96 protein-coding genes and 3 pseudogenes (1 of these 99 running past the window's edge) are annotated in these 114983 nt (G+C 63.7%); 56 read left to right on the plus strand and 43 right to left on the minus strand.

Annotated features, from left to right (window positions below; all coding sequences use genetic code 11):
• The 13 genes from phbB to AC1DS5_RS01340 all read right to left on the minus strand — a co-directional run.
• On the minus strand, nucleotides 1–276 hold the beginning of the coding sequence (phbB, locus tag AC1DS5_RS01280; RefSeq protein WP_477716433.1) for an acetoacetyl-CoA reductase. It extends 474 nt beyond the left edge of the window; the window shows 276 of its 750 coding nt (coding positions 1–276); the start codon lies at nucleotides 274–276; the stop codon falls past the left edge of the window.
• Nucleotides 277–408: 132 nt separating this feature from the next.
• Nucleotides 409–1587 carry an acetyl-CoA C-acetyltransferase gene (locus AC1DS5_RS01285; RefSeq protein WP_477716434.1) on the minus strand — a complete coding sequence of 393 codons (1179 nt, stop codon included), beginning with the start codon at nucleotides 1585–1587 and terminating at the stop codon, nucleotides 409–411.
• A gap of 48 nt (nucleotides 1588–1635) precedes the next feature.
• Nucleotides 1636–3102 carry a PHA/PHB synthase family protein gene (locus AC1DS5_RS01290; protein WP_477716435.1) on the minus strand — a complete coding sequence of 489 codons (1467 nt, stop codon included), beginning with the start codon at nucleotides 3100–3102 and terminating at the stop codon, nucleotides 1636–1638.
• 42 nt (nucleotides 3103–3144) lie between these two features.
• Nucleotides 3145–4476 (minus strand): NAD(P)/FAD-dependent oxidoreductase, encoded by a 1332-nt coding sequence (locus AC1DS5_RS01295; RefSeq protein WP_477716436.1) that lies wholly within the window; start codon nucleotides 4474–4476, stop codon nucleotides 3145–3147.
• Nucleotides 4477–4498: 22 nt separating this feature from the next.
• Complete coding sequence (locus tag AC1DS5_RS01300; protein WP_477716437.1) at nucleotides 4499–5896, minus strand: dicarboxylate/amino acid:cation symporter; 1398 nt, start codon at nucleotides 5894–5896, stop codon at nucleotides 4499–4501.
• Nucleotides 5897–5907: 11 nt separating this feature from the next.
• Nucleotides 5908–6876 carry a lipoyl synthase gene (gene lipA, locus AC1DS5_RS01305; protein WP_477716438.1) on the minus strand — a complete coding sequence of 323 codons (969 nt, stop codon included), beginning with the start codon at nucleotides 6874–6876 and terminating at the stop codon, nucleotides 5908–5910.
• A gap of 7 nt (nucleotides 6877–6883) precedes the next feature.
• Nucleotides 6884–9178: an NADP-dependent malic enzyme gene (locus tag AC1DS5_RS01310; RefSeq protein WP_477716439.1), complete on the minus strand. Its 2295-nt coding sequence runs from the start codon at nucleotides 9176–9178 to the stop codon at nucleotides 6884–6886.
• Nucleotides 9179–9210: 32 nt separating this feature from the next.
• Nucleotides 9211–10032, minus strand: a complete 822-nt coding sequence (locus AC1DS5_RS01315; RefSeq protein WP_477716440.1) for an alpha/beta fold hydrolase — start codon at nucleotides 10030–10032, stop codon at nucleotides 9211–9213.
• 13 nt (nucleotides 10033–10045) lie between these two features.
• A complete protein-coding gene (gene lpdA, locus AC1DS5_RS01320) occupies nucleotides 10046–11845 on the minus strand; it encodes a dihydrolipoyl dehydrogenase (protein WP_477716441.1) in 1800 nt (599 codons plus the stop codon).
• 13 nt (nucleotides 11846–11858) lie between these two features.
• Nucleotides 11859–13457 (minus strand): dihydrolipoyllysine-residue acetyltransferase, encoded by a 1599-nt coding sequence (locus AC1DS5_RS01325; RefSeq protein ID WP_477716442.1) that lies wholly within the window; start codon nucleotides 13455–13457, stop codon nucleotides 11859–11861.
• A 15-nt stretch (nucleotides 13458–13472) separates the two neighbouring features.
• Nucleotides 13473–16154 carry a pyruvate dehydrogenase (acetyl-transferring), homodimeric type gene (gene aceE, locus AC1DS5_RS01330; protein ID WP_477716443.1) on the minus strand — a complete coding sequence of 894 codons (2682 nt, stop codon included), beginning with the start codon at nucleotides 16152–16154 and terminating at the stop codon, nucleotides 13473–13475.
• A gap of 653 nt (nucleotides 16155–16807) precedes the next feature.
• Complete coding sequence (aspA, locus tag AC1DS5_RS01335; RefSeq protein ID WP_477716444.1) at nucleotides 16808–18226, minus strand: aspartate ammonia-lyase; 1419 nt, start codon at nucleotides 18224–18226, stop codon at nucleotides 16808–16810.
• Between the two features lie 89 nt (nucleotides 18227–18315).
• Complete coding sequence (locus tag AC1DS5_RS01340) at nucleotides 18316–19287, minus strand: transposase (protein ID WP_477716445.1); 972 nt, start codon at nucleotides 19285–19287, stop codon at nucleotides 18316–18318.
• 237 nt (nucleotides 19288–19524) lie between these two features.
• Between AC1DS5_RS01340 and AC1DS5_RS01345 the strand changes: the two genes are divergently transcribed.
• The 9 genes from AC1DS5_RS01345 to AC1DS5_RS01385 all read left to right on the plus strand — a co-directional run bounded on the left by AC1DS5_RS01345 (nucleotide 19525) and on the right by AC1DS5_RS01385 (nucleotide 30947).
• The gene (locus AC1DS5_RS01345; RefSeq protein WP_477716446.1) at nucleotides 19525–20439 is read left to right on the plus strand and encodes a LysR substrate-binding domain-containing protein; all 915 of its coding nucleotides are present in this window, start codon (nucleotides 19525–19527) and stop codon (nucleotides 20437–20439) included.
• Between the two features lie 96 nt (nucleotides 20440–20535).
• On the plus strand, nucleotides 20536–21429 hold the full coding sequence (locus AC1DS5_RS01350) for a carbon-nitrogen hydrolase family protein (RefSeq protein WP_477716447.1): 894 nt from the start codon (nucleotides 20536–20538) through the stop codon (nucleotides 21427–21429).
• A 77-nt stretch (nucleotides 21430–21506) separates the two neighbouring features.
• Complete coding sequence (locus AC1DS5_RS01355) at nucleotides 21507–24389, plus strand: aminotransferase class I/II-fold pyridoxal phosphate-dependent enzyme (protein WP_477716448.1); 2883 nt, start codon at nucleotides 21507–21509, stop codon at nucleotides 24387–24389.
• On the plus strand, nucleotides 24386–25843 hold the full coding sequence (locus AC1DS5_RS01360; protein WP_477716449.1) for a biotin carboxylase: 1458 nt from the start codon (nucleotides 24386–24388) through the stop codon (nucleotides 25841–25843). Before AC1DS5_RS01355 ends, AC1DS5_RS01360 begins: the two co-directional genes overlap by 4 nt.
• A gap of 13 nt (nucleotides 25844–25856) precedes the next feature.
• The gene (locus tag AC1DS5_RS01365) at nucleotides 25857–26861 is read left to right on the plus strand and encodes a C45 family autoproteolytic acyltransferase/hydolase (protein ID WP_477716450.1); all 1005 of its coding nucleotides are present in this window, start codon (nucleotides 25857–25859) and stop codon (nucleotides 26859–26861) included.
• Nucleotides 26862–26946: 85 nt separating this feature from the next.
• On the plus strand, nucleotides 26947–28254 hold the full coding sequence (locus tag AC1DS5_RS01370) for a dicarboxylate/amino acid:cation symporter (RefSeq protein WP_477716451.1): 1308 nt from the start codon (nucleotides 26947–26949) through the stop codon (nucleotides 28252–28254).
• A 10-nt stretch (nucleotides 28255–28264) separates the two neighbouring features.
• Nucleotides 28265–29194: an amino acid ABC transporter substrate-binding protein gene (locus tag AC1DS5_RS01375; RefSeq protein WP_477716452.1), complete on the plus strand. Its 930-nt coding sequence runs from the start codon at nucleotides 28265–28267 to the stop codon at nucleotides 29192–29194.
• A gap of 85 nt (nucleotides 29195–29279) precedes the next feature.
• Entirely contained in the window at nucleotides 29280–29597 is a 318-nt protein-coding gene (locus AC1DS5_RS01380) for an ElaB/YgaM/YqjD family protein (protein WP_477716453.1), read from the plus strand.
• A gap of 63 nt (nucleotides 29598–29660) precedes the next feature.
• Nucleotides 29661–30947 (plus strand): lytic murein transglycosylase, encoded by a 1287-nt coding sequence (locus AC1DS5_RS01385; RefSeq protein WP_477716454.1) that lies wholly within the window; start codon nucleotides 29661–29663, stop codon nucleotides 30945–30947.
• Between the two features lie 102 nt (nucleotides 30948–31049).
• On the opposite strand, the gene AC1DS5_RS01390 is transcribed toward AC1DS5_RS01385, so the two are convergent.
• Genes AC1DS5_RS01390 through AC1DS5_RS01405 form a run of 4 tightly spaced genes read right to left on the minus strand, consistent with a single transcriptional unit; the run spans nucleotide 31050 to nucleotide 38251 of the window.
• Nucleotides 31050–33380 carry an NADP-dependent malic enzyme gene (locus AC1DS5_RS01390; RefSeq protein ID WP_477716455.1) on the minus strand — a complete coding sequence of 777 codons (2331 nt, stop codon included), beginning with the start codon at nucleotides 33378–33380 and terminating at the stop codon, nucleotides 31050–31052.
• A 15-nt stretch (nucleotides 33381–33395) separates the two neighbouring features.
• Complete coding sequence (locus tag AC1DS5_RS01395; RefSeq protein ID WP_477716456.1) at nucleotides 33396–36101, minus strand: CoA-binding protein; 2706 nt, start codon at nucleotides 36099–36101, stop codon at nucleotides 33396–33398.
• 41 nt (nucleotides 36102–36142) lie between these two features.
• A complete protein-coding gene (locus AC1DS5_RS01400; protein ID WP_477716457.1) occupies nucleotides 36143–36940 on the minus strand; it encodes a substrate-binding domain-containing protein in 798 nt (265 codons plus the stop codon).
• A gap of 36 nt (nucleotides 36941–36976) precedes the next feature.
• Nucleotides 36977–38251 (minus strand): ATP citrate lyase citrate-binding domain-containing protein, encoded by a 1275-nt coding sequence (locus AC1DS5_RS01405; protein ID WP_477716458.1) that lies wholly within the window; start codon nucleotides 38249–38251, stop codon nucleotides 36977–36979.
• Between the two features lie 207 nt (nucleotides 38252–38458).
• Here AC1DS5_RS01405 and AC1DS5_RS01410 point away from each other — a divergent pair, with 207 nt between their 5' ends.
• The 5 genes and pseudogenes from AC1DS5_RS01410 (at nucleotide 38459) to AC1DS5_RS01430 (ending at nucleotide 42864) form a co-directional block, all read left to right on the plus strand.
• The gene (locus AC1DS5_RS01410) at nucleotides 38459–39418 is read left to right on the plus strand and encodes a Bug family tripartite tricarboxylate transporter substrate binding protein (RefSeq protein WP_477716459.1); all 960 of its coding nucleotides are present in this window, start codon (nucleotides 38459–38461) and stop codon (nucleotides 39416–39418) included.
• 20 nt (nucleotides 39419–39438) lie between these two features.
• Nucleotides 39439–39957: a tripartite tricarboxylate transporter TctB family protein gene (locus AC1DS5_RS01415; protein ID WP_477716460.1), complete on the plus strand. Its 519-nt coding sequence runs from the start codon at nucleotides 39439–39441 to the stop codon at nucleotides 39955–39957.
• Between the two features lie 159 nt (nucleotides 39958–40116).
• Nucleotides 40117–41628, plus strand: a complete 1512-nt coding sequence (locus AC1DS5_RS01420; RefSeq protein WP_477716461.1) for a tripartite tricarboxylate transporter permease — start codon at nucleotides 40117–40119, stop codon at nucleotides 41626–41628.
• Between the two features lie 18 nt (nucleotides 41629–41646).
• A pseudogene (locus tag AC1DS5_RS01425) lies at nucleotides 41647–42336 on the plus strand (TerC family protein); the annotation flags it as partial.
• 18 nt (nucleotides 42337–42354) lie between these two features.
• Nucleotides 42355–42864 (plus strand): universal stress protein, encoded by a 510-nt coding sequence (locus AC1DS5_RS01430; RefSeq protein WP_477716736.1) that lies wholly within the window; start codon nucleotides 42355–42357, stop codon nucleotides 42862–42864.
• Here the strand turns inward: AC1DS5_RS01430 and AC1DS5_RS01435 are convergent.
• A complete protein-coding gene (locus tag AC1DS5_RS01435; RefSeq protein WP_477716462.1) occupies nucleotides 42827–43879 on the minus strand; it encodes an ABC transporter substrate-binding protein in 1053 nt (350 codons plus the stop codon). The two genes, AC1DS5_RS01430 and AC1DS5_RS01435, sit on opposite strands and share 38 nt — an antisense overlap.
• 101 nt (nucleotides 43880–43980) lie before the next feature.
• On the opposite strand from AC1DS5_RS01435, the gene AC1DS5_RS01440 reads away from it, so the two are divergent.
• Nucleotides 43981–44661, plus strand: coding sequence for a response regulator (locus tag AC1DS5_RS01440; RefSeq protein ID WP_477716463.1), 681 nt, complete (start codon nucleotides 43981–43983; stop codon nucleotides 44659–44661).
• Nucleotides 44645–46021 carry a sensor histidine kinase gene (locus AC1DS5_RS01445; RefSeq protein ID WP_477716464.1) on the plus strand — a complete coding sequence of 459 codons (1377 nt, stop codon included), beginning with the start codon at nucleotides 44645–44647 and terminating at the stop codon, nucleotides 46019–46021. Before AC1DS5_RS01440 ends, AC1DS5_RS01445 begins: the two co-directional genes overlap by 17 nt.
• Before the next feature lie 40 nt (nucleotides 46022–46061).
• Here AC1DS5_RS01445 and recX read toward each other — a convergent pair whose 3' ends face one another.
• Together recX and recA are read right to left on the minus strand one after the other, a co-directional pair.
• A complete protein-coding gene (recX, locus tag AC1DS5_RS01450) occupies nucleotides 46062–46535 on the minus strand; it encodes a recombination regulator RecX (RefSeq protein WP_477716465.1) in 474 nt (157 codons plus the stop codon).
• Nucleotides 46536–46661: 126 nt separating this feature from the next.
• Nucleotides 46662–47789 carry a recombinase RecA gene (gene recA / locus AC1DS5_RS01455; RefSeq protein WP_477716466.1) on the minus strand — a complete coding sequence of 376 codons (1128 nt, stop codon included), beginning with the start codon at nucleotides 47787–47789 and terminating at the stop codon, nucleotides 46662–46664.
• A gap of 186 nt (nucleotides 47790–47975) precedes the next feature.
• Between recA and AC1DS5_RS01460 the strand changes: the two genes are divergently transcribed.
• The 3 genes from AC1DS5_RS01460 to AC1DS5_RS01470 all read left to right on the plus strand — a co-directional run bounded on the left by AC1DS5_RS01460 (nucleotide 47976) and on the right by AC1DS5_RS01470 (nucleotide 51087).
• Nucleotides 47976–48482, plus strand: a complete 507-nt coding sequence (locus AC1DS5_RS01460; protein ID WP_477716467.1) for a MarR family winged helix-turn-helix transcriptional regulator — start codon at nucleotides 47976–47978, stop codon at nucleotides 48480–48482.
• A gap of 228 nt (nucleotides 48483–48710) precedes the next feature.
• A complete protein-coding gene (locus AC1DS5_RS01465; RefSeq protein WP_477716468.1) occupies nucleotides 48711–49382 on the plus strand; it encodes a response regulator in 672 nt (223 codons plus the stop codon).
• Between the two features lie 205 nt (nucleotides 49383–49587).
• The gene (locus AC1DS5_RS01470; RefSeq protein WP_477716737.1) at nucleotides 49588–51087 is read left to right on the plus strand and encodes a sensor histidine kinase; all 1500 of its coding nucleotides are present in this window, start codon (nucleotides 49588–49590) and stop codon (nucleotides 51085–51087) included.
• A 94-nt stretch (nucleotides 51088–51181) separates the two neighbouring features.
• Here AC1DS5_RS01470 and AC1DS5_RS01475 read toward each other — a convergent pair whose 3' ends face one another.
• From AC1DS5_RS01475 to AC1DS5_RS01495, 5 genes are all read right to left on the minus strand, one after another.
• Nucleotides 51182–52039 carry an EamA family transporter gene (locus AC1DS5_RS01475; protein WP_477716469.1) on the minus strand — a complete coding sequence of 286 codons (858 nt, stop codon included), beginning with the start codon at nucleotides 52037–52039 and terminating at the stop codon, nucleotides 51182–51184.
• The gene (locus AC1DS5_RS01480) at nucleotides 52029–52598 is read right to left on the minus strand and encodes a phosphonate degradation HD-domain oxygenase (RefSeq protein WP_477716470.1); all 570 of its coding nucleotides are present in this window, start codon (nucleotides 52596–52598) and stop codon (nucleotides 52029–52031) included. Before AC1DS5_RS01480 ends, AC1DS5_RS01475 begins: the two co-directional genes overlap by 11 nt.
• A 125-nt stretch (nucleotides 52599–52723) precedes the next feature.
• A complete protein-coding gene (gene phnY, locus AC1DS5_RS01485; RefSeq protein WP_477716738.1) occupies nucleotides 52724–54145 on the minus strand; it encodes a phosphonoacetaldehyde dehydrogenase in 1422 nt (473 codons plus the stop codon).
• Nucleotides 54146–54234: 89 nt separating this feature from the next.
• Nucleotides 54235–55476, minus strand: a complete 1242-nt coding sequence (gene phnA / locus AC1DS5_RS01490; RefSeq protein WP_477716471.1) for a phosphonoacetate hydrolase — start codon at nucleotides 55474–55476, stop codon at nucleotides 54235–54237.
• A complete protein-coding gene (locus tag AC1DS5_RS01495) occupies nucleotides 55463–56257 on the minus strand; it encodes a phosphonate utilization associated transcriptional regulator (protein ID WP_477716472.1) in 795 nt (264 codons plus the stop codon). The genes phnA and AC1DS5_RS01495 overlap by 14 nt, the downstream gene beginning before the upstream one ends.
• Before the next feature lie 188 nt (nucleotides 56258–56445).
• Here AC1DS5_RS01495 and AC1DS5_RS01500 point away from each other — a divergent pair, with 188 nt between their 5' ends.
• From AC1DS5_RS01500 to AC1DS5_RS01545, 10 genes are all read left to right on the plus strand, one after another.
• Nucleotides 56446–57495 carry a putative 2-aminoethylphosphonate ABC transporter substrate-binding protein gene (locus tag AC1DS5_RS01500; RefSeq protein WP_477716473.1) on the plus strand — a complete coding sequence of 350 codons (1050 nt, stop codon included), beginning with the start codon at nucleotides 56446–56448 and terminating at the stop codon, nucleotides 57493–57495.
• Nucleotides 57496–57636: 141 nt separating this feature from the next.
• The gene (locus AC1DS5_RS01505; RefSeq protein ID WP_477716474.1) at nucleotides 57637–58689 is read left to right on the plus strand and encodes a putative 2-aminoethylphosphonate ABC transporter ATP-binding protein; all 1053 of its coding nucleotides are present in this window, start codon (nucleotides 57637–57639) and stop codon (nucleotides 58687–58689) included.
• Nucleotides 58689–60398 carry a putative 2-aminoethylphosphonate ABC transporter permease subunit gene (locus AC1DS5_RS01510; RefSeq protein ID WP_477716475.1) on the plus strand — a complete coding sequence of 570 codons (1710 nt, stop codon included), beginning with the start codon at nucleotides 58689–58691 and terminating at the stop codon, nucleotides 60396–60398. The genes AC1DS5_RS01505 and AC1DS5_RS01510 overlap by 1 nt, the downstream gene beginning before the upstream one ends.
• A gap of 152 nt (nucleotides 60399–60550) precedes the next feature.
• Nucleotides 60551–61675 carry a 2-aminoethylphosphonate--pyruvate transaminase gene (locus tag AC1DS5_RS01515; RefSeq protein ID WP_477716739.1) on the plus strand — a complete coding sequence of 375 codons (1125 nt, stop codon included), beginning with the start codon at nucleotides 60551–60553 and terminating at the stop codon, nucleotides 61673–61675.
• Between the two features lie 28 nt (nucleotides 61676–61703).
• A complete protein-coding gene (locus AC1DS5_RS01520) occupies nucleotides 61704–63086 on the plus strand; it encodes a glutamine synthetase family protein (protein WP_477716476.1) in 1383 nt (460 codons plus the stop codon).
• Between the two features lie 11 nt (nucleotides 63087–63097).
• Complete coding sequence (locus AC1DS5_RS01525; protein WP_477716477.1) at nucleotides 63098–63622, plus strand: N-acetyltransferase family protein; 525 nt, start codon at nucleotides 63098–63100, stop codon at nucleotides 63620–63622.
• 36 nt (nucleotides 63623–63658) lie between these two features.
• Complete coding sequence (locus AC1DS5_RS01530) at nucleotides 63659–64792, plus strand: iron-containing alcohol dehydrogenase (protein ID WP_477716478.1); 1134 nt, start codon at nucleotides 63659–63661, stop codon at nucleotides 64790–64792.
• Nucleotides 64793–64931: 139 nt separating this feature from the next.
• Nucleotides 64932–65750, plus strand: coding sequence for a gamma-glutamyl-gamma-aminobutyrate hydrolase family protein (locus AC1DS5_RS01535; RefSeq protein WP_477716479.1), 819 nt, complete (start codon nucleotides 64932–64934; stop codon nucleotides 65748–65750).
• Nucleotides 65747–67120 carry an aldehyde dehydrogenase family protein gene (locus AC1DS5_RS01540; protein WP_477716480.1) on the plus strand — a complete coding sequence of 458 codons (1374 nt, stop codon included), beginning with the start codon at nucleotides 65747–65749 and terminating at the stop codon, nucleotides 67118–67120. Before AC1DS5_RS01535 ends, AC1DS5_RS01540 begins: the two co-directional genes overlap by 4 nt.
• A gap of 192 nt (nucleotides 67121–67312) precedes the next feature.
• Nucleotides 67313–67972 (plus strand): HAD family hydrolase, encoded by a 660-nt coding sequence (locus AC1DS5_RS01545; protein WP_477716481.1) that lies wholly within the window; start codon nucleotides 67313–67315, stop codon nucleotides 67970–67972.
• A gap of 81 nt (nucleotides 67973–68053) precedes the next feature.
• Here AC1DS5_RS01545 and AC1DS5_RS01550 read toward each other — a convergent pair whose 3' ends face one another.
• The 4 genes from AC1DS5_RS01550 to AC1DS5_RS01565 all read right to left on the minus strand — a co-directional run bounded on the left by AC1DS5_RS01550 (nucleotide 68054) and on the right by AC1DS5_RS01565 (nucleotide 73000).
• Nucleotides 68054–68608, minus strand: a complete 555-nt coding sequence (locus AC1DS5_RS01550) for a YbhB/YbcL family Raf kinase inhibitor-like protein (RefSeq protein WP_477716482.1) — start codon at nucleotides 68606–68608, stop codon at nucleotides 68054–68056.
• A 110-nt stretch (nucleotides 68609–68718) separates the two neighbouring features.
• Nucleotides 68719–69495 carry a helix-turn-helix transcriptional regulator gene (locus AC1DS5_RS01555; protein WP_477716483.1) on the minus strand — a complete coding sequence of 259 codons (777 nt, stop codon included), beginning with the start codon at nucleotides 69493–69495 and terminating at the stop codon, nucleotides 68719–68721.
• Nucleotides 69496–69506: 11 nt separating this feature from the next.
• Complete coding sequence (locus AC1DS5_RS01560) at nucleotides 69507–72485, minus strand: DNA topoisomerase III (protein WP_477716484.1); 2979 nt, start codon at nucleotides 72483–72485, stop codon at nucleotides 69507–69509.
• Nucleotides 72482–73000, minus strand: a complete 519-nt coding sequence (locus AC1DS5_RS01565; RefSeq protein WP_477716485.1) for a TlpA disulfide reductase family protein — start codon at nucleotides 72998–73000, stop codon at nucleotides 72482–72484. The genes AC1DS5_RS01560 and AC1DS5_RS01565 overlap by 4 nt, the downstream gene beginning before the upstream one ends.
• Nucleotides 73001–73084: 84 nt before the next feature.
• Here AC1DS5_RS01565 and AC1DS5_RS01570 point away from each other — a divergent pair, with 84 nt between their 5' ends.
• From AC1DS5_RS01570 to AC1DS5_RS01580, 3 genes are all read left to right on the plus strand, one after another.
• Nucleotides 73085–73783 carry an SET domain-containing protein gene (locus tag AC1DS5_RS01570; RefSeq protein ID WP_477716486.1) on the plus strand — a complete coding sequence of 233 codons (699 nt, stop codon included), beginning with the start codon at nucleotides 73085–73087 and terminating at the stop codon, nucleotides 73781–73783.
• Nucleotides 73784–73864: 81 nt separating this feature from the next.
• Nucleotides 73865–74749, plus strand: coding sequence for a biotin--[acetyl-CoA-carboxylase] ligase (locus AC1DS5_RS01575; RefSeq protein WP_477716487.1), 885 nt, complete (start codon nucleotides 73865–73867; stop codon nucleotides 74747–74749).
• Complete coding sequence (locus AC1DS5_RS01580) at nucleotides 74743–75399, plus strand: SPOR domain-containing protein (protein WP_477716488.1); 657 nt, start codon at nucleotides 74743–74745, stop codon at nucleotides 75397–75399. The genes AC1DS5_RS01575 and AC1DS5_RS01580 overlap by 7 nt, the downstream gene beginning before the upstream one ends.
• Before the next feature lie 439 nt (nucleotides 75400–75838).
• Here the strand turns inward: AC1DS5_RS01580 and ypfH are convergent, their stop codons facing one another.
• Nucleotides 75839–76462, minus strand: a complete 624-nt coding sequence (gene ypfH, locus AC1DS5_RS01585) for an esterase (protein WP_477716489.1) — start codon at nucleotides 76460–76462, stop codon at nucleotides 75839–75841.
• A 335-nt stretch (nucleotides 76463–76797) separates the two neighbouring features.
• Between ypfH and AC1DS5_RS01590 the strand changes: the two genes are divergently transcribed.
• Together AC1DS5_RS01590 and AC1DS5_RS01595 are read left to right on the plus strand one after the other, a co-directional pair.
• Nucleotides 76798–77274: an FKBP-type peptidyl-prolyl cis-trans isomerase gene (locus tag AC1DS5_RS01590; RefSeq protein WP_477716490.1), complete on the plus strand. Its 477-nt coding sequence runs from the start codon at nucleotides 76798–76800 to the stop codon at nucleotides 77272–77274.
• Between the two features lie 90 nt (nucleotides 77275–77364).
• Nucleotides 77365–78048 (plus strand): FadR/GntR family transcriptional regulator, encoded by a 684-nt coding sequence (locus tag AC1DS5_RS01595; RefSeq protein ID WP_477716491.1) that lies wholly within the window; start codon nucleotides 77365–77367, stop codon nucleotides 78046–78048.
• A gap of 64 nt (nucleotides 78049–78112) precedes the next feature.
• On the opposite strand, the gene AC1DS5_RS01600 is transcribed toward AC1DS5_RS01595, so the two are convergent.
• From AC1DS5_RS01600 to AC1DS5_RS01625, 6 genes are all read right to left on the minus strand, one after another.
• Nucleotides 78113–79099 (minus strand): hypothetical protein, encoded by a 987-nt coding sequence (locus AC1DS5_RS01600; protein WP_477716492.1) that lies wholly within the window; start codon nucleotides 79097–79099, stop codon nucleotides 78113–78115.
• Between the two features lie 25 nt (nucleotides 79100–79124).
• Entirely contained in the window at nucleotides 79125–80111 is a 987-nt protein-coding gene (locus AC1DS5_RS01605) for a Bug family tripartite tricarboxylate transporter substrate binding protein (protein ID WP_477716493.1), read from the minus strand.
• 46 nt (nucleotides 80112–80157) lie between these two features.
• A complete protein-coding gene (locus AC1DS5_RS01610; RefSeq protein WP_477716494.1) occupies nucleotides 80158–80754 on the minus strand; it encodes a glutathione S-transferase family protein in 597 nt (198 codons plus the stop codon).
• Between the two features lie 65 nt (nucleotides 80755–80819).
• A complete protein-coding gene (locus tag AC1DS5_RS01615; protein ID WP_477716495.1) occupies nucleotides 80820–81206 on the minus strand; it encodes a RidA family protein in 387 nt (128 codons plus the stop codon).
• Between the two features lie 76 nt (nucleotides 81207–81282).
• Nucleotides 81283–82419 (minus strand): LVIVD repeat-containing protein, encoded by a 1137-nt coding sequence (locus AC1DS5_RS01620; protein ID WP_477716496.1) that lies wholly within the window; start codon nucleotides 82417–82419, stop codon nucleotides 81283–81285.
• 9 nt (nucleotides 82420–82428) lie between these two features.
• Nucleotides 82429–83571, minus strand: a complete 1143-nt coding sequence (locus AC1DS5_RS01625; RefSeq protein ID WP_477716497.1) for a cupin domain-containing protein — start codon at nucleotides 83569–83571, stop codon at nucleotides 82429–82431.
• Between the two features lie 757 nt (nucleotides 83572–84328).
• Here AC1DS5_RS01625 and AC1DS5_RS01630 point away from each other — a divergent pair.
• The gene (locus AC1DS5_RS01630) at nucleotides 84329–84829 is read left to right on the plus strand and encodes an aminoacyl-tRNA deacylase (protein WP_477716498.1); all 501 of its coding nucleotides are present in this window, start codon (nucleotides 84329–84331) and stop codon (nucleotides 84827–84829) included.
• Between the two features lie 9 nt (nucleotides 84830–84838).
• Here the strand turns inward: AC1DS5_RS01630 and AC1DS5_RS01635 are convergent, their stop codons facing one another.
• Both AC1DS5_RS01635 and AC1DS5_RS01640 read right to left on the minus strand, forming a co-directional pair.
• Complete coding sequence (locus AC1DS5_RS01635) at nucleotides 84839–86959, minus strand: D-(-)-3-hydroxybutyrate oligomer hydrolase (protein ID WP_477716499.1); 2121 nt, start codon at nucleotides 86957–86959, stop codon at nucleotides 84839–84841.
• Between the two features lie 364 nt (nucleotides 86960–87323).
• Nucleotides 87324–88256 (minus strand): LysR family transcriptional regulator, encoded by a 933-nt coding sequence (locus AC1DS5_RS01640; protein WP_477716500.1) that lies wholly within the window; start codon nucleotides 88254–88256, stop codon nucleotides 87324–87326.
• 284 nt (nucleotides 88257–88540) lie between these two features.
• Here AC1DS5_RS01640 and AC1DS5_RS01645 point away from each other — a divergent pair, with 284 nt between their 5' ends.
• The 14 genes and pseudogenes from AC1DS5_RS01645 to AC1DS5_RS01710 all read left to right on the plus strand — a co-directional run.
• Nucleotides 88541–90727: a thiamine pyrophosphate-dependent enzyme gene (locus AC1DS5_RS01645; RefSeq protein ID WP_477716501.1), complete on the plus strand. Its 2187-nt coding sequence runs from the start codon at nucleotides 88541–88543 to the stop codon at nucleotides 90725–90727.
• On the plus strand, nucleotides 90724–92247 hold the full coding sequence (locus AC1DS5_RS01650) for an indolepyruvate oxidoreductase subunit beta family protein (RefSeq protein ID WP_477716502.1): 1524 nt from the start codon (nucleotides 90724–90726) through the stop codon (nucleotides 92245–92247). The genes AC1DS5_RS01645 and AC1DS5_RS01650 overlap by 4 nt, the downstream gene beginning before the upstream one ends.
• Before the next feature lie 100 nt (nucleotides 92248–92347).
• Nucleotides 92348–93325, plus strand: a complete 978-nt coding sequence (dctP, locus tag AC1DS5_RS01655) for a TRAP transporter substrate-binding protein DctP (protein WP_477716503.1) — start codon at nucleotides 92348–92350, stop codon at nucleotides 93323–93325.
• 15 nt (nucleotides 93326–93340) lie between these two features.
• A complete protein-coding gene (locus AC1DS5_RS01660) occupies nucleotides 93341–93871 on the plus strand; it encodes a TRAP transporter small permease (protein ID WP_477716504.1) in 531 nt (176 codons plus the stop codon).
• Nucleotides 93868–95190, plus strand: coding sequence for a TRAP transporter large permease (locus AC1DS5_RS01665; protein ID WP_477716505.1), 1323 nt, complete (start codon nucleotides 93868–93870; stop codon nucleotides 95188–95190). The genes AC1DS5_RS01660 and AC1DS5_RS01665 overlap by 4 nt, the downstream gene beginning before the upstream one ends.
• Nucleotides 95191–95399: 209 nt before the next feature.
• Nucleotides 95400–95879, plus strand: coding sequence for an aminoacyl-tRNA deacylase (locus tag AC1DS5_RS01670; RefSeq protein ID WP_477716506.1), 480 nt, complete (start codon nucleotides 95400–95402; stop codon nucleotides 95877–95879).
• Nucleotides 95880–95946: 67 nt separating this feature from the next.
• Nucleotides 95947–96153 carry a DUF6494 family protein gene (locus AC1DS5_RS01675; RefSeq protein WP_477716507.1) on the plus strand — a complete coding sequence of 69 codons (207 nt, stop codon included), beginning with the start codon at nucleotides 95947–95949 and terminating at the stop codon, nucleotides 96151–96153.
• A 69-nt stretch (nucleotides 96154–96222) separates the two neighbouring features.
• Complete coding sequence (locus tag AC1DS5_RS01680) at nucleotides 96223–97245, plus strand: class I fructose-bisphosphate aldolase (protein ID WP_477716508.1); 1023 nt, start codon at nucleotides 96223–96225, stop codon at nucleotides 97243–97245.
• Nucleotides 97246–97389: 144 nt separating this feature from the next.
• The gene (locus tag AC1DS5_RS01685) at nucleotides 97390–97818 is read left to right on the plus strand and encodes a response regulator (RefSeq protein ID WP_477716509.1); all 429 of its coding nucleotides are present in this window, start codon (nucleotides 97390–97392) and stop codon (nucleotides 97816–97818) included.
• A 39-nt stretch (nucleotides 97819–97857) separates the two neighbouring features.
• Nucleotides 97858–97989, plus strand: a complete 132-nt coding sequence (locus AC1DS5_RS01690; RefSeq protein WP_477716510.1) for a hypothetical protein — start codon at nucleotides 97858–97860, stop codon at nucleotides 97987–97989.
• Between the two features lie 590 nt (nucleotides 97990–98579).
• Complete coding sequence (locus tag AC1DS5_RS01695) at nucleotides 98580–100691, plus strand: type I restriction-modification system subunit M (RefSeq protein WP_477716511.1); 2112 nt, start codon at nucleotides 98580–98582, stop codon at nucleotides 100689–100691.
• Complete coding sequence (locus tag AC1DS5_RS01700) at nucleotides 100688–102091, plus strand: restriction endonuclease subunit S (protein WP_477716512.1); 1404 nt, start codon at nucleotides 100688–100690, stop codon at nucleotides 102089–102091. The genes AC1DS5_RS01695 and AC1DS5_RS01700 overlap by 4 nt, the downstream gene beginning before the upstream one ends.
• On the plus strand, nucleotides 102088–103590 hold the full coding sequence (locus tag AC1DS5_RS01705; protein ID WP_477716513.1) for a hypothetical protein: 1503 nt from the start codon (nucleotides 102088–102090) through the stop codon (nucleotides 103588–103590). Before AC1DS5_RS01700 ends, AC1DS5_RS01705 begins: the two co-directional genes overlap by 4 nt.
• 118 nt (nucleotides 103591–103708) lie before the next feature.
• Nucleotides 103709–104092, plus strand: a pseudogene (locus tag AC1DS5_RS01710) (DTW domain-containing protein); the annotation flags it as partial.
• Between the two features lie 216 nt (nucleotides 104093–104308).
• Here the strand turns inward: AC1DS5_RS01710 and AC1DS5_RS01715 are convergent.
• Entirely contained in the window at nucleotides 104309–106318 is a 2010-nt protein-coding gene (locus AC1DS5_RS01715) for an ATP-binding protein (RefSeq protein ID WP_477716514.1), read from the minus strand.
• Between the two features lie 243 nt (nucleotides 106319–106561).
• On the opposite strand from AC1DS5_RS01715, the gene AC1DS5_RS01720 reads away from it, so the two are divergent.
• Nucleotides 106562–107362, plus strand: a complete 801-nt coding sequence (locus AC1DS5_RS01720) for a tRNA-uridine aminocarboxypropyltransferase (protein ID WP_477716515.1) — start codon at nucleotides 106562–106564, stop codon at nucleotides 107360–107362.
• Between the two features lie 188 nt (nucleotides 107363–107550).
• On the opposite strand, the gene AC1DS5_RS01725 is transcribed toward AC1DS5_RS01720, so the two are convergent.
• A complete protein-coding gene (locus tag AC1DS5_RS01725; protein ID WP_477716516.1) occupies nucleotides 107551–108540 on the minus strand; it encodes an SLAC1 anion channel family protein in 990 nt (329 codons plus the stop codon).
• Nucleotides 108541–108713: 173 nt separating this feature from the next.
• Between AC1DS5_RS01725 and AC1DS5_RS01730 the strand changes: the two genes are divergently transcribed.
• From AC1DS5_RS01730 to AC1DS5_RS01745, 4 genes and pseudogenes are all read left to right on the plus strand, one after another.
• Nucleotides 108714–109622, plus strand: coding sequence for a LysR family transcriptional regulator (locus AC1DS5_RS01730; RefSeq protein WP_477716517.1), 909 nt, complete (start codon nucleotides 108714–108716; stop codon nucleotides 109620–109622).
• 102 nt (nucleotides 109623–109724) lie between these two features.
• A pseudogene (locus AC1DS5_RS01735) lies at nucleotides 109725–110135 on the plus strand (DTW domain-containing protein); the annotation flags it as partial.
• A gap of 124 nt (nucleotides 110136–110259) precedes the next feature.
• Complete coding sequence (locus tag AC1DS5_RS01740) at nucleotides 110260–110925, plus strand: glutathione S-transferase family protein (RefSeq protein ID WP_477716518.1); 666 nt, start codon at nucleotides 110260–110262, stop codon at nucleotides 110923–110925.
• Nucleotides 110926–111216: 291 nt separating this feature from the next.
• Complete coding sequence (locus AC1DS5_RS01745) at nucleotides 111217–111468, plus strand: hypothetical protein (RefSeq protein ID WP_477716519.1); 252 nt, start codon at nucleotides 111217–111219, stop codon at nucleotides 111466–111468.
• Nucleotides 111469–111685: 217 nt separating this feature from the next.
• Here AC1DS5_RS01745 and AC1DS5_RS01750 read toward each other — a convergent pair whose 3' ends face one another.
• A complete protein-coding gene (locus tag AC1DS5_RS01750) occupies nucleotides 111686–112333 on the minus strand; it encodes a TetR/AcrR family transcriptional regulator (RefSeq protein WP_477716520.1) in 648 nt (215 codons plus the stop codon).
• Between the two features lie 114 nt (nucleotides 112334–112447).
• Here AC1DS5_RS01750 and AC1DS5_RS01755 point away from each other — a divergent pair, with 114 nt between their 5' ends.
• Together AC1DS5_RS01755 and AC1DS5_RS01760 are read left to right on the plus strand one after the other, a co-directional pair.
• Nucleotides 112448–112876 carry a nuclear transport factor 2 family protein gene (locus tag AC1DS5_RS01755; RefSeq protein WP_477716521.1) on the plus strand — a complete coding sequence of 143 codons (429 nt, stop codon included), beginning with the start codon at nucleotides 112448–112450 and terminating at the stop codon, nucleotides 112874–112876.
• A gap of 11 nt (nucleotides 112877–112887) precedes the next feature.
• A complete protein-coding gene (locus AC1DS5_RS01760; RefSeq protein WP_477716522.1) occupies nucleotides 112888–113403 on the plus strand; it encodes a c-type cytochrome in 516 nt (171 codons plus the stop codon).
• A 98-nt stretch (nucleotides 113404–113501) separates the two neighbouring features.
• Here AC1DS5_RS01760 and AC1DS5_RS01765 read toward each other — a convergent pair whose 3' ends face one another.
• Together AC1DS5_RS01765 and AC1DS5_RS01770 are read right to left on the minus strand one after the other, a co-directional pair.
• Nucleotides 113502–113918 (minus strand): hypothetical protein, encoded by a 417-nt coding sequence (locus AC1DS5_RS01765; protein ID WP_477716523.1) that lies wholly within the window; start codon nucleotides 113916–113918, stop codon nucleotides 113502–113504.
• 294 nt (nucleotides 113919–114212) lie between these two features.
• Complete coding sequence (locus AC1DS5_RS01770) at nucleotides 114213–114701, minus strand: hypothetical protein (RefSeq protein WP_477716524.1); 489 nt, start codon at nucleotides 114699–114701, stop codon at nucleotides 114213–114215.
• Between the last annotated feature and the right edge of the window lie 282 nt (nucleotides 114702–114983).

Raw genomic sequence — 114983 nt, forward strand, 5'->3', positions numbered from 1 at the left:
GCCCGCGTTATTGACCAGCACGTCGACCGCGCCCAGCTTTTCCTGCACCTGCGCCACCGCGGCGTGGCAGGAATCGATGTCGGCCACGTCGCAGGGTACGGCCAGGATGTCATAACCGTTGGCCTTCATCTGGGCCACCCACTCGGCGTGTTTGGCGTTGCCGGGCGAGTAGGTCACCGCGACTTTGTAGCCGGCATCGACCATCTTGGTGGAAATCGTCTCGCCCAGGCCGCCCATGCCGCCCGTGACCAGAACCACGCGTGTTGCTTGTGTCATTTCATTTCTCCTTGTTGAAACTCTGTTGGATGTCATCTCAGTTCTCCAGCCAGGGCCACCGCGGAACCGGCTCTGCCGGGCCGCTGGTGGCGCCCCCTGAGGGGGAGGCGCCGAAGGCGCTTCGGGGGGGAGTCACATTTCTACGGCCAGTGCCACACCCATGCCGCCGCCGATGCACAGCGAGGCCAGGCCCTTGTTGGCGCCGCGGCGCTTCATCTCATGCAGCAGCGTGACCAGGATGCGGCAGCCCGAGGCGCCGATCGGGTGGCCGATGGCAATGGCGCCGCCGTTGACGTTGATCTTGCTGGTGTCCCACTCCATCGCCTGGTTGACCGCGCAGGCCTGCGCGGCAAAGGCCTCGTTGATCTCCATCAGGTCCAGATCCTGCGCCGACCAACCGGCCTTTTTCAGGCACAGCTGCGAGGCAGGTACCGGACCCATGCCCATGATGGTGGGGTCCAGGCCGGCGCTGGCGTAGGCGCGGATCACGGCCAGCGGCTTCAGGCCCAGCGCCGCGGCGCGCTTGGCGCTCATCACCAGCACGGCGGCAGCGCCGTCGTTGAGGCCCGACGCATTGCCGGCGGTCACCGAACCTGCCTTGTCGAAGGCCGGGCGCAGGCCGGCCAGGACGTCGGCGCTGGTCTTGCGATTGACGAACTCGTCGGCGGAAAACACGATAGGGTCGCCCTTTTTCTGCGCAATGGTGAAGGGCAGGATTTCATCCGTGAATTTGCCTGCATCCTGTGCCGCGGCCGCCTTTTGCTGCGAGGCCAGCGCCAGCGCATCCTGCATTTCGCGTGTGATGCCGTACTTTTTGGCCACATTTTCAGCCGTGGTGCCCATGTGGTACTGGTTGTACACGTCCCAGAGGCCGTCGGTGATCATGGTGTCGATCAGCTTCCAGTCGCCCATGCGCTGGCCGTCGCGCGAGCCCGGCAGCACGTGCGGCGCAGCGCTCATGTTCTCCTGCCCGCCCGCGACGACGATCTCGGCGTCGCCACACTTGATGGCCTGGGCCGCCAGCATCACCGCCTTCAGCCCCGAGCCACAAACCTTGTTGATCGTCATGCCCGGCACGCCCTGCGGCAGCCCGGCCTTGATGACGGTTTGTCGCGCCGGGTTCTGGCCGGCGCCGGCCGTGAGTACCTGACCCAGTATCACTTCGCTGACCGCGTCGCCGGGCACACCGGCCTGGGCCAGCAGCCCGCGCACGACATGGGCGCCCAAATCGGGCGCAGCGGTTTTGGCCAGGGTACCGCCGAACTTGCCCACAGCAGTGCGGGCAGCGGCAACGATGACGATATCGGACATAAAAGCTCCTTCAGGGGTGGATAACGGTGAAAAAATGAACCGGCGGCGTCATGCCGCCTTTTCCTTGACGTATCGGCCCGGTGCGGGCTCGATCACGGGAAACTTGCGCGTGCCGGCCTGCTTGGGCGCCTTGACCTGCGCCCCGACATGGCCAGCCAGCCAGTCGGTCCAGGCCGGCCACCAGCTGCCGGGGACCGATTGCGCAGCGTCCAACCAGCGTTGCGGCTCGATGTCTATGTCGCCCACCCAATGGTTGCGCTTGTTCTTGGCCGGCGGGTTGATCACGCCGGCGATGTGGCCGCTGGCACCCAACACGAAAGTGGTGTCGCCGCCCAGCAGCCGCGTGCTGGCATAGGCGGTGCGCCAGGGCACGATGTGATCGTCGCGCGAGGCGTAGAGGAAGACGGGTACGTCGATGCGCGCGAAGTCCACCGCCTCGCCACACTGCACCGTGGCACCCGGGACCCCCAGCTTGTTCTCGAGGTAGGCGTTGCGCAGATACCAGCAGAACATCGGACCCGGCAGATTGGTGTCATCGCCATTCCAGAACAGCAGGTCGAAGGCGGGCGGCGCCTTGCCCTTCAGATACCCGTTGACTACATACGGCCAGATCAGGTCGTTGGCGCGCAGCGACGCGAACACCTGGGCCAGCTCACGCCCTTGCAGCAAGCCGCCGTGGCCGATGGTGGTTTCACGCATCGCGACGCCGCGCTCGTCCACGAGCTGGCCGATCTCGCCGGTGTCCGAGAAGTCCAGCATCGTCGTCAGCAGCGTCATGCTGCACGCCTTCTGCTGGCCGCGTGCGGCCAGCACCGCCAGCGCGCAGGCCAGCAAGGTACCGCCGACGCAGAAACCCAAGGTATTGACGCGATCGGCGCCGCTGATCGCCTGCGCCGTGTCGATGGCGGAGATCACCCCCAGTTCGAGGTAGTCGTCCCATCCCAGGTGTCCTTGGGCGGCCGACACGTTGCGCCAGGAGATCAGGAACACGGTATGCCCTTGCGCCACGGCATGTGCGACCAGCGAGTTCTCCGGCTGCAGATCAAGGATGTAGTACTTGTTGATGCATGGCGGCACGATCAACAGCGGCTGCGCGTAAACCTTGGGGGTGACGGGGGCGTACTGGATGAGCTGCATCAGTTCGTTCTCGAACACGACGCTGCCTGGCGTGGTAGCCACGTTGCGGCCAACCTCGAACGCCTGGTCGTCAGTCATCGAGATGCGGCCCTTGGCCAGATCCTGCAGGAACAGCCTCATGCCCTCTACCAGGCTTGCGCCGCCGGAATCCACCGCGAGCTGCAGCGCCTCGGGATTCGTGGCCAGGAAGTTGGCGGGACTGAGAGCGTCCTGCACCTGACGCAGGGCAAACTGCCACTGCGCCTTGGTCTGCGCGTCGGCCGGTGCGGCATCAAGCCAGAATGCACTCGCCTGTGCACCCAGGGTACGCAGCGTGGCCTGCTGAGCGCTTAATAGATCTTGGATCCAGGCGCCGGGGTCGCGGGATGGTGTAGTCATGATGGTTGTTTCTCGACGTTGTGCTGTCAGGACAGGTGACGTTCAATGCAGCTTCACATGCGGCTCGGTGCGCCGCACAATCAGGCGTGCCAGCGTGTCGAGCGCGACCTTGGGGAAGCCGTGCAAGGCCAATTCATGCATCTTGTAAAGCGAGACATACATCAGCCGCGCGAACAGGCCCTCGACCATCAAGCCGCCCATCATGTTGCCCACGGTGCTGAATTCACCGAGCGAGACGAGCGAGCCGAAGTCGCGATAGCGGTATTCACGCAAAGGCTTGCCGGCCAGCCGGCGCCTGATCTGCCCGGCGATGTGCGAGGCCTGCTGGTGCGCGGCCTGGGCCCGGGGCGGAACAAACCCGCCCTGGCCCTGGTTGGCCTGCGGCCATTCGCACGCCGCGCAGTCGCCCATGGCGAAGATGTTCTCGTCCCGCGTGGATTGCAGAGTGGAATGCACCACCAGCTGGTTGATCCGGTTGGTTTCCAGGCCCGCGATGTCCTTCAGAAAGTCCGGCGCCTTCACGCCGGCGGCCCACACCACCAGTTCGGCCGGCAGCACGCGCCCATCGGCCAGGCGGACACCGCCCGCGTGGACTTCAGCGACCTTGGCGTCGGTGTGCACCTCCACGCCCAGCTTGCGCAGCAGGTCTGAGGTGGTTTGCGACAGGCGCGGTGGCAGCGCCGGCAGCACGCGCGGGGCTGCCTCGATGAGCGTCACCTTGATGTCCTTGTCGGCATCGACGCGGTCCAGGCCGAAAGCCACGACTTGCCGCGTGGTGCGGTGCAACTCGGCGGCCAGTTCGACCCCGGTCGCGCCGGCTCCGATGATGGCGACGTGCAATTGCTCGGGCCGCAGCGGCGTGGCCTGGGCATGGGCACGGATGCAGGCATTGACCATGCGGGAATGGAAGCGCAGCGCATCGGCCGCGCACTCCAGCCGCATGGCGTGCTCGCGCACGCCGGGCGTTCCGAAGTCGTTGCTCTGGCTGCCCACGGCCATCACCAGCGTGTCGTAGCCGAACACGCGCCGCGGCGTGACCTGCTGGCCCTCGTCGTCGACGTGGGGCGCCACCAGCACCTCGCGCCGCTCGCGGTCCAGCCCCACCATTTCGCCGACGCGGTAGCGGAAGTGATGCCAGTGCGACTGCGCCAGGTAGCCGACCTCGTGCGCGCTCATGTCCATGCTGCCGGAGGCGATCTCGTGCAGCTTGGGCTTCCAGACATGGGTGCGCGTCTTCTCGATCAGCGTCACCTCCGCCTTGCCACGGCGGCCCAGCGTATCGCCCAGCCGGGTGGCGAGTTCCAGCCCGCCCGCGCCGCCGCCAACGATGACGATGCGGTGCGGCGTGCCGGCGCGAAGAGTGGCTGCGCTCATGATCGAAGTTCCGGGAGATCCATCAGCGCGCTGCGGGCAGCGGCATGTTCGGCGCGCCCTGGTCGGTGCGCCCGGCCTGGGCCGCCGTCGGCGCCGGCATGTGGTGCTCGACCTGGTCCAGCACGGCTTCCGGCTCCTCGGCTTCAGCCGCGGTCTCGTTGTTCAGCTGGTTGTGCATGCGTTTCATGTCCAGATCACCCGTCCAGCGCGCCACGACCACGGTGGCGACGCCGTTGCCGATCAGGTTGGTGAGCGCCCGGGCTTCCGACATGAAGCGGTCGATGCCCAGGATCAGTGCCAGGCCGGCCACAGGCACCCCGCCCACGGCGGACAGGGTCGCGGCCAGCACGATGAAGCCGCTGCCGGTGATGCCGGCAGCACCCTTGGAGGTGAGCAGCAGCACGCCCAGCAGCGTCAGCTGCTGCGTCAGCGTCATCGGGGTGTTGGTGGCCTGCGCGATGAATACCGCGGCCATGGTCAGGTAGATCGAGGTGCCATCGAGATTGAAGGAGTAACCGGTGGGAATCACCAGGCCGACCACGGACTTGCGCGCGCCCAGGTTCTCCATCTTGGCCATCATGCGCGGCAGCACCGACTCGGACGACGAGGTGCCCAGCACGATCAGCAGCTCCTCCTTGATGTACTTGATGAACTTCCAGATGGAGAAGCCATGCAGCCTGGCGATGAGCCCCAAGACCACGAAGATGAAAAAGAAGCAGGTCGCGTAGAACGTGCCCATCAGCTTGCCCAGCGAGAGCAGCGAGCCGACACCGTACTTGCCGATGGTGAAGGCCATGGCGCCGAAGGCACCAATCGGGGCGACCTTCATGATGATCCCGACGATGGAAAACAGCACGTGCGAACCTTTTTCGATCAGGTCGAACACCAGCGTGCCGCGGCCGCCGAACTTGTGCAGCGCGAAGCCGAACATCACCGAGAACAGCAGCACCTGCAGGATTTCGCCCTTGGCGAACGCGTCCACCACGGTGCTCGGGATCACGTTGAGCAGGAAGTCCACCGTGCCCTGCATCTTGCCGGGGCCGGTATAGGCGGCGATGCTCTTGGTGTCGAGCGCGGACGGGTCGACATTCATACCCACGCCTGGCCCGACCAGGTTGATGATGACCAGCCCGATCACCAGCGCCAGGCTGCTGACGACCTCGAAATACAGCAGCGCCAGCCCGCCGGTCTTGCCGACCTTCTTCATGTCTTCCATGCCGGCGATGCCCACCACCACGGTGCAGAAGATGATGGGCGCGATGATCATCTTGATCAGCTTGATGAAGCCGTCACCCAGCGGCTTCATGGCGGCGCCCGTTTCCGGATAGAAGTGGCCCAGCAGCACGCCGATCACGATGGCCGTGATGACCTGGAAATAGAGCGACTGGTAAAGAGGCTTGGGGGTCGGGTCTTTGTCCATGAATATCTCCTTCAGTTATGGGTGATCATTGGCTGGCGCTGGGCGCCCGCCGCTTCGGCCTGCACGTCTGCGTGGTAGCTGGAGCGCACCAGCGGCCCGCAGGCGGCATGTGTGAATCCCATCTGCCGCGCCTGCCCGGCCAGGGCCTCGAAAGCTTGCGGCGCAACGTAGCGGCGCACGGGCAGGTTGCCGGGGCGCGGCTGCAGGTACTGGCCCACCGTCAGCATGTCCACGCCGTGGGCGCGCAGGTCGCGCATCACGGCGAGCACTTCGTCGTCGGTTTCGCCCAGGCCCAGCATCAGGCCCGACTTCGTGAGCACCTCGGGGCGATGCTGCTTGAACGCGCGCAGCAGTTCCAGGGAATGGGCGTAATCGGCGCCAGGACGGGCTTCGCGGTACAGGCGCGGCACGGTTTCCAGGTTGTGGTTCATCACGTCCGGCGGATCCACCGCCAGCACGTCCAGGGCTGTCTCCAGCCGCCCCCGGAAATCCGGCGTCAGGATCTCGATGCGCGTGCGCGGCGATTGCCGGCGCACCGCCCGGATGCAGGCCGCAAAATGCGCCGCCCCGCCATCGCGCAGATCGTCGCGATCCACGCTGGTGATGACCACATAGTTCAGGCGCAGCCGGGCCACCGTGTCGGCGAGCTTCAGCGGTTCCTGCGGATCCGGCGCCAGCGGCCGGCCATGCGCCACGTCGCAGAAGGGGCAGCGCCGCGTGCACAGGTCGCCCAGGACCATGAAGGTGGCCGTGCCTTTGCCGAAGCACTCGCCGATGTTGGGACACGCGGCCTCTTCGCAGACCGTGTGCAGGCCCTGCTCGCGCAGCACCTGCTTGACGCCCCGGAAGGTTTCGCTGTGCGACAGGCGCACGCGGATCCAGTCGGGCTTGGGCAGCGCGGGTGCCGCCACCACCTTGATCGGAATGCGCGCGGTCTTGGCGCCGCCGCGCTGGCCCGGAGAGAGGGTAGATGCATCCATGACGTGCTCAGTCGGCGACCCATGTCTGGGCTCGCTGTGCGGCCGCATCGACCGTAGCGAGCGCCGTCATGTTGACGATGCGGCGCACCGTCGACGACGGCGTCAGGATATGGACCGGAAGCGCCGCGCCCAGCAGGATGCCACCCACCGTGATGCCGCCGCCAGCCGCGATGCGCAGCAGGTTGTAGGAAATGTTGGCCGCATCGACGTTGGGCATGACCAGCACGTTCGCCTCGCCCGCCAGGCCAGAATCCGGGAACTCGCGATCGAGAATCTCCTTGGACAAAGCCGCGTCGCCGCGCATCTCGCCGTCGACCGCGAGGCTGGGGTCGCGCGCCTTCACCAGTGCCAGCGCCTCGCGCATCTTCAGCGCCGCCGGCGCGTTCGAACTGCCGAAGCTGGAGTGCGACAGCAGCGCCACGCTGGGGACGATGCCGAACCGGCGCACCTCTTCGGCCGCCAGCAGCGCGATCTCGGCGACCTGCTCGGCCGTCGGGTCGCTGTTGACATGGGTGTCGCAGATGAAGAGCTGGCGGCCGGGCAGCATCAGCATCTGCATGGCCGCGAAGGTGCGGGTGCCGCCGCGCAGGCCGATCACGTCGCTCACATAGCCCAGATGATCGGCGTAGCTGCCCAGGGTGCCGCACAGCATGGCGTCCGCCGAACCTTCACGCACCAGCATCGCGCCGAGAAGCGTGCTGCGGCTGCGCATCTCGGCACGGGCGGTGGCGCGCGACACGCCCCGGCGGCGGGCCAGCCGGTAATAGGCGTCCGCCGCAGGGCCGTAGACGTCCGGATCCAGCAGGTTCACGCACTCGCAATCCACGCCGGGCTGAAGGCGCAGGCCAAACTGCTCGATGCGCTGGGCAATGACCTCGGGCCGGCCCGCCAGCAGCGGACGCGCCAGCCCTTCATCGACCACCACCTGGGCGGCGCGCAGCACGCGCTCGTCTTCGCCTTCGGCATAGACCACGCGCTTGGGCGCGCGCTTGGCTGCCGCGAACACCGGCTGCATCGCGCCACCCGACTGATAAACGAACTGGCTCAGCCGCTGGCGGTAGGCGTCCATGTCACCGATCGGGCGCGTGGCCACGCCGCTGTCCATCGCCGCCTGGGCGACTGCCGGGGCGACGACCTCGATCAAGCGCGGATCGAACGGCTTGGGAATGAGGTACTCGGCACCGAAACGCAGGCCCACGGTCCCGTAGGCCTGGGCCACCACCTCGGGAATCTCGGCATGGGCGAGCTCGGCGATGGCTCTGACCGCCGCCAGCTTCATCTCCTCGTTGATCGTGGTGGCGCCGACGTCCAGCGCGCCGCGGAAGATGAACGGGAAGCACAGCACGTTGTTGACCTGGTTCGGGTAGTCCGAACGACCCGTCCCCATGATCGTGTCGGGACGAACCGCCAGCGCCTCTGCCGGCTCGATCTCAGGCGTCGGGTTCGCCATCGCCAGAATGATGGGGTCGCGCGCCATCGTCTTGACCATCTCGGGCTTGAGCACGCCGCCGGCCGACAGGCCCAGGAAGATGTCGGCCCCGCCGATGATGTCGGCCAGCTTGCGAGCCGAGGTCTCCTGCGCGTAACGGGCCTTGTTCGGGTCCATCTGCTCCTTGCGGCCCGCATAGACCACGCCGGCGCTGTCGGACACGAACACGTTGCGCATCGGCAGCCCGAGGCTGACGATCAGGTCCAGGCAGGCCAGCGCGGCGGCGCCGGCGCCCGAGGCCACCAGCTTGACCTCCTTGATGTCCTTGTCGACGTGTTTGAGTGCGTTGAGAATGGCCGCGGCGGCGACGATGGCGGTGCCGTGCTGGTCGTCATGGAACACCGGAATCTTCATGCGCTCGCGCAGCTTTTTCTCGATGTAGAAACACTCGGGCGCCTTGATGTCTTCGAGGTTGATGCCGCCAAAGGTGGGCTCCATGCGTGCGATGGTGTCGATCAGCTTGTCGGGGTCGAGCTCATCGAGCTCGATGTCAAACACGTCGATGCCGGCGAATTTCTTGAACAGGCAGCCCTTGCCCTCCATCACCGGCTTGCCCGCCAGCGCGCCGATGTTGCCCAGGCCCAGCACGGCCGTGCCGTTGGTGATCACGGCCACCAGGTTGTTGCGCGCCGTCAGGTTGCCGGCCTCGCGCGGGTCCTCCACAATCGCCAGGCAGGCTTCGGCCACGCCGGGCGAGTAGGCCAGCCCGAGGTCGCGCTGCGTTGCCATGGCCTTGGTCGGGGTCACCGAGATCTTGCCCGGCGTGGGATAGCGGTGGTAGTCGAGGGCGGCTTCGCGTAAATTGTCTGACATGGGGGTCTCCGTCGTAGGGGTTGGAATTCGAATCAGTGTGTCGCCAGCGCCGGCAAGGAGTGCCCTGCGCGCGGTTCGACCAGCTCGCGCAGCCAGCTGTGCAAGGCGTGCACCAGCGCCTCGGGCTGGTCGGCATGGACCCAGTGCGCCGCATCGTCGATATGCGCCAGGCGCGCACGGGGAAACAGACGCTCGATATCCGCATGCGATTCGGTGCGCACATAGTCGGAGTCCACCCCGGCGACGAACAGGGCCGGCCCGGCGTAGTGCTTGCGCATCAGCGGCTGCGGAAAGCGGCACAGGTCAGGCATGCACATGGCTGTCGCCATCAGGTTGATGCGCCAGTCGAAGCGCTCGTCATGACGCCTGAGGTTCTGCATCAGGAAGTCACCCGGGGCGCCGCCCCCCAGGCTGTGCGCGAGCGCCTGCCGTACTTCCTTGCGACCGGCTGCGACCGCAACGTCCAGGCGACGCATGGCCTTCATGTAGAGCGAGAATTGATCGCCGTAGCGTTCGGGTGCTATGTCAATCACGGCCAGGCCGGCGATCGCCTGCGGGTGTTCCAGGGCCAGGGCCATGGCGGTCTTGCCGCCCATGCTGTGGCCGATCAGAATCGGCTGCTGCAATTGCTCGCGCTCGATCAGAGCCAGCACATCGAGCGCCATGTCGGGGTAGGACATGGCCTCGGCCCAGGGGGATGCGCCATGGTTGCGCGCGTCGGGAAGGTAGAACCGGTACGAGTGGCCCAGGGCCTGGGCGATCTGGGCCCAGTTGCGCCCAGCCCCGAACAAACCGTGCAGGATGACCACGGGCGGACCGTTGCCCACCACCTCGAAAGCCAATTTAATGGACACGGCGGTGTGCGTCCTATTTCTTCTTCTGCGGCGGCAGGTCGGTGCACACGCCTTCGAATAGTTCGGCGGCCATGCCGATCGATTCGCCCAGCGTCGGGTGCGGGTGAATGGTCTTGCCGATGTCGGCCGGCTCGCAGCCCATCTCGATCGCCAGACAGACCTCGCTGATCAGGTCACCCGCATGGGTGCCGACGATGCCGCCGCCGATCACGCGGTGCGTGGCCTCGTCGAAAATCAGCTTGGTGAAGCCCTCGTCGCGCCCGTTGGCGATGGCACGGCCCGACGCCGCCCAGGGGAATACCGCCTTGCCAATCTTGATGCCCTCGGCCTTGCACTGCTCTTCGGTCTTGCCGGCCCAGGCGATCTCGGGGTCGGTGTATGCCACCGATGGAATCTGGCGGGCGTCGAACGAGGACGGCTCGCCGTGGGCGACCTCGGCCGCCACGTGGGCCTCATGAACCGCCTTGTGCGCCAGCATCGGCTGCCCGACGATGTCGCCGATGGCGAAGATGTGCGGCACGTTGGTGCGCATCTCCCGGTCGACGTTTATGAAGCCCCGGTCGGTCACGACCACGCCGGCCTTCTCGGCGCCGATCTTCTGGCCATTGGGGCTGCGGCCCACCGCCACCAGCACCAGGTCATAGAGCTGCACCTCCTTGGGTGCCTTCTCGCCTTCGAAGCTCACTTCGATGCCGGCCTTCGTCGCCTTGGCCCCGACGGTTTTTGTCTTGAGCATCACGTGGCCGAAGCGCGGCGCATTCATCTTCTCCCAGACCTTGACGAGGTCGCGGTCAGCGCCCGGCATCAATCCGTCGAGCATTTCGACCACGTCGATGCGTGTGCCCAGCGTCGAATACACCGTGGCCATCTCCAGCCCGATGATGCCGCCGCCCACCACCAGCATGCGCTTGGGGATGGACTTGAGCAGCAGGGCCCCGGTCGAATCGACGACACGATCGTCCTTGGGCATGAAAGGCAGCTGCACCGCCTGGCTGCCGGCCGCGATGATGGCCTTGGCGAACTTCACCACCATCTTCTTGTCACCGCCGGCCCAAGAAACTTCCAGGTGGTGCGGATCGAGGAAGCTGCCGACGCCGGTGAGCACTTCCACCTTGCGCGCCTTGGCCATGCCGGCCAGGCCGCCGGTGAGTTTCTTGATCACGCCGTCCTTGAAAGCACGCAGCTTGTCGATGTCAATCTCGGGCGGGCCGTACTTGATGCCATGGTCGGGCAGGGTCGCGACTTCGTCCATCACCGAGGCGGTGTGCAGCAGCGCCTTGGACGGGATGCAGCCGACATTCAGGCAGACGCCGCCCAGCGTGGCATAGCGTTCGACCAGCACCGTCTTCATGCCGAGGTCGGCGCTGCGGAAGGCGGCCGAATAGCCGCCGGGGCCGGCGCCGAGGACCAGCATCTCGCACTCCACATCCACTTTGCCCGAATAGCTGGAGGCGGCAGGCGCCGGAGCACCCTCACCCCCCGCCCWCTCCCGCGGCGCGGGAGAGGGGGCCGATACCGGTATTGCTCCCTCGCCCCTTTGGGGAGAGGGTTGGGGTGAGGGGCTGGCCGCGCCCGCAGCCTCCAGCGTCAGCAACACCGATCCCTCGCTGACCTTGTCATTCACCTTGACCTTGATCTCCTTCACGACCCCGGCATGGGTCGAGGGAATCTCCATCGATGCCTTGTCGGACTCGACCATGACCAGGCCGGTATCGACGGCGATGGTCTCGCCGACCTTCACCATCACTTCGATCACCGCGACATCCTTGAAGTCGCCGATGTCGGGGACTTTGACTTCCACGAGTTGTGCCATTTGGAGAGTGCCCTTAGAACATCACGCGCCGCATGTCGGCGAGCAGGTTGGCGAAATGGACGTTGAAGCGTGCGGCGGCGGCGCCGTCGATCACGCGGTGGTCCCAGGAAAGCGAGAGCGGCAAGGTCAGGCGCGAGGCCCAGTTCTTGCCGTCGCCGGAGTGCTGCTTCCAGTAGCTCTTGCACACGCCCATGATGGCCACCTCGGGCGCATTGATGATGGGCGTGAAGTACATGCCGCCGATGCCGCCCAGCGATGAAATGGTGAAGGTGCCGCCCTGCATCTGGTCGGGCTTGAGCTTGCCGTCGCGCGCCAGCTTGGCCAGCTCGCCCATTTCCTTGGCGATCTCGGGGACGCTCTTCTTGTCGGCGTCGCGGATCACCGGAACCATCAACCCGTTGGGCGTGTCGGCGGCAAAGCCGATGTGCCAGTAGTTCTTCAGCACGAGAGCGTCGCCGTCCAGGCTGGCGTTGAACTCGGGGAACTTCTTGAGGGTCGCCACCGCCGCCTTGATCATGAAGGGCAGCATGCTGATCTTGACACCCGACTTCTCCAGCTCCTTGTTCATCTGGACGCGGAACTGCTCCAGGTCGGTGATGTCGGCCTCATCGTGCGTGGTGACATGCGGAATCACCACCCAATTGCGATGCAGGTTGGCGGCCGAGATCTTCTTGATGCGGCTCTGTTCCTTGCGCTCGATCGGCCCGAACTTGGCGAAGTCGACCTTGGGCCAGGGCAGCAGGTCCAGCCCAGCGCCACCACCGGCCGGCGCGGCGGCAGCCTTGGCGGCCGACGGCGCTGCGCCAGCCGCTGCAGCTCCGCCCTTGGCGAATGCTTCGACGTCGTCGCGCACGATGCGGCCGTGGGCGCCACTGCCCTTGACGCGGCCCAGGTCCACCGAGAGTTCGCGCGCCAGCTTGCGCACCGCCGGCCCGGCGTAGGCCAGGGCGAACGTCGCCTCGTCGATACCCGCCTTTGCCCCCTCTTCCGCAGCTGCGGGAGAGGGTTGGGGTGAGGGTGTCTGCTGCACCTGGCTCACGGGCGCGCTGGCAGTAGCCGCCCCCGTCGCCAGCATCATGATGACGCTGCCTTCCGAGACCTTGTCCCCCAGCTTGACGCGGATCTCCTGCACTACGCCACCCAAAGGCGCGGGCACATCCATGGTCGCCTTGTCGGATTCCAGCGACATCAGCGGGTCCTCGGCTTTCACCGTGTCACCGGCCTTGACGAAGATCTCGATCACCGGCACATCCTTGAAGTCGCCAATGTCGGGCACGCGCACCTCGGCCAGCCCGGCCGGCGCGCTGACGGCCGCGGGCGGCGCACTGACGCTGGGCTTGGTGGGCTCGGCGGCCGCCACAGCAGCACCGGCCGCGCCGTTGAACTGCATCACCACGCTGCCTTCGCTGACCTTGTCGCCGACCTTGACGCTGATGGCCTTGACCACGCCGCCATGGGGCGCGGGCACGTCCATCGTCGCCTTGTCCGATTCCAGCGAGATCAGCGGATCCTCCGCCTTCACCGTGTCGCCGACCTTGACGAAGATCTCGATCACGGGTACGTCCTTGAAGTCACCGATGTCGGGCACCGGAATGTCTGTTACGTGGCTCATGTTGTGTCGTTCCTATCAAACGGTCCAGGGCGCGGCGCGCTCGGTGTCCAGGCCGTATTTGGCGATGGCATCGGCCACCACCTGCGGCTTGATGGCGCCTTCATCGGCCAGCGCCTTCAGTGCGGCCACGGCCACATAGTGGCGATCCACCTCGAAGAACTTGCGCAGCTTGACGCGGTAGTCGCTGCGTCCGAAGCCGTCGGTGCCCAGCACCACAAAGCGCCGGCCGGCGGCCTGTACGTATTCACGCACCTGGTCGGCGTAGCTGCGCATGTAGTCGGTGGATGCGATCACCGGGCCCTCGCTGCCGTCCAGGCAGCTCTCGACCCAGCTCTGGCGCGGCGCCTCGGTCGGGTGCAGCAGGTTCCACCGCTGGGCTGCCATGCCGTCGCGGCGCAGCTCGTTGAAGCTGGTCGCGCTCCAGATGTCGGCGGTGACATTGAAGTCGGCCTTGAGCAGCGCCGCCGCGGCGATCACTTCGCGCAGGATGGTGCCGCTGCCCATCAGCTGCACACGCAGACCCTTCCTGGCCGTCTTGCCGCCATCCTGGAGCTTGTACAGCCCTTTCAGGATCCCGGCCTCGGCGCCCGCCCCGGCATCGGCCAGGCCCGGGTGCGTGTAGTTCTCGTTCATCAGCGTGAGGTAGTAGAAGACGTCCTCCTGCTGCTCGTACATCCTGCGCATGCCCTCGCGCACGATGACCACCATCTCGTAGGCGAAGGTCGGGTCGTAGGACACGCAGTTCGGGATCGTCGCGGCCAGCAGGTGGCTGTGGCCGTCCTCATGCTGCAGCCCCTCGCCGTTGAGCGTGGTGCGACCGGCGGTGCCGCCCAGCAGGAAGCCGCGAGCCCGGATGTCGCCGGCCAGCCAGGCCAGGTCGCCCACCCGCTGCAGCCCGAACATCGAGTAGTAGATGTAGAACGGGATCATCGGCACGTTGCTCACGCTGTACGAGGTGGCGGCAACGATCCAGCTGGACATGGCCCCGCCTTCGTTGATGCCCTCCTGCAGCACCTGCCCGTCCTTGGATTCGCGGTAGTACATCAGCTGGTCGGCGTCCTGCGGCTTGTACAGCTGGCCCAGCGATGAATAGATGCCCAGTTGGCGGAACATGCCCTCCATGCCGAAGGTGCGCGACTCGTCGGGCACGATGGGGACGATGTGCTTGCCGATGTTCTTGTCGCGCACCAGCGTGCCCAGCATCTGCACGAAGGCCATGGTGGTGGAGATTTCGCGCTCACCGGAGCTGGCCAGCAAACGCTGGAAGGCATCGAGCGGCGGGATGGTCAGCGCGTTGGACTTCTGTCGGCGCTGCGGCAGGTAGCCGCCCAGGGCCTCGCGGCGCGCGCGCAGGTACTTCATCTCGACGCTGTCCTCGGGCAGCTTGATGAAGGGGATGTTCGGCAGATCCTCGTCGGACACCGGGATCTGGAAGCGGTCGCGAAAGCCCCGCAGCGCATCCTGCGTCATCTTCTTGGCCTGGTGGGCGATCATCTGGCCCTCGCCCGATTCGCCCATGCCGTAGCCCTTCACGGTCTTGGGCAGGATCAAGGTGGGCTGGCCGGTGTGCTTGACGGCGGCCGCGTAGGCCGCGAACACCTTCTCGGGGTCGTGACCACCACGCGTCAGGCCCCAGATCTCGTCGTCGCTCATGTCGGCGACCAGCGCCTTCAGCTCTTCGTACTTGCCGAAGAAATGCTCGCGCACATAGGCGCCGCTCTTGCTCTTGAAGTCCTGGTATTCGCCGTCCACGCACTCTTCCATGCGCTTGAGCAAGAGGCCGCTCTTGTCCTTGGCCAGCAGCTTGTCCCAGCCGGTGCCCCACAGCACCTTGATGACGTTCCAGCCGGCGCCGCGGAACACCGACTCCAGCTCCTGCACGATCTTGCCGTTGCCGCGCACCGGGCCGTCCAGGCGCTGCAGGTTGCAGTTGATGACGAAGATCAGGTTGTCCAGGCCTTCGCGCCCGGCCAGCGAGATCGCGCCCAGCGACTCGGGCTCGTCCATTTCGCCGTCGCCCATGAAGGCCCAGACCTTGCGCGGCGCGGTATCGGCCAGGCTGCGGCCCTGCAGGTACTTCAAAAAACGCGCCTGGTAGATCGCCATCAACGGGCCCAGGCCCATGGAGACGGTGGGGAACTGCCAGAAGTCGGGCATCAGCCAGGGATGCGGATAGGAGGGAATGCCCTTGCCCTCGGTCTCCTGCCGGTAGCCCAGCAGCTGTTGCTCAGTGAGGCGCCCCTCGACGAAGGCGCGGGCGTAGATGCCGGGCGAGCAGTGGCCCTGGATATAGATGAGGTCGCCGCCGTGCTGCTCGGTGGGCGCATGCCAGAAATGGCCGAAGCCGATGTCGTACAGCGTCGCCGCCGACTGGAAGCTGGCGATGTGGCCGCCCAGCTCGGACGACTCCTTGTTGGCGCGCAGGATGATCGCCATCGCGTTCCAGCGGATGATGGAGCGCAGCCGGTGCTCGATCTCGCGATCGCCGGGCGACTTCGCCTGGTCTTGCGGCTCAATCGTGTTCTTGTAGGCCGTGTTCAGCGAGCGGGGCACGTACACGCCGTCGTTGCGCGCCAGGTCCACCAGGCGGTTGACGATGTGGTTGGTGCGTTGCGGGCCGCGATGCTGCGCCACCGCGCGCAGTGCGTCGACCCATTCAATGGTTTCGATCGGATCGAGGTCGTCATTCACATTCATCTTGTCTCCTGTTGTTACTTCATGCCGCGGGGTCGGGGCGACATGCGCTTGACTGGGTATCGCAATCGGCGTGCCAAACCGCCCAGTGATCGGTGATGGACGTCAAGTTATTGATTTAGAAAGAGTTTTTCCGTAACCCGGGGCGCTGGCCCGGCGCCGCAGGCCGGAATGCCGGAATGCCGGCGCGGCTTTCGCCCGGCTTGCCGTCCGCCCGACTGCGGGTTAGTACGGGGTAGCGGCTGCCCTGCGCGTCAACGCCGCAGCGATCTTCGACGCCGGCGCATGGGGGATCTTCATCGGTATGTCTCCATCAAATTGATTTCGGGGCGAATGAATTTTGCTGGCCGGTGGCGCGGGCAAGCTTTCGGCGAACTTTCAAATGACGCGTCTTGAGCTCGGCACTTACCCGCAAAGGGAAATCGATAGGAGGCAATGAGAGAGTTTCGAGAGCCGGCGCGCGCGGCCGCCTCCCTCGCCGGCTGCGCAGACCCGAGGGCAATCGCTTGAAAAACCATTTCTCGTATATCCAGACGATCTTGCGGCTCGCCGCCAGCCGGCGAAAACCCCGCTCCAGCGTGCTGGCAAACGCCGCGTCGAAAGATCCACGTGGTGAGTTTGCTTGACTTCATGATGTGATGTCGCCGGAAATCACTTTAGATATTTAGATACAGCGCCGTGGGGCGGGTCAGTACCTCGGGCCTCAGGATCTCGTCAAGTTGTTGCTTGGAGAGCAAGCCCTTGCTTAGCACGATTTCGTAGACGCTGCCCCCCGAGGCATGCGCCTCTTGCGCCACCTGCGTGGCGTTGGCGTAGCCGATGTAGGGGTTCAAGGCCGTGACGATGCCGATCGAGTTTTCCACCAAGGAACGCAGGTGCTCTTTGTTGGCCGTAATGCCTTTGACGCAACGCTCGGCCAGGGTCAGGCAACCGTTTCGCAGATGACTCACACTCTTGAATATGCTGTGCGCGATGATGGGTTCAAAGGCATTGAGCTGCAGCTGTCCAGCCTCGGCCGCGAAGCTGACGGTGATGTCATTTCCGATGACCTCGAAGGCGATCTGGTTCACCACCTCCGGGATGACCGGATTCACCTTGCCGGGCATGATGCTTGAACCGGCCTGCATGGCCGGCAGATTGATCTCGCCCAAGCCAGCACGCGGGCCACTGGAAAGCAATCTCAGGTCGTTGCAGGTTTTCGAGAGTTTGATAGCCACCCGCTTGAGAACGCCGGACAATTGGACGAAGGCTCCGCAGTCTTGTGTTGCCTCGATCAAGTTGGGAGCGGTGATGAGGGGGATGCCGGTGGTCTCGATAAGATGCTTCACGATCCGTGGCGCATAGTCGGGGTGCGCCGTGATGCCGGTACCGATGGCGGTACCCCCCATGTTGATCTCGCATATCAGCAGTGCAGCTTCTCGCAACCTCGCTTCGTCTTCGCCGAGCATCACGGCGTAGGTGCTGAATTCCTGCCCCAGCGTCATCGGAACCGCGTCCTGCATCTGGGTGCGGCCCATTTTCAGGACATCCTTGAATTCTTCCGCCTTGGCTTCGAAAGCATGCCGTAACACGGCCATGGCATCAACCAGTCCCAAAATTCCAAACCACGTGGCGATCTTGAGTGCTGACGGATATACATCGTTAGTGCTTTGCCCGATATTGACCTGTTCATTGGGATGCAAATATTGGTATTCGCCTTTTGTGTGGCCCAACAATTCGAGTGCACGGTTGGCAATGACCTCGTTGGCATTCATATTGGTCGAGGTGCCCGCGCCACCTTGGATCACGTCCACCACAAACTGCTCATGCAGCTTTCCCGCGAGCAACTCGGCGCACGCTTTGACGATGGCATTGCAGCGGACTTCGTCGAGCAGGCCTAGTTCATGGTTGGAGAGCGCCGCCGCCTGTTTGATGTAGGCAAGCGCATTAATCAGCTCGGGATAAGCCGATATGGGAATACCGGTAATGGGAAAATTCTCCAACGCGCGCAGCGTATGCACACCGTAGTAGACATCGGCGGGGACTTCGCGATCACCCAGAAGATCGTGTTCGGTTCTATAGCGTCCAGTGGTCATCGAAATATTCCTCGCACAAAGTTTTAAGACAAGACAGGAGTGCGAGCGTATAGAGCAACTTCATTTCATACGAACTGGATGCGAATTTGTCATGACACGGCACAGCCGGTGCATACCTTGTCGTGGCGACCAGCTGCCGCGCCGTGACCATCTCGCCTACCTGATAGGCCACACGATGCGGTGCCTGTGAATTCGGTGTGCCTTGGCATATGCGCCAGTGAGCAGTTCTTTGATGAAGGCGACGAAGTGAACTTTCCTCGACGCTCGGTGACCGAGACGATGCGCCGCCCCGCCTTGAGCTCGACCGCAACGAACAGATTGGTGGTGCCATTGCGCACATACTCGTAGTCCTGCTTGCTTGGGCTATTCGTTGCCATGGCCAACGGCGCTCGGCTGTGATTGATAAGTTGCAGGCTTTTCTCGTCGATGCAAATGACCGGCTCGGCTTTGGATATTGGCCGCGCGTACAGTTCGAGCAGGGCATACATCCGGGCACGGTACTCCTCGGTCAGAGCCCCAATGCACCACATTACCCGGCGCCAGGGCTTGAGATCGTTTTTTTTAGCATGCGGCGCACGGTTTCCCGGCTCACGGATTGCATGCCAGGCTCCTGGCAGGCGGCGCGTTCGAGCTCGACCATGGTCCAGCGCTGGCGTTCCTTGGGCGGGGCTGAGCAGGCCAAGGCGATCACGCGCGCCTCGGCGTTGGTGTCGTACTGGCGCGGGCGTCCTGAGCGCTGAGGGCAACCGGTGCTCAAAGTAGTCCACGCCGCTGAAGAACCGCCACAGGATGTTCTCACTCCAGCGCACCACCAGCTCTTCGTCGCTGAGGTTGAAGCTGTGCTTGAGGTACAGCAGGCTGGCCATCAGGCGAACGGGGAGCTTGGGGTGTCCGGCATTGCTGCGACCTGCGCCCACCAGGGTCGTTGCCAAACATGTCCTGGCCTTCGAGAATTTGGCCGGTGCGTGCTGGTGCTCGAACTTCTGCGCCAGCGTCGCTTCGATCTGATCCCACGGAAAGCGCGTTGCCAGCACCGCCAAGGGGTCGCTCAGGTTGAGCATGGCGTCAATGCGGCTGCGAAAAAAGTCACTCTCTAGTGTTCGTGCGGGTTGCCGAGGTTTTGCAGGGGCGACTATGTAGGAGCCCGGCGGGCGAGGCAATGAAAATTCGAATTCAGAATAAAGCGCGGCGAATTTTGCATAGCACAAGTGGCACATAACAGTGGCACGCCCGGGGATATGGGACTACGCTATAGCAGCATTCGATGACACGTCTTTTTGCCGCATTGGGGTTACCAAATGGAAGTTAAATGGCTTGAGGACTTTTTGAGCCTGGCCGAGTCGCGCAGCTTCTCGCGCGCTGCGACAGACCGGCACATCACCCAGTCCGCGTTCAGCCGGCGCATCATGGCCCTGGAAGAGTGGCTGGGCGTGGATCTGGTGGACCGCAGCGTCCATCCGGCGACCCTGACCTCGGCGGGCTGGCTGTTTCGCCGCATAGCGGCGGACCTGCTGCATGACGCCTATGCGGCGCGCACCTTGCTGGGGGGATATCAGCCCCTGGCCGAGCCGGAGAAGGTGGTCCAGTTCTCCGTGGCCCACACGCTGGCGCTCACTTTCTTTCCGGTCTGGCTCAAGAAGCTGCACCAGAGCTTCGGTCCGCTGGTGGCCCGCGTCCATGCGGTGAATGTGCCCGCGGGCGTGCAGCAACTGGTGGAGGGCAACTGCGACCTCCTGCTGGCCTACCACCATCCGCAGCTGCCGATCCTGCTGGACCCCAATCTGTTTCCCTATCTGCTGCTGGGCGTCGAGAGAATCCTGCCGTTCTCCGCGATGGACGCCAGCGGCAAGCCCCTGTTTAGCCTGCCCGGGTCCAGCGAAGATCCGCTGCCGTTCATGGCCTATTCGTCGGGGGCTTTTCTGGGCAACGTCGTCGAGATGACCCTGCTGAACGCCCGCACGCCGTGCAATCTGCGGCGCAATTTCGAGACCCATATGTCCGAGGCCCTCAAGGCCATGGTGGTTGCCGGCCACGGCATAGGCTGGCTGCCGGAGAGCTGTGTGGTCACCGAACTCGAGGACGGGAAGGTGGCGGTCGCCGGATCGGACGAATGGACGACCAACCTGGAAGTTCGGCTCTACCGCGCGTCCCAGAGTTCCAAGCCGGTGATCGATGCCATGTGGTCCTGGGTCTGCGGAAATGAAAAGCGTTGACGCGTTTCGGGCGTGCTCCGCTGCACCAGGCCGCGCCACGAACGCGATGGGTTCTTAGCAAGTACATCAATCAATCACGATAGGAGATTTGGATCAATGAACGGTGCACATATGCAGCACGACGCGGCCAGCACTTTTGGTGTGGCGGGCGTACAGATGAATGTTTCTGCATTCGATAGCAACGTGGAACGCATGGGCGGCTATCTGCGCCATATCCGTGCGCGTTTTCCGTGGGTGAAGATGGTGCTTTTCTCCGAGCTCTCGGCGCACGGCCCCGGGCGCAACAAGGCCGAGCCGCTGCCCGGTCCCACCGAGGCCCGCCTGTGCGAACTGGCCCGCGAGACCGGCTTGTGGTTCATACCCGGCTCGCTGTTCGAGCGGGCCGAGGGGCCCACCGGCCCGGTCATTTACAACACCACGCCGGTGATCAATCCGCAAGGCGAAGTGATTGCGCGATTCCGCAAGCTGTTCCCTTTCCGACCCTACGAGCGCGACGTTGCGGGCGGTTCGGAGTTCTGCGTTTTCGACGTGCCCGGCGCGGGCCGCTTCGGGGTCTCGATCTGCTACGACATGTGGTTTCCCGAGACCACGCGCACGCTGGCGGCGATGGGGGCCGAAGTGATTCTGCACCCCACCATGACGGACACCATCGACCGCGATGTGGAACTGTCGATCGCCCGTGCATCCGCGGTGACCAACCAGGTGTACTTCTTTGACGTCAACGGCGTGGGCGACGGCGGCGTGGGCCGCTCCATCATCTGCGACCCGTCGGGCTATGTATTGCACCAGGCCGACGGCGGCGCCGAGATCATGGCCATCGACGTCGATTTCGCGCGTGTCCGGCGCGAGCGCGAGCGCGGCTTGCGCAGCAATCTGGGGCAACCGCTGAAGAGCTTTCGCGACCGCGAATGCGTGTTTGACGTCTACCGGGAGAACAACCCGGCCTATCCCTATCTGAACACATTGGGGGCGCTGAAAAAACCCGACTGACCCCCAAGCATCCCAGATTCGCCATCAACAAAAATTCGGGACACACAAGCACTCCGCAGTGTCCCCAGGAGACAAACATGAATGCTGGAACGCCTAGCAAAAAAGGGCAGCCCTCACTGAGCCGCCATCGCAGCGTGTGGGAGATGCGTGCGGACAGCTGGATCGGTCTGGTCGACCATCTGAGCCAATTGAACATCCTGCCCAGCGACCACGCCGAGTACGCGCGGCGGCTGAAAAAAGTCACGGATCTGAGCAACGAACTCGCGCCCATCGAGAGCTACTGGGCCTTCCCGGGCGGCAGGGTTTTCAACGAGCTATGCAACTGGATCGAGCGCGGGGAATTGGCGCGGGCGCATTCGGCCGCACGCCGCATCCATCGAGTGCTGGCGGCGCGGACCTACCGCCATGAGTCCAACGCGCTGGACGGCGACTCGGAGCTGCCGTCGCAGATCGAGACCGACAGCGAACGCCAGGCGCAGCTGTCGCGTCCCTACTTCGAAGTGCTGATCGTTGACGAGATGTCGGCCAGCGAGGAAGACGCGTTGCGCCGCCGCGTCCAGCGCAAGCGCAGCGCCGACGACGACTTCATCTTTGACATCGTGGTGGTCCCCAGCTTCGAAGATGCGCTGATGGCCACGCTGGTCAATTTCAATCTGCAGGCCGTGGTGATCCGGCACGGCTTCCCGTTCCGCTCGGTCAACCACAACGATATGCTGCGGCGCTTTCTCGATGGGCTCGACGAGGGCATCGAGATGATGCCCGAGTTCGAGCGCGGCCCCCTGCTGGGGCGCCGAATCGCCAAGATCCGCCCCGAGCTCGACCTGTACCTGGTGACCGACGTCAATGTCGAGGACATTGCGGCGCGCGTGGGCGAAGTTTTCAAGCGCATCTTCTTCGGCGAGGAAGACCATATAGAGCTCTACAGCTCGATCATGAAGGGCGTGGGCGAGCGGCATCGCACGCCCTTCTTCAATGCGCTGCGCGAATATGCGAAGCAGCCGACCGGCGTGTTCCATGCGCTGCCGCTGGCGCGCGGCAAATCGATCATGAACTCCAACTGGATCGGCGACCTGGCACAGTTCTACGGCATGAACCTGTTCATGGCCGAGACTTCGGCTACCTCGGGCGGGCTCGATTCGCTGCTCGATCCGGTCGGCCCGCTCAAGGTGGCACAGGAGTACGCGGCGCGCGCCTTCGGGGCCCGGCGCACCTATTTCGCAACCAACGGCACCTCCACCTGCAACAAGATCGTGGTGCAGGCGATGGTGCGTCCCGAAGACATCGTGCTGGTCGACCGCAACTGCCACAAGTCGCACCACTATGGCCTGGTGCTGGCGGGGGCCCAGGTGGCCTATCTCGACTCCTATCCGCTCGATCAGTACTCGATGTATGGCGCGGTGCCGATCCGCCATATCAAGGAGACGCTGCTGGGCTTTCGGCGCGCCGGCACGCTGGAGCGCGTGCGCATGGTGCTGCTGACCAACTGCACCTTCGATGGCATCGTCTACGACGTCGAGCGCGTGATGATGGAATGTCTGGCGATCAAGCCGGACCTGGTGTTCCTGTGGGACGAAGCCTGGTTCGCCTTCGCGCGCTGCCACCCGATCTACCGCCAGCGTACCGGCATGGCGGCGGCGGCCAAGCTGGCCGAGACGCTGAAAGACCCGCAGTACGCGCAGCGCTATGCCGAATTCCGTGCCGGCCTGGACTGGGATGACGACCAGGCCTTGCTGGACCAGCGGCTGCTGCCCGACCCGGCCAAGGCGCGGGTGCGCGTGTATGCCACCCACTCCACCCACAAGACGCTTACGGCCTTGCGCCAGGGCTCGATGATCCATGTGTGGGACCAGGACTTCAAGGACAAGGCCGAGGAGGCTTTCCACGAGGCCTATATGACGCACACCTCGACCTCGCCGAACTACCAGATCCTGGCCTCGCTCGACGTCGGTCGGCGCCAGGTCGAACTCGAGGGCTACGAGCTGATCCAGCGCCAGCTCGAGCTGGCGATGAGTCTGCGCGAACAGGTACGCATCCACCCGCTGCTGAAACGCTATTTCCGCTTCCTGCGCGTCAGCGATGTGGTGCCTCTGCCATACCGCGAATCGGGGGTCGAGTCCTACTACAACGACGAGAACGGCTGGAACAATCTGGAAGCGGCCTGGCGCACCGACGAGTTCGCACTCGACCCGACGCGCGCCACCCTGACCATCGGCGCCACCGGCATGGACGGCGACACCTTCAAGAACAAGGAGTTGATGGACAAGTACGGCATCCAGATCAACAAGACCTCGCGCAACACCGTGCTGTTCATGACCAACATCGGCAGCACCCGTTCGGCGATCGCCTATCTGCTCGAGGTGCTGGTGAAGATCGCGCGCGACGTCGATGACCGCGTGACCGACATGAGCGCCATCGAGCGGCGCATCCACGAGAAGCGGGTGCGCTCGCTGACGCTGGAACAGCCGCCGCTGCCCGATTTCTCGAGCTTCCATTTCGCGTTCCGCGGGCGCAGCGTGGAGGGCCGCGCCGAGACGCGCGACGGCGATATCCGCAGCGCCTTTTTCCTGTCCTACGACGACATCAACTGCGAATACATCGGCATGGAGGAGGCCGCGAAAGAGATCCGCGCGGGCCGCGAGCTGGTCTCGGCGCTGTTTGTGATTCCCTATCCACCGGGCTTCCCGATCCTGGTGCCGGGACAGGTGATCAGCGCCGAAATCCTGCAGTTCATGGCCGCGCTCGACGTGCGCGAAATTCATGGCTTCCGGCCCGAGCTGGGCTTTCGCATCTTCAATGAAGTTGCGCTGGCCCGCGCCGCCCAGGCCACGGCGGCCCGCGCCGCGCTGGCCGTCGCCGGCAGAGCGGCGCTGCCGCAGGAACAAGATCCCCAAAACGAGGCGGTCACCACCGCTGTTGCAGAAACCACCCCAGCCAAGTCCACCAAGAGGAGCAACAAGTGAGCAATAAAGTCAAGAGCATTTCCGATCTGTTGCTGATGTTTCACCGCAACGAGCGGCCCATCTATTTCATCGGCGCAACCAACTTCAATCTGCTGGGCGTCGACCGCTGGGTCAACCGCTTTCGCTACATCAACTACATCGATTGCTTCGACGGGCGCCACCCGAACGTTTTCGTGCCCAGTGAAAGCCCGCACGCGGAGTTCGAGTCGATCGAGGACATCAGCAATTACTTGTTGCAGCACAAGGAAGTCATCGACCTGATCGAGCGTCGCGGCGGCAAGCCCGTCGCCACCTTCCTGATGTTCGACGAGAAGACCGAGGCGCTGGCCGGCGAGCTGGGCATGGACGTGTGGTTCCCACCCGCCAAGCTGCGCCAGCGCTGCGACAACAAGATGGAAACCGTGCGCATCGGCAACAAGGCCGGCGTCTTCTCGGTGCCCAACGCCCTGGAAAAAGTCGACAGCTACCAGCACCTGATGCAGATCGCGGAACGCAACAAGCTCGGCCGCGACCTGGTGGTGCAGTCGGCCTTTGGTGATTCTGGCCACACCACCTTTTTCATCGCCAACGAGGACGACTTCAACAAGCACAAGGACGAAATCGTCAACGACCCCGAGGTCAAGATCATGAAGCGCATCAACTGCCGCGGCGCCACGCTGGAGGCGTGCGCCACGCAGTCCGGCACGCTGGTCGGGCCGCTGCTCACCGAGGTGGTGGGCGCCAAGGAACTGACTCCCTACAAGGGCGGCTGGTGCGGCAACGAGGTGTTTCCCGGCGCATTCTCCGAAGGTGTGCGGCAGAAGGCCCGCGACATGGCAGAGCGCTTCGGCAACCAGTTGCTGGAAGAGGGCTACCGCGGCTACTTCGACCTCGACTTCCTGATCGACCAGGACAATGGCGAGGTCTACCTGGGCGAACTCAACCCGCGCATCTGCGGCGCCAGCCCGATGACCAACCACGCGGCTTTCGCCTACGCGGATGCGCCGCTGTTCCTGTTCCACCTGCTCGAATTCTCGGGCGTGCCCTTCGACCTCAATGTGCGCGAGATCAACGAGCGCTGGGCGCAGCCGCACTTCATCGACTCCTGGTCGCAGGTGGTCATCAAGTACACCGAGGACAAGGTCGACCAGGTGACGCGCGCACCCGCCACCGGCATCTACCGCCTGAGCGAAGACGGCACCATGGGCTACCAGCGCTACGACCACGAGCGCCGCGCGATCGACAGCGAGCGCGAGGCTTTCTTTCTGCGCATTACCGGCCCGGGCGACTACCGCTACGAGGGCGCGGACCTGGGCATCCTGATCACGCGGGGGCGTTCGATGGACGACAACTTCAAGCTCAACGTCCGGGCGCGCGACTGGATCCGCGGCATCAAGAACCACTACGACGGCAAGCCTATCGTGACGACGCAGCACGCGGTGGCGCCAGCACCGGGTTCGTTCAAGATTCTCTGAGCCGGCGCACGCAATGTCGATCAATGTGAGCTTCCGCGCGGTGAGCGAAGACCAGCCGGGCGAGAAATGGCAGGCCATTTTCAATCGCTCCTGGCCTGGCTACCGCGCCTGGTTTCTGCGCAGCGGCGCGGTCGGGCGGCCCAGCTACCTCGAAAGTCGGCGGGCCATCAGAGAGCACATGCCCGAGCTGGTGCCGACCTGGGAGCGCCTGGTCGGGCTGGCCGGCGGCGGCGACGTGGAGGCGCGCTTCCTGTCGCTGTGGTGCCCGCCGCCGTACATCGCCGGCTGTGCCCAGGCCGTCTGGATCGATCCCGCTGGCGCGCAGGAGCCCGTGCTGCTGCGCAACTACGATTTCGCGCCCGCGCTGCTGGAAGGCGACTGGCTGGCCACACGCTGGACCGACCAGCGGAATCGGGTGCTGGCGATGAGCGACTGCCTGTGGGGCGCACTGGACGGCGTGAACCAGGCCGGGCTGAGCGCGTCCCTGTCCTTCGGTGGCCGCACGGTGACCGGCGCGGGCTTTGGTATCCCGCTGGTGCTGCGCTATGTGCTGGAGGCAGCGCACAGCACGGCCGAGGCCATCGCCATTCTCCAGCGCGTTCCGGTGCATATGAGCTACAGCGTGACCCTGCTGGACCGCAGCGCCGACTGGGCCACCGTGTTTGTCGCACCCGATCGTCCGACCGAAGTCACGCGGCGCAAGGCGGTGACCAATTTCCAGCATGACATCGAGTGGCCCGAGCATGCGCGGGCTACGCGTTCGCCGCAGCGGCTGGCCGCGCTGCAGCAGCAGATCGACCAGCTGGCTCCCATACAGGCGCTGGCGGATGCCCTGCTGCGTACGCCCCTGTACCAGTCGTCGTGGCTGCGCGGCTACGGCACCTTGTACAGCGCGGTCTACCGCCCCCTGAGCGGGCAGGCCGAACTGCTATGGCCCGGTGACAGCTGGGTCCAGTCCATCGCCACTTTCAAGGAGGGACAACGAGACGTCGTCTATCCGGCCTTCCCACCCAGCTGACCATTTGCCTTTTTTGCCAGCCCGCGCCGCGGTGCGGGCTATTTCACCGAAAACTTTGACCCACAACACACATGGAGACTCCGACATGAAAAGAAAACTTCCGCCAGCTGCCTGGATTTTGATAGCGATGGTGCTCGGGATCATCATCGGCTATTTTGTTTTTATTGAGTTCCCCGACAAGAAAGCCGCAACCCAGATCGCGGGTTACATCTCGATCGTGTCGGACGTGTTCCTGCGGCTGATCAAGATGCTGATCGGGCCACTGGTGTTCTCCACCCTGGTTGTGGGGATCGCGCACATGGGCGATGCGTCCTCCGTCGGGCGGGTGTTCGGCAAGGCGCTGGGCTGGTTCGTCACCGCCTCGCTGATCTCGCTGGTGCTCGGACTGGTGATGGCCAACTGGCTGCAGCCGGGCCTGAACCTCGGCCTGCCGTTGCCCGACATCGGTGCCTCCGCCAACCTGGCGACCTCGAAGTTCACGCTGAAAGACTTCGTCAGCCACCTGGTGCCCAAGTCCTTCGCCGAGGCCATGGCCAACAACGAGATCCTGCAGATCGTGGTCTTCTCGATGTTTTTCGGCGTCGCGCTAGCGGCCTTGGGCGAAAAGGGCAAGACCCTCGTGGCAGCCATCGACGAACTAGCCCACGCGATGCTCAAAATCACCGGCTACGTGATGAAGCTGGCCCCGCTCGCCGTGATGGCCGCGATGGCGGCCACCGTGGCGGTGAACGGGCTCGAGATCCTGCTCAAGTTCGCGGTCTTCATGGGCGACTTCTACCTGGGCCTGTTCGTGCTGTGGACCGTGCTGATTCTGGCGGGCTTCACCTTCCTGGGCCCGCGCGTATTCAAGCTGCTGGTGCTCATCAAAGAGGCTTTCCTTCTGTCCTTTGCCACGGCCAGTTCGGAGGCAGCCTATCCGAAGATCCTCGATGCACTCGACCGTTTCGGCGTCAAGCGCAAGATTTCCAGCTTCGTGATGCCCATGGGCTACTCGTTCAACCTCGACGGCTCGATGATGTACTGTACCTTCGCAGTGCTGTTCATCGCTCAGGCATACGGCATCGCGCTACCGATCAGCACGCAGATCACCATGCTGCTGATCCTGATGCTCACCTCCAAGGGCATGGCCGGTGTGCCGCGGGCCTCGCTGGTGGTGATCGCCGCCACGCTGAACCAGTTCAACATCCCCGAGGCGGGCCTGCTGCTCATTCTTGGCGTGGACACCTTCCTGGACATGGGACGCTCGGCAACCAACGCGGTCGGCAACTCGATCGCCACGGCGGTGGTCGCCAAGTGGGAAGGCGCCTTGCTGCCCGAGAACGCCGCCGCGGAGAACGCCAAGACGCTGGACGCAGAGAGTGCGGCTACCCTGGCGCAGCCGGTGCACACCTGAGGCCCCAGCCATGCAATTCCTCTGGAAGACACCGCTGACTGCGGTACTGCTGCTCGGGCTGGCGTCCGTGGCGCTGGCACAGACCGAGCCGACTTCGCCAAGCTCGCCGGTCGCGCTCAGCGGCACGCTGGCCAAGGTGCGCGAGACCGGCGCCGTTACCATCGGCTACCGTGTATCGTCGGTGCCGTTCTCCTACCTGTCGGCACGTGGCGAGCCTATCGGCTATTCGATCGAGCTGTGCCGGGCCCTGGTCGCCTCGATGGAAGAGGCCGTGCACAAGAGCCTGGAGATCAAGTGGGCGCCGGTCACGGCCGAGTCGCGCATCGACGCCGTGGCCAATGGTCAGGTCGATCTGGAGTGCGGCTCGACCACCAACAACCTGGAGCGCCAGAAGCGGGTGAGTTTCTCGCCCACGATCTTCGTCTCAGGTACCAAGCTGCTGGTCAAGAAAGGCTCGCCGATCAAGGGGTTTCGTGACCTGGCGGGCAAGACTGTGGCCGTGACGCGTGGCACCACCAACGAGAAGACGATGCGCGAGCTGTCGGAGAAGTTCAAGCTCAACCTGAATCTGCTGGTGCTGGGCGACCATGCGGAGTCGTTTGCGCAGGTGACGAGCGGCCGCGCCGAAGCCTTTGCGACCGACGATGTTCTGCTCTACGGCCTGATCGCCCAGAACAAGGGCAAGGGTCCCGGCGACTACCAGGTGGTGAGCGAGTTTCTCTCCTACGACCCTTACGGCATCATGTACCGCAAAGGCGACCCGCAGCTGAGCAAACTGGTGAACGACAGCTTCCAGGCCCTGGCCATCGACGGCGAGATCGAGCGCCAATACAAGCGCTGGTTCCTGCAGAAACTGCCACAGTCCGGCACCAGCATCAACTTGCCCATGAGCCCGCAACTGGAAACCATCATCGAGACCTTGACGGTGCGCAGCGAGTAAGTGAAAGCCGCGCCATCACAGCCAATTTCGCAGGCATGCACGTGCCTGTGAAATCTCCCTTTAGCCAACAGAAAGTATGTTTCGTATGAGCCAATTTAAAACCCTTGAAGCCACCGCCAATAACCTGGTGGAAGAACTCGCCAGCGACGTGCACAGCGTGCTCTCCGGCAAGGAAGTCGAATCTCTGCCCCAGCTCAAAGCACTGCGCCAGCGCGTGGAAACCAAGATGGCCGTGGCCCGCGAAATCGCCGCCGAAAAGGCCCGCATCGCCGCCAGCAGAGCCAAGGAGATCGCCGGCGCGACCAACGACTATGCCCACGACCAGCCCTGGAAGATCGCCGCCGGCGCACTGGCTACCGGTGTCCTGCTCGGATGGCTGCTGGGCCGCCGCGACCTCGACTGAGCCGGTTCTGCGTTGCGTGCAGGGTTTTCGGCGAGGTGGTGCGCGTAGGCGAAAATTGCAGGCATGCACGAACCCACATTTCCGCCGCTGCGCTGCTCCTGGCTGAGCCCCCTAGTGCTGGCCGTGGCCCTGGCGGGCTGCGCCGCCGGGCCTTCGAAGGCGCCCCAGCCGCCGGCCGCTGCCACCAATGGCCCACCAGCGGAGGCCGCGACCGATGAAGCCGCGCTCCAGCAGCGTTTCGCGCGCTGGGTCGATGGCTTGCGCGCCACCGCGCGCGCCGCAGGCATTGGCGAGGCAACGCTGCAGGCCGCGCTCGACGGCGCCCATTACCTGCCGCGCGTGGTCGAACAGGACCGTGCGCAGCCCGAATTCACCCGTACGGTCTGGGACTACCTGGACAGCGCGGTGTCGCCCCAGCGCGTGGCGCGCGGCCAGGACAAGCTGCGGCAGGTGCGCGCTGAGGCCGACGCTGCCGCCGCGCGCTACGGCGTGCCCGTCAGTATCCTGGTCGCCATCTGGGGCATGGAGAGCAACTACGGCAGCAACTACGGCGATATCCCCACCATCGACGCACTGGCGTCGCTGGGCTTCGAGGGCCGGCGCGAGGACTGGGCGCGCGGCCAGTTGCTCGCGGCCCTGAAGATCCTGCAGAACGGCGACATCGACCGCGTGCACATGGTTGGCTCCTGGGCCGGCGCCATGGGCCAGACCCAGTTCCTGCCGTCGAACTTCCTGGCCTATGCCGTGGATGCCGACGGCGACGGCCGGCGCGACATCTGGGGCAGCATGGCCGACGTCATGGCCTCGACCGCGAATTTCCTGGCGCGCTCTGGATGGCAGGCCGACCAACCCTGGGGCACCGAGGTCCAGCTGCCGCCGGGCTTCGATGTTGGCCGCGCCGATGCCGGGCTGCGGCAAACTTCGGCCCAGTGGGCTGCCGAAGGCGTGCGCAGCATGGACGGCGCGCCGCTGCCGGCCCTGGCCGACGCAGACCTGCTGCTGCCCGCCGGGGCGCGCGGCCCCGCCTTCCTGGGCGGCCCCAGCTTCCGCGCCATCCTGCGCTACAACAATTCCACCAGCTATGCGCTGGGAGTCAGCCTGCTGGCGCAGCGCCTGTCCGACGGCCCCGCCGTGCAAGCGCCCTGGCCGCGCGATCTGCAGGCGCTGACGCGCAGCCAGTTGCAGGCGCTGCAAACAGCCTTGAACCAGCGTGGCTTTGCCAGCGGCACACCCGACGGCATAATGGGGCCGGTTACGCGGGACGGCATCCGGAGCTACCAACGCAGCATCGGATTGCCTGCAGATGGGTATCCTGATTTAGACTTGCTGCTGCGACTGCAGCAGCCGTAGCCTCGAGTTTGTTCGCTATTTCGTGCGCTACTCTGATGATGCCGATATGGGACAACCTGCACTGGCCGCGCGTGCGAATGCGGGTTACTACGGCGCTCGGCACTACGCCAGCTCATCAGTACCGGCGCGGATCTGCGAGAGCACCGAGCTGGCGGTGCGGCTGGACCATTCCGACGCGCAGTCCACTGAAGCCAGCGCCGACATGTTGACGATGCGCCTGACGGTGGCCGTGGGGGTGAGGATGTGAGCCGGCTGGGCCAGGCCTAGCAGGATGGGCCCCACGGTGATGCCATGGCCCGCCGTGGCCTTGAGCACATTGAAGGTGATGTTGGCCGCATCGAGTGTGGGCATCACCAGCAGGTTGGCGTCACGCGTCAACGCCGAACCAGGATGCACCTGGTCCAGCAGTTCCTTGGACAAGGCGGCATCGCCGTGCATCTCCCCCTCGACCTCGAAGCGCGGCTTGAGCGAGCGGATCAGCTCAAGCGCGCGGCGCATCTTGCGCGCACTGGGCGTGTCCTCGCTGCCGAAGCTCGAGTGCGACAGCAGGGCCGCGTGCGGCACCACGCCGAAGCGGCGAACCTCGTCGGCCGCCAGCACGGCGATCTCGGCGAGCTGCTGGGGGCTCGGATCGTAGTTGACGTGGGTGTCGCAGATGAACAGCGTGCGCTCGGGCAGCATCAGCATGTTCATCGCCCCCAGTGTCTCGACGCCTGGGCGCAAGCCGATGACGGCGGCGACGACGTCGAGGTGGCTGCGAAAGCCGCCCCACATGCCACACAGCAAGGCATCGGCCTCACCGCGGTGCACCAGCATCGCGGCCAGTGCCGTGGGGTTGCGACGCAAGGCGGACTCGGCCGCGAGCGGCGTGACACCCTTGAGCCGCGTGAGCTGGTAGTAGGCCTGGGCGGCCTGCGGCAGGCGTGCGTCGGTATCCGGATCGACGAGTTCGAAGTCGCGGCCCGGCGCCAGGCGCAGCCCGTAGTCCTGGATGCGCTGCTCCACCACCAACGGACGGCCCACCAGGATCGGCCAGGCGAGCCCCTCGTCGACCACGATCTGCACGGCGCGCAGCACGCGCTCGTCTTCGCCTTCGGCATAGACCACACGCCTGGGTGCCTTCTGCGCCGCGGCGAACACCGGCTGCATGACCGAGCCGGAGCGGTAGACGAAGCGCGCGAGACCGCCACGGTAGGCCTCGATGTCGGCGATGGGGCGGGTGGCGACGCCCGAATCCATGGCGGCTCGCGCCACGGCGGGCGCCACCATTTCGATCAGGCGAGGATCAAAGGGCTTGGGGATCAGGTAGTCGCGGCCGAAGCGAAGGCCGGCGGCGCCGTAGGCCTTGGCCACGGATTCCGGGATCTCGGCATGGGCCAGCTCGGCGATGGCGCGCACCGTGGCCAGCTTCATCTCCTCATTGATGGTGGTGGCGCCGACGTCCAGCGCGCCGCGGAAGATAAAGGGAAAGCACAGCACGTTGTTGATCTGGTTCGGATAGTCCGAACGCCCCGTTCCCAGAATCGCGTCGGGACGCGCGGCCAGCGCCTCTTCCGGACTGATCTCCGGGTCCGGGTTGGCCAGCGCCAGGATGATGGGGTCGCGCGCCATGGTCTTGACCATCTCGGGCTTGAGCACACCGGCGGAAGACAGGCCCAGGAACACGTCGGCGCCCTCGCAGGCATGGGCCAGGGTCCGCGCGCGGGTTTCCTGCGCGTAGCGCGCCTTGCTGTCGTCAAGCCCTTCGCGGCCGGCGAACAGCACGCCCTTGCTGTCGATGACAAGAACATTGGCCCGCTTCAGGCCCAGGCTGATGATCAGGTCCAGGCAAGCCAGCGCCGCCGCGCCGGCGCCGGAGCACACCAGCTTGACTTCGGCAATGTCTTTTTTCACCAGCCGCAGCGCGTTCAGGATGGCCGCGGCGGCGACAATGGCCGTGCCGTGCTGGTCGTCATGGAACACCGGAATCTTCATGCGCTCGCGCAGCTTTTTCTCGATGTAGAAGCACTCGGGCGCCTTGATGTCTTCGAGGTTGATACCGCCGAAGGTGGGCTCCATCCGCGCGATGGTGTCGATCAGCTTGTCGGGGTCGAGTTCGTCGAGCTCGATGTCGAAGACGTCGATGCCGGCGAACTTCTTGAACAGGCAGCCCTTGCCCTCCATCACCGGCTTGCCCGCCAGCGCGCCGATGTTGCCCAGCCCCAGCACGGCCGTGCCGTTGGTGATCACGGCCACCAGGTTGTTGCGCGCCGTCAGGTTGCCCGCCTCGCGCGGGTCCTCCACAATCGCCAGGCAGGCTTCGGCCACGCCCGGGGAATAGGCCAGGCCCAAGTCGCGCTGGGTCGCCATGGCCTTGGTGGGGGTCACCGAGATCTTGCCCGGCGTGGGATAGCGGTGGTAGTCGAGGGCGTCGCGCTTCAGTGTGTCACTCATCGCAGTCTCCGTGGGTCAGGCCAGAAAGCGGCACGCCGACGCGGCGGAGCGCGTGTCCATGTTGCGGCCGCGGTTGAGGTGATCGTCGATCTCGGCCGCGCAGCCCAGCATGCGGGCGTACAGGAAGATCGTGAACGCCGCCGTCTCCAGCGCATCGGCCTTGATCGTGCCGGCGCGGTACGCCGGCCACACGGTCTTGAGCAGCAAGGCGGCGATCACCGCGTCGATGTTCACGCAATACACGTTGCGCGACACGCCCTCGTCATAGAGCTTTTGAACCAGCGCGCGATAAAACTCGTGAAAGACGTTGTGCTCGCCGCGGCTGGCCATCAGCTCGGCGATGAAGACTTCGCGCGGATCGTGATTGACCGGCTTGTCCTTGAACACGGGATGGTTCACGCCGGGGATTTTCTGGATGTCGAGGTTGCCGCTGGTCTTCTTGTCGGCCTTGTAGCGTGCATAGGACTCGACATAGCGCGCCGCCAGCGCGCCTACGTCCGCGCCGTGCGACGGGCTGCCCGGATCGGTCAGGCCGCTGTCCTTGAACTGCTCCAGCAGGAAGGCCACGCCTTCGTAGCCGTTGCCCCCGTGCGCGTAGCCGCAATGGGTGAGAAAACCGATCATCCCCTTGTTGAGCTGCACGCGTTCAGGCTGCTCCGGCCCGTCGGACGACACCGCCCCTTTGGCACCTTGGGCGGAGATCGTGCCCGGGCCGTTCGACAGCAAGAGGCCCACCAGCGTCTGGAAGGCGAACAGGTCCCCCGGGCGCGGCTGGGCATGCAGGAGCGCGACGCAGGCGACTTCGGTGAGCGAGCGGGCACCCAGCAGATCGGCCTCGGAGATGCCGCAAAAGCGCGTCGGCTCGTGCCGTGACGCCTCGACCGAGGCGCCGATCGACGTGCCGAACAGCTGCATCCACGCAGGCAGGCATTCCACTGTCAGGCGCGACACGCGCTTGCGCATCAGGGGGCCCCAGCCCAGCGTGGTGGTGATGGCGGCCAGCACGGCATCGGCGGTGGGGTAGCCCCCCAGACGCTCGAGAAAGCGCACGAACACCGAGCGCGCACCACGGGCGCGCAGTCCGTCGAGCATCGCCTGGGCGCGCGGGTCGGGTGTGGTTCTCACCATACCCGCCGCTGGGCTCTCCAACAGCCCGCCAAAGGTGAAGCTTTCGTCGAGCGCGTCCTTCAGGCCCGCCGCCGAGAAGCGCGCGATCAGCTCGTGCGCGATCGCACGGGCCGGCTCGGTGCGCCGCGGCCCCACGATGGCGAGAGCCGCGGCCAGCACGGCGTTGGGCGCATTGCCAGCCTCCCGCGCGGCCTGCGCCGCCGCCAGCGTCGCATCGCCATGCAGGTTGAGCCAGGCGCCCACCGCCACGCTCACCAGCTTGCGGTCGTTCTCGCCACCGGGCTCCTTGAGCAGGGCCAGGCCGACGTTGCCCTCCAGCGTGTACTGCGCCGCGTCAAGCACCGACACGCCGTTCAGGCGCGTGACCTGCGTCTTGGCGTCCATCTGCGAGACGCCCGAGGCGTCCTTCAAGGCCTCGCGTGCGAACGTGGCCCCGACCTGCAACTCCAGCGACTTGACCTGCACGTCGTAAGGCGCCACCGCGCGCACCGTGGGCAGGTCCAGCTCGGATGGAAGCTTCGCGCCCGCGTTCGAGCCGAACCAGGCCTTCAGCTCCATCGTGCCTTCCGGCGCGAAGTCGGGCTTCACGCCGTTGGCGGCCATCACCGCACTCAGCGCCGCGGGGATGTCGGCGATGTTGGTCACCACCGCGCCCTTGGCCGAGCAAACCGGCCGCTCGGGCGTATACAGCGCGTCCACTCCGAACTTCTCCATGAACCAGCGTTCTTTCGAGGCCGCGTCGTCGCCGCCGCCCGACATCGCGCCGGCATGGCCGACGGCGCGTGTGAGCTTGCTCTTCCAGCGCCCCACCACGCAGGCCACCACGGGCTTGGTGAACTCGGCGTCGAGCTCGTAGTAGCCCCCGGGCTCGCAGTACAGCACCGCTGCCTTGCTGCGGTCGTCGTTGCCCAGCGCGAAGGCGAACTCGGGCGCGGCATAGTGGATGTAGACGTCCTTGCCCGAGGACACCAGCGTGGTGGTGCCCCAGCCGCCCATGCGCAGGTACTGCGCGATGGTGGTGGTGAAGCCGCCCGAGTTGGACAGGATGGCTACCGAGCCCTTCTTCAACGTATCGCCCGGGCTGTCGCCCCCGAGCGCGCCGCCGATGCGAACCTGGTTCCACGAATCCGCCACACCCAGGCTGTTGCCGCCGAAGATATCGATGCCGCGCGCCTGCGCCATCGCGCGGATCTCGCGCGCGTCGTGCACGCTCATCTTCTCGGTGGGAATAAAGATCTTGGTGAGCTCGGGATTGACGCGGATCAGCTCGACCACGCCGTCGTCTGCAGCGCTCGGCGGCAGGTAGACCACGCCGCAATTGAAGCTGTGGCCGGCTTCCAGGCCTTCGCGAACGTTGTTGTAGACCGGGATGCTGCCGTGAGGCGTCTCCAGCACCTGGCCGCCTCTGCCAGGCGAGGTACCGAACACCACGTTGCCGCCGCTCCAGGCGTGGCCGACCGGCGTGACCTCGCTGGATTCCCCGCCCAGGATGTTGAGCACGCACACACGGTCCTCGCGGGTCGCGATCTGGGCCAGCGACTCGATACCGGTGAAGTACTTGAAACCGCCCACGTTTTTTCTGAATTGAGTCATGTCGCTCTCGCTTTCGTTCGCTTTCGGGTCCGCTTTCGCGGTCATTGAGGCGCCGGCTCCAGCCCGCTCTTGACGATCGGCGGTACCGCCGTCGGCGCTCTGAAAAAGGCGATCAATTGCCGCGCCGCTTCGGGCTCACGCGCCTTCACGGTAATGCCGACGGAGAACACGGTTACTCGTTGCACCTCGGGCGGCAGCACGCCGATGAACTGGATGCCTTCGATGGGCAGCAGTTCGCTGACCTGCTGCAGCCCGAGCGCCGCGTCGCCCCGCGCTACCACGGTGCCGACGCGCTCGCTCAGAATGCGCCTGCTCTTGGGTAACACCCGCTCCTCGATGCCCAGCCGCTTCAAAAGCTCGGTCTCGTAGTACACGCCGCTCGCGCTCGCCGAATAGGCGACCGACGGCGCATCGAGCAGTGCGCGCTTGAGCGCTTCGATGGTACTGATATCGGGCTTCGGCGCTCCGGTGCGCACCGCGAAGCCGATCAGGGAGCGCACCAGATCGACCTGGCTGCCCGCCACCACGTGGCCTTGCGCCACTAGGGCGTCGAGCGCGGGCCGGGCGAGGATCACGAGGTCGGCCGGCTCGCCGCGCCCGAGCCGGCTCGGGATCGAATCCGCCGCCGCGCCCATCGACGCGCCATAGGCGGTGTTCACCTTGTGCCCGGTGTCGCGCTCGAACCGTGGTACGAGTTCGTTGTAGGCCGCGGTGAAGCCGCCGGAAGTCATCACATGGAGGGTCTTCGCCTCAGGCTTGGCAGGCAGGCCGCTGCAAGACGCCAGCGCCAACGCGGCGAACAGGAGCGTGGCGCGTCGAAAGAGGGACATTGGGTTCATCCTTGAGCTCACTGAAGTGCGGCCGCAGGAGTGCGGTCAGGCGGCGAGGTTCATCGCGGTCGCCAGCTGCTGGCGCCCGCCGGCCTTCATCCAGGCGTCTACCCGGCGCGCGTAGTCGACCACCTCGCTCATCGCCGAATCGAAACCGAAGATGCGGTAGGGAATGCCAAGCGCGTCACAGGTGTCGCGCAGCACGCCCATGCCGCGTACCAGGTTCGGCCCGCCTCGCCCGACCACCAGGTACAACGGCTGCGGACCGTATTTGCCGAAGTGCTCGCGCAGCGCATCGGCCATGGCGCGGAAGGTTTCGAAGATGTCAGTGTTGTTGCTCTTGCCGCCAATGATGAAGAGCACGTTGGACTGCTTGAGCCAGTGCTTGAAGCAGATGCGCGCCACCGATTTCATCTTCTCGTACGGCGGGTTGCCGCCGAAGTCCGACGAAATGATGGCGTCGTCTCCCAGCATCTGCGTGACCAGCGAGTTGGCGCCGCCGCCGAAGGTGGGCGCGAGGATCGTGCCCTTGTCGTTGATGATGTAGACGTCGCTCTGGCCCTGGTAGGTGCGCAGCTGGTTGATCTCCTGCTCGAAGTCGGAATAGTCGGCGGCGAACAGGTCGGCCGGCAGGTCCAGCCGCTGCCAGCGCGGGTCATCGCGGTCGAACCCGCACTTGAAGTCGCAGGCCACCGGCGTGAGCCGGCCCTTGGCGTCGGGCCGCAGGCGGATCGGGTTGAGCTCCAGCGTGGTCATGCCGTAGTCGTGGAACAGATCCCAGAGGTTGGGCAGGTGCTGCACCAGCGGCGAGATGATCTGCCTGGGTGCCTTCAGCTCGGACAACGCGTTGGCCACGACAAAGGCCTTCAGGCCGGTCAGCGGATTGAACGGCACGCTGACGATCTGCGTTTTGTCCAGCTCCTCGATGTCCACGCCGCCGTGGTGCGTCAGCGTCATCGTCGGCGCGCGATAGCGGGTGTTGTCGGTGAGCGAGAAATACACCTCGTGCTCGGCGGGTACGCCAGCCTCGAAGGTGACGCCGTTGGACTTGGCGAACTGATGGCCGTGGCGGTGTTCGCAAAAGTACAGCCGCTCCTTCTCCGCCAGCGCGGTTTTCAGGTCGGTGGCGCGGCCCACCAGGCCGGCTTTGCCCTTCTTGCCGACGCCGCCCTTGAAGACCGGCTTGATAAAGACTTGTCCGTGTTTGGCGATCAGCGCCTTGATGGCCGACTCGCTCGCGTCGGGGCCCAGGATTTCCGGGGTCGGAAAGCCCGCCAACTTGAGGAGACGGGCGCCGTGCAGCATGCCGGTGACGTTCATTGCTGTCCTTCGTTGTGAGTGGCTCGAATGTGTAGCGAATGCTAGGAGGCGGCCGCGCCGGGCCGCTTTCGAAACCCTTTCATCGCACCCTATCGATTACCCGATTGGGGAAACCACCGAGTTCGCCGCGCGCAATTTGAAAGCGCACCGAAAGCTTGGCGCTGCGGGCCGGCAGCAAGATCGGCCGCACCTTTCAAGGAGACAAGCATGCGTCGCGATGAATTCATGAAATCTTTACTGGCGCTGGCGGGAGCCGGCGCATGGCCGCTCGCAGCGCGGGCCGGCGTCAACCTCAAGATGATGATTCCGGCCAACCCCGGCGGTGGCTGGGACACCACGGGTCGCGCTCTGGGCAAGGCAATACAGGAAGCCAAGGCTGCCGACAGCGTGAGCTACGACAACAAGGGCGGGGCCGCGGGCGCGCTGGGCCTGGCGCAGTTCATCAACAGCAGCAAGGGCGACGCAAACAGCCTCATGGTGATGGGCGCCGTGATGCTGGGCGGCATCATCACCGGCAAGCCGCCGGTGAGCCTGTCGCAGGCGACGCCGATCGCGCGCCTGACCAGCGAGTACAACGTGTTCGCCCTGCCGGCCAGCTCGCCCTTGAAGACCATGGCCGACGTGGTCGCCCAGCTCAAGAAGGACCCCGGCAGCGTGAAGTGGGGCGGCGGCTCGCGCGGCTCCACCGAGCACATCGCGGCGGCCATGATCGCGCGCGAGGCCGGCGTGGACCCGGCCAAGATCAACTATGTGGCCTTCCGCGGGGGCGGTGAAGCCACGGCGGCCATTTTGGGGAGCAACGTGACGGTCGGCGGCGGCGGCTACAGCGAGCTGGCCGAGTACATCACCAGCGGCAAGATGCGGGCGATTGCGGTGACATCGGGCGAGCGCCTGAAGGGCATCAACGTGCCCACGCTCAAGGAACAGGGCATCAACGTGGAGATCGGCAATTGGCGCGGCCTGTACGGCGGGCCGGGCATCAGCCCCGCGCAGCGCAACGCGCTGACCGACATGGTGCTGGCCGCGCTCAAGACCAAATTCTGGGCCGAGGCCCTGGAGAAGAACAACTGGACGCCGGCCGTGCTGAGCGGCCCGGCCTTCGACAAGTTCGTCGACGACGAGTTCGCCAGCATGCGCGTGACCATGGTCAAGTCGGGCATGGTCTGACGCGCAAAGGAGGAAAGACAATGACACGACAACAGGCATCCGGCAATTCGCTGCCGCAGACGTTGGTCGGCGCAGCCATCGGGCTGATCGGGGTGGCGCTGGCCGCAGGCGCGGTGTCCATCCCCTCGGCCGCCGGCTACTCCGGCATCGGGCCCAATTTCCTGCCGTGGCTGGTGGCCGGCGTGCTCACGCTGTGCAGCGTGCTGATCGTCCGCGAGGCGCGCATGGGCGGCTATCGCAATATGGGAGAGCCCTCGGGCGCCGAGCAGGGCTATCGGCCCGGTTTTGCGTGGGTCTCCGCCGGCTTGCTGGCCAACGCGGCATTGATCACCACCCTGGGCTTCATCCTCAGCTGCACGATGTGCTACGTGCTCGCGGTGCAGGGGCTGCGCCGCGCAGCCGGCCAGCCGGCCGGCAAGCCGCAGACCGTGGCGACAGACGTGGCGACGGGCCTGGCCATTTCAGCGCCGGTGTTCTGGACCTTCACCCAATTCCTGGCGATCAACCTGCCGGGCCTCACCACAACGGGTTGGATATGAAAGCCGAAATGAAACCGACCCCATCAAGCCTTGTCATCCCGGGCTCGACCCGGTATCCATCGTGGCGTCCAGGCGCGCTGCCGTGGATTGCGGGTCGAGCCCGCAATGACATCCGTTACCTGAGTCACGGGTCGCGCGCAGCGCGGTGGAGCAACTGACATGGACATCCTGAACGCGCTTTTGCAAGGCTTTGCCACGGCGATTTCGCCGGCCAACCTGCTCTGGGCCCTGGTCGGCTGTGCGCTGGGCACGGCGGTGGGCGTGCTTCCGGGCATCGGCCCCGCCGTGGCCGTGGCGATGCTGCTGCCGATCACGGCCAAGGTCGAAGTCACCGCTTCGATGATCTTCTTCGCGGGCATCTACTACGGCGCCATGTACGGCGGCTCGACCACCTCCATCCTGCTGAACACGCCAGGCGAAACCGCCAGCATGGTCACGGCGATGGAGGGCAACAAGATGGCCAAGAGCGGGCGGGCGGGTGCGGCGCTGGCCACGGCGGCCATCGGTTCCTTCGTGGCCGGCACCATCGCCACAGTGGTCGTCACGCTGTTCGCGCCCTTCGTCGCCGAGTTCGCGGTCAAGCTCGGCCCGCCGGAATACTTCCTGCTGATGGTGCTGGCATTCACCACAGTCAGCGCCGTGCTCGGCTCCAGCGCGCTGCGCGGCATGACGGCACTGTTCATCGGGCTGGCGGTAGGCCTGGTGGGGCTGGACCAGATCTCGGGCCAGGCCCGCTACACCATGGGCGTGCCCGAACTGCTGGACGGCATCGAGATCGTGCTCGTGGCGGTCGGCCTGTTCGCGGTGGCCGAGGTGCTGTATGCGGCCATGTACGAAGGCCGGGTGGTCGACACGCAGAACAAGCTGACCAAGGTCTACATGACGGGCCGCGACTGGAAGCGTTCGATTCCGGCCTGGCTGCGCGGCACGGCCATCGGCGCGCCCTTCGGCTGCATCCCGGCCGGCGGCACCGAGATCCCCACCTTCCTGAGCTATGCGACCGAGAAGAAGCTGGCCAAGGGAGAAGACCGCGCCGAGTTCGGCACCAAGGGCGCCATCGAGGGGGTGGCCGGGCCGGAGGCCGCCAACAACGCCACGGTGACTACGGCGCTGATTCCCCTGCTGACGCTGGGCATCCCCACCTCCAACACCACGGCCATCCTGCTGGGCGCGTTCCAGAACTACGGCATCCAGCCGGGGCCGCAGCTGTTCACCACATCGGCCGCGCTGGTGTGGGCGCTGATCGCCTCGCTGTATATCGGCAACGTGATGCTGCTGATCCTGAACCTGCCGCTGGTCAAGCTGTGGGTCAAGCTGCTGAAGATCCCCAAGCCGCAGCTGTACGCGGGCATCCTGATCTTCGCCACCGTCGGCGCCTACGGCATGCGCCAGAGCGCCTTCGATCTGGTGCTGTTGTACGGCATCGGCCTGGTGGGCATCGTGATGCGGCGCTACGACTTCCCGACCGCGCCGGTGGTGGTGGGGATGATCCTGGGGCCGCTGGCCGAGGCGCAGCTGCGCAACGCGGTGTCCATCGGCGAGGGCAGCTTCACGGTCTTCCTGCAGCGGCCGATGTCGATTGCCATGCTGATCATCATCGCCTGCGTGCTGGTGCTGCCCCGCGTGACGACGGCCATGGCCAGGCGGCGGCAGCTCGCAGCAACTGTCTGACCAGGAGGGAACTACACCATGGACTTCGGAGCAACTGCTTTCTGGATCGCGCTGATGCAGATCATCGGCATCAATATCGTGCTGTCGGGCGACAACGCGGTGGTGATCGCGCTGGCCTCGCGCGGACTGCCGCCCGCCCAGCAAAAGAGCGCCGTGGCCTGGGGCAGCGGCGCGGCGGTGGTGATGCGCATCGTGCTGACCATCGTGGCGGTCGAACTCCTGCGCCTGCCCTTCCTGAAGCTGGTGGGCGCGGTGCTGCTGTTCTGGATCGCCGTCAAGCTGCTGGTGCCGGAAGAGGAAGGCGAAGGCCACGGCGGCGCGAACACCAGCATGGCGGCGGCCGTGCGGACCATCCTGCTGGCCGACCTGGTGATGAGCCTGGACAACGTGATCGCCGTCGCGGCGGCGGCCAAGGGCAGCACGCTGCTGCTGGTCGTCGGCCTGGCCATTTCGATCCCGCTGGTGGTCTTCGCCAGCCGGCTGCTGCTGACCTTGATGGAACGGTTCCCGTCCATCATCACCATCGGCGCCGCGCTGCTGGGCTGGGTCGCGGGCGAGATGGCGATCGGCGACCCGCTGGTCAAGGCCTGGATCGACGCGCAGGCGGCGTGGCTGCACTACGCGGCGCCGCTGACGGGGGCCGTCAGCGTCATGCTGATCGGCAAGGCCATTGCCGGCCGCGCCGCCGCCACACGGCTCGCCAGCGCGCCTGCCGTCGTGCCCAGGGTGTCCGGGCTGCTGCGCCGCATCCTGCTGGCGACCGACGGCTCACCGGGCGCGGCCCGCGCGCTCGATCAGCTGCTGGTGCTGCGCCAGAACCTAAGCGATCCCGAGGGCGTCGAACTGCACCTGGTCAACGTGCAGCGGCCCTTGTCGGGCGACGTGGCCTCGTTTGTCGCGGTGCAGACGCTCGAAGACTACCACCGCGAGCGCGGCGAGCAGGCGCTGGCGCCGGCGCGCGACCGGCTGCGCGCCGAAGGCCTGGCCTTCCAGGAGCATCGGCGCGTCGGGGACCCCGGCGCCACCATCGCCGGGGTGGCGGCCGCCGTGGGCTGCGACCTGATCGTCATGGGTTCGCGCGGCCTGGGCTCGCACACGGCGGGCCTGATCGGATCGGTGGCCACCGGTACCCTGGAACATTCATCGGTCCCGGTGCTGGTCGTCAGGGCTTCAGACCTCGGCCGCACCGCCGCGTCGGTCAGCGCTGAGGATCGAACTCGCGCTGCCAGCGCTTGAGCAGCGCGTCGTGCTTGCTGCGGTCCAGGTGCGCGAGCAGGCCGGGGCCGAGCGCGACCGGCCTGAAGGCGATGCCCTGCGGCGGGCTTTGCATGGCGCCCGTCCGCACGGCGGGCAAGCCGCCGGCAGCCAGCAGGTCCTGGCCGGGCGCCGACAGCAGGTGGTCGAGCCACAGGCGGGCGCCTTGCGGATTGGGCGCGGTGCGGGCGATGAAGGCCACTCGCGAGACCACCAGCGTGTAGTCCTGGAAATAGGTGACACCGATCTCCGGCTGGCTGCGCGCGAACGCCTGCGCATAGCTCCCCAGCACGTTGTAGGCGAGCATCGCTTCGCCTGCCGCCACGCTTTCGAGCATGCCCTGCGTGCCGGTATGCAGGCGTGCCTGGCATTGGCCCAGGGCGCGCACCAGTTCCCAGTAGCGCGGCGAGGCCAGCGCGTCCTGCGCCGCGGCCAGGAACCCGATACCGGCCCGCGCGATGTCGAACGTGGCGGCCCGGCCGCGCCAGCGCGGCGTATCGGCCAGCAGCAACGCGGCCAGGGCCGCACGCGTGCGCGGCACTTCGCCGGCCGCCAGCAGCTGGCGGTTCACGGCCATCCCGACCGGTTCATGGGTGGTGCCATAGGCTTCGTGCTTCCAGACCGCCCACTTGGGCAAGTTTGGCGCGTGCGGGCTTTCGTAGCGCTGCGCGTGGCCGTCGTTGACCAGCTTGATCTGCAGATCCATGGCCGAACTCCACAGCACGTCGGCGCGATCGGGTGCATCGTCGCCCTGGCGCAGGAAGCGCTCGTACAGGGCCATGCTGCCGAGCTCGATGTAGTCTACCTGCAGGCCGGCGTGCCGGCGCTCGAAATCGGCGATCAGCGGCTCGATGGCGTGCCGGTCCGTCGCCGCAAGAACCCGCACACGCTGGGCGCCCGATGCCGCGCTGGCGCCGCCCCTGACGGCCGCAGCCGCGATGGAACTTGCCGCCAGGCCCAGCAAGCCGGCCCCGATCACCCTGCGGTTCAATGGCATCGTAAGTCTCCTGGGAGGTATTATCACCGTGCACGCTTGCACCGCCTGCGTGAGCCCCGGGGCACCCCCGGCCCTGTCGACGGTGATTCATCCAGCCCGCCATGCACATCCTGTTGATCGAGGACCACCTGCAACTGGTGCAGACGCTGCAGCAATCGCTCGGGGTGCTGGGCATCGAGGTCGAATCCTGCGCCGACGGCGTGCTGGCCGATACGCTATTGCAGGAACGCAGCTTCGACGTCGTGGTGCTCGACCTGGCGTTGCCGCGCATGGGTGGTTTCGAAATCCTGTGCCGCCTGCGCAAGCGCGGCGACAAGGTGCCAGTGCTGGTACTCACTGCCAACGGCGACACCCACGACCGGGTTCAGGGCCTGAACGCCGGTGCCGACGACTACCTGCCCAAGCCGTTCGACCTTTCCGAACTGGAAGCGCGCCTGCGCGCCCTGCACCGGCGCTCGATCGGCTCGGTCGACGCGGTGCTACGCGTGGCGGCGCTGGAATTCAACACGGTATCGCGCCGCTTCGCGCTCGGCACGCGGCACCTGGACTTGCCGCCACGCGAGCACGACCTGCTGGAAGCCCTGATCGTCCACGCGGGCCGGCCGGTCAACAAGCTGCTGCTGACCCAGCGCCTGTGCACCAGCGACGCCGTCCTCAGCAACGACGCGCTGGAGCTCTATGTGCACCGTGTGCGCCGCCGGATCGACGGCAGCGGCGCGGCCATTCACACGTTGCGCGGACTCGGTTACGTGCTCGAGGTTGCCGATGACGCGCCTGCGTAGCCTGCTGCTGCGCTGGCTGTTGATCCCGACGCTGGGGCTGTGGATGCTGGCGTCAACGATTGGCTACCTGCGCAGCCTGGCGCAGGCTCACGAAGCCTATGACCGCACGCTGCTCGGTTCGGCGCTCGTGATCGGTGAGCGCCTGAGTGTGGAAAACGGCCAGGTTGTGGCCGACCTGCCCTACGCTGCGCTGGAAATGCTGCGTACCGACGCGCAGGACCGTATCTTCTACCGCGTCGCCGGCCTTGCCGATGGCCACCACATCACCGGCTACAAAGACCTGCCGCCGCCGGCCACGCAGCCAGACACCGAGCCGCTGTTCTATGACGCAGTTTATAAGGGGCAGAACATCCGCGTGGTGGCGCTGACCTGGTTGGTGGTGGACGATATGGCGCCCCGATCCCTGATCGTGCAGGTGGCCGAAACGATGGACGCCCGGCGCCAGCTTACGCGCCGCATCGTCTCCGATGCGGCGGCAATGCAGTTGCTGCTGATCACAGCGGCGGCCGCGCTCATCGCCTTCGGCGTGCAGCGCGGCCTGGCCCCCTTGAAACGGCTACGCGACGAGGTACGCGCGCGCGGCGCGAACGACCTGACGCCAATCGACACGCGCAGCGTCCCGCGCGAAGTAGCGCCCCTGATCCATGCGATCAACGCGCATACCGAACGGCAGCGGCAGCTCAGTGATGCCCAGGTGCGATTCATCGCCAACGCATCACACCAGTTGAAGACGCCACTGACCGTGCTGCGCGCCCAGGTCGATCACGCCTTGCAACAGACCGACCTTGACCACATGCGCACCGTGGTCAGCGGCATTCACCTGTCCACGCAATCGACCCAGAGACTTGTGAACCAGCTACTGAGCCTGGCACGGAGTGAACCCGGTCGCACACTCGACATCGAAGAAATAGATCTTGCCGAACTGGCACGCAATCAGACCTTCGAGATGCTGGTTTTGGCGCGGGCGAAATCAATCGACCTTGGTTTCGAAGGCGACATGCTTGTGCTGGTGCGCGGCGAACCTGTGTTGCTGCGCGAACTCGTCGCAAATCTGGTGCACAACGCCATCAGTTACACGCCGCCCGGCGGCCACGTCACCGTTCGGGTGGATAGGCACAATGGGCGGCCCCGCTTGTGCGTAATCGACAACGGCCCGGGCATTCCCATCGACGAGCGCCTCAAGGTCTTCGAGCGCTTCTACCGCAGCGCCGGCAGCGGCGAGCAAGGCACCGGCCTCGGGCTGGCGATCGCGAAGGAGATCTGCGATCGCCATCGGATCGAAATATCGCTTGGCGAAGGCCCCGAGGGCAAAGGCCTGCACATTCAGTTGCTCTGGCCCGTTGAGGCTGATTCCGGGTAGGCGCCAACACGGCGCCCGCGCCGCCATCTGCATTTAGTTCCTAGTCGTCTTCTGATTGAGAAACGACGCGGCGAATCACGTCACCGCCAAAACCGCGCGCCGCCAAAAAGCGCATCTGCTTCGCACGCCCAGCCGCATCGGGCGACTGGCCTTCAAACTTTTTGCGCCAGACCTCGCGGGCGCGCTCCAGTTCGGTCGCCTTGAGGCTGTCCATCGCCCCGGCCACCACCTCCGCGCCCAGCCCCTTGTTCAGCAGCTCATGGCGTATGCGCGCCGCGCCGTAGCGGCCCGCGCGCCGGTTGATCACCGACTCGACCACCCGCGCTTCGCTGATGAAGTCTTTGGCCTGCAAGTCATCGAGCACCTGCGCCAGCTGGCCGGGCGTTTCTTCGTGGGGTGCGAGCTTGCGTTCCAGCTCGGCCCGCGAATGCTCGCGGGCCGCCAGCAAGCGTAGGGCACGGCCCTTGAGCGAGAGCTTGAAGCCCGCCGGGGCTGCTGGCTTGTCGGAGGTCATGGCTCGGTCGGCAGGCGTGGGGCACGGGTACAAGGCTTGTGGCGGCACGCAGTTGCTATTATTTTCATAGCCCTCCACATCCGTCACCTTAAGGTCCACGCCTGACTTGCCCTGTAAAAAGCCGGATCAGGCGGCGGCTTTGGCGGGTTTTTCGGCCTTGGCGGCCTTGTCCGGCTTGTCGCCCGTCTCGGCGGCAGCCACGGCGATCAGCGGCACGCCCAGCGACTCGCGCACCTTGTTTTCGATTTCGATCGCGAGGTCCGGGTTCTCCTTGAGGAATTCCCGCGAGTTGTCGCGGCCCTGGCCGATTTTTTCGCCGTTGAAGGCATACCAGGCGCCGGCTTTCTCGACGATGTGGCCGGCCACACCCAGGTCCAGCACCTCGCCCAGGCGGCTGATGCCCTCGCCATACAGGATGTCGAACTCCGCCGTCTTGAAGGGCGACGCCACCTTGTTCTTGACCACCTTGACGCGGGTTTCGTTGCCGATCACCTCTTCGCCTTTCTTGATGGAGCCTATGCGGCGGATGTCCAGACGCACCGACGCGTAGAACTTCAGCGCATTGCCGCCAGTCGTGGTTTCAGGCGAGCCGAACATCACACCGATCTTCATGCGGATCTGGTTGATGAAGATCACCATGCAGTTGGCCTTCTTGATGGTGGCGGTCAGCTTGCGCAGCGCCTGGCTCATCAGGCGGGCCTGCAGGCCGGGCAGCGAGTCGCCCATTTCGCCTTCGAGTTCGGCCTTGGGCGTGAGCGCCGCCACCGAGTCGACCACGATCAGGTCCACCGCGCCTGAGCGGGTCAGCGAATCAACGATTTCCAGGGCCTGCTCGCCAGTGTCGGGCTGGCTGATCAGCAGTTCCTGCAGGTTGACGCCCAGCTTTTGCGCGTACTGGATGTCCAGCGCGTGCTCGGCGTCGACGAAGGCGCAGGTGCCGCCCAGTTTTTGCATTTCGGCAATCACCTGCAAGGTCAGCGTGGTTTTGCCCGACGACTCCGGGCCGTAGATTTCAACCACCCGGCCGCGCGGCAGGCCGCCGACGCCCAGCGCAATGTCCAGGCCCAGCGAGCCGGTGGAAACGACCTGGATGTCCTCGATCACCTCGCCAGCGCCCAGCTTCATGATGGTGCCTTTGCCGAACTGCTTTTCGATCTGGGCCAGTGCGGCCTGCAGGGCCTTGGCTTTTTCGGTGTTCAGGGCGGCGGTTTGTGCAGGGTTTTGGGCGGGATTCAGTTTGCTGGTCAGTTCCATAAAAAACTCCTTGAAAATCAATAACTTAAAAGAATTCAAACTCTTTGCAGGGTCCCCAGTCGTTTCTGCTTTTAATTACAGCGCTGGATGCATGACCAGTACTTTATGGGCGCTATAAAAATAAGTAAACCATATTTTTAGTCAGTTTTCCTGATCAATTGCACTACCTTGGGCTACCATACCCGGATGCCCAACATGGATGCCCAGACGATGACCAGCCCACCCGGTGTCGTCGAACCCGGCTGGCGCCTCACCCACTTGGGGCGCCTGCTCGGCCACGCCCTGCGCCGCTTTGACGAACGCGTGCTGTCACTGATGGCCAGCAATGCGGACGTGCCGCTGGCACTGTCCAATCTGGCGGCGCGCAACCAGGTGGGCGCCGCCCATATCCACATCACGCGGCACCTGGCGGTGGGCGGCTCGCGCCTGACGGACCTGGCGATGAGCGCCGGCATGAGCAAACAGGCCATGGGCGATCTGGTCGACCAGTGCCAGGCCTGGGGGCTGGTCACGCGCCAGCCCGATCCCCATGACAAACGCGCACGCCGCGTGGTGTTCACCGAATCGGGCCTGCTCTGGCTGGACGCCTTCCGGCGCGCGGTGCGCCAGACCGAAGAGGAGTTCCGGCAGGCGGTGGGGGCCGATGTGGCGACGGTGGTAGCGCTGGGGCTGGAGGCGTATGCGGGGGCGTGAATGGTAAGCAGCGATGGCCCTTCCCCGCCTGGGCCAGCAGGGGCCGCGGAACCGGCTCAGCGGGGCCGCAGGCGCAGCGCCCCCTCGGGGGGCAGCGCATTACACGCAGTGAAAAGCGTGGGGGCTCTATTTCGTAAGCAAACCCGTGACTGCAAAAGCCTAGAATTTGATGAAGAACCAAAACCACCGTCCGCAGGCCCTGCCGCGGGCTGATATCTGGAGACAGCCATGCGTATTCTGATTGCCGAAGACGACCAGGTTCTGGCCGATGGCCTGCTGCGCACCCTGCGCGCGTCGGGTGCAGCGGCGGACCATGTAGCGAGCGGCACCGAGGCCGATGCCGCATTGCTCACCAACACGGAATTTGACTTGCTGATTCTCGACCTGGGCCTGCCGCGCATGCATGGGCTGGAGGTGCTGAAGAGGCTGCGTGCGCGCGGCTCGGCGCTGCCGGTGCTGATACTCACCGCCGCCGACAGCGTGGAAGAACGCGTCAAGGGCCTGGACTACGGCGCGGACGACTACATGGCCAAGCCCTTTTCACTGCAGGAACTCGAAGCGCGCGTGCGCGCCCTGACCCGCCGCGGCATGGGCGGCGCCAGCAGCACCATCAAGCACGGCCCGCTGGTCTATGACCAGGCCGGGCGGGTCGCCACCATTGACGGCCAGATGGTGGAGCTGTCGGCCCGCGAACTGGGCTTGCTGGAAGTGCTGCTGCAGCGCACCGGCCGCCTGGTGAGCAAGGACCAGCTGGTCGAGCGCCTGTGCGAGTGGGGCGAGGAAGTCAGCAACAACGCCATCGAGGTCTATATCCACCGCCTGCGCAAGAAGATTGAAAAAGGGCCGATACGCATTGCGACGGTGCGCGGCCTGGGCTACTGCCTGGAAAAAATCCCCTGATGGAGCCCCCACGTTCGCTCACTTCGTGTAGCTCTCTGCCCCCCGGGGGGGCCGCTGCGCCTGCGGCCCGGCAAAGCCGGTTCCGCGGCCCCTGTTGGCTTGAAGAGGAAGCCCGGCGGACGAACGTTCCCAGGCTTTTTGATCTGTGGCTTTAAGACTCTTCCAGCGTGAGCGCCGAAGTCTTTTCGGCGAGATCCTCGACTGGATGCTCACGCCGCTGCTGCTGCTGTGGCCGATCAGCCTGGCGCTGACCTGGCTGGTGGCGCAAAACATTGCCGGCAAGCCTTTTGACCGCGCGCTGGAATACAACGTGCAGGCGCTGGCCAAGCTGGTGGTGGTCAGGAACAACCAGGTGCAGTTCAACCTGACCGCACCGGCGCGCGAAATTTTGCGTGCCGACGACACCGACCTGGTTTACTACCAGGTGGTGGGCACGCACGGCGAATACCTCAGCGGCGAGCACGACCTGCCCCTGCCGCCCGACGAGGACAAGCCCACCAACGGCGAGGTGCGGCTGCGCGAGGATGTCATCCAGGGCGAAGAGGTTCGCGTGGCCTACACCTGGATCAAGGTGGACGTGAAAACCGCCGCACACGAAGCAGCGGGCGGGGGAGCCAGTCCGTCCACCGCGCCGCCCCAGGGACGGGCGGCCTCTCCAGCGGGCGGCGCCGCCCGCGAGGCGGCAAACGCCGCAAACCAGCAAACCGTGCTGGTACAGGTGGCCGAAACGCTGGAAAAACGCAAAACCCTGGCCACGGAAATCGTCAAGGGCACGATGGTGCCGCAGTTCGTGACCCTGCCGCTGGCCGTGCTGCTGGTGTGGCTGGCGCTGGTGCGCGGCATCAAGCCGCTGGCACAGCTTGAAAAACGCATTCGCGCGCGCAAGTCCGACGACATGAGCCCGCTCGATGAAACCTTCGTGCCTGAAGAAGTCGCGCCACTGGTGTCATCCATCAACGATTTGCTGAGCCGGCTCAAAGTGTCGCTCACCACGCAAAAACGCTTTCTGGCCGACGCAGCGCACCAGCTCAAGACGCCGCTGGCAGGCCTGCGCATGCAGGCTGACCTGGCGCAGCGTGAAACCGACACCGACGAGCTCAAAAAATCGCTCAAGCACATCGGCCGCGCCAGCATACGCGCGACCCACACCGTCAACCAGCTGCTGGCGCTGGCGCGCGCCGAAACCACCGGCCGCAGCCTGGCCAAGCAGCACGTGGACCTGGTGCACATCGTCTCGGAAGTCATGGCCGACTCGGTGCCGCGCGCGCTCGACAAGCAGATCGACCTCGGCTACGACGGCCCGCCCGCCGGCGAGCCGTCCAGCCAGCTTGAAGGCAACCCGACGCTGCTCAAGGAGCTGGTGCGCAACCTGCTGGACAACGCCATCAACTACACGCCTGAGAAGGGCCAGGTCACGGTGCGGCTGCTGAACGACCGTTTCAGTGGCGTGCTGGTGCTGCTGGTGGAAGACTCGGGGCCCGGCATCCCGGAGTCGGAACGCGAACTGGTGTTCCAGCCCTTTTACCGCGCGCTCGGCACCAACGTCGACGGCTCCGGCCTCGGGCTGGCGATTGTGCTGGAGATCGCCAAGCAGCATGGCGCCACCATCACCATTGAAGACGCGGCCCTGGCGGGCCACCCGCAATCGCCGGGCACGCGCGTGGCCGTGCGCTTTGTCGGCATGGACTTGCCCGACGCCGGCTGATGGCGGCTGATGGTGGGTGAAGTCGGCTGAAGCCAGCGCGTCAGCGCTGAACGCTGCATCACGCCGCGACGGCTGCGAAGACGCATGGCGGCCGTCAGGCCAGCCGTACAGCCATCACGCCACCCACAATGACGCAGGTGCCAAGCAGCCGGCGCATCGTGAACGCCTCTTTCAACAGCCAGGTTCCCAGTAGCACGGCGAACAGCACCGAGGTTTCGCGCAAGGCCGCCACGGTGGCCACCGGCGCCCGGGTCATCGCCCACAGCGCAATGCCATACGAGCCCAGCGAGGCCAGCGCGCCACCGGTGGCCACCGGCCAGCGCTGCAGGGCATAGTGCCCCATGGCACGGCCGCGCCTGGCCAGCATCAGGAGGCCAAATGGCCAGCCGTCCAGCAGGAACAGCGTGGCAACATACTGCAGGGCATTGCCCGATGCGCGCACGCCCAGCGCATCGACCACCGTGTAAATGGCAATGATGACCGCGTTGGCAAGCGCAAACCCGACGGCCTTGCGCGCATGCAGCGCGTGCCGGCTCAAGCCCAGCACCAGCACGCCGCAGCAGATGCCGAGGATGCCGGCCCAGGCCAGCGGTGACAGGGTCTCACCCAGCGTGAAGGTGGCCGACAGGGCCACCAGCAAGGGGGCCACGCCGCGCATCAGCGGATAGGTCAGGCCCAGGTCGCCATGGTGGTAGGCCTGCGTAGTGGCGATGTAGTAGCCGATATGAATCACCACCGAGGCGGCGATGAAAGGCCAGGCTTCCGGGCGCGGCCACCCCGCCAGCGCGACCAGCGGCACGGCCAGCACGGAGCCGATCAGGTGGATCACCGCCATATCCAGCGCCTTGTCCGTGCTGGATTTGACCAAAGCGTTCCAGCCGGCGTGCAGCAGGGCGCCGAACAACACGGCACCCAGCACCGGCCAGGTCAGCGCCAGGATGTCAGAGGGCAACCGCAGGCCTTGACAGGGGCAGGGCACAGCGCTGCGCGCGCGCGAGGAAATGCGTCAACGGCGGGGTAATTCTGCTGGCGTCCTTCGCCAGGTCGTCCCAGAGGCGCAGCTTCACGGCCCCCTCGGCCCCCGGCTGTGCAATGAAGCGCGCCGCTTCTTCGGCCGAGAAAATCCCCCCTTGCAGCAGCAGGCTGCGCTTGGAGTCCGCCGAGAGGCTGGAATGGTAGCCGCGCCGGGCGGCGCACAGGTAGCGCTTGGCGTCCACATGCAGCTTGATCGCGTCCAGCACCTCGTCGGCAAACAGGCCACGCAAAAAGGGCAGGGCGCGGTACTGGTGCACGTCGTCCACACCGCGCAGCGAAGGCGTCTCGCCCAAGTCGTGCAGCAAATGCCCCAGGTCATGCAGCAGGGCGGCAGTCACCAGTTCGTCGCTGGCGCCTTCGGCCTCGCCGAGCGCCGCGGTCTGCAGCGCATGCTGCAGCTGCGTGACCGGTTCGCCGCTGTACTGCTCGCCGCCGCGCTCGGCGAAGAGGTGTTCAATGTCGTCAAAGCTCAGCATGAAAATTTCTCACTGGATGAAAAGTAAAGAAAAATGCAAAGGCCAGTGGCCGCCGCGGAACCGGCTTAGCCGGGCTGCAGGTGGCCGCCCTTGGGGGAGGCGCCGAAGGCGCTTCGGGGAGAGCATCATCCACTCCATGGGAGCGAATAAGTTTTGAGGTTGGTAAAACTCTTGATCGCTTCCTGCACGCCCTCCTTGTAGCCCAGGCCCGAGTCCTTGATGCCACCGAAAGGGGTGAGTTCGAGCCGGTAGCCCGGCACTTCGCGGACATTGACCGTGCCCACCTGCAGTTCGTTCACAAAGCGCGTGATGTAGTCCATGCGGTTGGTGCAGACCGCGCTCGACAGGCCGTAGGCCGTGCCGTTGGAGAGCTGTATCGCTTCGTCGATGTTTTTGAAGCGGATCACCGGCGACACCGGGCCGAAGGTTTCTTCGCGGGCCACCGTCATCTGCGGCAGGACATGGTCCAGCAGCGTGGGCGAATACAGCGCGCCGCGGCGCTGGTTGCCGGCCAGCAGCTTGGCGCCCTGCGCCACCGCCTCGTTGACGCGCGACTCGAACAGCATGGCGGCGGCCTCATCGATCACCGTGCCCATGTCGTTGGCCCGGTCGGTGGGGTCGCCGTATTTCCAGGCCAGGGTCTTGGCCAGCACCTGCTCCACAAACTGGCCGGCCACGGCCTCATGCACCAGCAGGCGTTTGATGGCCGTGCAGCGCTGGCCCGAGTTCCTGTACGAGCCCTGCACCGCCAGCGTGGACGCTTCGTCGATGTCGGCATCTTCCATCACGATGATCGGGTCATTGCCGCCCAGCTCCAGCACCACGCGGCGGTAGCCGGCCCTGGACGCGATGTATTTGCCGATCGCCACGCCGCCGGTGAAGGTCACCAGGTCGACCAACGGGTTCGTGATCAACTCGTCGGCGATTTCGCGCGGGTCGCCGGTGACCACGCTGAGCATCTCGGGTGGCAGACCGGCCTCGTACAGGATGTCGGCAAACAGGATGGCCGAGAAGGGCACTTTTTCGGAGGGTTTCAGCACCATGCGGTTGTTGCTCGCGATGCTGGGCACCACCTTGTGCGCCACCTGGTTCATCGGGTGGTTGAAGGGCGTGATGGCGGTGATGACACCCAGCAGCGGTGAGCGCTGCGTGTACACGCGGCGCTTCCTGCCGTGCGGCGTCAGGTCGCAGCTGAAAATCTGCCCGTCGTCCCGGAGCGCTTCGCTGGCGCCGAACAGCAGCACGTCGCTCACGCGACCGGCTTCGTACACCGAGTCCTTCAGGCACAGCCCGGACTCGGCGGTGATGAGATTCGCCATGTCGTCAAGCCGCGCCTGAATGATGGCCGCGGCGCGCTTCAAAATGGCCGCGCGCTCATGGCGGGTCAGTGTGGGCTGATAGGCATGCGCGATGGCGAAGGTCTCACGCACCTCTTCGAGCGTGGCCTTGGGCACCGTGCCGATCAGCGCTTCTGTAAACGGGTTGAAGACCTGGATCGCGCGCTCGCCGCTCCGCTCGGCGCCGACCCTGCGGCCGGCCAGGCGCATGGCATTGAGCTGGTGGTCCTGAATGTAATCACTCGTCACACAACACTCCTGGGTATTTCCCCCTCTCCCAGAGGGAGAGGGAATAAGACTCAGCCTTGCGCATAGTTCAGGGCCAGTTCAAAGGCATCGAAGTTGCGGAACCGCCGGGCACGGTCCAGCCCCGGCAGCTTGCGGTTCACGATCAGCGGCACGCGCTGCTCGCTGAGGCCACCATGCGAGCGCAGCGGCACCTTCAGTGCGGAGAGGTCGTGGCGCGACGCCGACGTGCCGATCACGGTGAAGCGCTCCGAGACGGCCACGAGGTCGCCAATGCGGTCGGCCGGCAACTCAAAGCGCCGGGCGGCCTGTTCGCGGGTCAGCACGACTTCCATGCCCTTGAGCTGCGCCAGGCGTTCGCAGGCCGCGGCCACGTCCACACCATCCGGCAGGTAGACCGTGGCAAACGAGCCGAGCGCGCCATGGTGCACGACATACGGGTCGGTGATCGGCAGGATCACGCGCGCTTTCGCCGTGCCCAGCCAGGCGTCAAACCAGTCCTGCAGGTAAATCACATCGGGCGTGCCGTCCAGCGCAACCTTGGCATTCATGCCATGGTCGGCGGTCAGCGCGATCACGCAGCCCAGCGCATCCAGCTGGGCCAGGTAACCGTCCATCATGCGGTAAAACGCGTTGGCGCCGTCGGTACCCGGCGCATGCTTGTGCTGCACATAGTCGGTGGTCGACAGGTACATCACGTCGGGTTGGTATTTCTGCATGATCTTCACGCCGGCGGCAAAGACAAACTCGGACAGGTCTGCGCTGTACACGCTGGGCAGCGGCCGCCCCACCAGCCCCAGCACGTCCTCAATCCCGTTTTCCGCCAGCGTCACCTGGTCGGCCTTCTCGGACGAAAAGCAGATGCCCTTCATCTGGTGGCCGAGCAGCTTGCGCAGCTTGTCCTTGGCCGTCACCACCACCAGCGACCGGCCCGCATCGGCCAGCGCGGCCAGCAGCGTGGGCGCGCGCAGCCACTTGGGGTCGTTCATCATGACCTCCGTGCCGGTCGCGGTGTCAAACAGGTAGTTGCCGCAAATGCCGTGCACGCTGGGCGGCGCGCCGGTGACGATGGACAGGTTGTTGGGATTGGTGAAGCTGGGCACCACGCAGTCGGCCGTCAGGCCCGACCCCAGGGCCAGCGTGCGCTGCAGCCAGGGCATGTGGCCCGTGGCGACGGCCTGGGCCAGGTAGTCGGGCTCGCAGCCATCGACGCACACCACCACCGTAGGCTGCGTCGGTAGTGCGTACGACCGGCCGTTCACCGTCAGTTCAGCGCGTGCCTTATCGGTTGCCACGTTTGGGCCTTTCCCTGTCGGTGTCCGAAGTGTTGTTCAGGTGCGTGGCCCTGGCTGCGCCCTGCCCTGCACCCGTCCCGGCGTCGCCGCCCTGCAGCCGGGCCTGGCGCCGCACATCGTTCTCGATCGTGCGCTCCTTGCTTTCGATCACATGGTCGAACATGGCCCGCCCGGCGGTATCCGCGTCACCGGAGGCGATGGCCTTGACGATCTGCCGGTGCTCACTGGCCGAAATGGGCATGAGCCAGCCGTCGGCCAGGTTGAGGCGGCGAAACAGCGACAGCTCCTTGATCAGCTTGCGGTAAATCGCCGTGAGCTTGCGGTTGCCGGCCATCTCGACCAGCCGGTCATGGAACCTGAGGTTCAGCAGGTGGTAGTTGTAGGCGTCTTCGGCCTTCACCGCCTTTTCCATCTCGTCGACCAGGCCCTTGATTTCCTTGAGCTGCGCCGGCGTGATGTTCCTGGCGAGCTGGCGGCCCACCAGCTCGTCCATCGCCGCGCGCAGGTCAAAAATCTCCACCGCCTCGTCAATCGGGATGTCGCGCACAAAGACGCCGCGGTTTTTTTCGTTGCGCACCAGCCCCGCTTCCTCCAGCATGCGAAAGGCTTCACGCACCGGCCCGCGCGAGACACCCATCTTCTCGGCCAGCGCCGCTTCAATCAGCTTGCTGCCGGGCTCGTACTCGCCGACAAGAATGGCCCGCTCGATTTCCTGCTGCACTACCGTGGTGAGGGAACTGTTTTGGAGGAGTGCGATGGTGGGGTGAAAGACTGCGTTCATGCCCTGCATTGAAGCACAAAACAAAAAAATGTCAACAATCTGCAAAAAACAATTGACAAGTAAAAAGGGGCGGCGTCCAATTCACTCGGGCTGGATCGATATGGCCTGAGCGCAGGTTGCGCCATCACATGTCATCCCGCTGACACGATCAGGTCACAACATGGCAGGTTTTTCACAAAGGACGATGTATGCAGCTGGCTCTCCATCTCAAATCCCTCGGCAAGGCACTCGCCGCAGCAGGCCTGCTGGCCATCGCTGCGTCGGCCTCCGCGCAAAAAACCCAGCTGCTGGTCTATACCGCCCTGGAAACCGACCAGCTCAAGGCCTACCAGGAAGGCTTCAACAAGGCGCATCCCGACATCGACATCAAGTGGGTGCGCGACTCGACCGGCGTGATCACCGCCAAGCTGCTCGCCGAAAAAGCCAATCCGCAGGCCGACGCGGTGATGGGCGTGGCGGCGTCCAGCCTGGCCCTGCTGGACAAGCAGGGCATGCTCGAGCCCTATGCGCCGCTCAACCTGGACGGCATCATGAGCCAGTACCGCGACAAGAAAAAAGTCCCGGCCTGGTTTGGCATGGACGTGTGGGGTGCCACCATCTGCTTCAACACGACCGAAGCCCAGAAAAAGAACATTCCCAAACCGGAAACCTGGCAGGACCTCACCAAGCCCATCTACAAGGGCCAGATCGTCATGCCCAACCCCGCCTCCAGCGGCACGGGCTACTTCGACGTGACCGCCTGGCTCACCCTGTTTGGCGACAAGGACGGCAAGGGCGGCGGCTGGAAATACATGGACGGCCTGCATGAAAACATTGCGCAGTACACCCACTCCGGCTCCAAGCCCTGCAACATGGCTGCCGCCGGTGAGTTCCTGATGGGCATCTCCTTCGAGTACCGGGGCAACGCCAACAAGGCCAAGGGCGCACCGATTGACCTGGTCTTCCCGAAAGAGGGCCTGGGCTGGGACCTCGAGGCGTTTGCCATCCACAAGGGCACCAAGAAACTGGACGCCGCCAAAAAACTGGCTGACTGGGCTTCCAGCAAGGACGCCATGATGCTGTACGGCAAGAACTTCGCCATCACGGCGCAGCCTGGCCTGGCGCCGCCGCTGGCCAACGTGCCCAAGGACTATGAAGCACGCCTCGTGAAGATGGACTTCACCTGGGCCGCCGACAACCGCGAACGTATCCTGAACGAATGGACACGGCGCTATAACAGCAAAACAGAGAAGAAATAGCCCCCTGTCGGCGGCCCTTGGCCGCCGTCTCCCCCTCAGGGGGACAGCCGCTGTGGCCCGGCAAAGCCGGTTCCACGCGGCTGCTTGCTTTTTTGCATCGGCGCGCCGCCCGTCCAGGCAATACACACGTATGACCCACGAATGAACCACGACACGTTTCTCGCGCTGCGCCACATTCGGAAAGAGTTCGGTGGTTTTACTGCGCTCCAGGACATCAACCTGGATATCCGCAAGGGCGAGTTCGTCTGCTTTCTCGGGCCATCCGGCTGTGGCAAGACCACCTTGCTGCGCATCATTGCCGGGCTGGAAGTGCAGACTGCCGGCGAAGTGCACCAGGGCGGCCGCGACATTTCCCGCCTGCCGCCCGCGCTGCGCGACTACGGCATCGTGTTCCAGAGCTACGCGCTGTTTCCCAACCTCACGGTGGCCGACAACGTGGCCTATGGCCTGGTCAACCGCAAGACCCCGCGCGCCGAAGCCGCCAGACGGGTGGGCGAGCTGGTCAGGCTGGTGGGCCTGCCGGGCAGCGAGGCCAAATACCCCAGCCAGCTGTCGGGCGGCCAGCAGCAGCGCATTGCGCTGGCGCGGGCGCTCGCCACCTCACCGGGCCTGTTGCTGCTGGACGAGCCTCTGTCGGCCCTGGACGCGCTGGAACGCGTGCGGCTGCGTCAGGAAATCCGGGCGCTGCAGCAAAAACTGGGCGTGACCACCATCATGGTGACGCACGACCAGGAAGAAGCCCTCAGCGTGGCCGACCGCATTGTCGTGATCAACGAGGGGCTGATCGAGCAGGTGGGCACGCCGATGGAGATTTACCGCGAGCCGGCCTCGCCCTTCGTGGCCGATTTTGTCGGCAAGGTGAATGTGTTGCCGGCCCGTGTCAGCGGCGGCGAAATGAGGTTTGGCGCGCTCTGCCTGCCCTGCGACGGCGCCGACCGCGACGTCAAGGTCTACCTGCGGCCCGAAGACGTGCTGGCCCGGCCCATTGTCGAGGGCGACCCCCATGTGTTCAACGCCACTATCGAGAAAATCGAGTTTCTCGGGTCCTTTTGCCACGTGCATGTGACATCCCCCGCACTGGACAAGCACAGGCTCACGGTTTATCTTTCGCTCAACTTCCTGTCCGAGCAGTCGCTGCAGATCGGCTCGACCCTGCCCCTGCGGCTGCTGCCCGAACGCATCAAGGTGTTTTGATGCCCCTGTCCACCGCCGCCGCCAAACTCCCGCTGGTCAGGCAGCGCGTGCACTGGATTGACCACCTGGCCTACGCCGCACTGGCGCTGGTGGCTGCTATTTTGATAGCGTTTCTCGCGGCGCCGCTGATCACCATCCTGCAGCAGGCCGTGGAAGACAAGGCCGGCGATTTCGTCTGGTTTGACAACTTCATTGACTACGCAAAAACCCCGGCCCTGCTGGAAAGCCTGTGGAACAGCATCTGGGTGTCCGTCGCCGTCACCGTGGTCACCGTGCCGCTGGCTTTCGGCTTTGCCTACGCGCTGGCGCGCTCGTGCATGCCTTACAAGGCGCTGTTTCGCGGCATCACGCTGATCCCGCTGCTGGCGCCCTCGCTTCTGTCGGCCATTTCCCTGATCTACTGGTTCGGCAACCAGGGCGTGCTCAAGGGCTGGATGCAGGGCCTGGGGGTCGAGCAAATCTACGGCGCGCCCGGCATCGTGATTGCGGAATGCTTTGCCGTGTTTCCGCATGCGCTGATGATTCTGCTCACCGCGCTGAGCCTGTCGGATGCGCGGCTGTATGAGGCGGCCAATGCCATGGGCACCAGCGCCCGCCGCAAATTCTTCACCATCACGCTGCCGGGCGCCAAGTACGGCCTGATCTCGGCGGCCCTCGTCACCTTCACCCTGGTCATCACCGACTTCGGCATTCCCAAGGTCATCGGCGGCAGCTTCAATGTACTGGCCACCGACGTCTTCAAGCTGGTGATCGGCCAGCAGGACTTCGCCAAGGGCGCCGTGGTGGCGATTCTCCTGCTCGCACCGGCCGTGCTGACCTTCGCCGTCGACAACTACGTGAGCAAGCGGCAGACCGCGATGCTCACCGCGCGCGCAGTGCCCTACCGCCCCACGCCCGCGCGCGGCTACGACGCCCTCATGACGCTGTATTGCTGCGCGATCGCCTTGCTGGTGCTGGCCATGCTGGCGATGGCCGTGTTTGCCTCGTTCGCCAGCTTCTGGCCCTACAACCTCACACCCAGCCTGCGCCACTACACGCTCGGCCTGGTCGATGCGGAAGTGGGCGTGGGTTTCATGAACAGCCTGAAGATGTCGGCCGGCACCGCGTTCTTCGGCACGGCGCTGGTGTTTTGCGGCGCCTACCTGCTGGAAAAAACCAAGGGCATGGACAGCCTGCGCGGCTTCGTGCGCATGCTGGCCATGCTGCCCATGGCCGTGCCCGGCCTGGTGCTGGGCCTGGGCTACATTTTCTTTTTCAATGCGCCGGACAACCCCCTGGGCGGCCTGTACCACACGCTGACGCTGCTGACGCTGTGCACCATCGTGCACTTCTACACCACCGGCCACCTCACCGCGGTGACGGCGCTGAAGAGCCTGGACAGCGAGTTCGAGGCGGTCAGCGCCTCGCTCAAGGTGCCGTTTTTCAAGACTTTCTGGCGCGTCACGCTGCCCATCTGCACGCCGGCGCTGGTGGACATTGCGCGTTACTTCTTCATCAATGCCATGACCACCATTTCAGCCGTGGTGTTTTTGTATTCACCCGAAACCAAGGTGGCGTCGATTGCCATCCTGAACCTGGACGAAGCCGGCGAAATGGGCGCCGCCGCGGCCATGGCCGTGCTGATTGGTATTGCATCAACCATCGCCACCCTGCTGTTCATGGCCCTCGCCTGGTGGATCAACCGCCGGACCCAGGCATGGAGGAAGTAGTGCCCCCACGCTCGCTCACTGCGTGTAGCTCCCTGCCCCCCGAGGGGGAGCTGCGCCTGCGGTCTGGCGAAGCCAGTCCCGCGGCCCCTGCTGGTGAAGACCACCATCCCCCACGTTCTCTCATTGCCTGAAGCTGGCACTGGAACTGAAAGATAAAAATGGATCGAGACAAAATCCTCCTCACCCCCGGCCCCCTCACCACCACGCTGCGCACCAAGCTGGCCATGCTGAAGGACTGGGGCTCCTGGGACGCCGACTTCAACGCCGTGACGGCCAGCGTGCGGCGCAGCCTGCTGGACATCATTCATGGCCGTGACTCGCATGTGGTGGTGCCGCTGCAGGGCAGCGGCACGTTCAGTGTCGAAGCCGCTGTCGCCACCCTGGTGCCGCGCGACGGCCATGTGCTGGTGCTGGACAACGGCGCCTATTGCAAACGCGCCGCGCGCCTCACCCAACTGATGGGCCGCCGCTGCACCGTGCTGCCGTTTGACGAAGCGGCGCAGGTGTCTGCCGCCGCGCTGGCCGACCAGCTCAAGGCCGATGCCAGCATCAGCCATGTGATCCTGATCCACTGCGAAACCGGCGCCGGCGTGCTCAATCCGCTGCAGGAGGTGGCCGACGTGTGCGCCGCCCACGGCAGGGGCCTGATCGTGGACGCCATGAGTTCCTTTGGCGCGCTGGAAATCGACGCGCGCAAGGTGCACTTTGATGCGCTGGTGGCGGCCAGCGGCAAATGCCTGGAGGGCGTGCCCGGCATGGGCTTTGTCTTTATCCGCAAGGCGATTCTGGACGGCTGCGCCGGCCGCAGCCAGTCGCTGGCCATGGACCTGTACGACCAGTACATCTACATGGAGAAGACCACGCAATGGCGCTTTACGCCCCCCACGCACGTCGTGGTAGCGCTGGCCGAGGCGATTGCGCAGTTCGAGGAGGAAGGTGGCCAGCCCGCCCGCCTGGCGCGCTACCAGCGCAACTACACCACGCTGGTCGACGGCATGGCCCGGCTCGGCTTCCGACCCTTTCTGGATCCGGCCATCCAGGCGCCCATCATCGTGACCTTTCACGCGCCGGCCGACAGCCGCTATGACTTCAGGCAGTTTTATGCCGCCGCGCGCGAACGCGGCTTTGTCCTATACCCCGGCAAACTCACCCAAGTGGAAACTTTCCGTGTAGGCTGTATTGGTGCGATCGGCCCGCGGGAAATGGAGCAGGCGGTCCAGGCCATCGCCGGGGCGTTGCAGGACATGGGCGTCCCCTCTGCCGTACCCGCGCATTGAGCACACCGATAAAAAACCAGGAGTCAGCATGGCCAGCAAAGCATCCGGCAAGACCCACCCCGCGGTAGAGGCGGTCAAAAAATCAGGTGCGACCAAGGTCAAGGTGGCCGTCAGCGACATCGACGGCGTCCTGCGCGGCAAGTACCTGCACCGCGACAAGTTTCTGGGCACCGCCGAGCCCTACCCGGCGGGCGGCTTTGGTTTTTGCGACGTGGTGCTGGGCTGGGACATGACGGACAGCTGCTACGACAACACCACGGTCACCGGCTGGCAGCACGGCTTTCCCGACGCGCTGGCCAGGCTGGACCTGAACACCGCACGCCATGTGCCCTGGGACGACGGCGTGCCCTTCTTTCTCGGAGAATTCGTCAACGCGGACGGCACACCGCATGCCGTCTGCCCGCGCCAGACGCTCAAGCGCGTGCTCAAGCGCGCCGACAAGATGGGTTTCATGGTGATGACCGGCATGGAATTCGAGTGGTTCAACTTCCTGGAGACACCGCACAGCTGGGCCGCCAAAAAAGGCGTCGGGCCCGAGCAGCTGACACCGGGCATGTTCGGCTATTCGGTGCTGCGCATGAACCAGAACCGCGAGTTCTTCAAGGCCATCATGGATGAGATGCTGGCCTTTGACATCCCGATTGAAGGCCTGCACACCGAGACCGGGCCCGGCGTCTATGAAGCCGCCATCGGCTTCAGCGAGGCGCTGGCGCAGGCCGACCGTGCCATCCTGTTCAAGACCGGCACCCGGGAAATCGGTGCGCGCTTCGGCATCATGCCCAGCTTCATGGCCAAGCCCAACCAGCACCTGCCCGGCTGCAGCGGGCATATCCACCAGAGCCTGTCCGACGGCAAAAACAACCTGTTCTACGACGCGAAAAACCCGCGCAAGATGAGCAAGCTGTTTGAAAGCTACGTGGCCGGGCAGGTCGCCTGCATGATGGATTTCGGCCCGATGATCTGGCCCACCATCAACAGCTACAAGCGCCTGGTCGACGGTTTCTGGGCGCCGGTGAAACCCACCTGGGGCATGGACAACCGCACCGCCAGCTTCCGCGTGATTGCCGGCAGCCCCAAGGCCACACGGCTGGAGACCCGCTGCCCGGGCGCCGACGTGAACCCCTACCTCGCCATGGCGGCCGTGATTGCGGCCGGGCTGGACGGTGTTGAAAAAGGCCTCAAGCTCACGGCGCCGCCCATCACCGGCACCAACCAGGGCGCCGAGCACATTCCGCGCGCACCGCGCACCCTGATCGAAACCACCCGCATCTTCCAGCAGTCCAGCATTGCCCGCGACTGGCTGGGCGATACCTTTGTCGACCACTTCGCCGCAACCCGTGACTGGGAATGGCGGCAATGGCTTGACGGGGTGACCGACTGGGAATTAAAACGCTACTTCGAGATCATCTAGGCATGGCAGGCATGGAAATTCGACCACTTGAAATCTCTGATGCACCGGTCTACCGGGCCTTTCGGCTGCGCGGCCTGCGCGAGCACCCCGATGCCTTCACGTCGAGCTTTGAGGAAGAAACCCTGCGCCCCCTGGCCGACACCGAAAAACGGCTGGCCGCCAGCGCCAGCGAAAAACTCTGGGGCGCTTTTGTCGAAGGCGAGAAATCCGTCATGGCCGGCATGGTGGGGCTCAGCCGTGAAACCCGCCTGAAGAACCGCCACAAGGCCTCACTGGTGAGCATGTATGTGGCGGAGGAATACAGCGGCCAGGGCCTCGGCCGCGCGCTGGTCGACACCGTGCTGCAAGCGGCAACAACCTGGGGCGTGGAACTCGTCATCCTCACTGTGACTGACAGCAACCGGCAGGCCGTGGCGCTCTACGAAAGCGCCGGCTTTTCATCCTTCGGCACGGAGCCCGACGCGATACGGGTCAATGGCGTCAGTCTGGGCAAAACCCATATGTACCGTCAGCTCACACACGCCCGGTCCTCCTGAACCGCTCACCCACCCTCCCTCCCATCCTCATACCCCATGGCCATCACCAGCTTTTCCTTCCCCACCGCCATCAAATTCGGTCCGGGCGCACGCAAGCAGGTGGCCGAAGCCCTGCTGGCGGCCGGCTGCAGGCGCCCGCTCATCGTGACCGACAAGGCCCTGGCGGCCCTGCCGGTGCTGGCCGAGTTCAAAACCCATCTGGCGGGGCTGGAGGTGGCGGTGTTTTCCGGTGTGTTCGGCAACCCGACCTGCAGCCAGGTGATGGACGGCGCCGCGGCGTACAAGGCGCACCAGGCCGACAGCGTGATCGGCTTTGGCGGCGGCGCGGCGCTGGACGTGGCCAAGGTGGTGGGCGTCGCGGCCACCCATGAGGGCGACATCCTCGAATATGTGTGGGACCATCCGCAGGTGCGCGCCATCACGGGCGAGCTGCCCTACTTTGTGGCCCTGCCCACCACCTCCGGCACCGGCTCCGAAGTCGGCCGCTCCAGCGTGGTCAGCGAAAACGAAACGCACCTCAAGCGCGTGGTGTTCAGCCCAAAAATCCTGGCCAAGGTGGTGTTTGCAGACCCCGAACTCACGCTCGGCCTGCCGCCGCATGTGACTGCCGCCACCGGCATGGACGCGCTCACCCACAACATCGAAAGCTACCTGTCGCCCGCCTACCATCCGCTGTGCGACGGCATTGCGCTGGAAGGCACGCGCATCGCTGCCCGGGCCCTGCTCACCGCGGTGAAAGAGCCGGGCAACCTGCAGGCTAGAGGCGACATGATGATGGCCTCCATGATGGGCGCCATTGCCTTCCAGAAAGACCTGGGCGCCGTGCACTCGTGTGCGCATGCGCTGGGCGCGGTGTGCGACCTGCACCATGGCCTGGCCAACGCGCTGATGATAGACACGGTGCTGGCCTGGAACTACGAAGCCGCCCCGGCCAAATTCGACGAGCTGGCCCATGTTTGCGGCGTGGCCGGCGGCGGCAAGGCCCTGGTGCCCTGGCTCAAGCAGCTGAAAGAAAGTGTCGGCATCACCGGTCCGCTGTCGGCGCACGGCGTCAAGCGTGAACACCTGCCGCGGCTGGTCGAAATAGCCACGGCCGACATTTGCCATCAGACCAACCCGCGGCCCTGCAAGGCCGAGGACTTTCAAAAGCTGTTCGAGGCCGCTTTATGAACGCCGATATGACAACTCTCGTGATGGAGGCCCCACTCCCACTTCCAGCAGGGGCCGCGGAACCGGCTTTGCCGGGCCGCAGGCGCAGCGCCCCCTCGGGGGGCAGCGCATTACACGCAGTGAAAAGCGTGGGGGCTCCATGACCGCCGCCAGTCGTCTCAAAATAGGTTTATCGGCCTGCTTTTCGCACGCCGATCCGAGCCGGTCTTTTTTTACCGGCAAGACACTGCAGTACGTGGAGCAGTCCATCGCACACTGGCTGATGTCCTCGGGCGCCATGGTGGTCATGGTGCCCTGCCCCACGGGCAGTACCCGGCGCGGCGATGTGACCTATGAGCATTACGCCCAGTGGCTGGACGGCCTGGTGCTGCATGGCGGCGCCGACGTCTGGCCCGGCAGCTATGGCGAGGCGCCCATGGAAGACAAATGGTCCGGCGACCGGATACGCGACGAATACGACAAGGCGCTGGTCGCCACATTCGAAGCCGTCGGAAAGCCGATTTTTGGCGTGTGCCGCGGCCTGCAGCTGCTCAACGTGGCCTTTGGCGGAACGCTCTACCAGGACATCCAGACCCAGGTGCCCGACTCCTTCCTTCACCGCGACGCGGCGGCCTACGACCAGAATTTCCACAGCGTGGACATCGTGCAGGGCTCCCGGCTGTCGGCGCTGTACCCCGGCGTGGAGCGGGTGCGCGTCAACAGCATTCACCACCAGGCCATCAAGAAGCTGTCGCCCGAATTTGAAGTCGAGGCCTACAGCGTCGGCGACGGCATTGTGGAAGCCATACGCCGCAAGGACCGCTCCAAAAGCTATATCGCCGCGCTGCAGTGGCATCCCGAATTCCACCAGCCCGGCTCCGACACGATTGACGACGCCGCCATGCTCGAAGACTTCCTGTCGGCCGTGGCGGACGCCAAGCACAACCATCACAACCATTCCCGAAAAAGCAAGGCATGACGCAACTGTCCATCCACAACCCCGCGACCGGTGCCCTGATCACGGACCTGCCGGCCGATGACGCTGCCACGGTGGCCAGCAAGGCCGACCAGGCGCGTGCCGCCCAGCTCGGCTGGGCCAGGGTGCCGCTGGCCGAGCGCAAGGCCTGCATCACGCGTTTTCGCGCCGGCATCGTGGCCGAGCTGGACGCGCTGGCCGCGACCATGACGCGCGAAACCGGCAAGCCCATCAAGATGTCGCGCAACGAACTGAACGGCCTGCTGGGGCGCATCGACTTCTTCCTGGCAGAACTCGACAGCAGCACCGCCACGCAAACCGTCTTCAGCGAGGGCGGCATGACCGAGCAGATCGAGCACGCGCCGCTCGGCGTGGTGGCCAACATCTCGGCCTGGAACTACCCCTGGTTCGTCGGCGGCAATGTGTTCATTCCCGCCCTGCTCACGGGCAACGCCGTGCTCTACAAGCCTTCCGAATATGCCGCCATGACGGGCCTGGCCATGGCCCGCCTGCTGCACGCCGCCGGCGTGCCCCGGGATGTGTTCGTGCCGCTGATCGGCGGCGCGGCCGTGGGGGAAGCCCTGCTGGCGCAGAAGGTGGACGGCCTCTTTTTCACCGGCTCCTACGCGACGGGCGCGCGGATTGCCCGCGCCATGGGCCCGCGCATGGTCAAGCTGCAGCTGGAGCTGGGCGGCAAGGACCCGACCTACGTCTGCGACGATGCCGACCCGAAAACCGCCGCGGAGTCGCTCGCCGACGGCGCGATGTACAACACCGGGCAGAGCTGCTGCTCGGTCGAGCGCATCTACGTGCACGAGAAGATTCACGACGCATTCGTGGCCGCCTTTGTCGACACGGTCAGGACCTTCAAGGTCGGCGACCCGATGGCCGAGGACACCTATATCGGCGCCATCACGCGCGCACCCCAGCTGGAGGTGCTGGATGCGCAGGTGCTGGACGCCAAAGCCAAAGGCGCCACGCTGCTGGCCGGCGGCCACCGCCTGCCGGGCCCGGGCAACTGGTATGCGCCCACCGTGTTTGCCAACGTCCACCACGGCATGGCGCTGATGCAGGAGGAAAGTTTCGGCCCCATCATCGGCATCCAGAAAGTCGCCGGCGACGAGGAAGCCGTCAGGCTCATGAACGACACGCGCTACGGCCTGACCGCGGGCGTGTTCACCCCGAGCGAGACCCGTGCAAAGGCGCTGCTGGCGCAGGTGAATGCGGGCAGCGTGTACTGGAACTGCTGCGACCGCGTCAGCCCGCGCCTGCCCTGGAGCGGTTACGGCGACTCAGGCGTCGGCCTGACGCTGTCCACCTACGGCATCCAGACCTTCACCCGTCCCAAGGCCTGGCACTTGCGCCAACCCTAGAAATATGGCCCCCACGCTTGTCGCTTCGCGTACTGCGCTGCCCCCCGAGGGGGCCGCTGCGCCTGCGGCCCGGCTAAGCCGGTTCCGCGGCCCCTGCTGGGTCAGGACCTCACCTTACCTTGATAGGCCCCCCACGCCTGTCGCTTTGCAAACCACGCCGCTCGCCGGGGGCGGCCCATCGGGAGATTCACCATGCGCCTGACCCTCTTCGATCTCGACCACACCCTGCTCAGCGGTGACAGCGATGTGCTGTGGTGCGATTTCCTGATGGAAAAAGGCGTGCTCGACAAAGCGCATTTTTCCGCCCGCAATGCCGACATTGAAGCGCGCTACAAGGCCGGCACGGTCGACCTGAAGGAGTTTGCCGATTTTTATGTGGGCACCCTGGCCGGACGCACAGTGCGCGAGTGGGAGCCCCTGCGGCAGGAGTTCTTCTCGGAATGGATCGTCCCGCGCATCACGCCGCAGGCCGTGGCGCTGGTCGACAAGCACCTGGAAGCCGGCGACCTGGTCGTCATGACCACGGCTACCAACCGCTTCCTCACCGAGCTGACCGCTTTCTACCTGAACATCGAGCACCTGATTGCCACCGAGCCCGAAGTGCATGACAACTGCTTTACCGGCAGCACCACCGGCACACTGAACATGCGTGCCGGCAAGGTAACGCGCCTGCATGACTGGCTGATGGCACGCGGCCTGCGCTTCAAGGACTTCAAAACCACGGCGTACAGCGACTCCATCAATGACCTGCCGCTGCTGGAAGCGGTGAAGCACCCGGTGACGGTGAACGCCGACGCGACACTGGCAGCCATAGGCGGCGAGCGCGGCTGGCCGGCACTGCAGCTGCGCTGAGCAGGGCCAGCCCGCTGAAGCGGCACCCCAAACAAGCTGAACGCCCCCGAAGCCGACACGATCCCGGACACGCGGCTGTTCTTATTTCTTGCGGCCATATCTGGCGGTAAAGCTGGCTTTGCCCAGCGTGTTGGCGTTGATCATGAAGCCGGCAAGCGCCGCCGTGGCATCGGCCGGCACCTCCAGCTTGTCGACCTTGAGCGCATGCACGGTAAAGATGTAGCGGTGCGGCCTGTCGCCTTGCGGCGGGCAGGTGCCGCCCCAGCCGGCCACGCCGTAATCGATGCGCACCGGGACCGCACCCTTGGGCAGGTTTGCACCACCCACAGCGCCGGCGTTGGGCGCCAGCTCCGTCACCGAAGCCGGAATGTTGATAACCGACCAGTGCCACCAGCCCGAGCCGGTGGGCGCGTCGGGATCGTAGACCGTCACGGCAAAGCTCTTGGTGTCCTTGGGCATGCCGCTCCACTTGAGCGCGGGCGATTTGTTGTCGCCCGAGCAGCCAAAGCCGTTGAACTCGAAGCTCTTGGGGATCATTCCGCCGGCCCTGATGTCCGGGCTGGTGAGCGTGAAGGCGGCGGCGTGCGCCAGCGTGGCGGCGCCTGCCAGGGCGGCGATGAGAAGCGTGCGTTTCATGAAATTCTCCTGAAGATGAGAACCGGATGATGGTGCAAACCGGCGCACCTTGCTGGCTGCGCCGCATCAATTGCTGTGCGGCAGAGCCCAGAGCCCTCCGCAACCCGTTCTCAAGGACGCAGGTGCGAAGGCGCGAAGCCGAAGCGCTCGCGGAACGCCGCGGAAAAGCGGCTGTGTGATTCGTAGCCGCAGCGGCCGGCAATTTCAGACACCTGCAGCCCGGTCGTTTGCAGCAGGCTCATGGCCGTTTCCAGCCGGACCTCGCGCACGCACTGGCTGACCGATGTGGCCTCTTGCGCCAGCCGGCGCTGCAGGGTGCTGGCGCTCAGGTGAAAGGCGCGGGCCACGTCGTCCACCGTCCAGACGGCTTGCGGGCGCTGCCCCGCCAGCCGCCGCACGCGGTCGGCCCAGCCGAGTTCACGGGCTGGCGCGAACACCAGGCCGCGCTCGGCCAGCAGCAACAGCACTTCAAGCGCGCGATGCTGGCGCATGGCCTGCGACGCTTCGCTGTCCTCCAGGGCCGCAGCGGCATGGCCGAAGGTGGCGGTAAACGCCTCGTCGACTAGCAGGCTGGCGCAGCCTTGCACGACCGGGGTGGCAGCGAACTGGCCAAAGCGCTCATGGAACAGCTCCACCAGCGGCGGCGCGAAAGTCAACACGCGCGCGATGTAACGGCCCTGCGGCGCGGGGTCGTTCACCATGTCCCATTGCGTCGCACGCGGAACCACGAACACGTCGCCGGTGCGAAAACCGGTGCTGCCTTGCGGGGTGGCCAGGCGCTTGCTGCCCGAGGCCACCCAGCCCACCATGTCGTCACGCACCGTGATCGTGCGGATGCGGTGGCGGACCGTGCTCGAAAGGACATGTGATGCGGCGGGGGCATCCATTGGCGGACGCCTCAGCTCAGGTGCTTGCCCACAATCCCGGCCAGCTCGAACATCGTCACCTGCGGCTTGCCAAACACCGGCAGCAACTTGGCGTCGGCATTGATGGCGCGCTTGTTGGTGGCGTCCTGCAGGCCCTCGGCCTTGATGTAGTCCCACAGTTTCTTGATCACCTGGGTGCGGGCCACCGGTTCGGCGCCAATCACCGCGGCGAGCGATGCACTGGGTTTGAGGCCGGCACCCGGCTTGGGGGTGGCTGCCTTGCGCGCCACCTTGGGGGCCGCCGTCTTGGCCGGCGCCTTTTTGGCGGCGACCTTTTTGGCCGCAACTTTCTTCGCGGCCGGCGCCGCATCGCCTGCGGCCCCTTTGGCCGCCACCGTCTTGCCGAACGGCGTCTTCACGACCCCGGTCTTGGCGGCCGCCGGTTTGCGCGGTGGGAACTTGGACGGCGCGAACTCGAAGTTCACCTTGTCGGCCTCCTTGTCCCAGGCCAGCATGGCCTTGAACGGGCGGCGCGTGCGCATCGAGACAAACTTGTCCAGCAGGTCGGTCTTGCCGGTTTCCAGCAGCTTGTGCATTTGCTCGCGCTCGATCGGCTGCTGCAGGATCACCTGGCCGGTCTTGAAGGTGCAGCTCGGCGTGGGCTGCTCCAGCGTGGGCACAGACTTTTCGCAGACGTAGTTCTTGCCGAGCTCGAACACCCGGGCGGCGCAGCGCGGGCAGGGGCCCAGCGACTGCTGGCCGGCAAAATCCACGATCTCGCCGGTCTCGCCATTCTTGTCGTCGCCAAAATCGAATTCGAGCTTGTAGTTCTTCGTTTCCTCGTCGAACTTGATCACCATCTCGGCGGTGAAGGGCCAGCCCGCCTTGGAGCGGAAGCCCTCCAGCGGCCCGATCTTGCGGTCACGCAGGAACTGCTCGACCTCGGCCGTTTCAAAGGTGCGGCCCGCCGGCGTCTTGCCGAAGGAAAAACCGCAACCGTCGTCGCCGTTTTTGCCGGTGCAGGTGTAGCGGCGGTAGTTCTCCTTCACCACGCCGCCACAGTTGGGGCAGGGCGTCTGCAGCGTGGTGTAGTCGCCCGGAATGGTGTCCTTGTCGTAGCCCTTGGCCTTGTTGACCAGGTTTTCTGTCATGGCGGCAATTTCCGCCATGAAGGTTTCGCGGCTCAGCTTGCCGTGCTCCATCTGCGCCAGCTTGTACTCCCATTCGCCGGTCAGCTCGGCCTTGGAGAGCTCTTCCACGCCCAGGCCGCGCAGCAGCGTCATGAGCTGAAAGGCCTTGGCGGTCGGGATCAGTTCGCGCCCTTCGCGCAGCATGTATTTCTCGGCGATCAGGCCCTCAATGGTGGCGGCGCGCGTAGCCGGCGTGCCCAGGCCTTTTTCCTGCATGGCTTCACGCAGCTCGTCGTCGTCTATGGTCTTGCCGGCGCCTTCCATCGCACCCAGCAGGGTGGCTTCGCTGTAGCGGGCCGGCGGCCGGGTCTTCAGGCCCTTGGCCTCGACCACCTCGGCGCGTACCATCTCGCCGGGCTTGACCGGCACCAGGCTCTGGCCCTTGTCGCCGTCCTTGGCATCGGCCACTTCATCGGCCGCTTCCTTGCCGTAAATCGCCAGCCAGCCGGGTTTCACCAGCACCTTGCCCTCGGTCTTGAAGCTGTGGCCCACCGCTTGGGAAATGCGCGTGGTGACCAGGTATTCGGCGCTCGGGTAGAACACCGCCATGAAGCGGCGCACCACCAGGTCGTACAGCTTTTGCTCGGCCTCGCTCAGGCCACTGGGCGCCTGCGTGGTTGGGATAATTGCGAAGTGATCGCTCACCTTGGCGTTGTCAAAAATCCGCTTGCTGGGCTTGATGTAGTTGCCTTTGATGGCCGTGGCCGCGTGCGGCGCCAGGTGGCGCATGCCGCTGTCAGCCAGCATTTCGAAGGTCTGCTTCACCACCGGCAAATAGTCTTCGGGCAGCGCGCGCGAGTCGGTACGCGGATAGGTCAGCGCCTTGTGGCGCTCGTACAGGCTTTGCGCAATCGACAGCGTGGTCTTGGCCGAGAAGCCGAATTTGCCGTTGGCTTCGCGCTGCAGCGAAGTCAAATCGAACAGCAGGCCGGCGGCCTGTGTGGTCGGCTTGGACTCTTCCGTGACCGTGGCGGCCTTGCCGCGCACCGCCTCGGCAATCGCCAGCGCTTCGCGCTCCGACCAGACGCGGTCGGCCCGCAGCTCGGCGTCGGGCTCGGCATTGTCGGCATTCGCCGCGGCCTTTTTCCATTTCGGGTCGAACCACTTGGCCGGGTATTCGCCGGCTTCGGCCAGGAAAGATGCGTGGACCTCCCAGTAGTCGCGGCTGACAAATTTGCGGATTTTCTCTTCGCGCTCCACCACCACCGACAGCGTCGGCGTCTGCACGCGGCCCACGGTGGTCAGGAAGAACCCGCCGTCGCGTGAATTGAAGGCGGTCATGGCGCGGGTGCCGTTGATGCCGACCATCCAGTCGGCCTCGGAGCGGGAGCGCGCGGCATCGGCCAGGCCCTGCATCTGTTTTTCGGTGCGCAGGCTGTCAAAGCCCTCGCGGATCGCGGCCGGCGTCATGGACTGCAGCCAGAGACGCTTGACCGGGTGCTTGCTGTTGGCGTACTGCTGGATCAGCCGGAAGATCAGCTCACCCTCACGCCCCGCGTCGCAGGCATTGACGATGGCGCCCACGTCCTTGCGCTTGGCCAGCTTGACGATGGCGTTGAGCCGCGTCCTGGTCTTGTCGATGGGCTTGACCTCAAAGTACGGCGGAATCACCGGCAGGTTGGCAAAGCTCCACTTGCCGCGCTTCACGTCAAACTCCTCGGGCGCCTGGATCTCCACCAGGTGGCCCACGGCCGAGGTGACCAGCCACTCGTCGCTCTCGAAGTACTCGTCGTGCTTCTCGAACTTCCCCGCCGTGGGCGTGATGGCACGCACAATGTCTTGTGCCACCGAGGGCTTTTCTGCAATCACCAGAGTTTTCATAAGTACTTCTTCAAACCTTCCACATCTTCGGAGAACATCTCTCCGCTTTCCGCAAATACGACTTTTCCATTCCGCCCGGTCACCTTCATGACCACCACGACCGGCAGACCCGCCGGCTTGGGCAGCAGTTTGCCGACCTCGGGGGTCAGCATTCCCGCGGGAAAACTGTAGCCTTTAGCTTTCAGATAGCCGGCCGCCGCAGCGGGCTGCCTATCAATCGACAAGGCCAGCACGTCCAACCCCTGGTTCTTCTGCGCGCGCCACAAAGCCTCGATATGAGGCGACTGCAGCGCACAAAAAGGGCACCAGCTGGCCCACCAGTACACCACAAGCACCTTGCCCTGGGCATCGGCGGGGGTCCAGCGGCGACCATCCAGCAGCGTCAGGGACGGCAAAGGCAGCGTGCTGCCCACCTTCGGCAGCGGGCCTTCCGGCTCCCTGGCCCACGCCGGCAGGCCCACGCCCGGCGCGGCCAGCGCGGCAATGGACTGAATGACGTTTCGGCGCTTCAACACAGCAGACTCCCTGAATGCATCACTACAATAACCACTTCACGCGCAGGTACGCGCGCGGGTGCGCACGCACGCCTGTGCGCGCACATGCATGAATTAACCATACCAAAAAATTACCCCGTGTCAAAAAACCAGGCCGCTGCGAGCCCTTCCGCACTTTCTTCCCTGGCGCCCGAGGGCGCGTCCGGCGCCGACGGCCGCCGCATCCAGACCCGTCGCTCCGGCGTACACGGCAAGGGCGTGTTTGCCCTGCAGGACCTGGCCGAAGGCGAGACGCTGATCGAGTATGTGGGCGAGGTGGTGACCTGGAAAGAGGCCCTGCGGCGCCACCCGCACGACCCGAAAGACCCCAACCACACCTTTTACTTTCACATCGATGAAAAGCATGTGATCGACGCCAAGTACGGCGGCAATTCCTCGCGCTGGATCAACCACAGCTGCAAACCCAACTGCGAGGCCGACGAAGACGGCGGGCGTGTCTTCATCAAGGCGCTGCGCAACATCAAGGCCGGCGAAGAGCTGTTTTACGACTACGGCCTGATCATCGACGCCAAGTACACCAAAAAGCTGAAGGCCGAATACCCCTGCTGGTGCGGCGCCAAAACCTGCCGTGGCACGCTGCTCGCCCCCAAGGACAAGGACAACGGCAAAGACGCAGGCAAGGACAAGCCGAAAGCAAAAGACAAGGCCAGCGACAAGGCTGGCGACAAGACCAAGGCCAAAGCCAAAGCCAAGCTCGACAGCAAGAAATCCCAGGCCAAAAAGAACAAAAAGAAGAAGGACTGAACCGGGCCGCTTCACCGCCACCGCCCCATTTCACCGTTTCACCGTTCCACCCCTCCCATCCTCCACGTTCAACCCCTCGCCGTGACTTCCTCCCCGACGGCCGCTCCGGCCTCCCCCCTCCGATGGCCCGCCGAGGCCATCTGGGAGGCTGTAGCCCCCTCCTTGCCGGGGTTTACCGTGGAGGTCCTGCCCGAGATTGACTCGACCAACAGCGAGCTGATGCGACGCTTTCGCGGCAGCGCCGATGCGCCGCCCCGGCCCGAGCCCCTGCTGCTGGTGGCCGAACAGCAAACCGCCGGGCGCGGGCGATCCGGCCGCAGCTGGGAAAGCCGGCGTTCAGGCAGCCTGACTTTTTCCCTGGGCCTGCCTTTGCAGCCGGCCGACTGGTCGGGCCTGTCGCTGGCCGTCGGCATCAGCCTGGCGGAAAGTCTGGACCCGCGGCCCGCAGGCCAACCGGCCATCGGCCTGAAATGGCCCAACGACCTCTGGCTTTCCGGCCAGACCCGCGAGGGCGAGCGCAAGCTGGGGGGCATTCTGGTGGAGACCGCCAGCTGGGGCGGCATTCGCTATGTGGTGATCGGTGTCGGTATCAATATCCTGCCGGTGCAGCTTTCCGCCCCCGCCCCCGGTTCGCCCGCCACCATGGCCGTCCCGCCCGGCTGCCTGCAGGACCTGCGCCCCGGCGTGGATGCCGGCGAAGCGCTGCTGCGCACGCTGCCCCCGCTGGTGCAGGCCGTGCAGGCCTTTGAACAATTCGGTTTTGCGCCCTTCCAGGCGCGTTTTTCGGCGCGCGATGTGCTCGCCGGCCGCGCCGTGAGGCTCTCGGACGGCACCGAAGGCACGGCGCACGGCGTCAGTGAAAGCGGCGCCCTGCTCGTGCATACTGCGGCTGGCATGAAAGAAATCACCAGCTCCGAAGTCAGCGTGCGGCCGGTTTCGGCGGCAAAGGGCAGCCGCCCATGCTGAGGTTGCTGGTGCTGGCGCTGCTGCTGGCCAACGCCGGCTACTTTGCCTTTACCCAGGGCCTGCTGGCCGATTACGGATGGGCTCCGGCCATCCAGGCTGAGCCCCAGCGCCTGGAGCAGCAGATCCGGCCGGAAGCCATGCAGCTGCTCAGCACGGGCGAAGCCCGGCAATTTGAAAGCGCCGGCGGTCCCTCCAGCACTGCCGAGTGCCTGCAGGCCGGCCTCTTCAGCGACGAGCAGGCCGGCGCGCTCCGCCCCCGCCTGCAGGCCAGCCTGCCCGCCGGCAGCTGGTCGCTCGAAAACAGCGCCGAGCCCGGCCGCTGGATCATCTACATGGGTAAATACAGCAGCGACGAAACCCTGGCCAAAAAGCGCAGCGAGCTGCGCCAGCGTGGCGTGTCCTTCGAGCCGCTGCTCAACCCGGCGCTAGCCCCCGGCCTGTCGCTGGGCCACTTCGGCTCGCAGGCCGAGGCCGAACGCGAACTGGCCAGGACCGCCACCCTCGGCGTGCGCACCGCCCGGGTCGTGCTGGAACGACCGGAAGCGAAAGGCCAGTTGCTCAAGCTGGTCGCAGTCGATGCCGCGCTGCGGTCCCAGTTGGAGGCCCTGAAGCCCCAGCTCGAGGGCAAGGCGTTGCAGGCCTGCAGATAACAAGAGCCCCCACGTTCGCCCACTGCGTGTGGCTCTCTGCCCCCCGAGGGGGCGCTGCGCCTGCGGTCTGGCAAAGCCAGTCCCGCGGCCCCTGCTTGAAAATACAGGCCCCCACGCTCCCCACTTTGTGTGGTTCGCTGCCCCCCAAGGGGGCCGCTGCGCCTGCGGTCTGGCAAAGCCAGTCCCGCGGCCCCTGCTTGAAAATACAGGCCCCCACGCTCCCCACTTTGTGTGGTTCGCTGCCCCCCAAGGGGGCCGCTGCGCCTGCGGTCTGGCAAAGCCAGTCCCGCGGCCCCTGCTTGATTAAAGAGCTCTCACGAGCCTCATGGTTAGTCGCGGCGCAAAGCCATTGCTATTGATTTAGGAGCTTGTCACGCGCGTTCTGCGCGGCTTGCAGGCATTATTTTCTTAAGAAATGCCCCGGAGTCACCAGGGCCGTCTACACCGCCCGCCAGTGCCGCAGCGGCACACAGGTCTGCAGCCGCGTCACGGCCTGGTCCATCAGCGCCGGATGCAACTCATGGCCCACGGAGGCGGCCACGTCCAGCGTGGCATCGGCATTCAGGGCCATCAGCAGGTCAAAGCCGTGCCGTGCGATGCTGACCGGCACCACCGGGTCGTTCTGGCCGTGCAGCAGGTGCAGCGTGGTGAGGGCGGGCGCCTTGTCCGGCCAGACCTGATAACTGCCGCCAAACGCCAGCACGCGCCCCGCCAGGCCATCGTGGGCGTCGCTGAAGGCCAGGGCCAGCGTGGCGCCGGCGCCGAAACCGACCAGGGCCGTGTCCGACTGCAGCACGTCAAACCGCTGCTGCTGGCTCCGCAAATAGGCGGCCAGGGCCTCCACCCGGGTCGACAGGCTGCCGTGGCCATTGCCCGTACCCAGCGGGCCCACCAGCCCCTCGGGGATCAACACGGCGGCCTCGGCAAACGCATCGCCCAGCAGGTTGCCCATGGCGAGCATGTCGGCGGCCACACCGCCTTCATCGTGCAACAGCACAAACAGCGGCCGGGGCGATGCTGCCGCCGACAGCAGCTCGATGGTTTCGATGTCCAGTAAATTCATGGCATGGACCGTCCGGTAAAGGGTTGTTGTTGAATCGCTATTGAATCGCTATTGTCAGACCCGACAGGCCCCGGCGTCCAGCGCCTGCGGGTAAGCCATCATTGCTAAGATTACCCATTGACGCATGAAGCATCTAGTGTGGTGTTGCATGCTTGACGGTACAAATAAAACCGATGGATTTTTGTTCAGGGCAAGGCGCAAACCACAGCAATAGTTCCACTATTGCGAGGATTTGCAACGCCGCCATGGGCAAAAAGACACGGTTTTATGTACCGGATAGCGTGCAACACCACACTAGCCCGATGCGGCGCCCTGAAGCCCCGAAAGCACTCATCATGAAAATCGAAAAAAACACCGCCGTCACCCTGAACTACAAAGTCGCCGACGCCCAAGGCAAGCTCGTCGAGGAAAGCTCGGGACCCATGGTCTACCTGCATGGTGGCTATGGCAACACCCTGCCCAAGATCGAGGAAGCCCTGGACGGACAGCTGCCCGGCTACCAGGTCACGCTGAACCTGCAGCCGGAGGACGCCTTCGGCCTGCGCGACGAAAGCCTGGTGCGCACCATCCCCAAGTCTGAATTTCCGCCCGGCGTCAAGGTCGGCGGACAACTGGAAGGCCGCGGCGACGACGGCCGGGAGCAACTGTTCCACGTGATGAAAATCAAGGGCAACGTCGTCATGCTGGATGGCAACCACCCGTTGGCCGGCAAGGCCCTGCGCTTCACGCTGAAGGTCACCGACGTGCGCGCCGCCTCCGAAGAAGAGATTGCGCACCGCCATGTGCACGGCGAGCACGGCCACCATCACTGACCCGTTCCGGCGTCACGGCGCAACCAAAACACTCGACCAAGCACGTCACCACGACACTCAACCAGCCTGCGCGGCCGTATACTTGGACCCATGAACACTGCGGTCCGTTTACCCGGCAAGGAAGTCGATCTCGACCGCCTTGTTGAAGCACTTCGCGAGCGAATTGCCGACGGGCAAAAGCTGCCAGCCGAGCGCACGCTTGGCGAGCAGCTCAACGTCAATCGGCACACGCTGCGCAAGGCACTGCTCCAGCTTCGGGCGTCGGGCGAGTTGGCCAGCAGCACGCCACGGCGGCACGCGGCCCTGACGCGTGGAGGTGCGGCGCTGGCGCGCGACACCAATCCACTGGAGGTCATCGAGTTGCGCCTGGCGCTGGAGCCCATCCTGGCGCGCCTGGCTGCCCTGCGCGCCACGCCGCTGGAGATCGCACGCATCGAGAAGGCGGCCACCACACTGGCCGAAACCGAGAGTTCAGCCGCTGATCTGACGTTTCACCGGCTCATTGCCGCGGCCACGCGCAATACGCTGGCCGCCGACCTCTATTCCTTGCTGCGGCAGATTGGCGCGGACGCCCGCATCCACGTGCAAAGCGCTCGTCCTCGCCCTGCGGCACGATTACGCCAACGGGATTCGGAGCACCATCTCATCGCGGCGGCGATTGCCGCACGCGATCCGGACGGCGCCGAAAAAGCCATGCGCGCCCACCTGTACATGGTGCAATGCCAGATTCTTGACCGTATTTCACTCAATCCGTCGGGGACGGCAGACGAGTAGCTTTTCTCCCGCTAACGTCGGGCACTGCCTAACGGTGTCGGGCGAGGCAGGCCGCAGGCACCGCTCAGCAACACGACTCGCAAAGGATGTCCGTGTTCAGAAGATGGGGCGGATGCCAGCTGTTGCGCCCAAATCCCAATGATGCAATAAGATCCTCGGCGGCTACGCGGGTTCGGTTCAGCAGCAACTGATCGAGCGGGACGGTTTCATCGGCAAGCACCACATCGCTGTGTTCGACCCGCGCCAGCAGGGCGGCATTGCGCAGGATATCGGCCCCCAGTGCAGCGGGGCCTGCCAGGTTAAGGATGCGTGCCGAGGGTTTCATCAGCGCCAGGTCGGCTGCGGTGAGGCAGACCGGTGGTGAGCCTGCACCTGGATCGCAAACCACCACCACATCGGCCGTGCGCCAGATGGCCAGCCGATCAACACCCAGGGATGCCGAAACGGGCCTTGCGGCGTCAAAACCAGGCCGGGCAAGCGGAACCAGCGCTGCTTTTGCCAACGCGGCCAGCGCCTGCGCAAATAGACCGTCGCCCATGACGGCCACACTCAACATGTGCACCGGCGCTGTCAGTTGCACCTGGCGCGACCACTTGCCGCTGTAGCGACCTTGTGCACCGGGCACCGGCACGGCGCGCTGAAGCAGCGGACGCAGCACCTGCCAGGCCCTGTCGGCGCTGGCTTCGACCGAAAGTTGGGCCGAACCCGGCGCCGGCGTGCTGGTCGCCCGGATGCCGGCGTTCGTCAGCGCCTGCAGGTCCAGGTTGTGATGCTCCGCATCGAGGTTGCAGATCGCCTTGAGTACCGGCAGGCGGCGAACCACCTGCGCATCAAAGACAAAGCGGGTGTCAGCGATCACGCCCGCCTTGCCGCGCAGCCAGCCGACCAGCTCATCGCTGGAGGGCACACGGTCTTCAAGGCGCGTCTCCACGTCAAAAAACGTTTTCAACCGGGTCATGGCCCCCTCCGACATCGGATGGGTCACCAGCACACTGTGCTTTAACCCTGGTGCAATGGACCGGGCAAACATGGCGGCCTGCTCAATACTCATGTTTCGATATTTCCGGGTCGGCGTACTAGTCAGCCTGGATATTGATTTCCCTGATAAGCGTGGTGTATTGCTGTATCTCGGACTTGATATATTCATCGAACTGCTTGACCGTGCTGGTTTGGGGCTCCACCATTTGTGCACGCAGGTTTTCCTTGACCTCGGGGCGAGACATCACCTGCACAATGTCCCGATTGAGTCGCTCAACAATCGCTGCCGGGACACCCGTGCGGACAACGATCCCGAACCAAAGATCAGTGCTCACCTCACCCAACCCAAGTTCGCTGACCGTCGGGATTTCGGGCGCCAGTGGCGAGCGCTTTTTCAGGGTTACCGCCAATGGCTTCAGTTTTCCGGATGCCAGGAAGGGCACCGCGCCGGCGAAACTGGTGAACAGGAGCGGGACGTGGTTTGCAACCACATCGGTGGTTGCCGGTTGGCATCCCTTGTACGGAATGTGCGCGACCTGTATGCCTTGCATCTTCATGAACTGTTCGCCGACGATGTGTGGAGGGCCACCCTTGCCACAGGATGCGTAGCTTAGGGCGTTCGGCCGGGCCTTGGCCTGCGCGACCAGCGCCTTGAGCGAATCGATGCCGCTGGCGCTGCTGGCTGCAATCAGCATCGGCGAGGAACCCAGCAGGCTCACCGGCGCGAAATCCTTGATCGGGTCAAAACCGAGTTTCGGAAATAGCGCCACATTGGACGCAAAGGTGCTGTTGGCGAGCAGCAGCGTGTAGCCGTCGGCAGGCGCCTTGAGCACCGTTTCTGTCGCAAGATTTCCGGCTGCACCCGGTTTGTTGTCGACGATAACGGGCTGTCCGAGAACATCCTGCAAATCCTTGGCAACCCGGCGGGCGATCAGATCAGTGCCCGCGCCGGCAGCAAACCCAACAACAATTCTGATGGGCTTGCTGGGATAGGCCTGTGCCAATGCAACACTGCCGCCGCAGAGCATCCCGAGACTTATCGCGAGGGTAAGTAACTTTTTTGCGTGCTTCACTGTGAGTTCCATGTAAGTGGCTAAATCAATTTTTGCGGGTACAGAATTCGTTTCAGGATCAAGCGGCCGCGGTAGCCGCTACAAAAGCGGGACGCTCAGCCAGTTTGGCCAGCCATGCCGCGATGTGCGGGGTTGCGGGCAGGTCAAACGGGAAGGCCACGCAGCGTTTGACGATGGGGCCCAGCGCGATGTCCGCCAGGCTAAAGTCAGCGCCTGCCACCCAGGCATTTTGGGCCAGCTGTTTTTCCAGGATGACCAGCTCCGCCGCGAGGTTCTTGACGGTGTCGGGCGCGCGCTCGGCCTCGGCCTTCTTCGCATCGCGGAAGCCGCCGAGGTAGGCGGAGTTCAGCGCGGCCAGCAGCCAGTCCATCCAGCGCTCAACCTGGGTGCGCGCACCCAGGTCCGCGGGCAGCAGGGCTGACTTTTCCTTCGCGGCCACATAACGCAGGATGGTGTGTGACTCCCAGATGGAGAGATCGCCATCCACCAGCGTAGGCACCTTTTGCGTCGGGTTCATCGCCAGGTATTGCGGCGTGGTGGTGTTTTCAAATTGGCGGCCGTAGTCCACGCGCTCGTAAGCGGCATTGATTTCCTTGAGCAGAAAAATGACTTTTTGAACATTGCCGGAGGTGGCGCGGCCGAGTAGCTGGTACATGTGTTGTCCTTTTGAGGTGAATGTCTTGAATGTTGTTGAATGCTGCTTGAATGCTTCTTGCAAGCCTATTGGGCCAGCGGCTTGTAGGCGGTCATTTCGATCTCGATGCGCGTCGTGATGGCCGCGCGCGCTTCCACGGTGGTGCGCGCCAGGCGCCCCTCGGGGAAATACTCCTTGAAGACACCGTTGTAGCGGCCAAAATCGCGCGCGTCTTCCAGAAAGATGGTCGCCTTGACGACGTCGTCCAGCGTGCAGCCGGCGCTCTCCAGAATTCGCTGACAGGCCTTGATGGTGGCGTGCGTTTCGGCCTCGATCGTGCCGCTGATCATGTTGCCGTCTTCGTCCTTGGCGACCTGGCCCGAAAGAAACACAAAGTCGCCCGCGCGTACCGCCGGATGAAACGGCAGGTTCGGGTTTTTCTTGCCGTAAACCTGCACTTGGGTGTTGTTCATGCGTGTAGTCCTTTCTCTTGTCTGTTGTCTGTTGATGTCTCGATGTCTTGATGTCTCTGTGTTTGGTGATGTCGGCTTATTTCGGAAAGCACTCGATGATGTCCAGCCCCTGCTGACGGTCGAGCAGGTAGACGATGCCGCGCTCGTCCATGGTCACGTCGTTGGACGACACGCGCTCGTAACCCGCCGGCACGTCGGGCTCGTAAAAGCCCACTTCCTTGGGACGAAACGGGTCAGAGATGTCCACCAGACGCAGCCCCTGGGCAAACCAGGCGAAGGGCATGATGTTGTTGAAGAACTTCTCTGAGGGCTGATGGCAACCCGTCATCGCTTCCTGCGGCCTGCCGTCAAGGTCAATGCCCTCCACCTGGAAAGTGGAAATCGGCATCGGCTGGCGTTCGTCGGTGATGTCGTAGATCCAGCTGAAGGCAGGCGCGCTGGGACGCAGCTTGGCGACGTCTTCATCGGCCACCAGCAGAATGTTGCGTTCCTTCAGCAGCCAGGGAATCGGCAGGGCCGTGTGCGTGGGATGCGGATGCGCCGGGCCGCTGTTAACGGACGACACCAGCTTGGGCCGCGACATGTCGGAAATATCAAGGATGAAGAATCCGTGATGCCAGTACGACACATAGAGCCGGTCGCCCATGCGCAGCGGGTGATGGCAGCGCGGCGTCACAAAGTCGTCCCACGGGTATTCCTCGCCGCTGGCAATATGCTGACCCGGAATCCACCAGCTTGAGACTTCCTCGGGTTTGGCGGGGTTCGCCAGATCCAGGATCTTCATGATGTTGCCCACATAGCCGTCTGCGGTCGGCGATATATAGGCGTAGCGCCCATCAAAGCTGAAGCGGTGAACGCCGCCACCGCCGTTGGTGCTACTCGCGCGCCACTTGTTGATGAACTTGGGCGCGCCGGGTTTGGACACGTCAAAAATACCCAGACCGCCGCCAAAATCGGGCGCGCCGTCACGAAACTTCTCATAGTTGACGATCATGATGCCGTCCTGCGCACGCACCTTGTGCGAGTGCCAGCCCATGGGCACGTCCATCCTGAACAGCAACTTCGGGTTCAGCGGGTCAGCCACATCGTAGATGGACGTGCCATCCGGCGGTCGCATGTGCGAGACGTACAGGATGTTGCGGTCTACCCAGACCTGACCGCCACCTGGGCAGTCAATGTGGCTGAGCAAACGGGTATTGGAAGCACGGGCCATGCGATCCCCTCAGACCAGCCGGACGACTTCGCCGCCAGCGGTTTTTCCGAAGCGCTGCAGCAGGCCGAAGGCGTCCAGCGCGTTTTCATCGCTCGCGATGAAAATAATCACCGGCTCGGTCGCACTGTTGTTGACCAGCTCCATCCAGCAATTGCCGGGCACTGCTACCGTGTCGAAGGGCGCGAACTCAAACGCCTGGCCGTCCACAATGCATTGGCCGTGGCCCTCCAGCGGCGAGACCAGCAGGCTGGCCGTCTGCTTCAAAGGCAGCGTGCGCTCGCCGGGCCGCAGCATCTGCATGAAGAAGGTCATGGTCTTGTAGACCGGGCCGCCGCGGATCGGGTCGGTGTATTCGACCAGCAGACCCTCGTAAGGGTTGCCGTCCCACTCGCGGTTGCGCTCCAGGTACTCGCGCATCGCCTCATAGCGGTACACATACATCGGCGACGAGCTGCCCACACCGCGGCGGTGGTCCACAAAACGTGGCGTCATGCCGCCGGTGCCGTACATGCGGGCCGAGTAGTCGGGCGTGAAACGGGCGGTCTGCTTTTTCTTGAGCTGCCCGTTTTCCTTGTAGTCATGCTCAAACTGCAGCGCATTGAGCGTTTCAACCAGCGGGTAGTCGAGCACCGAGAGGTTGATGGCGGGCTCCGAGCCGACGTTGCCATGGTTGTGCCAGGTGTCGCGGGGCGTGAGCACCATGTCGCCGTGGCCAAACACGATGTCCTCACCTTCCACGCCGGTAAAGTTCTGCTGGCCCGTCAGGCCCAGCCGGATGGCGCTGGCGGTGTGCCGATGGGGTGGCATCACCTCGTTGGGGTCATTGAGGCGATAGGCCGTATACAGCGTTGTGACGGTGGCGCGCTTGGGCTTGAGGCCCGGGTTGACGAGGACCAGCGAGCGACGGTCGGAATCAGCATGGTTGATCAACCGGGCCGACTGCTGGATCAGGGGCTCCAGGTCGCGCTTGTAGCTCCAGTGAAAAGGTACGGCCTTCACGCCTTCCATGAGCTGCTTGATGTCATCGTGCGCCACATCAGAGCGCTTGGCCCAGAACGGAAACATGTTCTTGGCGTTGATTTGCTCGTACATGGCCTTGAGCTCTTCGTCTCGGCCAGCTTGAGCGCCCGGATCGGCAACAGTGCTTGTCATCAGTGTTCCTTAAAGATCAAATCGAGATAGATAGATAAATAACCAAAGCAAGCATGAATTCAACCACTATCAACCAAATATGTCAACCCAGGCAAACTTGGATGCATTTGGTTGACATTCATGCGACGCATAAACCAGGCCAGCTACAGAAAATAACAAACCCAACCAGCTATTACGAACCATCACCACTTGTTCGAGTTGCCGCAAACCGGATTCCAAGTCACTGGAAAAATTGCATAAATCATTGATTTTGTTAATTATTATTTATTTGTACAAATCGACGTGTGTCGCTTGGCAGCCCTATGGCCTGGCTCACGACACGCATGGCCAGTTTCTCAACCAAGAACCACAACCAACATATTTGGTTGTAACTTTCGCCCGATTGCGGTGCAACGCCATGTCCCTCTTTTCAGTGCTCTCGGAAGGTGGGCACCGCCGTGCCGCGACGACGGCAATAGATCTGCTCCCTTGGCAATTGCCAAATCCGAAGCCCTCACGGCGCATGAAACCACCGTGTGCCACTGACAGGGACGAACGGGAAGAGCCTGAAGTCGACCCGATTCATGATCGGGCTGTTTGGCCCAAAGAAGCGCCTGAGTAGATGCCGTCTCAGGTGACAGGTACCCTGCAACACAGCCTGCAACACCCCACTGGCAACGCGGTATTTTTCGGCCTAGACTGAATGGAACCTGCACGGGCCGCTGCGCTGTGAGGCCCCGAAAGGCCCAGGAAGGTCTATTTACTCCCGGAGGCTGCCATGTCCATTCCCTCGACTCTAGCCAACTACCTCGACCAGCGCGGTGCGCGCTATGAGATTCTTGCGCACGCGCACAGCCGCACCAGTGCGGAAACAGCCCGCAGCGCCAACGTCATACCCGATCACCTGGCCAAGTCGGTCGTTCTTGAGGACGACCTGGGCTATGTGATGGCCGTCATCCCTGCCGACAAGGCCGTGATGGTGGATGAGCTTGGGCGCATGCTGGGCCGCAGGTCACTGCGGCTGGCCGATGAAGAACGCGTTGCCATGCTGTTCAAAGGCTGCGAACCCGGTGCCGTGCCCTCCGTCGGCATGGCCTGGGGTATTGAAACGATTGTCGATGACGAACTCGAGGCGTGCGAGGCCGTGTACATGGAAGGCGGCGACCACGAACGCCTGCTGCGCATGTCGCACGACCAGTTCCACGCGCTGATGAGTTCGCAGCGGCACGGCCAGTTCAGCAAGGCCCCGGCGCATTGGGGCCGGGCAGCGAGTTTTTAACCTGAAGGTTTAATCGGCAACCGTCACCACGTTGTTGGCAAAGGTGATCTGGTCGCCCACCGCCGGAACCGTTTTGATCGGCGGCACGTTGGCCGGCGTGATCGGATTGACCACCGCACCCGTCAGCCCGCGCGGCACGGTACGCACCACCTGGCTGGCCGGCAGCGCGGCGCCGGTTTTCAGGTTGGCGTACATCATGTCCATCGCCTGGATGAAATAGCGGTGCGCCGGAACGAAGCGCTCGCCATAGCCCGGGAATGCCAGGAAAGCGTCGAAATGCTGGGCATTCGTCACTTCAATGTAGGACAGCTTGCTGTTGGCGCCTTCCACAATCTTGTTGCGGCCGAAATAAGGACGCGATGAAAAGGCCACGGGCACCTGCGCATCCGCGCGGCCATGCACGATCAGCGCCGGCTTGCCCTGCAAATCACCGGTGCGCAACACCTCGTTGATGCCCTGCTGCAGCCGCAACGCGTTCGCGCTGCTTCCCCCCAACAGATCGCGCAGGCACAGCGCGCCGGCGATGTTGTAGTCCAGCACACTGCCGGCAGACAGCGAGGCGGCATCCAGCAAGGGGCCGCCCACGCTGTTGTTGTTGACGATGTTGATGCCCACCGTCGGCGGAATGCCGTTGCTGGCACCAAACGAGGTGGCCAGCGCGGTGGCGGAGGCGGCCACCGGCGCATTCGGGGTGGCCGAGCCGGCCGCTCCGGTGGCCGCAAAACTGAAACCGCAGAGGTTGTCCTTGACGCTGAAACGCCCGTAGCTGTTGGCAAAGGTCACGGCCACCGCCGGTGTCGCAAAAGAGTAGTGCGACGCCTGCAAGACACTGCTTTCCGGCTGATGCCCTGCCGCCAGGAGCCTGGCCATGGCATCGGCGGCCAGTTCGGCCGTGGTGTTGCCAACAATGAGGCCGCTCGACTGGAGCGCATTGCAGCGGTTGGTGGCAATGGTCGTATTGACCGTGTTGAACACATTCGTGGTGGGCGATGCCAACGCTGCACAGGGCTGCAGCAGGTTGCCCAGGCTGGCGTAGTCGAACAGAGGCCTTCCGGTCCCGGCCAGGGTGCTTGCGCCGCGCTTCACACTCAGCCGGGCGTCAGGCACCACCTGGATCTGGGGTTCAGCCACCGCAACGCCGGTGATCAGGCCTTTCGTGTCGAGTTCCGCCGCGGCCAGCGCCGCGCCCGCGCCGTTGGACGCACTTGACGCAATCACGATGGTATTGCCGGGTGTCAGTTTGACGAGGCGCGACACGCCGTCTTTCGCCACCGCGCCATAGTTTTCATTCAGCACAAAGTAGGCAAACTCGACCGCTTGCAGCGTCCATTTTCCCCAGTCTTTTTCGGTGTTCTGCTGCGAATGCGCATGCTTGACGGCAAACCGGTTCGGCGTTGCCGTATTGAATGCGGCGAGCTCGGCGCTGGTCAGGATGGCGGTGAAATTCGAGGCCTTGCCGGCCGCCGTGGCCGTCGCGCGGACGCCATTTTGCAGGTTGACCGTGTCGTTCTGCAGGTCGTGCATGCCGGTGCCGGTGCCTTTGTCGGTATAGGCCACGGCACAGCCATTTTTCAGGCCCCATTCGCCGGAGGTTCCGATGGCGCCATACACCCCGCGCGACCCGCTCGACGTGCCAGTGACGATGCACGGGCTGGCAGGGTTGAAGCTGACAGGCACCTGCACCAGCATCGTGATGTTCTGGTTGCCGGTGCCATCATCCGAATAGGCCAGATATTCGGTGCCGGCAATCTTGCCTTCACTGGTGGTGATGACGCCGCTGGCGTCCACATTGGGCCCATACAGGCTGCCGTAACCGCCGGCCACCGTGATGTCGAGCAGCGCGCGGTAGTTGTTGAAGATGGCAATTCTCCGCAGCTCCGCCGCCGTCGGATTCAAGGAATCCGCCGCCACGGGCGCGGTTGCGCCCAGACCGGTTTTGCCGAGACCTGCGGTGAGCAAGTCATCGCTGGCGCCGTCGTAGTTGACCGACACCACCGTGCCCAGATAGGTCGGCTTGCGGTTGATGTTTTCACCTGCGCTACCACCCCCGCAGCCGCTGAGCACCAATACGGCTGCGACGGCTGCGGCTATAGACGTCAGCGTCAAACAGTTTTTGCTTGTAGTTGTCATGTCATCCCCGTTGTGTTGATCTGGCAATTCATCGAGTCATCACACACTCATCACACACACCGGTTCAGGCCATCCCGTTATTTCGGCGCGTCTGTCACGCAAGCGTGCGAACCCTCAGCAGCCCGAATCACACCGGCTCGGCCTGATGGAGAGGGCCCGATGATGGGCGGTAAGCCCCGCGCCTTCAACTCCGTACAACTACCTACCGGGGCAATCGAGGTTGACAACGCCGAAAAAGTGGAGGCTGCGCGGCGCCCCGGCAGCACCGGCCCAAACCAGAAACGCACAGGACACCGGCGCCCGCATTACGCCAGACGCAGCCTTCCTCACACAGCTTTCTCACGCAGCCATTCACACCGCTTCGTCACACCGGATCCGCGCGCACCGGCCGCCTGAACAGCTGCTGCACCAGCGCGCGCATCCACTGATGCGCCGGGTCGTTGTCGGTGCTGCCGTGCCAGACCAGGCGCACCTCATAGGCGGGTGCGCCGGGAATCCCCCAGACCCGGAAGTCGTAGCGCTCGCGCAGGTTGCGCGCATACATTTCGGGCACGATGGACAGCAGGTCGGTCGTCAACGCCAGGTCGGGCAGCGCGCCGAAGTGGCGGGCCCTGAGCACAATGCGGTCTTCCAGCTTCATGCGCACCATCATCTGCTCCACGCTGCCGTGGAATGTCGCCGTGGGTGAGGCCACCACAAAGGCGGCTTCGGCCAGTTGCTGCGTCGTCAAGGTGCGGCCGCTGCGGCCGGAGGCGGGCCGCCATTGGGGTGCGGCCATCGCCACATAGTTTTCGCGAAACAGCAGCTCGGTGCGTATGCCGCGGTGCCGCGGCTGCAGGATGCCGATAGCCAGGTCGATCTCGCGGGCTTCCAGCGCGGCCGCCACATCATTCGCCGCCACCGAGATGTTCGACAGCCGCGCGCCCGGCGCCTGGCTGCGCAGCGCGCCCGCCAGCGCCGGCAGGAACAGCATCTCGCCCAGGTCCGACAGCGACAGGCGCCAGTGCATGTCGCTATGGGCCGCCTCAAACTCTTCGTGGCCGGTGACCACGGTTTCCAGCGCCAGCAGCTGGGCCAGCACCGCGGGCGCGAGCTGCTCGCACAGGCGAGTGGGCTTCAGGCCCGAGGGCGCGCGCACAAACAGCTCGTCGTCAAAAAAATCGCGCAGCCGGGCCAGCGCATTGCTGGTGGCGGGCTGCGACAGCGACAGCGCCTTGCCGGCGTGGGTGACCGAACCCGTGCGGTGAATGGCCGCCAGCACACGCAACAGGTTGAGGTCGAGCTGGCGAAAGTTCATGGCGGCATCTCCAACAGGCTGGCTTGGTCCCCAAATGGCTCTCAGGGTTCTCCCGGATTATTCATCAAATGGATGTGGTCCATCTGAACAATCCATTTGCCGGATGAATTCGACCTGCGTAAATTCCCTTCCAGACACGGGCACCCCTGGCCGCAGACCGACCACTGACTGGCGGCTGGCCCCACATGGCACGAGACACAGAAACACAGAGATGAAGAGACCCACGGTGATACGCATGCAGCAACAACCTATTCTTCCGGCGAACGCCGCACCCGGTGCCTGCCATGGCTGAGCGTTCATTCGCCAACGAAGTCCAGAAACTGCGCCTGGGCGACGGCGACGAGTTTCGCGGCGAAGGCATTCTGGCCGTCACCAAGGCCCTGCTGCAGTCGGGCGTGTCTTATGTGGCCGGCTACCAGGGCGCGCCGATTTCGCACCTGATGGACGTGCTGACCGACGCCAACGACATCCTGCAGGAACTCGGTGTGCGCTTTGAGCACAGCGCCTCGGAGGCCACCGCCACCGCCACGCTGGCCGCCTCCGTCAACTACCCGCTGCGCGGCGCCGTGACCTTCAAGTCCACCGTGGGCACCAACGTGGCCTCCGACGCGCTCGCCAACCTGGCCTCGGGCGGTGTGACCGGCGGCGCGATGCTGATCGTTGGCGAGGACTACGGCGAGGGTTCCAGCATCATGCAGGAACGCTCCCACGCCTTTGCCATGAAGTCGCAGGTCTGGCTGATCGACCCGCGGCCCAACCTCGAAAGCATTGTGCGGGCCGTGGAAATGGGCTTCGAGCTGTCTGAAGCCAGCCGCACGCCCGTGATGCTGGAGCTGCGTATACGTGCCTGCCATGTGCACGGGCGCTTCGCCACCAAAGCCAACAAGCGGCCGTCGTTCACGCTGAAGGACGCGATGGAAAACCCGCAGCGCGACGCCAGCCGCATCGTGCTGCCGCCCGCCAGCTACGCGCAGGAGCAGGAAAAGATCACCGAGCGCTGGCCGGCCGCCGTCAAGTTCATCCAGGACCACCAGCTCAACGAGTTTTTCTCGGAAGACGCCCAGGACTTCGGCATCGTCATGCAGGGCGGCCTGTACAACAGCGTGCTGCGCTCGCTGGAGCTGCTGGGCCTGGCCGATGCTTTTGGCAACTCGCAGGTGCCGCTGTATGTGCTCAACCTCACCTACCCGCTGATTGACGACGAGTTCAAGCGTTTTTGCGTGGGCAAGCGCGGCATTTTGCTGGTGGAAGAAGGCCAGCCCGACTTCATCGAGCAGAGCGTGAACTCGATGTTGCGCAAGGCCGATGTGCAGACGAAGGTGCACGGCAAGGACGTGCTGCCCATGGCCGGCGAGTACACCGGCGGCGTGGTGCTCAAGGGCGTGGCGCGCTTCATCGACCTCTATGCGCCCGCATTGCTGCAGGGCCGGGAGCTGCCCGTGGCGGCGCGGCCCGCCTCCAGCGGCCTGGCGGTACTGGACGGCAACCCCAAGGCCTTTGCCATCAAGGCCGCCTCCGATGAAGTGCAAGGCCGCCCGCCCTCGTTTTGCACCGGCTGCCCCGAGCGCCCGATCTTCACCGCGATGAAGCTGATCGAGCGCGAGCTCGGCAAGCACCATGTGAGCTGCGACATCGGTTGCCACCTGTTCTCCATCCTGCCGCCCTTCAACATCGGCGCCACCACCATGGGCTACGGCCTGGGCTGGGCGGGCGCATCGGCCTTCAACACCCCCGAGACATCCAAACGCACGATTGCCATGATGGGCGACGGCGGCTTCTGGCACAACGGCCTGACCAGCGGCGTGGGCAATGCGGTGTTCAACCAGACCGACAACGTGCTGCTGGTGGTGGACAACGGCTATTCGGCCGCCACCGGCGGGCAGGACGTGCTCTCGTCCAGGGCCGTTAACCCGATACGCAGCACCAACAACCCGATTGAAAAGGCCGTGCGCGGCGTCGGCGTGAAGTGGGCCAAAACGGTGACCAACACCTACAGCCTCACGCAGATGCGCGACGTGCTGCGCGAGGCGCTGACGACAAAGGAAAAAGGCCCCAAGGTCATCGTGGCGCAAAGCGAATGCATGCTGAACCGCCAGCGCCGCGTCAAGCCGCAAATCCGCAAACGCATTGAAGGCGGCGAGCGCGTGGTGCGCGAGCGCTTCGGCATTGACCCCGACACCTGCACCGGCGACCACTCGTGCATACGCCTGTCGGGCTGCCCTTCGCTGACCATCAAGCCGAATCCCGACCCGCTGCGGCGCGACCCGATTGCCACGGTGATCGACAGCTGCGTGGGCTGCGGCCTGTGCGGCGAAGTGGCGCATGCCGCGGTGCTGTGCCCCTCGTTTTACCGCGCCGAAATCATCAACAACCCGACGGCCTGGGACCGCTTCAAGCTGCGGCTGCGCACCACCGTGATCGGCTGGCTGCAAAACCGCATCGAGCGCCGGCTGGAAGGGATTGCCGCATGAACGCACCAGTGAACAGTGATCGGGCCATCACTATTGCCATCCTCGCCATGGGCGGCGAAGGCGGCGGCGTGCTGGCCGACTGGCTGGTCGACCTGGCCGAGCAGAACGGCTACTTTGCCCAGACCACCTCGGTGCCCGGCGTGGCGCAGCGCACCGGCGCCACGGTGTACTACCTGGAGCTGTTTCCCGAAGCCGGCGCACCGGCGGGCCGCCTGCCCGTGCTGGCGCTCGGCCCGGTGCCGGGCGAGGTCGACATCGTGATTGCGTCGGAACTGATGGAGGCCGGCCGTGCGCTGCAGCGCGGCCTGGTCTCGGCCCGGCGCACCACCTTCATAGCCTCCACCCACCGTGTGTATTCGATGACCGAGCGCACCGCGATGGGCGATGGCCGCGTCAGCTCGGCCAAGCTGCTCGAAGGCGGCCGTGCCGCCGCCCAACACTTCATCAGCGCCGACTTTGCCCAGCTGGCCGAAGACACCGGCAGCCTGATCAGCCCGACGCTGTATGGCGCGCTAGCCGCCACCGGGCGCCTGCCGTTTACCCGCGCACAGTTTGAAGCCACCATCTCGCGCGGTGGTGTCGGCGTGAAGTCCAGCCTCAAGGCCTTTGCCGCCGGCTTTGCCGTGGCGCAACAGGCCATGACGCCACCGGCCGTTGCGGCGCCCCCCGTTCAAGCCGCAGCCCCCATGCCGCCGGTTGGTACGCGGCTGGCGGCCCTGGCCCGGCGCATTCAGCAGACCTTTGCGCCGGCCAACCACGCCACGCTGGCCGCCGGCATCGTGCGCACGGCCGACTACCAGGACGTGGACTACGCCGCCAGCTACCTGGACCGCCTGCAGCCGCTCGCGGCCTGCCTGCCCGCGGACCCCGCGCTCGCCGCCGAACTGCTGGATGAAACCGCGCGCCACCTGGCGCTGTGGATGAGCTACGAAGACACGGTGCGCGTGGCCGACCTCAAGACCCGGCGCTCGCGCTTTGACCGCGTGGGCGGCGAGGTCAAGCTGAGCCAGGCGCAGCACCTGGGCATCAATGAGTTTTTGCATCCGCGTGTGGAAGAGATTGCCGACACGCTGCCCGCCGGCCTCGGCCGCTGGCTGCTGGCCACGCCCTGGGCGCGCGCCTGCGTGGAGCCGTTTACCCGCAAGGGCCGCATCGTGCAGACCAGCTCCATACGCGGCTACCTGCTGCTCTACACCATTGCCGCCCTGCGCCCGCTGCGCCCCCAATCGCTGCGCTTTCAGGTGGAGCAGCAGCGCATCCATGACTGGCTCGCCACCATCGCCCGCCTCGCGCCCACGCAGCCGGCGCTGGCGCTGGAGGTGGCACGCTCGCAGCGGCTCGTCAAAGGTTATGGCGACACCCATGCGCGCGGCTGGCGCAGTTTTCAGCGTGTCATGGCCAAGCTGCCGCAGTTGCAGGCCATGCCGCAGGGCGCGGCGCAACTGAAGGCGCTGAGCCAGGCCGCGCTGGCAGACGACACGGGCCAGGCGCTGGAGCACATGCTGGCGGCCACCGTGTAGTGCCATGTAGTGCCGTGCAGTGTGTAGTGATTAGCACGCATTGACGCGGCAGCAGGCAGACCGGATCATCGATTTCAACCCGATACAGGAGACAAGACCCATGAAAACACGAACGCTCAAAGTTCTCAAACCCACATTGGCCCTGCTGCTGGCGGCCAGCTTTTCGGCCGGCGCACTGGCGCAGGAGGTCACGCTGCGACTCGTCAGCGCCTTCCCCGAAAACGGCATCTACGTGCAGCGCCTGCTGCCCTGGATCGCCAAGGTCAATGCCGAGGGCAAGGGCCTGCTGCAGATCAACTTTCTGGGCGGCCCCAAAGCCATTCCGACGTTTGAGGCCGGCAATGCGGTGAAAACCGGCGTGGTGGACATGGCGATGAACACCGGCGCGTTTTACACCAACGTCATGCCCGAGGCCGACTTCCTGAAACTCACGCAGATCCCGGTGGCCGAGCAGCGCAAGAACGGCGCCTTTGACGCCATCAACAAGGTCTGGAACGAAAAGGGCAACACGCAATACCTGGCCCGCATGGTCGAAAACCAGCCCTTTCACATCTACACCAACAAGAAGATCGACAAGCCCGACCTGAGCGGCCAGAAGATCCGCATCTCGCCGGTGTACCGCGACTTCTTCCAGGCGCTCAACGCCAATGTGGTCACCACCCCGCCGGGCGAGGTCTACACCGCGCTGGAACGCGGCGTGGTCGATGGCTATGGCTGGCCCATTGGCGGCATTTTTGACCTGAACTGGCAGGAAAAGACCAAGTTCCGCGTAGACCCCGGGTTTTATGACGCCGAGGTCTCGCTCACCATGAACCTGCCGGCCTGGAAGAAGCTCACCGATGCGCAGCGCAACTACCTGCAAAAGCAATTGCTGGCGCTGGAGGCCGAGAACACGTTCTGGACCCGCTACGGCAATGTGGAAACCGCCCGCCAGGAAACCGCCGGCATCCAGACCATCAAGTTTGATGCCGCCACGTCCAAGGCCTTCCGCGACAAAGCCTACGCAGTGGGCTGGGCCGGCGCCATGAAGCAAAGCCCCGAGGTGGCTGCGCGCTTTAAAACGCTGTTCTCCAAATAAGCACCGCGCCCCGTCGTGATAGACCCGTTGTCCGAGGCCTATGGCCGCTTCCTGGCCAGCCTCGCCCTGCTGGGCTGCGCCATCCTGATGGCGATGATGTTCATCATTGTGGGCGATGTGGCGCTGCGCAACATCCCCGTCCCCGGCCTGCCGCGCGGCCTGGCGTGGAGCAATGAAATCTCCGAGCTGATGCTCTACCTCATCACCATGTGCGTAGCGCCCTGGCTGCTGCGCCAGGGTCAGCACATCCGCGTAGACATCGTCTTGCAGGCCCTGCCTCCCCAGCTCGCCTGGAGCCTGGAATGGGTGGGCGACCTGATTGGCCTGGCCTGCTGCATCGCGATTGCCTGGTTTGGCACGCAGGCGGCCTGGTCCAGCTACGTGTCGGGCGCCGTCAACATCAAGACGCTGGTGACGCCCGAGTGGTGGGCGCTGGCGCCGCTGCCGCTGGTATTTGTTTTGTTGGGAATTGAAATGATCTTTCGCATGATCCGGCTGCAGCGCGGCCCGCGCGGCCCGCGCCGTGACGCGGTGAGCGCAGCATGAGCGCGTGGGGCATTGCCGCCTGGCTGATGCTGGGCGGCTCCACCGTGCTGCTGTTCATCGGCATGCCGGTGGCGCTGACCTTCATCACCATCAACATCATCGGCGCCTGGCTCTACATGGGCGGCGAGCCCGGCCTGGTGCAGCTGGCGCGCAGCAGCGTGAGCTCGGTCACGGCGTTTTCACTGACGCCGATTCCGCTGTTCGTGCTGATGGGCGAGATCCTGTTTCACACCGGCCTGGCCATCAAGGTCATCGAAGGCGTCGAGCGGCTCATCAAGCATGTGCCCGGCCGCCTGGCGGTGGTCGCCGTGGTGGCCGGCACGGTGTTCTCGGCCATCTCGGGCTCCACCATTGCCACCACCGCCATGCTCGGCTCGCTGATGCTGCCCATCATGCTGTCACGCGGCTACCACCCGACCCTGGCCACCGGGCCCATCATGGCCATTGGCGCGGTCGACATGCTGATCCCGCCCTCGGCGCTGACCGTGCTGCTGGGTTCGCTGTCGGGCATCTCGATTTCCAAGCTGCTGATTGGCGGCGTGCTGCCCGGCGTGATCCTGTCCGTCGCCTTCGTGCTGTGGATCGTCATTCGCGTCAGCATCAGCCCGCAGTTGGCACCCGTCGACAAAGACGACTCGGTGCAGTACCGCGGCTGGGCGCGCTGGAGCCTGTTCTTTGGCTATGTGCTGCCCACGCTGTCAATCTTTGGCGTGGTGGTGGGCGCGTTGGCCGCCGGCTGGGCCACGCCCACCGAGTGCGCCGCGCTGGGCGCCTTTGCCACCATGGTGCTGGCCCTGTGCTACCGCGTCCTGACGCGGGACGCCGTGCTCAAGGCACTCAAGGGCACAGCGGGCATCTCGGGCATGATTTTGTTCATCATCCTGGGCGCCACCACGTTTGCGCAAATCCTGTCGTTCTCGGGCGCCAGCAACGGCCTGGTGCAGTTCATCACCGGCCAGGGCCTGTCTACCAGCATGATCGTGGTCGGCATGATGCTGATGCTGATTTTCCTGGGCATCTTTGTCGACCAGGTCAGCATGATGATGATCACGCTGCCCATCTTCATGCCCGTGGTGCAGGCGCTGGGCATAGACCCGGTCTGGTTTGGCGTGATGTTCCTCATCTGCATGCAGCTCGGCCTGCTGCTGCCGCCGCACGGCCTGCTGCTCATGACCATGCGCGGCGTGGCCCCGCCGGCCGTCACCATGGGCCATATCTTCATGGCGGTGGTGCCCTATGTGGTGATGAGCCTGATACTGCTGGCCGCCGTGTTCTGGATTCCCGGGATCGCGACCTGGCTGCCCAGGCTGATTGGGTAAGCTGACTGGGGGGCTGATCGGGGAGGCGGCGACATCCTTTTCCCGCCCTCCGCCCTCCGCCCCCCCCGCCAAAGGGGAATCCAAGGCCAGGAGCGCATGGCTTGCGATCCGGCCCGCCATGGCGCATAGTATGCATTTGACGGGCACGAGCGGCTTCATCGGTGACGCTGCCCTGACCATGGCCTGTCGCTTTGCACCAGGAGGCTGTCATGTCGATTTCCTCACGTCTGTCCAGCTACCTCGATGAGCGCGGCGCGCTCTATGAAATCCACCCACACCAGCCCAGCCACAGCAGCGCAGAGACCGCCCACACGGCGCATGTGCTGCCCCACCAGCTCGCCAAGTCGGTGATTCTTGAAGACGACACCGGCTGCGTGATGGCGGTCGTTCCGGCCGACAAAACCGTCATGCTGGGTCATCTGTCCCGGCTGCTGGGCCGCAAGGAATTGCGGCTGTCCGATGAAACCCGCATCGCGAGTATGTTCGATGACTGCGACGTGGGTGCAGTGCCCCCGGTTGGCATGGCCTGGGGCATGGAAACCATCGTCGACGATGACCTCGAAGCCAACGACGTGGTCTACATGGAAGGCGGCGACCACGAGCGCCTGCTGCGGATGTCGCACGACCAGTTTCACGAACTGATGAGCGTGGCGCAGCACGGGCACTTCTGCAAGACACCGCTGCACTGACCCGCAGGCACCCCAACCCGGAAGAACAGAAAAAAACAGAAAGAACAGGAAAGAACAGGAGACCCTGATGGACGAAGAAACATTCAACCTCAGCATCCGCAAGTTTTTGAAAATGGTGGGTGTCAAGTCGCAGCACGAGATCGAGCAGGCCGTGGCGCGGGCTCGCGCGAGCGGGGCCATCACCGGCACCGAGACACTGCCCGCCACCGTGACCCTCGAGGTCGCGGGCGTGCAGCTCAAGGTCAAGTTCGACGGCGACATCGCACTTCAATAGTGCAATGGTGAATAGTCAGTAGTCAGTAACCGATAGCTCGTCATGAGCGCCTGAACGTTGGGGGTCGTCATGAATACTCAAAGCGAACTGCAGGCAACGGTGCAAGCGCTCGTGCAAAAGGGCAAGGGCATTCTTGCCGCCGACGAAAGCGGCCCGACCATCGCCAAGCGCTTCAAGACCATCGGCGTGACATCCACCGAAGAGAACCGGTGCGCCTGGCGCAGCCTGCTGCTGGCGACGTCGGGGCTGGGCGACTTCGTCAGCGGCATCATCCTGCATGAAGAAACACTCAGCCAGCGCGCGCACGACGGCACGCCCTTGCCGCAATGCGCCACACTGCAGGGCATCGTGCCCGGCATCAAGGTCGATGCGGGCAAGATCCCGCTGGCCGGGGCTCCGGGCGACGAGATCACCCAAGGCCTGGACGGGCTCGCAGAGCGCCTGGACGCGTACAAGGCGCTGGGCGCCCGCTTTGCCAAGTGGCGCGCCGTCTACAACGTCTCTGACACGCTGCCCAGCCCGTTGGCGGTGAAGGCCAATGCGGAGGCCCTCGCCTGCTACGCCGCAATCTGCCAGGAGCGCGGCATGGTGCCCATCGTCGAACCCGAGGTGCTGATCGACGGTGACCACACAATGGCGCGCTGCGCCGAAGTGACCGAGACCGTGCTGCACGAGGTGTTCCACGCGCTGCACAGACACCGCGTCGTGCTCGAGCACATGCTGCTCAAACCGAGCATGGTGGTGCCCGGCAAGACACACGCGGAACAGGCAACCCCGGCCGAGGTGGCGGAACAGACCGTCCGGGTCCTGCGGCGCACGGTGCCTGCGGCGGTACCCAGTATCAATTTCCTGTCGGGCGGCCAGACGCCTGAAGAGGCGACGGCCAATCTCGACGCCATGAACCGGCTTGGCCCCCACCCGTGGCAATTGAGCTTCTCGTACGGGCGTGCGCTGCAGGAGCCCGCCTTGCAGGCCTGGAAGGGCCAGGCCGCCCATGCGCTCAACAGCCAGGATGCGCTGCTCAAGCGCGCCCGGCTGAACGGCGCAGCGTGCCAGGGGCAGTACAACGCCGCAATGGATACGGTTGACTGACCCGGCGCGCCGGTTGGCGTAAGGCCCAACAGCCGTGAGGGACGAGCACCACCTGTAGGAGAGAACCTACATCCGAAAACGAGCAGCACCCACTCCATCCCAGCCTCGCCTCGCCTGCAATAACGTGACTGATTACCCAGAGGAATGCAAAAGCAACAAAAAGGGGTCGTCATGCTGATGAGCGTGTTTCTTGTGGAGGACAGGGCCGATATCCGCGACAGCCTGGTCGAAGGCATGGAAGAGCTTGCGCCGCTCCGCTTCGTGGGCCACGTGGACGGTGAAACGGCGGCCACACAATGGTTTGGCGCCAACCACGGCAACTGGGACCTGGCCATTGTTGACCTCTTCCTGGCCGAAGGCTCCGGCTTTGGCGTGTTGAAAGTTTGCCAAGTGCGCCAGCCCTGGCAAAAGGTGGTTGTACTCACCAGTCACAGCCAGCGAAACATCCTGGACCATTGCCTCGAACTCGGCGCAGACGAAGTGTTTCACAAGGCCGGCGACGTGGACAAGCTCGTCGACTTTTGCAGAAGCCACGCACAGAACCTCGCCGGCATTCCCCGGAGCGTGCAGTAAACGGCTTCGGGCGGCGCGCAAAGACTGGGTAGCGACCCGGTGTTCCTGCTCGGCTCCGGCGGCTACAACGCTGACAACTACACCCTGACCATAGGCAGCCCCAACCTGATGCGCAGCAAGAACTCCAACGCCAAAGGCACAGGCGGCACCGTGGTGATTAGCAGGAAGTAAGACGCGGCAAGCCGCGGTCCGCCTTTGCTCCCTCTCCCCCTGGGAGAGGGCAGGGGGTGAGGGCCAATGGCCTTCAAACAACCACGGCGAAACACCACAAAGCCGCGGGCCCTCATCCCCGCCTTCTCCCAGAAAGGAGAAGGAGTAAAGCCATGAGCACAGCCGCAGCATTCCCATCTCCACCCCCTCTCCCTCTGGGAGAGGGTTGGGGCTGAGCGCTGCGGCTCCAGATGCGCCCGCGCGCATTTGGACAGCGCGAAGAAGCCCAGGCTCTGGCTGGGCTGCGGTCTGCAAGACAGGGCCAACAGCCTTCAAACACGCCCGGCGAAACATCAGGCGCTGCCCGTTGAGCAGAACACCCACCAGGGTGCGGCGCGTGCCGTGAAGCGTTGTCTTGCGGGGGCAGGGCAACAGGTTCATTGGCAAATGGGTGCTCGTTGCGACTATTTTCATAGCTGCATGCACCCGTGCTCTATGGGCTGGTGGCCATTTTGCAGATACCATCACCCAGACATTGATTTGGTTGATAGGGCAATGTTCTGTCGACTCAATCTGCTTAGCCACAAAAATTCCAATCTAAGAACTAGCTCATGAATCTCATCGCTGAAGGCATCAAACAAAAAATTATCCGGTTTGAGGACGACGAGAAGTACATTGTTTATGTGCACCAGAACAAGCGGCGAAACTACGCCAACCCAGAGGAGAAAGTGCAGGCTGATGCATTCCTTCAACTCGCGCTAATCTACAAATATCCAGTCAAACGGATTCAACAGTTTGTTTCGGTTCAGATGGGAACGGAAACAAAGGAAGCAGACATCATCGTGTACGAAGACGATGCGCTGAAGTCTCCACTTATCGTCATCGAGTGCAAAAACTCGGCAGCTAGCGAACTCGAATTTGTACGTGCTGCAGACCAGGCAGTTAGCTACGCGGTCGCAGAGGGCGCGCGCTATGTCTGGGTCACCACCAAACTCAAAAACGAATATTTCGAGATTCCGGCCAAGAAGCCAAAAGGCCGTATCACCATTCCAGACGTACCCCAGTTTGGCGTGACTGAACTGGCACGATTCAAATTCGCAAAAGACGGCGGTACGTCCAAGACGGGCCAGAAGCTGTTCCCTATCGAGACCGTCACAGAGGACGAACTGACGCGACGCTTTGAGCAAGCACACCAAGCTCTATGGGGAGGAGGTGAACTCAACCCGTCTGAAGCCTTTGACGAACTCGACAAACTCATTTTCTGCAAATTGTGGGACGAACGGAAGCTGCGCAAAACGGGCGAAGCGTACGACTTCCAGATATTTACTGAAGACACGAAGGAAAAGACTGAGAAGGAGCTGCTTGAGCGTCTCAAGAAGCTTTACGAGGAAGGACGAAAGAAGGACCCTGAAGTTTTCAAGGACGACATTCGCCTCAGCGCGGCCAAGGCGCGCACCGTCGTAAGTTACCTGGAAGGCGTCAACCTCTCCGACACCGACCTAGACAGTAAGGGCCGCGCTTTTGAGACATTTATGGGCTCGTTCTTCCGGGGCGACTTCGGCCAGTATTTCACCCCGCGACCCATCGTGAAGTTCATCGTCGACGTGCTCCCCATCACGCACGAATCGTTTGTGCTTGACACATCATGCGGTAGCGGCGGATTTCTGCTTCATGCCCTGGACAAGGTGCGTAAGCAGGCGGACGCCTATTTCAAGCCAGGATCGGACAAACACTACCGTCACTGGCATGACTTCGCGCAGCACAACCTTTACGGCATAGAGATCAATGAGCAGATCGCGCGCACGGCGAAGATGAACATGATCATCCACGACGACGGACACACCAATGTCGTCGCCGCCGACGGTCTGCTTTCGCCCGATGACATGCGCGCCAAAACAAAGAACCAAGGTTTCAAGGCTGGCCGTTTTGATTTCATCATTACCAATCCGCCTTTCGGCTCATCCGTTAAACAAACCGAAAAAGCCTACCTTCACAACTACCGTCTAGCTACCCGCAATGTGGACTGGTTGAACCCCAAAAGTAAGGCCGCTGATCGCCCTGGTCAGGACACCGAGATTCTGTTCATCGAGCAATGCGGTCACTACCTTCGCGAAGGCGGCTACCTCGCCATCGTTATCCCGGACGGCATTCTCACCAATTCGAGCCTTCAATACGTCCGTGATGAGATTGAAGAATTTTACCGTATCGTTGCCGTTATCTCCCTGCCACAAACTGCATTCACTGCCACCGGTGCAGGGGTGAAAAGCTCAGTGCTCTTCCTGAAAAAACATACTGCCGCCGAGATCAAGCATATACAGGACACAAAGCAGGCGCTGAAGGACCGCATCCGCGAAAAAGAAAATCTGGAGCAGCACCTAAACACCATAGAAAGAGACAAGAAAGCCGCGCTCAAAGAACTGGGTGAGAGCACCGAATTTGCACAGCTAGACACCAAGGCGCGTAAGGATGACGAGGCCTATGCTAAGGCGGTCAAGGAAATTTCCGACCGCTTCGCAGCGAAAGCCGACGACCTTCGCTACCGCCTGAGCGAGGTATATGAAAAGCGCCGCCGTACAGCACTACCCGACTACGACATCTTCATGGCCATCGCTGAGGACATTGGCTATGACGCGGTAGGTCGCCCTACGAGGGTTAACGAGTTGGACGCGATCACGGAAGAAATGAGCCGTTTCATCGAAGCCATCGAGAAGGGTGCCGCATGAGCTTCGCCATCAGCAACACCGCAAACTCTTCCAAAGTTTTTGTGACAAAAATGTCGCGATTGGAAGCTCGTTGGGATCCAAATTTTTACCGTTGCATGAAAGTCTTTCGCGAAAGGGTCAAGGAGTGTGCGTACCCGATAGAAAAACTTAAGCACTCATTAGCACTTGTTCAATATGGCATATCAGAACGTGCCACCGAGGAACCTATTGGCGTACCCATGCTGCGAATGGGTAACCTCCAAGCGGACGCTTGGGATCTCGCAAGCCTTAAGTACATCCAAATGACGGCCGCGGAAATGAAGCCCTATCTGTTGAAGAAAGGTGATCTTCTTTTCAATCGCACAAACTCGAAGGAGTTGGTTGGTAAATGCAATGCCTTCAACCTGCCAGATGAATATGTCTTTGCCTCATATCTAATTCGTGTTCGTTTGAAGAGCGGCACATTACTGCCGGATTATGTAACGGCGTTTCTCTCTTCATCCTTGGGACGGATACAGATTGACGCAGTCAGTCGACAGATCGCGGGTATGACCAACATCAATGCCGAGGAAATACGTGATTTGTATATTCCAACGTTGGATGAAGCGACACAACACAAAGTAGTAGCCGCATGGCAGGCGGCCATTCGAAATCGCGATCAAACCCTAGAAAAAGTGCGAATCATTCTGGCTTCAATTGATGATGTACTGCTCGCCGAACTCGGCATTCCAGAGATAGTCGAGCCGCCGAATACGGTTAAACGCCGCGTCTTTCATCGCGCTTTTTCTGAGGTCAGCGGTGGACGCCTCGATCCGATCGCAAATCAAGAAAAACGGACACGCTTGGAACGAGCGATTCACTCGTCCAAATTTGGTGTCCGCTCGTTGCGCGACGTCGTCACTTTTGAGAAGACCCTCGTAAACGAAATCACAGATGGTGAGAACTATGTTGGCTTAGAAAATATAGACGGAGAAAGTGGCGAATTCCGCGCGACGACAGACAAAGAGTCCGTGGGCACCGCCGTTCGGTTTCAGCCGGGACAACTTCTATTTCCGAAGCTCCGCCCCTACTTGAACAAGACCCACTTTGCTGCATTTTTTGGAATTTGCTCGACCGAATTCCATGTCCTTACGCCGCATGGCGTGACAGGAGAATATCTTGCGGCATTCCTACGCTCTCGCAGCATCATCGGGATCACCTCGCTCCTGATGACGGGAAATACGCTACCACGCCTGCAGACAAGTGACATCGAGCGACTTCCCGTCGTAATCCCACCGCTGTCCAACCAGAAAAGTATCTGCGCCAAGATCGGCAAGCTGCAATCGACGGCACGCGCGTTGCGCCGCCAAGCCGCAACTGACCTCGAAGGCGCAAAGAGCAGTATTGAGGCAATGATTCTCGGAAAGGAATCTTTGGGATGAAACTCAAAGGTGTTCTCGATTTTTCGCTCGGCAATTTCCTTTGTCTGCGAGGCTTTGCCCGTATGGGTGATCTCTATGCGGTGTCGGAACCCGACCCCAGCTTTCAACGTGACCTGCTCAAGCTACATGAGAAGGAAATGGTAGCCTTCCTGCGCGAAGGCGAATATCTATTTTTCCCGGAGGTCATCCTGGCCACTACCCTGTCGCCAGATGCCGACACCAACGAGGCGGTGACGCAGCTTTTCGAGAACGTCCGACAGGGTCAGCATTTCAGCAACCTGAAGTTCCCGGACTATCGGCTTTCGTGTGCTGTTAATAAGACAAAGAGCGAACAAGATACTCGTGCGTTCGACAGCTTCCAAACTGGCACGCTGGAACTGAATGCGAAACCTGCTCATAAATTCTCGCGTATTGACGGTAATCATCGGCTGAGCGCTACGCCAAAAGACAAAAAATTCGAGGCGCACAACACGCCGTTCTGTCTGCTGTTGTTTCGCAATAGCACAGAGGCAGCCCGCTTTAGCCGAGCACTCTTCCACAACATTAACTACAAGTCCGTTCCGCTGACGATGGAGCAAAACTTGACGCTGATTCTTGATGATTCAGCGCTGTTCCCTGACGAAAAGCTGAAAGAGAACGAGTCGTTCGGTTGGCCGTATTACCACGCGCGAAAGCTCCACGGAAAACTGGACTTCGACTTGTTGCCGCACCTTAAATCGTTCATTGAGGTTAAACCTCGGACTTTTCTGGTACAGCAATTCGAGTTCTTGACAGAAAAAAGGGTACTCGGAGATAACGAGAATGCAGTGAAGCGTTTCAAAGAGGCGCTCGGCAAGATCAATAGCCTCTTTGAAGCCTCGCCGACGTTGCAGGAGTCGAGCAATCGCGGACTCTTGGCCGCACTGGCCTACTACCAAATCGCACATCCACACACTGTTGCAGCGTTCGTACGCTGGGTGCTCGCCAATCACCTGCATCTAATTGAGGATTCCAGTGCGCCCGACCTGATCGCCATCTTCGACAAGGTCCTAGGAAGCCGGAAGCGAACAATATTCGTCTCGATGCCCTTCGGAAAACCTCACCCTGATGATCATTACGCCATCATCCAGCGCGTGGCAAAGGACATCAGCGAAGCCCATGGGTTGAAACCTGCGCTAAAAGTTCAGCGCGTGGACTGGTTTCAAGACGGTACGAGCTACGAGATTAATGACAAGATCATCGACATGATGAGTGATTGTGGCTTGCTCATTGGCAACTTGACGTATTGCAACCCCAACGTGTACCACGAGATTGGGTTCGTGATGGGCAAGGCAAAGGCGGAGGGTATAGACGTCGCCAATATGCTTCTATTCCTTGACGAATCCGTTCCGGACAACGCAGACAAGTTTGTCGGGTTTAACCTGCGCGGAATAAAGCAACTTCGGTTCACGCAGCCTGAAGTAGGTTTCGTACCGGCACTTAAGGAGAATCTAGAGCGCTTCTTCAAACTGACCGTTTGAATCGCGGAGCGAAAGACCAGACCCCAATCTCTCATTGAAAAGGGCCTGACCGATACGATGGTTCGCCAACTGATGAATGGCAAAGAAGCCAGCCACCACCAACATTAAGAGCAGCCGCATGACCCACGCCGTCTCTCGCCTGCGCACCGCGCGCCTGGCGCGCAGCTCCAAACCCTTTCTCGCCCGTGGCGGTCCGCGCGGGGAGCGCTGCGCCGGTTGCCGCCTGGTTCTTAGCCACTGCCTGTGTGCCTTGCGCCCTGCAGTGCCTGTGCGTGCGGGGGTGTGCCTGATCATGGCGGACATCGAGCCGCTCAAGCCCAGCAACACGGGCTGGCTGATTGCTGATGTGGTCTCTAGCACTTTTGCCTTTGGCTGGGCGCGCACAGAGGTGGACCCTGCGCTGCTGGCCCTGCTGGCCGATCCGCAGTGGCAGCCATATCTGGTGTTTCCGGGGGAGTTTGTGGCGGCCGAGCGGGTGGTGACAGAGGTGCTGCCCGTCGAAGCGCTTCGGCACGTTTGAGGTTCGCATCGCCCTCAGCATCATTTCGATGCGCGGAGATCTAGTACGGCGACGCGGTGTTGTTCCGTGAGTGGCAGTAAAAATCCATGGTGAAAAAGGCGCCGAGGGCTGCGTGAGTGAACCCTAGGTCATCCTGCCATGCCATCTGCGTGCCGCGCTGGAGCAGATGAACCCCGGATGCACAAGACGGGCTCTCGTTCATTTCGCTTCGGTCATTTCGGCCGAGGGCATATCGACATCACCATCAGAGGAGACCGGCTCATCGTCGAACACACCTTCCAAGTATTTCGCGTGACGCTCCTGCAAATGCTTCAGAGATTCGCCTTTGTCAGCCTGAAATTTCAAACGCTCTTGGAAGAACTGGAGTCGAGCACGGTTTTCGCCTAGCACCTGCGCCCAGGTCTTCACGTAGATGGCAATGTTGCCCTTCTTGTAGATCTGGCCACTTTCGTCTGTGATACGTTGTTCTGCGTAGGTACCGAAGTTGTCGCTGATCACCCAGAAGATCCATTTAACACCAACACCTTTGAATCGCTCATCCGCAGCAACGGAAAAGGCGTATTTTTCGATTTGGGTGATCTCACTGGAATCCACTGGAATTTTCGGTCGCTTCAATTCCACAACTAAGTGAGTGACCTCGTTCGCCTTGTGCCGGCGAATCGCCTTCGACAGCATCAGGTCGACAATACCTTTAGATTGTGAGATGTGTTTGACCGGCGCGTCGATCACGATCTCTTCGCCTAGGATTTTTCGATGAGCACGCAACACCTCGATCAATGACTGATCATCCACGGACAACGAGAACTCTTCGCCGAATAACCAACAGTTCTCAGCAATGATGCGGTGCAGTTGGGTACGCTCCTTCAGTCGCTGCTTGGGTCCATCGTCAAACAGCACAGCATCCAAGCCGGTCAGGAATTTCAGACGGTCGGCAATTACCTTGGCCGAACTGATGATAGACGACAAGGATACGTCTTGGAGCAAGCCCGCCAATTCGTCACGTTTGCGTTTGGGCAAATTCAACACTTCCGTCAAAATGAGCTGCAAATCCTCGGGGCTCCTTTCGATGGCCTGTCGCAGCATCCGCAACTGGAATTGTTTGTTCTTAGGCGGCGCCTCGCCGAAATCAGGTAAGTGACGCGCGACATTGAGGGCCACGATATCGAAGACTTGGCGCTCCACCTGCTCGATTTGGGTAACCGGTTCGCCCACGTAAGGATAGATCTGCGCTGACTTCCATTCTTGGACGAAGCTGCTAGCTTCCTGAGCGGCTCGGTTGCGGAAATGGTCCTTGATTACCTTCTGGGCTTCATCGAGGGCTGCCGCGATCGGAGTCTGCATCTCCGCTAGATCGATGGTGCCCTCTTTCTGAGCAACATCCAGATAGGTCGTGTGCAGGTAGGCAGAGAACTGATAATCCCCCACATGAAAGCGGCGCCCCACCTGCACAAGTGGAAACCGTTTTTCGTTACAAAGGAACAGGGCGCGTTGCGAAATGCCTTTCCACTCGACCACTTCGAGACGGACTGGATGGACTTTACCGTCCGCTTCGATATCGGAAAGGTTGAACGCCTTTCGACTCTCGATGGCCTTGGTCGGATCGATGCGGCGACCGCCAACGATGACGCGTACGTCCTCGTAATCTGACAAGTAAAGCGCAAAGATTTCGGTCAGTTCGTGCAAGGCTGCATCACTGTCCAGCGCGCGGAAGTCCTTGAGCGGGTTTGTGATTCCCAACGTGACACCTCGTTCGGTGCCAGGTTTGGCTTCTACCTCATCGGAAATGGCAACGTTGCGGATGTCGTTGGACGACATGCTGATCGTGTAGGACCACAACTTGCCGTCGCGTTCGTAGACAACCTCCCAATCGGCGTGAGTGCCGATAGCGAAGGCTTTGAACCGCCCACGCCCCTCTTGGCCATGGAGATTTCGTCCGCTAGGTGTGGCGGATCGGGTTTTCTTCCAGGATCCGCCCAGCTTGCGGAAACATTCAGGAGCTTCACTGCGAGGCAGGCCGAGTCCGTTGTCTCGCACAGTGACGTGATCCAGAGTACCGATCGCGTTATGTTCAAACGAGACGCTGACCCGATTCGCGTCCGCATCTAGGCCGTTCCAGATCAGTTCCGAAAGTGCTTGGACTGGTTTGGCGCGGGTAATCTTTTCTAGGTGATCGGATTGGACCTCCACCGGATATTGCTGAACGGCCATATTTATTTCTCCCTATTCATAACATAACATAAGGCTATAAGACGATGGGTACGGCATAGCTAGCTCCGCGCTCGCTGCTGTGTACGGGGGAGCCACGCGATAAATCTGCGACGAGGAACCGACCACACCCCCAATTGATCGGTGGGCGATACAGTGGTTCGTCAACGGATGAATGACAAAGAGGCCAGCCATCACCAATATCAAGAGCAGCAACATGACCCAAGCCGCTCCCAAACCCTCCACATGACCCACGCCGTCTCCCGCCTGCGCGCCGCGCGCCTGGCGCGCAGCTCCAAACCCTTTCTCGCCCGTGGCGGTCCGCGCGGGGAGCGCTGTGCCGGTTGCCGTCTGGTTCCCAGCCACTGCCTGTGTGCCCTGCGCCCGGCTGTGCCTGTGCGTGCGGGGGTGTGCCTGATCATGGCCGACATCGAGCCGCTCAAGCCCAGCAACACGGGCTGGCTGGTTGCCGATGTGGTGGCGGACACCTTTGCCTTTGGCTGGGCGCGCACAGAGGTGGACCCTGCGTTGCTGGCCCTGCTGGCTGATCCGCAGTGGCAGCCGTATCTGGTGTTTCCGGGGGAGTTTGTGGCGGCCGGGCGGGTGGTGACAGAGGTGCTGCCCAGCGAAGCCCAGGACGGCAACGAAGTTCGACAGGGCAAGCGGCCGCTGTTTGTGTTGCTGGACGCCACCTGGCCCGAGGCGCGCAAGATGTTTCGCAAGAGCCCTTACCTCAACCATCTGCCCGTGCTCAGCCTGCAGAGTGAGCAACTCTCTCGCTACAAGCTGCGCCGCTCGAAGCGCCAGATTGGAGAACAGAGCCACTTTTGCACCTCGGAAGTAGCCGCCCTGTGCCTGGAGCTGGCCGGCGAGACGCATGCGGCGCAGACGCTGGAGGCGTACCTGGATGTGTTCACCAACCACTACCTGAATGCCAAGCAGCAGTTGCCTGTAAACCTGGAGGATGCTGCGCACCAGCGTTTGCGCAGCCTGCGTTTGCCGCATGGCAGTGGCGCTAATGTGGTGCGCCACTCTGTTCCGTACTGATCTGGCGAGGCCTGTGGGCCTCGTCGCTGATCAGCCGGCGCTCCCGGAATGACCACCTCTGACAGGCCCCGCTGCCGCGTCAGATTTGGCAAGAATGGTCGGCTTTCCGGCGTCGGATCGAACAGTCAGTCACGACCCATTGCAGTCATCGATGATTCAGATATGAAGGACTGGATTGCAGGGCGGATTCAACCGGCGAGCAGCTTACCGTTAAGAAGAATGTGCAGCGTTCTGACAAAGAGAACCACAATCGCGATGGTCAGCATGGCGAGCAGGATGATTGCAATCACCTTCATGGGCCAGGCTTGGACGAACATCGAGTATTTCAGCGAGGCACTCGCTAGCGCTGCCATCGGAAAGCTGATCCCCCACCAACCGGTAGCGAACGGAATCCCCCTACGGAAAACCTTGGGCGCCAGTGTGAGGAATATGAAAAGACCGAAGTAGAACAGCAACCCGGAGAAGGTGTCGACGTGCTGCGTAATGTTGGTGTAGGCGAGAAAGCCCACTTCGAACGGTGCCATCAGGATCAACAGCGAAGGGACCATGCCGGCGGGCAGCGGCTCGTGGTGAATCATTCGCGACATGATCATCGTAAAGAACGAGAGGGCAATCATCGTTCCAACGGCCAGTGCGAACAGGTTGACTTCATGGGCCCACGGCATTGGCATGGTCCCGCCGGCAACAGCGATATCCAACGTGGCCACGCCCGGGATGAACCAGGCGGGAACTGCGTGCGCAGCGTCAATCTTTCCTTGCAGCAGCCGGCTCGCAATCGCGAAACAGAGCGCGATCGTCGAAATCGTGCCCACTGTCCATATGACTTCGGCGAGCGTCTGGCTCAGTTGGGCAACGACCGAGGAGAGCAGCAGGATAGCGATCGTGATCGTGCCGAAAAAATTGCCGGCGACGGGATGCCGATACTCACTGACGACCGCGTCAGGATGTTTGACTGCCTTGACGAGATATCCCGCGCTCAGCACGAGGAATACGATCATGGCGAGGATACCGGCTGCGTCGGAAATCAGCGGGCTTACCCCGAATTCGTGGCTGGCCTGGCGCCACGCAATGGAAAGTCCAGCAATACCCATTACCGACGCAAACAGGTTGACGGGCAAGTTTCTGATGGAAGCGGTTTTTCGCAAGGACTGCGGATTGGAACTCGAAAGCGTTGACACAGCACATTCTCCAGATTTTTGGGACCGGAGGCGTGGCGGCCCAAAGCAGCCAGTCGAGAAGCCTCAAATCGTTCGCTCCCTCGCTTGTCGGGGAGACACTGCAAATACTATCCACTTCCACCGATAAAGATAATCCAGCATAATTTAGAATAATCCTCCCAGAAAATGAGAATATGGCTGACCGTTTCGAATCCATGTCGATCCTGGTAGCCGTGGTCGAAGCAGGCAGTTTTTCTGCTGCGGCGCGCCAACTCAAGATTCCGCTTGCCACGGTGAGTCGCAAGGTCGCAGACCTGGAGTCGCACCTGAAAACCCGACTCCTGCATCGCTCCACCCGACAGCTTTCTCTCACCGAAGCCGGGCAATCGTATGTCGCCGCATGCCGGCGCATTCTCGAGGAAGTGGGAGAAGCGGAGCGTGCGGCGTCGGGGGAATATGCGGCGCCCAAAGGGGAGCTCGTCATCACGGCACCCATCGTCTTCGGACGTCTGCACGTCTTGCCCGTGGTCGCGGATTTCCTCAAGACTTATCCGGACATCGATGTGCGGATGGTGCTGACCGACAGCGTGGTGCATCTTCTTGAAGAGCACGTAGACGTCGCAGTGCGGATTGCTGAACTGCCCGACAGCAGTTTCATAGCGGCACGGATCGGCACAGTGCGTCGGGTGGTGTGCGCAAGCCCGGCCTACCTGGCTGAACACGGCACGCCGACGAGCCCCTCTGAGCTCGCCGCGCATGCATGCATTACCCACGAACAGGTGACATCCAGGCAGGTTTGGACCTTTATGTCGGGCAAGTCGGAGATCGCCGTGCCTATCCGTTCGCGGCTTGCCGTCAGCACTGCCGAAGCCGCAGTCGATGCGGCAGTTGCCGGCGTTGGGCTCACTCGCGTGCTGTCCTACCAAATGGCGAACGCGATGCGTGCCGGTGCGCTCAAGGTCGCGCTCGAAGCGTTCGAGTCGGCGCCGCTGCCCATCAGCCTTGTTCACACCGGACAGGGAATCCTGCCGCTGAAGCTGCGCGCTTTTCTTGATTTCGCCGCGCCGCGGTTGAAGGCTCGGTTGGTGGAGGTAGGGGTCTGAAGGCGCTTCGATCGGCGTGACTGCGGGACGTCGTGCAGTGGCAATCTCGGGCGGGCGGGCACACGTTTGACCGGCAGCTGTTGGTCGGGAGCGTGAGTTCGACAGGGCAAGCGGCCGCTGTTTGTATTGCTGGACGCCAGCTGGCCCGAGGCGCGCAAGATGTTTCGCAAGAGCCCTTACCTGGACCACCTGCCGGTGCTCAGCCTGCAAAGTGAGCAACTCTCTAACTACCGCCTGCGCCGCTCGAAACGCCAGATTGGGGAGCAGAGCCACTTCTGCACCTCGGAGGTGGCCGCCCTGTGCCTGGCGCTGGCCGGCGAGACGCATGCGGCGCAGACGCTGGAGGCTTATCTGAATGTGTTCACCAGCCACTACCTGAATGCCAAGCAGCAGTTGCCCGTGGACATGGAAGACGCTGCGCACCAGCGTTTGCGCAGCCTGCGTTTGCCGCAGGGCAGTAGCGATTTTTGCTTGAATGGTTTCGTTCGGGACACCGATTTACCCGATCTTTGAGAACTGGCAAAAAAAGTAGTTCAGGATGTCGATTTAGGCCTATCCCGAACGTCTAGGCTAGTAAGTGAGCGGTAAAAATGCGTATCCGGCACTCAACGAGACATCCAGCACAGGAGAAATCACCATGACCCTTCCGATGACCCCTACCATTACTGCCTTTGAACGGTCGCCCGATCGCGGCAGGGGACTGGCGCGTGACATGCGCGTTCGCTGGGCGCTTGAAGAAGTGGGCCAGCCTTACGAGGTTCGTCTTGTTTCGTTCGGGGCGATGAAGGAACCCGCGCATCGAGCGCTTCATCCTTTCGGGCAGATTCCGACCTATGAAGAGGGTGATCTTGCGCTATTCGAGTCGGGGGCGATCGTGTTCCATATCGCAGAGCGCCATGCGGGCCTGCTGCCTGACGATGCGAATGCCCGGGCGCGCGCGATCACATGGATGTTTGCCGCGCTCAACACGGTGGAGCCGCCGATCCTTGATCGCGGAATCGCCACGCTCCTGGAGCACGACAAACCCTGGTATGGGGAGCGCCTGCCTATCCTCGAGGATCGCGTCCGTGTACGGCTGGGCGAACTTTCCAGTCGGCTCGGGCGTGCCGACTGGCTCGACGATGCGTTCAGTGCCGGTGACCTGCTGATGGTGACGGTGCTGCGCAGGTTGAACGGATCGGGTCTACTGGAGAACTATCCGAACCTCTCTGCCTATGTCGCCCGTGGCGAAGCGCGGCCGGCCTACAAGCGTGCTTTCGACGCTCAATTGGCGGTTTTCACGGGCAAGCCACTGACCGGCTGAAAACAACTGACGGGTCGTACCTTTACGCGACATTAGTCTAACCAGACGCCGCCACACGGGCGACTCAAGAGCGACAATCGACCCCAACACACTAGTGTGGTGTTGCACGCTATCCGGTACATAAAACCGTGTCTTTTTGCCCATGGCGGCGTTGCAAATCCTCGCAATAGTGGAACTATTGCTGTGGTTTGCGCCTTGCCCTGAACAAAAATCCATCGGTTTTATTTGTACCGTCAAGCATGCAACAACACACTAGGCAACCTCGCCCTACATCAAGACAAGAGCAGCACCATGACCGAAGACACGAACCGACAGAACGAATTGAAGAAGATGGAGCTGTGCGACTCGTGCGCCGGCATCCAGCGCAACTGGCGCAAGGCTCCCGGGCACCCGGAGCTGGTGCAGGGCGGCAACCGGCAGGAAAAGCGCGGCGGCCATCTGGTCACCATCACCAAGTACCGCTGTGACCGCTGCGGCACGGCGTGGGAGTACGAGAACGACAAGGCCAACCTCAAGGCGGGCTGGTCGGTGGTGGGGCGATAGACGGCGCCAAATAAAGTTGCCCGGCTGAGCAACTGGTGGCATGAGGGCTGCAGCCCTGTTTGCTCAACCCATACCCCGTACGTCTTCCCGTACTTTTCCACCCGCCCTCCAGCTTGCGCAACACCCCCCGCGTTAGCCATTCGCCAGGATCGCGCAGTGCCGTATCGGTGAAGCATTTGGCATTTGGTATTTGGCAATCACTGCCCGTCGGCCCCACTCATCCTTTGCGCGCAGCGGGCTTGCCGGCCGCATTCTCCAGCCCGGCCCGCAGAAGCGCCTGCGCAGCCCACTCCAGCGTTGCCAGTGCCTCCTCGTCTGAAAGGTGGCAGACGTCTTTCATGACGACCAGCGCTTCCATGCCCAAGGTCAGGGCCAGCGCCGATCGCACACGGCGCCACTGCGCGGGGCGCAACTGCTGCCGAACGGGCTCCAGCGCCTCGTCGAGCCATCGGGTGCGCCTGCCTTCCCGGACGGCGGCGGGCGCCTCGCCACGCCGGCGGCTTTCCAGCCAGGTGTCGAGGTACACGCGCAGGCCGGTGCGCAGCGCGATCTCCTCGGTCAGGGCCACGCCGTTGAACGTGCCCAGCAGTCCGCGCAGCCTGTCCACCGGCTCACCCCCTTCCAGGCTTGCCAGCCAGCGCTCAACGGGCTCCGCCGCCGGGTTGACCTGGGCGACCTCCACCAGCAGGGCCTCCTGAGTCGGGAAATAACGGTAGGCCGTGGCGCGGGACACTTTGGCCAGCTCCGCCGCTTCGGCGACGGTAGGCTGCGCGCCGTCTCTCAGCAACTGGGTGGCCGCGGCAACCACCGCCGAGCGGGTGCGCTCTTTCTGGTTGGCGCGTGGATCGCTGGGTTGTTTGGTCATAGGCTCGTTACGATACTTTTGTCTCAAGATGACTTGACAGTCTAACATGACGCGTTATGATACTCGTGTCTCATGAAGGGACGGAACTCCAACTTAAATGAACGGATGCTCACCATGTCACTTACTCCAGCCGAGGTTGACCGCCTCATTGATACGCACTTCATGTTCGAGGCCACGGACGATGTCGAGGGCGTCCTGGCCAGCCTGGCCCCGGGCGCCGAACATCATGTGGTCCCGTCCCCGTACGGCATCGTTCGCGACGCCGGGAAAATCCGCGAGTTTTACGTCACCTTGTTCGGCGATCTGAAGGGCGAGGGCGTCACGCCTGTGCGCCGCCTCTATGGCGACGGCTTCGTCGTGGACGAGGCCATCTGGAACGGCCAGGTTGAGGATGGCCGGCTGTTCGGCTGCGCCGGCAAGAAGGGGCCTGTCAGCTTTCGTCTGCTGCATGTGTTCGAGTTCAGCGGCGACAAGATCAGCCGCGAGAATGTGTGGTGCGATTTGTCGGCAATCCAGCAACAGCTGGGTGCGAAAGTGTCCTGAGGAGATCGGCAATGAAAACTCCCGCCATCAACATTTCCACACCAAGGGCAGCAAGGGCACGCTTGGCACGCGCTGTCTTGCTCGTATCGTTCGGCTGGGCGGCGCTGGCAGCTTCGGCGCTGGCCGCCGGCAAGGGCGACGAGATCAGCCGGGGCCGCTACCTGATTGAAACGGCCGGCTGCAATGACTGCCACACGCCTGGGTATGCCGCCAAGGAGGGCAAGGTCGACGAGAAGCTCTGGCTGACCGGCGACGCGCTGGGGTGGGCCGGACCTTGGGGAACGACCTATGCGTCAAATCTCCGGCTTCTCCTGGCGGGCATGACGCAGAAGGAATGGCTGGCCCATGCGCGAACGATGAAGCCACGTCCTCCCATGCCGTGGTTCAACGTGCGTGCAATGACCGACAGTGACCTCAAAGCCATCTACGCCTACACCCGCTCGCTGGGGCCGGGCGGTGCGCCAGCGCCTGCCTATGTGCCCCCAGGCCAAAAGGCGACGGGGCCGGTGGTGCGGTTTCCAGAGTAGCACTGGCAGAAATCCGTCATCCCGGACCCCGGATCCAAGTCCGGGGCGAGTCCGATGCGGGGCATTGCGGCATTGCTAATGAAGGAGATGGCGCTGCCTTATCGTGCCAGCCCGCCGCGCTTGACGGCCTCGTCACACTCCGCGCGAAGTTTCTGCAGCTTGCCTTTCTCGGCATGAAAAACTTTGTCATCCAGCGTGCTGACGGCCTTTGTGCCGGAAAGCCCGGCGACGTGTGACGCCTGTTCGAGGGCGGTTTTGCAGGCGCGGAATTTGTCCCACGGGCTGGCGCCATCGGTGACGGTGGGCCATTGCATGCGTTGCCCATCCAGGGCGGCCCTGGTTAACCTCAGGCGTTGGACGTACTTCATGGCCTCGGGCTCAGCGGCCCCGACTGCATATTCATTCAGGATGTGCTGAGACCTGACGGCCAGGGCCAGCGCGTCCTGCTCGCCCCTGGTTTGCGCGTTGACCAGCGCAGAGGCCGAGAGCAGCAGAAGTGTCGGAAGGATTCGCATCACGCTGACCATACATGAGTTGAGGCTGAGTTGAGGCTGAGTTGAGATTAAGAGCCGCTAACAAAACCCAGCGAAGCGGTCCTGGCTAGACGTGCCGCCGCAGACAGTGCTGTAGCACGGCAAGGCGGCACAACGACGCCAGGAGGGTTTTGTTAGCGGCTCTAAGCCCCACGCGGCATGCCCATGTGGCATGGATGGTAGGTCGGAGGCGCAATGAGAACGTCCATAAAAAAAGACAGGCGAGGCCTGTCTTTTTGAGGGGTGGCAAGACGGCTTGCAGCCGTCGCGTGGCAATTACTTGCTGCCAGCCGCTTTCACGTCGGCCTTGGCTTCTGCCTTGACTGCGGTGGTTTCCGCACTGGCGGTGGCCTTGTCGGCTGCTGCCTTGATGCGGGTGGTGTCTACCTTGGTGTCGGCTTTGATGACGGCCTTGTCGGCTTTGACATCGGCCTGGGCATCGGTTTTTTCAGCTTTGGCGGTGGCCTTGGTTTTGCCTTCAGCGCCGGCCTTGTCGGCTTTGGCGTGTGCCTTGGCTTTGGTCGTTGCGGATTTGGTCAGGGCTTTGGTTTTCTTTTCAGCCGCGTTGGTTTCTGCCTTTTCAACCTTGACGTCAGCCTTGGCGTCCACCTTGGCTTCGCTGGTCACGGCCGCAGCAACAGACTTGTCGGCCTTGGCTTCTGCCTTGACGACGGCCGGTGTGGCAGGTGCCACGGGCGCAGGCGTCTGTGCAAATGCAGCGCCGGCAATCAGGGTGGTCATCAGGGTAGCGAGCAATTTGTTCATTAGAGTCCTTTGAATACAGTTGATAAACCGCCATGACTTCGCATGGCCACGTGTTCAACGGCGTACCCGGCGCACTGTTGACCTGTCTCACACAACGTTGCACCTCATAACTTAGCTTTACATTCGGCGCGTCTTTTGGCGGGCTTTATCAATGCATCCTTTTATGAATGGCGTGCTTTTTCCAGACGTTGCTGCGGCCATCGTTTCGCAGAGCAGGTCTGCACGTTACAAGATAGAGGCAAGGTGGGGGCGTGATGCCTTCGCAGAAAACAACCGAATTTT

It is taken from the genome of Polaromonas sp. P4_H1 (assembly GCF_056400945.1).

What these genes read in the sequence shown, in the direction of transcription:
- AC1DS5_RS01745 (WP_477716519.1), top strand. Translation starts at nt 111,217, where the DNA reads ATGACCGAAGACACGAACCGACAGAACGAATTGAAGAAGATGGAGCTG.
- AC1DS5_RS01300 (WP_477716437.1), bottom strand. Translation starts at nt 5,896, where the DNA reads ATGGACAAAGACCCGACCCCCAAGCCTCTTTACCAGTCGCTCTATTTC.
- AC1DS5_RS01405 (WP_477716458.1), bottom strand. Translation starts at nt 38,251, where the DNA reads ATGAACGTCACCGGCATGCTGCACGGCGCCCGTCTCCTCAAGTTGGCG.
- AC1DS5_RS01345 (WP_477716446.1), top strand. Translation starts at nt 19,525, where the DNA reads ATGGAAGTTAAATGGCTTGAGGACTTTTTGAGCCTGGCCGAGTCGCGC.
- AC1DS5_RS01705 (WP_477716513.1), top strand. Translation starts at nt 102,088, where the DNA reads ATGAAACTCAAAGGTGTTCTCGATTTTTCGCTCGGCAATTTCCTTTGT.
- aspA (WP_477716444.1), bottom strand. Translation starts at nt 18,226, where the DNA reads ATGACCACTGGACGCTATAGAACCGAACACGATCTTCTGGGTGATCGC.
- AC1DS5_RS01380 (WP_477716453.1), top strand. Translation starts at nt 29,280, where the DNA reads ATGAGCCAATTTAAAACCCTTGAAGCCACCGCCAATAACCTGGTGGAA.
- AC1DS5_RS01675 (WP_477716507.1), top strand. Translation starts at nt 95,947, where the DNA reads ATGGACGAAGAAACATTCAACCTCAGCATCCGCAAGTTTTTGAAAATG.
- AC1DS5_RS01395 (WP_477716456.1), bottom strand. Translation starts at nt 36,101, where the DNA reads ATGACTCAATTCAGAAAAAACGTGGGCGGTTTCAAGTACTTCACCGGT.
- AC1DS5_RS01605 (WP_477716493.1), bottom strand. Translation starts at nt 80,111, where the DNA reads ATGGAACTCACAGTGAAGCACGCAAAAAAGTTACTTACCCTCGCGATA.
- AC1DS5_RS01530 (WP_477716478.1), top strand. Translation starts at nt 63,659, where the DNA reads ATGGCCATCACCAGCTTTTCCTTCCCCACCGCCATCAAATTCGGTCCG.
- AC1DS5_RS01650 (WP_477716502.1), top strand. Translation starts at nt 90,724, where the DNA reads ATGAACGCACCAGTGAACAGTGATCGGGCCATCACTATTGCCATCCTC.
- AC1DS5_RS01540 (WP_477716480.1), top strand. Translation starts at nt 65,747, where the DNA reads ATGACGCAACTGTCCATCCACAACCCCGCGACCGGTGCCCTGATCACG.
- AC1DS5_RS01590 (WP_477716490.1), top strand. Translation starts at nt 76,798, where the DNA reads ATGAAAATCGAAAAAAACACCGCCGTCACCCTGAACTACAAAGTCGCC.
- AC1DS5_RS01290 (WP_477716435.1), bottom strand. Translation starts at nt 3,102, where the DNA reads ATGACTACACCATCCCGCGACCCCGGCGCCTGGATCCAAGATCTATTA.
- AC1DS5_RS01720 (WP_477716515.1), top strand. Translation starts at nt 106,562, where the DNA reads ATGACCCACGCCGTCTCCCGCCTGCGCGCCGCGCGCCTGGCGCGCAGC.
- AC1DS5_RS01500 (WP_477716473.1), top strand. Translation starts at nt 56,446, where the DNA reads ATGCAGCTGGCTCTCCATCTCAAATCCCTCGGCAAGGCACTCGCCGCA.
- AC1DS5_RS01370 (WP_477716451.1), top strand. Translation starts at nt 26,947, where the DNA reads ATGAAAAGAAAACTTCCGCCAGCTGCCTGGATTTTGATAGCGATGGTG.
- lipA (WP_477716438.1), bottom strand. Translation starts at nt 6,876, where the DNA reads ATGGATGCATCTACCCTCTCTCCGGGCCAGCGCGGCGGCGCCAAGACC.
- AC1DS5_RS01620 (WP_477716496.1), bottom strand. Translation starts at nt 82,419, where the DNA reads ATGGCCCGTGCTTCCAATACCCGTTTGCTCAGCCACATTGACTGCCCA.
- AC1DS5_RS01730 (WP_477716517.1), top strand. Translation starts at nt 108,714, where the DNA reads ATGGCTGACCGTTTCGAATCCATGTCGATCCTGGTAGCCGTGGTCGAA.
- aceE (WP_477716443.1), bottom strand. Translation starts at nt 16,154, where the DNA reads ATGAATGTGAATGACGACCTCGATCCGATCGAAACCATTGAATGGGTC.
- ypfH (WP_477716489.1), bottom strand. Translation starts at nt 76,462, where the DNA reads ATGAATTTACTGGACATCGAAACCATCGAGCTGCTGTCGGCGGCAGCA.
- phnY (WP_477716738.1), bottom strand. Translation starts at nt 54,145, where the DNA reads ATGCGCCTGGCCGGCCGCAGGGTCGGCGCCGAGCGGAGCGGCGAGCGC.
- AC1DS5_RS01645 (WP_477716501.1), top strand. Translation starts at nt 88,541, where the DNA reads ATGGCTGAGCGTTCATTCGCCAACGAAGTCCAGAAACTGCGCCTGGGC.
- AC1DS5_RS01600 (WP_477716492.1), bottom strand. Translation starts at nt 79,099, where the DNA reads ATGAGTATTGAGCAGGCCGCCATGTTTGCCCGGTCCATTGCACCAGGG.
- AC1DS5_RS01570 (WP_477716486.1), top strand. Translation starts at nt 73,085, where the DNA reads ATGCATGAATTAACCATACCAAAAAATTACCCCGTGTCAAAAAACCAG.
- AC1DS5_RS01610 (WP_477716494.1), bottom strand. Translation starts at nt 80,754, where the DNA reads ATGTACCAGCTACTCGGCCGCGCCACCTCCGGCAATGTTCAAAAAGTC.
- dctP (WP_477716503.1), top strand. Translation starts at nt 92,348, where the DNA reads ATGAAAACACGAACGCTCAAAGTTCTCAAACCCACATTGGCCCTGCTG.
- AC1DS5_RS01580 (WP_477716488.1), top strand. Translation starts at nt 74,743, where the DNA reads ATGCTGAGGTTGCTGGTGCTGGCGCTGCTGCTGGCCAACGCCGGCTAC.
- AC1DS5_RS01470 (WP_477716737.1), top strand. Translation starts at nt 49,588, where the DNA reads ATGCTCACGCCGCTGCTGCTGCTGTGGCCGATCAGCCTGGCGCTGACC.
- AC1DS5_RS01615 (WP_477716495.1), bottom strand. Translation starts at nt 81,206, where the DNA reads ATGAACAACACCCAAGTGCAGGTTTACGGCAAGAAAAACCCGAACCTG.
- AC1DS5_RS01410 (WP_477716459.1), top strand. Translation starts at nt 38,459, where the DNA reads ATGCGTCGCGATGAATTCATGAAATCTTTACTGGCGCTGGCGGGAGCC.
- AC1DS5_RS01695 (WP_477716511.1), top strand. Translation starts at nt 98,580, where the DNA reads ATGAATCTCATCGCTGAAGGCATCAAACAAAAAATTATCCGGTTTGAG.
- AC1DS5_RS01310 (WP_477716439.1), bottom strand. Translation starts at nt 9,178, where the DNA reads ATGTCAGACAATTTACGCGAAGCCGCCCTCGACTACCACCGCTATCCC.
- AC1DS5_RS01505 (WP_477716474.1), top strand. Translation starts at nt 57,637, where the DNA reads ATGAACCACGACACGTTTCTCGCGCTGCGCCACATTCGGAAAGAGTTC.
- AC1DS5_RS01550 (WP_477716482.1), bottom strand. Translation starts at nt 68,608, where the DNA reads ATGAAACGCACGCTTCTCATCGCCGCCCTGGCAGGCGCCGCCACGCTG.
- AC1DS5_RS01415 (WP_477716460.1), top strand. Translation starts at nt 39,439, where the DNA reads ATGACACGACAACAGGCATCCGGCAATTCGCTGCCGCAGACGTTGGTC.
- AC1DS5_RS01285 (WP_477716434.1), bottom strand. Translation starts at nt 1,587, where the DNA reads ATGTCCGATATCGTCATCGTTGCCGCTGCCCGCACTGCTGTGGGCAAG.
- AC1DS5_RS01465 (WP_477716468.1), top strand. Translation starts at nt 48,711, where the DNA reads ATGCGTATTCTGATTGCCGAAGACGACCAGGTTCTGGCCGATGGCCTG.
- AC1DS5_RS01750 (WP_477716520.1), bottom strand. Translation starts at nt 112,333, where the DNA reads ATGACCAAACAACCCAGCGATCCACGCGCCAACCAGAAAGAGCGCACC.
- AC1DS5_RS01435 (WP_477716462.1), bottom strand. Translation starts at nt 43,879, where the DNA reads ATGCCATTGAACCGCAGGGTGATCGGGGCCGGCTTGCTGGGCCTGGCG.
- AC1DS5_RS01440 (WP_477716463.1), top strand. Translation starts at nt 43,981, where the DNA reads ATGCACATCCTGTTGATCGAGGACCACCTGCAACTGGTGCAGACGCTG.
- AC1DS5_RS01510 (WP_477716475.1), top strand. Translation starts at nt 58,689, where the DNA reads ATGCCCCTGTCCACCGCCGCCGCCAAACTCCCGCTGGTCAGGCAGCGC.
- AC1DS5_RS01755 (WP_477716521.1), top strand. Translation starts at nt 112,448, where the DNA reads ATGTCACTTACTCCAGCCGAGGTTGACCGCCTCATTGATACGCACTTC.
- AC1DS5_RS01420 (WP_477716461.1), top strand. Translation starts at nt 40,117, where the DNA reads ATGGACATCCTGAACGCGCTTTTGCAAGGCTTTGCCACGGCGATTTCG.
- AC1DS5_RS01355 (WP_477716448.1), top strand. Translation starts at nt 21,507, where the DNA reads ATGAATGCTGGAACGCCTAGCAAAAAAGGGCAGCCCTCACTGAGCCGC.
- AC1DS5_RS01535 (WP_477716479.1), top strand. Translation starts at nt 64,932, where the DNA reads ATGACCGCCGCCAGTCGTCTCAAAATAGGTTTATCGGCCTGCTTTTCG.
- AC1DS5_RS01375 (WP_477716452.1), top strand. Translation starts at nt 28,265, where the DNA reads ATGCAATTCCTCTGGAAGACACCGCTGACTGCGGTACTGCTGCTCGGG.
- AC1DS5_RS01325 (WP_477716442.1), bottom strand. Translation starts at nt 13,457, where the DNA reads ATGAGCCACGTAACAGACATTCCGGTGCCCGACATCGGTGACTTCAAG.
- AC1DS5_RS01760 (WP_477716522.1), top strand. Translation starts at nt 112,888, where the DNA reads ATGAAAACTCCCGCCATCAACATTTCCACACCAAGGGCAGCAAGGGCA.
- AC1DS5_RS01295 (WP_477716436.1), bottom strand. Translation starts at nt 4,476, where the DNA reads ATGAGCGCAGCCACTCTTCGCGCCGGCACGCCGCACCGCATCGTCATC.
- AC1DS5_RS01700 (WP_477716512.1), top strand. Translation starts at nt 100,688, where the DNA reads ATGAGCTTCGCCATCAGCAACACCGCAAACTCTTCCAAAGTTTTTGTG.
- AC1DS5_RS01635 (WP_477716499.1), bottom strand. Translation starts at nt 86,959, where the DNA reads ATGACAACTACAAGCAAAAACTGTTTGACGCTGACGTCTATAGCCGCA.
- AC1DS5_RS01770 (WP_477716524.1), bottom strand. Translation starts at nt 114,701, where the DNA reads ATGAACAAATTGCTCGCTACCCTGATGACCACCCTGATTGCCGGCGCT.
- AC1DS5_RS01555 (WP_477716483.1), bottom strand. Translation starts at nt 69,495, where the DNA reads ATGGATGCCCCCGCCGCATCACATGTCCTTTCGAGCACGGTCCGCCAC.
- AC1DS5_RS01495 (WP_477716472.1), bottom strand. Translation starts at nt 56,257, where the DNA reads ATGAACGCAGTCTTTCACCCCACCATCGCACTCCTCCAAAACAGTTCC.
- AC1DS5_RS01630 (WP_477716498.1), top strand. Translation starts at nt 84,329, where the DNA reads ATGTCCATTCCCTCGACTCTAGCCAACTACCTCGACCAGCGCGGTGCG.
- AC1DS5_RS01460 (WP_477716467.1), top strand. Translation starts at nt 47,976, where the DNA reads ATGCCCAACATGGATGCCCAGACGATGACCAGCCCACCCGGTGTCGTC.
- AC1DS5_RS01665 (WP_477716505.1), top strand. Translation starts at nt 93,868, where the DNA reads ATGAGCGCGTGGGGCATTGCCGCCTGGCTGATGCTGGGCGGCTCCACC.
- AC1DS5_RS01625 (WP_477716497.1), bottom strand. Translation starts at nt 83,571, where the DNA reads ATGACAAGCACTGTTGCCGATCCGGGCGCTCAAGCTGGCCGAGACGAA.
- AC1DS5_RS01715 (WP_477716514.1), bottom strand. Translation starts at nt 106,318, where the DNA reads ATGGCCGTTCAGCAATATCCGGTGGAGGTCCAATCCGATCACCTAGAA.
- AC1DS5_RS01680 (WP_477716508.1), top strand. Translation starts at nt 96,223, where the DNA reads ATGAATACTCAAAGCGAACTGCAGGCAACGGTGCAAGCGCTCGTGCAA.
- recA (WP_477716466.1), bottom strand. Translation starts at nt 47,789, where the DNA reads ATGGAACTGACCAGCAAACTGAATCCCGCCCAAAACCCTGCACAAACC.
- AC1DS5_RS01340 (WP_477716445.1), bottom strand. Translation starts at nt 19,287, where the DNA reads ATGCTCAACCTGAGCGACCCCTTGGCGGTGCTGGCAACGCGCTTTCCG.
- AC1DS5_RS01545 (WP_477716481.1), top strand. Translation starts at nt 67,313, where the DNA reads ATGCGCCTGACCCTCTTCGATCTCGACCACACCCTGCTCAGCGGTGAC.
- AC1DS5_RS01350 (WP_477716447.1), top strand. Translation starts at nt 20,536, where the DNA reads ATGAACGGTGCACATATGCAGCACGACGCGGCCAGCACTTTTGGTGTG.
- AC1DS5_RS01525 (WP_477716477.1), top strand. Translation starts at nt 63,098, where the DNA reads ATGGAAATTCGACCACTTGAAATCTCTGATGCACCGGTCTACCGGGCC.
- AC1DS5_RS01365 (WP_477716450.1), top strand. Translation starts at nt 25,857, where the DNA reads ATGTCGATCAATGTGAGCTTCCGCGCGGTGAGCGAAGACCAGCCGGGC.
- AC1DS5_RS01640 (WP_477716500.1), bottom strand. Translation starts at nt 88,256, where the DNA reads ATGAACTTTCGCCAGCTCGACCTCAACCTGTTGCGTGTGCTGGCGGCC.
- AC1DS5_RS01595 (WP_477716491.1), top strand. Translation starts at nt 77,365, where the DNA reads ATGAACACTGCGGTCCGTTTACCCGGCAAGGAAGTCGATCTCGACCGC.
- recX (WP_477716465.1), bottom strand. Translation starts at nt 46,535, where the DNA reads ATGACCTCCGACAAGCCAGCAGCCCCGGCGGGCTTCAAGCTCTCGCTC.
- AC1DS5_RS01390 (WP_477716455.1), bottom strand. Translation starts at nt 33,380, where the DNA reads ATGAGTGACACACTGAAGCGCGACGCCCTCGACTACCACCGCTATCCC.
- AC1DS5_RS01520 (WP_477716476.1), top strand. Translation starts at nt 61,704, where the DNA reads ATGGCCAGCAAAGCATCCGGCAAGACCCACCCCGCGGTAGAGGCGGTC.
- AC1DS5_RS01385 (WP_477716454.1), top strand. Translation starts at nt 29,661, where the DNA reads ATGCACGAACCCACATTTCCGCCGCTGCGCTGCTCCTGGCTGAGCCCC.
- AC1DS5_RS01400 (WP_477716457.1), bottom strand. Translation starts at nt 36,940, where the DNA reads ATGAACCCAATGTCCCTCTTTCGACGCGCCACGCTCCTGTTCGCCGCG.
- AC1DS5_RS01765 (WP_477716523.1), bottom strand. Translation starts at nt 113,918, where the DNA reads ATGCGAATCCTTCCGACACTTCTGCTGCTCTCGGCCTCTGCGCTGGTC.
- AC1DS5_RS01445 (WP_477716464.1), top strand. Translation starts at nt 44,645, where the DNA reads ATGACGCGCCTGCGTAGCCTGCTGCTGCGCTGGCTGTTGATCCCGACG.
- AC1DS5_RS01740 (WP_477716518.1), top strand. Translation starts at nt 110,260, where the DNA reads ATGACCCTTCCGATGACCCCTACCATTACTGCCTTTGAACGGTCGCCC.
- AC1DS5_RS01685 (WP_477716509.1), top strand. Translation starts at nt 97,390, where the DNA reads ATGCAAAAGCAACAAAAAGGGGTCGTCATGCTGATGAGCGTGTTTCTT.
- AC1DS5_RS01480 (WP_477716470.1), bottom strand. Translation starts at nt 52,598, where the DNA reads ATGCTGAGCTTTGACGACATTGAACACCTCTTCGCCGAGCGCGGCGGC.
- AC1DS5_RS01670 (WP_477716506.1), top strand. Translation starts at nt 95,400, where the DNA reads ATGTCGATTTCCTCACGTCTGTCCAGCTACCTCGATGAGCGCGGCGCG.
- AC1DS5_RS01560 (WP_477716484.1), bottom strand. Translation starts at nt 72,485, where the DNA reads ATGAAAACTCTGGTGATTGCAGAAAAGCCCTCGGTGGCACAAGACATT.